This is a genomic window from Blastococcus sp. SYSU DS0753 (assembly GCF_054051175.1).
On sequence record NZ_JBJHAT010000017.1, the window covers coordinates 1 to 84565 of the forward strand.

Sequence of the window (84565 nt, forward strand, 5' to 3'; positions counted from 1 at the left end):
GCCGCACCGCCCCGGAGGGGGCAGGTGCGGCGCCGCGCGGAGAGAGCGTGCCGGTCATGCTCGTCGCGTCACTCGACGCTGGCCGCGATCTCCTCGACCATCGCCTCCACCGACGGCAGCCCGTTCGGCGTGAGGTACCAGTCGGTCGAGTCGAGGTAGTAGACGGCGTCGTCCTGCCACGCCGTCGTGCTGCGGACCAGGTCGTTGTCCAGCACCTGCTCGGCCGCCTCGCCGGCCTCGCCGATGGCGGCGTCCCGGTCGATGACGTAGAGGATGTCCGGGTTGGTCTCGGCGATGAACTCGAAGGAGATCGCGTCACCGTGGGTGGCGTCGCTGACGTTCTCGTCGGCCGGGGCCACGCCCAGGACGTCGTGGATCAGCCCACCGAACCGCGAGCCGGGGCCGTAGGCGCTGACCTCGCCGGCGGTGGTGAGGACGATCAGGCCCGTGCCCGCGCCCTCGGCCGCCTCGGCGACCTCGGCCGTCCGCGCGTCGAGCGCCTCGAGGCGCTCGGCCACCGCGTCCTCCTCGCCGAAGACCTCGGCGAGGGCGGTGGTGCGCTCGGTGAAGGACTCCAGGAAGTTCGTGTTGTCCACGCTGAGATCGATGGTCGGCGCGATCTGCTCGAGCTCGGGGTACACCGCGGCCGACCGGCCACCGACGATGATCAGGTCGGGCCCGAGGGCGTTGACGGCCTCGTAGTCGGGCTCGAACAGCGAGCCGACCTTCGCGTACTCGTCGCCCCCGTACTGGCTCAGGGACTCGGGGTAGGCGGCCTCCGGCACGCCGTCGACCTCGACGCCGAGGCTGTCCAGCGTGGCCAGGCTGCCCAGGTCGAACACCACGACCGTCTCGGGGTCGACCGGCACGGTGGTCTCGCCCTGCGCGTGGGTGACCGTGACCTCGGCGGAGCCCCCGGTCGACGCGGTCTCGGCCTCGGTGTCGTCGCCGCCGCAGGCCGACAGCGCCAGGACGGCGGAGAGGGGCAGGGCGAGGGCGGCGAGCGGCCGGGCGCTGGTACGCATGGGTCTCCGATCACGACAAAGGTCAGGCACGCCTTAGTTAGGCGGGCCTAAGGTGTCATACCGGTCCCGGATGGTCACCAGCGGGGGGGGGCACACGGGCCCCCGATCCCGGGGTACGGACGGCCCGGCGGGAGGATGAGCCCCGTGCCGGCACCCGATCTCTCCCGCGGAGGGCTGCGGTGACGCCCGTCCTCGTCGTCGCCGCCACCGTCGTCGCCGTGGTCGTGGTCGTGCTGGGACTCGCTTCCAGCGCCGCCGGCCGGCGGATCGGCGTCCTGCACCTGGCCGGGGCGGGCCTGCTGGAGGCGCTGCTCGTGGTGCAGGCCGTGCTCGCGTTCGCACGGATGGAGGACGGCACGCCCGCCGACACCCCGACGTTCCTGGGCTACCTGTTCGGCGTGCTGCTCATCCCCGTCGCCGGCGTGCTGTGGGCACAGGCGGAGCGCACCCGCTGGGCGGGCACCGTCCTGGCGGTCGCGGCGGCCGCCGTCGCCGTCATGCTCTGGCGCCTGCTGCAGCTGTGGGAGGCCACCGGTGCGTGAGCGCGGGCTCGGCCGCCCCGCGGAGCCGGCCGCGACGGGGACCACCGCCGGACCGGCGCGCGTGCTGGTGCTGGTCTACGGGATCTTCGCCCTCGCGGCCGGGGCCCGCGCGGGCGTGCAGCTGGCCACCCGGTTCGACGAGGCTCCCCTGGCATACCTGCTGTCGGCGTTCGCGGCGGCGGTCTACGTGGTGGCCACCGTGGGCCTCGCCCGCGGGGGGCGCGGCGGCCGACGAACCGCGCTGGCCGCCATCGTCGTCGAGCTGGTCGGCGTCCTGGTCGTGGGCACCCTGTCGGTGGCCGACCCAGCGGCCTTCCCCGACGAGACGGTGTGGTCCGGCTACGGCCGGGGCTACGGCTACGTGCCGCTCGTGCTGCCCGTCCTCGGGCTGGCGCTGCTGGCGCGGCGCCGACGGCCGGCCCGGTGACCGGCGGGCCGGCTCGGAGGTCACCGCCGAGCCGGCCCGGGGAACCGCGGTCAGTCCCCGCCGCTGCGCAGCAGGCCGTAGGCGCCACGGTGGAAGAGCAGCGGACGGCGGTCGGGCGCCGCACCCAGGTCGAGCACCCGGGCGACGGCGATCGTGTGGTCGCCGCCGTCGTACTCGGCCCACAGCTCCCCGTCGATCCAGGCCACGACGTCGTCGAGCACCGGCGAGCCCTGCGGGCTGGGCGTCCACGGGACCCCGGCGAACTTGTCGGCGCTGGACCGGGCGAAGTTCTGCGAGACGGCGTCCTGCCCCTCGGCCAGCACGTTCACGCAGAACCGGCCGATCTCCCGCAGCCGGGCCCAGGTGCGCGAGGTGCGGGCCGGGGCGAGGGCAACGAGCGGCGGGTCCAGTGACAGCGAGCTGAACGACTGGCAGGTGAAGCCGATCGGCCCGTCGGGGGTGTCCGCGGTGACCACGGTGACCCCGGAGGCGAAGTGCCCGAGCACGTCCCGCATCACCCGGGGATCGACGATCCGCGGCGGCTCGGAGACCGCGTCGGCCGGCATCAGCGGGCTCCGCCGGAGCGCGGGACCGACCGGCCGCCGGCGCGGTACAGCGAGCTCGGCAGCTCGTGGCCCACGGCCTGCTCGGTGACCCGGGCAGCGTCCAGCAGCGCGTCGAGGTCCAGGCCGGTGCGCACCCCGGACTCCTCCAGCATGTAGACCAGCTCCTCGGTCGCGATGTTGCCGCTGGCGCCCGGGGCGAACGGGCAGCCGCCCAGCCCGCCGACCGACGCGTCCAGCTGGGTGACCCCGGCCTGCACGGCGGCCAGCGCGTTGGCCTGGCCGGTACCCCGGGTGTCGTGGAAGTGCACGCCGACGGGGACGCCCGGGCAGGCCCGGCGGACCGCGTCGAGGAGAGTGACCACCCGCAGCGGCGTCGTCGTCCCGATGGTGTCACCGAGGCAGAGCTGGTCGGCGCCGGCGGTGACGGCGGCGCGGGCGACGTCGACGGTGCGGGCCACCGGGGTGCGGCCGTCGAACGGGCAGTCCCAGGCGGTGGCGATGATGACCTCGAGCGAGCCACCGGCGCCATGGGCCAGCGCGGCGATCTCGCCCACCGCGGCGACGGCCTCGGCGGTGCCGCGGCCGGCGTTGGCGCGGCTGTGGCCGTCGGAGGCCGAGACGACGTACTCGAGGTCGGCGACGCCGGCGTCCACCGCCCGGACGGCACCGCGCGGGTTGGCGACCAGGGCCGACCAGTGCACCTCCGGCCACCGCGCCAGCTCGGCGGCGACCTGATCGGCGTCGGCGAGCGCGGGCACGGCCTTCGGGGACACGAACGACGTCGCCTCGATCCGGCGGACGCCGGTGGCGACCAGCGCCTCCAGCATCGCCAGCTTGCCGGCCAGCGGCACGGGTGCCTCCAGCTGCAGCCCGTCGCGCATGCCCACCTCGCGGACGTCGACCGAGCTGGGCAGCACCAGGTCGAACTCGTTCATCTGCGTCTCCTCGGCACCGGCAACGTTGCTCCCCCCGCATCCTCCCCCTCCGCCCTGTCGTTCCCCCGATCAGGCGTCTCGGAACGGCGACAGGCGGCCCGGCCAGCGAACCGTCGTCCTCGTCGCGCAAGATGGAGGTGGCACTGGAGGTGTGCAGTGGGCGAGGTGGCGGACGCGCTGCCCCCGGCGGATCGGCGGAGTGTCTTCGCCAACGCGCCGATGGGGATCGCCTTGACGACCCCTGGCGGCCTCCTCGTCGACGTCAACCCCGCGCTCGCGGAGATGGTCGGCCGCTCCGCCGAGGAGCTGCACGGGCGCTCGGTGATGGACCTGGTCCACCCCGACGCCGTCGCGGCTGCCCAGGAGGCGCACGGCGTCCTCACCGCCGAGCCCGGCCGACCGATGCGGCACGAGACCCGGCTCACCCGGGTCGACGGCTCGCACATCCCGGTGCAGATCACCGCGTCCTGGGTGCCCGAGACGCCCGACGGGCAGGCGGCGCACCTGGTGCTGATCGTGGAAGACATCACCGAGCGCAAGGCGCTCGAGGCGCAGCTGGTGCACCGCTCGCTGCACGACCCCCTCACCGGCCTGCCCAACCGGCTGCTCTTCCAGGACCGGCTGCGGCACGCGCTCGACCGGGGCCGTCGCGAGAAGACCCCCACCTGCGTGCTGATCATCGACCTCGACGGCTTCAAGGCGATCAACGATGAGCTCGGCCACCCGATGGGTGACCTGGTCCTCGTCTCCTTCGCCGACCGGCTCCGCTCGGTCCTGCGGGCCAGCGACACCGCGGCCCGCCTGGGCGGGGACGAGTTCAGCATCGTCTGCGAGAACACCGAGCGCCGCGACGCCGAGGCCCTGGCCGACCGGCTGCGCACCACGGTCACCGAGCCGCTCGACCTCGACGGCACCCGGGTGCCCGTGGGGATCAGCATCGGCATCGGCACGGCCAGGGGCGGCGAGGAGCCGGAAGAGGTCTACGAGCGGGTCGTGCGGGCCGCCGACGACGACATGTACGCCGACAAGGCGCGCCGCCGCCGGGCCGGCCGCCGCCGCTGACCTGCGTCCGGCCGCCGGACGTGCAGGACGGCGGGGCCCTTGCCGGGCCCCGCCGTCCGCGTCGGGGGGTGCTGGATCAGTCGGAGGTGCAGGCGGCGCCGTTGAGGGTGAACAGCCAGGGCTCGCTGACCGGCGAACCGTTCAGGTGCCCGATGAACCCGAGGCTGATCTGCTTCCCAGGCCTGATCAGCCGGTTCCAGCGCAGATCCGCGACCTCGACGGCGGCACCCTGCTGGGTGGCCGTGCCGCCCAGCACGTTCCGGATCGTCTCCCGCTCGTGGAAGGCCCACTCCAGCTCCCAGCCCTCGATGGGCACCGAGCCGGTGTTCCTGATCCGGATGCGGGTGTTGAAGTCGTCGTGCCGCGTGCCGTGGGCGGTGTAGGAGACGTGGCACGTCGGGGCGGCGACCGGCGGATCGGCCAGTGCGATGAGCTCACGGGCCTGCTCCGGGAACCACTGCCCGGCAGCGGGGTCGGCGACCTGGTCGGCCGGGTGGGGAACCGCCGAGCCGCGGTAGCAGGCGCCGTCGGACTCACCGGGCACCTTGATCCACAGGTAGGCGTCGATCAGCGGGTTCCCGGTGTCGGTGGTCGGGGTCAGGCCCAGACCGCGGCCCGGCGGGTTGCACCAGTCCAGCGGACTGGGGAAGTCGGCCGGCGGGGTCCAGCTGCCCTGCCCGTTGCGGCTGGTGTCGATGACGAAGTGCGCCTGCTCGGCCGGGTTCCGGGTCATGCCCGTGTCGGCGTACGCCTGGTCGTAGGCGGCGTCGCTGAGGCCCCAGGTGGAGAGGTCGGCCGGGTCCGCCGGGTAGTACTGGCTGGCGCACCAGGCCGGCTCCCACCAGCTGCCCAGGGAGAGGTTGATGCAGTCGGAGACCCAGGTGCCGTACTTCTGGAGCCGCTCGGTGGCGACGTAGTTGGAGGCGTTCAGGAAGAAGCCGTCGGCGTCGGCCACCCCGGCCTTGATCAGCCGGTCGGTGATCTCGCCGACGCCCAGCCAGCCGCTGTGCGTGCCGTCGAGGTAGACCGCCGTCGCCGGCAGCGCGCCGAGCGCGTCGACGGCGTAGTTGAGCATCTCGAACCGCTCCGCCGCGGCCGTCTCGGCATCGACCTCCTCGGGCTGGCACCACTCCTGCGTGCCCTCCAGCGTGGTGTAGTGCGGGATGATGCCGAGGCCGTCGGGCTCGAGGATCACCGTGGCCTCCGCAGCCCCGATCCCGGCGGCGAAGCCGTCGATCCAGGACTTGTACTCCGCGACGCCCCTGGCGCCGCCGGCCGAGTACTGGGCGCAGTCCCGGAAGGGGACGTTGTAGGCCACGAGCACGGGCACCGCATCCGCGCTCTGCGCCGCGCCGACCACCTCGGCGACGGCCGCCGACACCTCCGCGGGGGTGCCCTTGGTGAACCAGTCGGCCGACGGGAAGCTGCCCAGCAACTGGGCGTCGGCCCGGGCCTGGCCGACGAGCCCCTGGGCGGCCTCCAGCGTCGTGCTCTCCGGATTGACGAAGATCTCGGTGCCGGGCTCCAGTACGTCCTCGGCGGCCGCTGTGCCCATGCCGGCGCCGACCAGCGAGAGAGTGGCGGCCGCCACCGTCGCCGCGGCGCGCCTCGTCCTCGAGGCAGCAGTCATCTCGTGTCCCCTCCGTGCGGTGGCCGGAACGTCCGATCCGGGCTCCCGGGACGCCGGCTGTGACGTGTACCACCGTGGGAGCGCTCTCACCGTGGGCCTCCGGAGCCCCGGTGTCAAGACTCCGGATCGGCGGCCGCGGGCACGCCGCGCGGGACACGCCGGAGGCCAGCGCGTGGCGAGTCGCCGAGCGGCCGGCCTCCCGGCGGGGAGGTCGGCTCACCCGGCCGTCCGCCGCGGGGCGGACCAGCCGCTGGGGATCAGCTGCGGGGAGGCTCAGCCCAGGGCGCGGCCCACCGCGACGGCGCGGGTGTCGGGCGCCGCCACCCGGGCGGCGTCGGCCTCCTGGTCGCCCAGCTCGGTCTGCGAACGGCGCTCCGCCTCCACCCGCGCGGTGTAGCTGGCCACCTCGTTGGCGATCCGCTGCTCGTCCCAGCCCAGCACGTCGGCGACCGCACGGGCGACCGGTTCGGCGCACACCACACCGCGGTGGGCGGTCTCGATGGAGATGCGCGTCCGGCGGGCCAGCAGGTCGTCCAGGTGCAGCGCCGCCTCGTGCCCGGCGGCCCACACCATCTCGACCATGAGGTACTCCTCGGCTCCGGGCACCGGGTCCAGCAGCTCGGGTCGGCCGTCGGCCAGCGCGAGCACGTCCGGGGTCAGCGACCCGAACCGCTTCAGCAGGTGTTCGGCGCGGAACCGGGGGATGTCCCACCGCCGGGAGAGGCCGTCGAGGGAGTTGAGCATCGCGGCGTAGCCCTCGGCACCCACCAGCGGGATGTTCTCCGTGACGCTCGGGGGCACCGTCCGGCTCACGTCCACCGCCACGGCGTCCACCGCGTCCGCGGCCATCGGGCGGTACGTCGTGTACTTGCCGCCGGCCACCGCGATCACGCCGGGCATGGGGCGGGCGACGGCGTGCTCGCGGGAGAGCTGGCTGGTCGACTCGCTCTCGCCCGAGAGCAACGGGCGCAGGCCGGCGTAGACGCCGGTGATGTCGTCGTGGGTGATCGGCACCGACAGAACCTCGTTGACCCGCTCGAGGATGTAGTCGATGTCGGCCTTGCTGGCCGCCGGGTGCGCCTTGTCCAGCGCCCAGTCGGTGTCGGTCGTCCCGATGATCCAGTGGCTGCCCCAGGGGATCACGAACAGCACCGACTTCTCCGTGCGCAGGATCAGCCCGGTCTCCCCGTTGATCCGGTCGCGGGGGACGACCACGTGCACGCCCTTGCTGGCCCGCACGTGGAACCGCCCGCGCCCGCCGACCAGCGTCTGGATGTCGTCGGTCCACACACCGGTGGCGTTGACCACCACCTCGCTCCTGACGTCGACCTCCCGGCCGGTCTCCACGTCCCGCACCCGGGCCCCCACGACCCGGCCGCCGGCGTGGGCGAAGGAGACCACCTCGGCGGAGTTCAGCACGGTGGCCCCGTACGCCGCCGCGGTGCGGGCCACGGTGAGCGTGTGCCGGGCGTCGTCGGCCTGGGCGTCGAAGTAGCGGATGGCGCCGACGAGGTAGTCCGGCTTGAGCGCCGGGAACAGCCGCCGGGCGCCGGTGCGGGTGAGGTGCTTCTGCGCCGGCATCGGGTCGGCGAGCGCGCCGAGCCGGGCCAGCCCGTCGTAGAGGGTCAGCCCCGCCGCGACGTAGGGCCGCTCCCAGTGGTGGGTCAGCGGGTACAGGAAGGGCACCGGCCGGACCAGGTGCGGGGCGAGCCGGTTGACCGACAGGTCACGCTCGTGCAGCGCCTCCCGGACCAGGCCGAAGTCGAGCTGTTCCAGGTAGCGCAGACCTCCGTGGAACAGCTTCGAGGAGCGGGAGGAGGTGCCGCTGGCGAAGTCGCGGGCCTCGACCAGGGCCGTGCGCAGACCGCGGGTGGCGGCGTCCAGCGCCACCCCGGCCCCGGTCACCCCGCCGCCGACGACGAGGACCTCGAAGCCCTCCTCCGCGAGCTCGGCCCAGGCCTGGGCGCGCTGCTCCGGCCCGAGCGGGCGTACTGCCGTCATCTGCACTCCCCGGGGGATGCCCGCCCACCGGACGGAACGCGCTGGGAGGTGCCCGAGCACCGGTGCACCTCCGTGTCACTGCTCTCCGCCGCGGGCAGGCGTCCTCCGCCACCCCCGGCTACCGGCCACGGTAGGTCGACCCCGGACGCCCGTCGACGTGCGGCGTCCTACATCGTCGCACCGGAAGAGGGAACGACAGCGTCCCGGATGCCCTACCGTCGGGCGCCATGCCGGGCACCGTGCAGTCCATCGAGCGGGCCGCGGCGATCCTGCAGGTGATCGCCGGGGCGCGGAACGCACTCGGGGTCACCGAGATCGCCGAGACCGTCGGGCTGGCCAAGACCACCACCCACGGCCTGCTGCGCACGTTGCTGCACGTGGGGTTCGTGGCGCAGGACCGGGCGACCGGCCGGTACAGCATCGGCCCGGGCCTGCTGCGGCTGGGGAGTTCCCTGGACGTCAACGAGCTCCGCGCGCGCGCATCGAACTGGGCCGACGCACTCGCCGCCCGCAGCGGGCACACGGTGCGGCTGGCCACGCTCGCCGGCGAGGACGAGGTGGTCGTCGTCCACCACGTCTTCCGGCCCGACGACTCGGCCCAGGTGCTCGAGGTGGGGGTCGCGCTGCCCGCGCGGACGACGGGATTGGGCAAGGTCCTCCTGGCGCACGCGCTCGAGCCCCGGCCGGCGCGGACCGCCACCGGGAACCGCGCCGCCGGGCTGGCCGAGGTGCGGACCCGCGGCTGGGCGGCCGACCGGGGGGAGCACGAGCCCGGCCGCGGGTGCATCGCCGCCCCCGTCCGGGGGCCCGGCGGGCCGGTCGTGGCCGCGCTGGGCGTGAACGGCCCCGTGACCTCGTTGTTCGACGGCCGTGGCGCGCCCCGGAGCCTGCTCCTCGGCATGGTCACCGATGCGGCCACCGCCGTCTCCCGGGAGCTGGGGTACGGCGGTGCCTGACCGGTACGTCCTCGCCGTGGACCAGGGGACGACGTCGACCCGCTCCCTGGTCTTCGACCGCGGTGGGCGCATGGTCGCCGTCCGGCAGCGGGAGCACCGGCAGTACTTCCCCCGCCCGGGATGGGTCGAGCACGACCCGATGGAGATCTGGGCGAACACCCGGTGGACCGCCGACCAGGTGCTGGCCGACGTCGGTGGTGCGGGCACCGTGGTCGCCCTCGGCATCGCCAACCAGCGGGAGACCACCGTCGTCTGGGACCGGGCCACCGGCCGGCCCGTGCTGCGGGCCCTGGTCTGGCAGGACACCCGGACGGCGGACCTGGTCGCCGAGCTCGGCGCGCGCCCGGAGGCACCGCTGGTGCCCGAGCGCAGCGGCATGGCGATCGCCGGCTACTTCTCCGGGCCGCGGCTGCGCTGGATCCTCGAGCACGTGCCCCGCGCCCGGGAACGGGCGGAGCGCGGGGAGCTGCTGTTCGGGACGATGGAGACCTGGCTCATCTGGAACCTCACCGGCGGGCCGGACGGTGGCCTGCACGTCACCGACGTGACCAATGCCAGCCGCACCCTGCTGATGGACGTCCGCGCCTGCCGCTGGGACCCGGACCTGCTGGACTTCTTCGGCATCCCCGCCCCGATGCTCCCGGAGATCCGGCCCTCGGTCGGCGTGCTCGGCCCGGCGACCGCGCTCGCGCAGCCGTTGCCCATCGCCGGGGCGCTCGGCGACCAGCAGGCGGCGCTGTTCGGGCAGGCGTGCTTCGCGCCGGGGGAGGCCAAGTGCACCTACGGCACCGGGAGCTTCCTGCTGCAGAACACCGGCACGGAACTGGTGCGCACGCGCTCGGGCTCGATCAGCACGGTGGCGTACCAGCTGGCCGGGGAGCCGCCCCGGTACGCGCTGGAGGGATCGGTGGCCGTCGCCGGCGCGCTGGTGCAGTGGCTGCGCGACGGGCTCGGGCTGATCGGCACCGCGCCGGAGGTCGAGACGCTGGCCCGCACGGTGGAGGACAACGGCGGCTGCTACGTCGTCCCCGCGTTCTCCGGCCTGCTGGCCCCGCACTGGCGGGGCGAGGCCCGCGGGCTGGTGGCCGGGCTGACCTCCTACGTCACCAAGGGGCACCTGGCCCGGGCGGTGCTGGAGGCCACCGGCTGGCAGACCCGGGACGTGATCCAGGCGATGGCGGCCGACTCGGGGCTGTCGCTGCCGGCGCTGCGGGTGGACGGCGGGATGACCACCAACAACCTGCTGATGCAGTTCATCGCCGACGTGCTGGACACCCCGGTGGTGCGCCCGATGGTCGGGGAGACCGTGTCGCTCGGTGCCGCGTACGCCGCGGGTCTGGCGGTCGGGGTCTGGTCCGACGTCGCCGCGCTGCGCCGCAACTGGCACCGCGCGGCGCAGTGGACGCCGTCGCCCGGGCGGGCGCAGGCGCTGACCGCGGAGTACCCGCGCTGGGAGCGCGCGGTGCAGCTCAGCATCGCGTGGGGCGCGCCGTGATCGTCACCGTCCGATGATGTCGAACCGCGACTGTTGTCCAGGTCACAGGAGCCCTCCTACGGTCCGCAGAACGGGCTCGGCGGTGGTGACCACCGCCGCGTCCCCGACATCCACGGTCCGCTGTACGGCGGGCCCGCCTCGAGGAGCGCCTACACGTGGACACCCTCGGTCTCTGGACCGTCTTCGGGAGTGAAGTACTCGGCACCGGCATCCTGTTGCTGCTCGGCGTCGGGGTGGTCGCCAACGTCGCCCTGCCCAAGACGTTCGGCAACGGCGGCGGCTGGATCGTCATCATCTTCGGCTGGGGGCTCGCCGTCTTCGCCGGCGTCTTCGCCGGAGCGAGCTCCGGTGCCCACATCAACCCGGCCGTCACCGTCGGCCTGCTGGTCAGCGGGACCGACACGTACGCCATCGGCGTCCCCGTCACCGTCGCCACCACGTTCACCTACTTCGCCGGGCAGCTGGTCGGGGCCTTCCTCGGCGCGGTCGTGGCCTACCTGGCGTACTACGGGCACTACAACGACCCCGAGGCCGCCGGCACCCAGCTGGGCACCTTCGCGACCGGGCCGGCCACCGGCACGGTCAAGGACAACGTGATCAGCGAGATGGTGGGCACGTTCGTGCTGGTCTACATCATCCTGCGGTTCGGGGACACGCCCACCCAGCTCGGCCCGCTGGCCGTCGCCCTGCTGGTCGTCGGCATCGGCGCCTCCCTCGGCGGCCCCACCGGCTACGCCATCAACCCCGCCCGCGACCTCGGGCCCCGCATCGCCCACGCCGTCCTGCCGATCCGGGGCAAGGGGGACAGCAACTGGGGGTACGCCTGGGTCCCGATCGTCGGCCCGCTCCTCGGTGCCGTCCTCGCCGGCGGCCTGTCGCACGTCCCGCTCTGACCACTTCCGATCGAGAGGAACTCCCCATGCCGCAGTACGTCGTAGCCATCGACCAGGGCACCACCAGCACCCGCTGCATGATCTTCGACCACGACGGCGCGGTGGTGTCGGTCGGGCAGAAGGAGCACCAGCAGATCTTCCCGCGGGCCGGGTGGGTCGAGCACGACGCGCTGGAGATCTGGCGGAACACCCGCGAGGTGGTCGGGCAGGCGATAGCGCGCAGCGACGCGGGCGCCTCCGACATCGTCGCCATCGGGATCACCAACCAGCGCGAGACCGCCGTCGTCTGGGACCGGGCGACCGGGCAGCCGGTCTACAACGCCATCGTCTGGCAGGACACCCGCACGACGAAGATCATCGACGAGCTCGGCGCGCTCGGCGGCGGCGCCGACCGGTACAAGGACAAGGTCGGGCTGCCGCTGGCCACCTACTTCGCCGGCCCGAAGGTGCGCTGGATCCTCGACAACGTCGACGGCGCCCGGGAGCGGGCCGAGCGCGGCGAGCTGCTGATGGGCACCATCGACTCCTGGCTGATCTGGAACATGACCGGCGGGGCCGACGGCGGCCAGCACCTCACGGACGTCTCCAACGCCTCGCGCACGATGCTCATGGACTACCGGACGCTCGCCTGGGACGAGTCCATCGCCGAGGAGATGGGCATCCCGACGTCCATGCTCCCGGAGATCCGCTCCAACTCCGAGGAGTACGGCAGGGGCCGCAAGGCCGGCTTCCTGGGCGGCGTGCCGATCGCCGGCTCGCTCGGCGACCAGCAGGCGGCGACCTTCGGCCAGGTCTGCTTCGAGCGCGGGATGGCCAAGAACACCTACGGCACCGGCAACTTCATGCTGCTCAACACCGGGGAGGAGGCCGTCCCCTCGGAGAACGGCCTGCTCACCACGCTGTGCTACCAGCTCGGCGACGCCAAGCCGGTGTACGCCCTGGAGGGGTCGATCGCCGTGACCGGCTCGCTGGTGCAGTGGGTCCGGGACAACCTGGGCATGATCAAGAGCGCCCCGGAGATCGAGGACCTGGCCCGCTCGGTCGACGACAACGGCGGGGCGTACTTCGTCCCGGCGTTCTCCGGGCTGTTCGCGCCGCACTGGCGCGCCGACGCCCGCGGCGCCGTCGTCGGGCTCACCCGGTACGTCAACAAGGGGCACCTGGCCCGGGCCGTGCTGGAGGCGACCGCCTACCAGACCCGCGAGGTGCTGGACGCGATGAACGCCGACTCCGGCGTCGACCTGACCGAGCTGCGGGTCGACGGCGGCATGGTCGGCAACGAGCTGCTCATGCAGTTCCAGGCCGACCTGCTCGACGTCCCGGTGATCCGGCCGAAGATCGCCGAGACCACCGCGCTGGGCGCCGCCTACGCCGCCGGCCTGGCCGTCGGCTTCTGGTCCGACCTCGACGAGCTGACCGCCAAGTGGGCCGAGGACAAGCGCTGGGAGCCGCAGATGCCTGCCGAGGAGCGGGAGCGCAACTACCGCAACTGGCAGAAGGCGGTGACCAAGTCGCTGGACTGGGTCGACGAGGACGTCAGCTGAAGAAGGACCCCGTCCTCCTCACCCCTCGCAGGCTCGGGGCGAGCCTCCGGACGGGGCCGAGGGGGACGGGCCTCTCAGTAGGTTGTGCGCCTGACTAGTCGGCCGTACTGTCTAGCACGTGACGGAGGACCGCTGGCCCGGGGAGTGGATGCGCGGCGTGCTCTCGCTGTGCGTGCTCCGCGTGGTGGCCGACGGCCCGACGTACGGCTACGCGATCGCCGCCCGGCTGGCCGAGGCCGGCCTCGGTTCGGTGAAGGGCGGCACGCTGTACCCGATCCTGACCCGGCTGGAGACCGAGGGGCTGGTCTCCTCGTCCTGGGAGGCCGGCGACGGCGGGCCGGGCCGCAAGTTCTTCACCCTGACCACCGCCGGCGAGCAGGCGCTGCGCGAGCGCGCCGACCAGTGGCGCACGTTCACCGAGCGGGCCGCCGGCCTGCTCTCGTCCCCGTCCGTCCCCGCCTGAGGAGCTCACCATGGGGAAGGTCCTGAACAGCAGCGAGCAGGCCTGGCACGACGCCCTCCTGCTGCGCCTGCGGATGCGCGACGTCCCCGGTGCCCGGATCGGCGAGGTGCTCGCGGAGGTGCAGAGCCACGTCGCCGAGACCGGGGAGCACCCGCGGGAGGCGTTCGGCCCGGCCACGGAGTACGCCGACCGGGTCGCCGACGTGCTCGGGGCCGCCCCCAGCCGCGGCTGGCGGGACACGCTGCGGGGGCTGACCTGGCGGGACCTGGGAACGGCGGCGTCCATCGGGCTGGCCTGCTTCTCCTCGCCGACTCCCTGTGGGCCCTCGGTGCCGGGGAGACCTCCGTGCTCGACCTGCCCGCGTGGGCCGTGTGCGTGGTCGCCGCGCTCGTGCTCGCCGCCTGCGTCGCCCGGATCGTCCGCACCGTCCGGCACGACGCCTCCGGGGACAAGGTCGTCGACCCGCGGACCGGTGCCGAGATGGTGCCGCTCCCGCGGTGGGCGGGCGTCGTCCTGTTCGGCCTCCCGTTCCTGATGCTCGCCGCCATGGCCGTGGGCGGGTTGCTCGCCCGCTGACCGCGGCGGAGGCGTCAGCTGCCGAGCGCGGTGGCCACGACGGCGCGCGCCTCCTCCTGCACCTGCGCGAGGTGCTCCGGCCCGCGGAAGGACTCGGCGTAGATCTTGTAGACGTCCTCGGTCCCCGAGGGGCGGGCGGCGAACCAAGCGTTCTCCGTGGTCACCTTCAGCCCGCCGATCGGGGCGTCGTTGCCGGGGGCGCGGGTGAGCTTCGCGGTGATCGGCTCCCCGGCCAGCTCGGTGGCGGCGACGTCCTCGGGGGAGAGCTTGCCCAGCGCCGCCTTCTCCGCGCGGGTCGCCGGCGCGTCGATCCGGGCGTAGGCGGACTCGCCGAAGTGGTCGGTGAGCTGCTTGTGCAGCTTCGAGGGGGACCGGCCCGTCACGGCCTGGATCTCGGCGGCCAGCAGCGCGAGCAGGATGCCGTCCTTGTCCGTCGTCCAGACACCGCCGTCCCGGCGCAGGAACGAGGCGCCGGCGGACTCCTCGCCACCGAAGCCGACCGACCCGTCCAGCAGCCCCGGCACGAACCACTTGAAGCCGACCGGGACCTCGACCAGCTTTCGGTCCAGGTCGGCGACGACCCGGTCGATCAGCGAGCTGGACACCAGCGTCTTGCCGACGGCGACGTCCTTGGCCCACCCGGGCCGGTGGCTGAGCAGGTAGGCGATCGCGACGGCGAGGAAGTGGTTGGGGTTCATCAGCCCGGCGTCGGGGGTGACGATGCCGTGCCGGTCGGCGTCGGCGTCGTTGCCGGTGGCGATCTGGAACTCGTTCCGGCGGTCGACCAGCGAGGCCATCGCCGCGGGGGAGGAGCAGTCCATCCGGATCTTGCCGTCCCAGTCCAGCGTCATGAACCGCCACGTCGGGTCGACCAGCGGGTTGACCACGGTGAGGTCGAGCCGGTGGCGCTCGGCGATGGCCGCCCAGTAGTCGACGCTGGCACCACCGAGGGGGTCGGCGCCGATGCGCACGCCCGCGTCGCGGATCGCGTCGAGGTCGATGACCTGCGGCAGGTCGTCGACGTAGGTGCCCAGGAAGTCGTAGGCCTGCGCCGTCCCGCGCGCCTGCTCCACCGGTACCCGGCGGACGCCGGAGAGCCCGGCCCGCAGCAGGTCGTTGGCCCGCCCGGCGATCCACCCCGTGGCGTCGGTGTCGGCGGGCCCGCCGGAGGGCGGGTTGTACTTGAAGCCGCCGTCGCGCGGCGGGTTGTGCGACGGGGTGACGACGATGCCGTCCGCGAGCCCGGTGCGCTTCCCCTGGTTGGCCCGCAGGATCGCGTGGCTGATCGCCGGGGTGGGGGTGTAGCGCTCGCCGGCGTCGACCAGGACGGTGACGTCGTTGGCCACCAGCACCTCCAGCGCCGTCGCCCAGGCCGGCTCGGAGAGCGCGTGGGTGTCCCGGCCGAGGAAGAGCGGCCCGTCGTACCGCTGTTCGGCGCGGTACTCGCAGATGGCCTGCGTCGTGGCGAGGATGTGCGCCTCGTTGAACGCCGCGTCGAACGCCGAGCCGCGGTGGCCCGAGGTGCCGAACGCGACCTGCTGCGTCGGCTCGGCCGGGTCCGGCTCGACGGTGTAGTACGCGCTGACCAGCGAGGCGACGTCGATCAGGTCGGCGGGCTGGGCGGGCTGTCCGGCGCGGGCGTCGCTCATGTGGTTGATCTTGGCCTGCGCGACGGGTCCGCGCGAGATGTGCGCGCCGGCCCGGGCCGGTGCTCCGACCCGGGCCGGTGCGCGGTTCCTGCCCCGGTCAGCTCGACCGGCGCGGCTCGCCGCGGTAGGTGCCGAACTGCCAGACGTTGCCCTCGGGGTCGCGGATGGTGACGTCCCGGGAGCCGTAGTCAGTGGTGTAGGGGGCCCGCACGATCTCCGCCCCGGCGGCGACGGCCCGCGCGTGCACGGCGTCCGGATCGGCGGTGACCACGTAGCAGCCGGTCGCCTCCACCGGCCACTGGCCGCCGTCGTCCCGGACGGAGCCGAGCATGACCCCGCCGCCCTCGGGCCAGTCGAGCTGGGCGTGGTCGACCCGGTCGCCCTCGCCGTACACCACGGTTTCCTCGAAGCCGAGGACGTCCACGAGGAAGCGGATGAGCCCGCGGGCGTCCCGGGCCCGGAAGGCCGGCCACACCACGGGGGCCGGCGCCGTCTGCTGCTGGTCGGTCTGCTGCGTCGTCGTCATGGCGACGACAGTGCCGTGGCGAGCGCGGCGGTGTCTTGAACGTATCCGAACTCCGCCGCCAGCCAGCGGGTGGGCGGCAGTCCGGCGAACGCCCGCCACTCCCTCGTGAGGTGCGCCTGGTCGGCGAAGCCGGTGCCGGCGGCAAGGGCGGCGAGGTCCGGCGCACCACCGGTGGCCACCCGCGCCGCCAGCGCCCGCCGGGCCCGGTCGAAGCGCACGACCCGGGCGGCCTCCTTGGGCCCGAGACCCGTCTCGGCGCGGAACCGCTGCTCGAGGTGCCGGGTGGACCAGCCGACCCGGGCGGCCAGCTGGGACACCCGCAGCCGCCCCCCGGCCGCCGTCGTCAGCCGCCAGGCCTCCGCGACCTCCGCCGGGACGCCGTCGACGTCCCGGAGTCGGCGCAGCAGCGCCGCGTCCAGCGCGGCGAACCGTGCGGGCCACCCCGCGGCGGTCCGCAGCCCGTCCACCAGCTCGGTGCCGGCCGGGCCCAGCAGGTCGGTCAGCGGCACGTCCAGCGACGCCAGCTCGCCGGCGGGCAGGCCCAGCAGGGCGCGCGCCCCCAGCGGCGTGAGCGAGAGCTGGATGCCGGCCTGCCGACCGGGGTGCACGATCCGCGCCGGACGGGTGTGCAGGCCGCCGACGAGCGCGTCGAACCGGCCGGGGGACTGGGCGGGGTCGGGGTGGGCGGCCATCTCCAGCGGGTCGTCCAGGGTGAGGACGACGGTCAGCCAGGGGGAGGGCAGGCCCAGGTGCTCGCCGGGCGGGAACCCCTCGTGCCGGTAGCCCAGGGTCGCCGCGACGTACCGGCGCAGCGCCGGGTGCGGGCGGTGCACCACCGACTCCTGCCGCACCCGACCAGCATCGCAGCGACGAGGGCGTGGCTCCAGGGCGTTGCGGACACCGGCAGGCCGAACCCGCGCAGGGCGGCGGTCCGGGGCGCCGAGGCGGCCTCAGTAGCTGGCGGTGGAGGCGATCCCGAAGAGGACGAACAGGGCGAAGAACCCGACCCCGATCCAGCCGAGCACGATGCCGGCCGTCGCCATGCCGCCACCGGCCTCGCCGCGCTCCTGGATCTGCCGCTTGGCCGTGTAGCCGAAGACCAGTGCCAGGATGCTGCCGATCCAGTACAGCCAGAGGATCCCCAGCACCATCGAGGCGATGGCCATGCCGTTGGTGCGCTGGGGCAGCGCGTAGGGATAGCCGTACGGCGGACTGTAGGGCGGGTAGCCGGGGCCGTGCGGTGGCGGCGGGCCCTGGTAAACGCCGGCCTGGGGAAAGCCGCCGTAGGGGGCCTGCGCCTGTCCCCAGGTGGCGGGGCCGGGGGCGCCGTACGGGTCGCCGGCGCCCGGCTGGTGCGGACCTGGGTACGTCATCTACTCACTCCTGGTGGCTGCGCGCCGGCCGGGGGCTCCGGTCCCGAGGCGTCGGCGTCATCCTGACGCGCCGCGGCGGTGGTGCCGACGCGGCGCGCGGTCCAGGCCACCCCGATGAGGCAGGGACGGGCGAGGCGTGCCACCGCCATGTCGTCGCCGGGCGAGCGCCGCGCCCGTGCACATCAAGGACGCGATACGGCCGCTGAGCTGGCCTTTTCTGTCGTACCCCCGGCCTAGCCTGGGTGCAACGACGAGGTCGCGGACCGGGAGGAGGGCACGGTGTCCGAGCTGCTGTCCGCCCTCGACGAGCTGGCCGCCACCGATCTCGCCGAGTTCTCCGACGACGGTCTGCTCGACCTCGTCGGCAGCCTGGTGGCCGCGACGAACCGCATGGCGGCCGCGCTGACCACGGCGGTCCGTGCGGCCGACCGCCGGGAGGCCTACCGCCGTGACGGCGCGGTGTCGATGAAGGCGTGGCTGCGCGGCAGCTGCCGGATGGCTCCGGAGCAGGCGACGGCGACGGTCTCCACCGGCCGGCGGCTCGAGCAGCTCCCGGAAACAGCGGCGGCCTTCGCCGCCGGGGCGATCAGTGCCGCGCACGCTCGGGTCATCACGAAGGCCATGACGCCCGGCCGGATCGCCAAGGCCGCCGAGATCGGTATCGACCTCGGCGAGACCGACGGCATCCTGGCCGACCTGGCCCGGGCCACAGCCCCGCACGAGACCGCGCGGGGCGTGAAGGAGTGGGTCGCCGGAGTGGACCCCGACGGGACCTTGGACGACGCCGCCGACGTGCGCCGCCGGTTCACCATGGCGTCCGGGCTCGACGGCCGGGTGCACCTGCGCGGTGACCTCGATGCCGTCGGCGGCGAGTACCTGCACACCGCGCTCGCCGCTCTCATGAACGGCGACCGCCCTGCCGGTGACCTCCGGTCCCACGCCGAGCGGCAGGCCGACGCGCTGGTCGCGCTGGCTCGCGGGGCTCTCGACGGCGGCTCGCTCCCCGACGTCCGCGGGGAGCGGCCACACGTGCGCGTGACGATCGACTGGTTCGCCCTGTGCGCCGCGCGCGGCGCTCCCGGTGTCGCTGGTGGTTCCTTGGGCTGGTCCGGTCCCATCAACCCCGAGACGGCACGCCGGCTGGCCTGCGACGCCAGTATCGCCCGCGTCATCACCGGCCCGGACGGGCTGCCCCTGGACGTCGGCCGAGCGCAGCGGACTTCATCCGCGGCGATCCGCCGGGCCATCGAGGTTCGCGACGCGCACTGCGTCTTCGCCGGCTGCGATGCACCGCCGGAGTGGTGCGACGTCCACCACGTCGTGCACTGGGCGCACGGCGGGGCGACGAGCTGCGACAACGGGGCACTCCTCTGCGAGCGGCACCACACCAGCTGCCACGAAGGCGGATTCACCATCCGCCGAGACCCCGGCACCGGCCGCTGGCGCACCTACCGGCCCGACGGCACGGAGATCCTGAGCCGCGCCGGCCCGTGACCGCTGCGGCGACGCCGCTCGGCTCACACCCCGCGCGGGGCGTACATGATCACCGCGACGCCGACGAGGCAGATCAGTGCGCCGGCGACGTCGTACCGGTCCGGCCGGAAGCCGTCGACGACCATGCCCCAGGCCAGCGAGCCGGCCACGAAGACCCCGCCGTAGGCGGCGAGGATCCGGCCGAAGTTCGCGTCCGGCTGGAGCGTGGCGGCGAACCCGTACAGCCCGAGCGCGATGACGCCGGCGCCGATCCAGGCCCAGCCGCGGTGTTCCCGGACCCCCTGCCACACCAACCAGGCACCGCCGATCTCGGCGACGGCCGCGAGGGCGAAGAGGACCAGGGACCGGGCGACGGTCACTCGACGGCCGCCAGGAACCGGCGGAGGGTCTCGAGGAACACCTCGGGCTGCTCCGAGTGCACCCAGTGGCCGGCGTTCTTGATCCGCACGAGCCGGGTGGACGGGAAGAGCGCGTCCATGTGCGGCCGGTCCTCGGGGAGCACGTAGTGGGAGTTCGCCCCCGCGATCCACAGCACCGGCCCGTCGAACACGGCACCGGGCGGGGGATCGGGGAAGCCGCGCAGCTCGCCGAGGTCTCGCTCGAGCAACTCCAGGTTCAGCCGCCACTGCCAGCCGTCCCCCGACTCCTCCCGGCCGAGGCTCTGGAGCAGGAAGCTGCGCACCATCCGGCTGGGCACGGCGGTGCGGAGGGCGGCGTCGGCGTCGGAACGGGACTCCAGCGCACCCAGGTCGATCGCCCGCATCGCGGCGATGAAGGCGGCGAACGGCGAGGCCTCCTCGTCAGGGTCCTCGGTCCGCCCGCCCTGCAGCGGGTACTCGACCGGGGCGATGTCGACGACGACGAGTGCACGCAGCAGCTCCGGCCGGCGCAGCGCCAGCTGCATCGCGACCTTGCCGCCCATGGAGTGACCGACGAGGGTGGCCGGCTCGCCGAAGGACTCCAGCTCGGCGGCGACCATCTCGGCCATGTCCACGTAGTCGACCCGCTCGGTCCACGGCGAGTGACCGTGGTTGGGCAGGTCGAGCAGGGTCACCCGGTGGTCGTCGGCCAGCCCCCTGGCGATCGTCGTCCAGTTCTTCCCCTGGCCGAAGAGCCCGTGCACGAAGACGACGCGCGGTCCGGCCTCGCCCAGCGTCCGGGCGGCGAGGGCCTCCTCGGGGTTCAACGTCACCCGGCGATTCCACCAGACGCCCGGCGCCGCGCCCCGCTCAGTCCAGCACCACCTCCGTCTCGCCGGTGTCGCCGTCCAGCGCGAGGCACCCGCCGTCGACGTGGCGGGGTCGCCATCCGGGGACGACACGTTCACGACGATCCGGCGGCGGCGCGCTCGGCTCCTGCGGGGCGGCGTCGCTTCCCGCCTCTACCGTGCCGGGAGGTCCACGAGGGGGAGCAGATGCCAGGACGACGCCGGAGCGCGACCAGCACTCGACGGTCGACGGGGACCACGAGGAAGGCCGCGCCACGGAAGCCGGCAGCGCGGAAGCCCACGCCGAAGAAGGCCGCGCCCGAGCTGCCCAGCGCGGGCCCGGGGGAGAGGGTGTGGGTGCTGGCCGTGCCGTTCCGCGCGCCCGCGCCGGGAGCGGTCTGGCACCCGGGCCTGCAGGCCCACGTGTGGGTGGGCCGGTCCCTGCCGCCCGAGCTCGCGCCCTACGACCCGCCGCCCTACAGCCTCGAGCGCTTCCTCGAGGACGAGCTCAACGAGGCGCCCCGCCCCCTTCCCGAGGCCCGGCCGCTCACGCCACGGGACCAGCAGTGCGACGGCGCCGACGTGGTGGCGGCCCATGCGGCCGCCGGGGGCAGGGTCTTCCTCCTCGGTGACGATCCCGGCGTCGGCAAGACCGGAACCGCGATCCTGGCGGTCAAGGCGATCGCCGAGCAGCGCGACGTCCGCACCGCGCTGGTCATCGCCGACCGGCCGGCCGCCATCACCATCCCGCACTGGGCGCGCTCGATCGCCGGCTTCGGCGACGGTGGCCTGCGCTGGTGCGTGACCACCTGGGACCGGCTGGGCAAGGTGGCGAAGCTGCGCTTCGACGTCGTCGTCGCCGACGAGGCGCACATGGTGCGGCACACGACGACGCAGCGGTGGAAGCACTGGAAGGCCGTCTCCGGCGCCGCGCGGGTCAAGGACACCCCGTACGTCCTGGCCGCGACCGCGACGCCGGCGCACACCCCCCTGGAGCTGCCCTACCTGGCGCCGGAGTTCGCCGCCCGGCACGAGGAGTCGATCAAGGACTGGGCCGACCTACCGAAGGCGCTCGAGCGGCACACGTTCCACGTGGAACGTGGCCGCTACGGCTGGCAGTGGACCGAGGACGCCGACGAGCGCCGGGCCGACCTCGCCCGGTTGCAGTCCTGGCTCGCCGACGCCGATCCACCGGCGACGCTGCATCGCCCGGCCCCCTGGGGACCGGTGTCGGTGACGGGGACGCCGGTGCTGCTCAGCCCGGCCGAGCGGGCGCAGTACGAGGCCGAGTGGTCGGAGTTCCGCGCAGAGATGCAACTGGCCCGGCGCGGCCGGCAGTCCGCCCGCGGTCGCGCGGCCCTGCTGCGGTTCCGGCAGAAGGCCGGGCTGATCCGCGTGCAGGCGACGGTCGACTGGATCAAGGCGCAGGTGGAGGCGGAGCGGCAGGTCGCGGTCTCGGTCGAGTTCGTGGAGACGGCGGCTGATCCGATCCGCGAGGCGCTGCTGGACGCCGGCATCCCGGTGGCCGGCATCTACGGGCGCGACCGCTTCGACGTCGAGGCCGAGCGGCTGCGGTTCCAGCGCGGCGACGCGGCGGTGTGCGTCTTCACGGTGACCGCGTCGATCAGCCTGCACGCCGGTGAGCTGCTGCCCGACGGGTCGACGGCGTCGGAGGCGCCCCGCGTGGGGTTGTTCCACCAGCCGCGGTTCTCCGGCATCCAGGCCCGGCAGGTCACCGGGCGCACCCACCGCGACGGGAAGGCCTCTCCGTGGCGGGTGGCGTTCGCGGCCGACACGGTCGAGGAGCAAGTGGCCCGGGTGATGGTCGAGCGGCTGGCGGTCAGCGGCTCCACGGCCGGGGCGGACACCTCGGCGCTGCGGGAGATCGCCGAGCTGCTCGACGCCGACTGGCTGCCCAGCACCGCCCTCACCGAGGCCTGAGCTCCACCGGGCTCAGGCTCCCGGCGTGGCCTGCAGGTCGTCGCGAGGCGTCACCAGGTCGGCCCGGACGGGATGGTCGCCGACGCCCGTCTCGGTCCAGGAGACCTCCACGACCTGCCCCGCGCGAAGGGAGCCACGGGCGCTGGGATGCAGCGCTCCCACCTCGACCCAGCAGTGGCCGGGGAGGTCCGGCGACTCGACGAGGCCGCCCCCCTCGTCGCCGTCCCACCGGACGACCGTGCCCACGCTCGTTCCGCTCTGCACCATCCGCCCAGCGTGGCGGGCGACCGACGAGCGGGCAAGGGACCACCACCGACCCGATCCGGCAGACCGCGACGCACCGCGCGGGCGGGCTCCGTGGCGGCTGCGCTCATCGCGGCGCGGCCGGCTCCAGCTCCAGGTGCGGGCCCGCGCCGACGACCGTCACCCGGTCGCCGTCCACGGCCGCCGCGGTGCCGTCCGCCAGCCCGAACACGCGGTGCCCCAGGTCGCGCGCCGCTTCCCGGAGGGCCTCCTCCGACGCGTTCGGGAAGTACGGCGAGCCCAGGTGCGGCACGACCAGGACGTCGACCAGGCCGAGGCCCACGGTGTCCTCCGGTCGCGGCTGCTCCGACTGGCTCAGCGCGAGGTGCGGCCCGAGCACCATGCTGCCGGCGCTGATCCCGATCAGCAGCCGCTCACCGAGCAGATCGGGCAGCCGGTCGGCCAGGCCCGAGCGGCGCAGCCACCGCAGCAGGTGCGTGGTGTCCCCACCGGTGAGCACCAGGACGTCGGCCGCCTCCAGTCGCGGCTCCCACACCTCGGCCTCCAGCGCCGAGACGTCGACGATGTCGACCTCGGCGAACCCGGCGCGCTGCAAGTTCACGAAGTCGGCGATCAGCCAGCCCTTGTCGCCCGCGATGACGTTGGCCGCCGTGGGGACGACGGCGGCCCGCAGCCCGCTCAGCGGGCGTCCGGCCAGCTCCTCCGTCGCCGCGACCAGCGTCGGGTCGCAGAGGCCGGCGGAGGTGAGCAGCAGCCTCATGCCGGGCAGAGCCAGTCGTCCGACGACGGCGCCACGGCTCCCTCCAGCGGCGGGAAGTGCGTGCGGAAGGTGAACGCCTCGGGGGTCGGGCCGTGCGCTCGCAGGTGCCGGATGCGCGCCTCCGCGTCGTCGGTGGTCGGCAGGGTGCCCGCCGGGATCCACCACAGCGCGGTCGTCGCCTCGGCGGCGCGGGAGAACCACTCCCGGCGCCGCCGCATGATCTGCACGTGCCGCCCGCCGAAGACGTAGGCGGCCAGCGACTCGACGTCCCGCCAGACGGTGAGGTTCACGATCACGCCGTGGCTGCCGGCGGCGTCCCAGCCGAACGCCTGCACCGAGGTGGCGTTGCCGTCCTCGGTCTGCAGCCGCCAGACGAAGCCGGGCGCCCGGTCGGCCTCGGCGTTGACCTCGTCCAGGGCGGCCATGAAATCGGCCAGCACGGGGCTGTCGAGCGGGGCGAGCAGGCGGGAGACGTTGACCTGGGCGAGGTGGTGGTCCACGGGCCGACCGTAGGGCACCCGCCCGTCCGTCGACGAGGTCGGTGGTGACGGCCCCCGGCCCGCTGCGCTAGGTTCGAGCCCGTACGTGGCACGGGGTGTCCCGCCCGGGACTGAGAACACACCCGTCGAACCTGCTCCAGTTCGCACTGGCGAAGGGATGTCACCGGCATGTCCGATGCTGTGGAAGTCGTCGACCTGCGCGCCGCCCGCGCGGCGCTGCGCGAGAACGCACCGCTCGTCCACTGCCTGACCAACACGGTGGTGCAGACGCTCACCGCCAATGCCCTGCTGGCCGTCGGCGCGGCGCCGGCGATGGTCGACGCCCCGGAGGAGGCCGAGGACTTCGCCGCCGTCGCCTCCGCCGTCCTGGTCAACGTGGGCACCGTGCACCAGCGCACCGCCGCGGCGATGCGGCTGGCCGCCCGCTCGGCCGGCGCGGCGGGCACCCCCTGGGTGCTCGACCCGGTGGCCGTGGGTCCGCTGGCCTACCGCACGGCGCTCGCCGGCGAGCTGGTCGAGCTCTCGCCGGCCGTGGTGCGCGGCAACGCCTCGGAGGTCATGGCGCTGGCCGGCGCCGGCGCCGGCGGCCGCGGGGTCGACAGCACCGCCGGCGCCGATGACGCGGCGACCGCCGCCGCACAGCTCGCGGCACGCACCGGGGGTGTGGTGGCCGTCAGCGGCGCGGTGGACCTGATCACCGACGGCGCGCGGACCATCCGGGTGGGCGGCGGCTCACCGCTGCTGACCCGCACCACGGGTGCCGGGTGCGCGCTCGGCGCCCTGGTGGCGGCCTACGTCGCCGCGACCGGCGACGCCCTGACCGGTGCGGTGGCAGGGCACGCGCACGTCGCGCTCGCCGCGGAGCGGGCCGCCGAGACCGCCACGGGGCCCGGCACGTTCGCGCCCGCCTGGCTCGACGCCCTGGACGCCGTCGGCCCCGACGACCTCGCGGGCGCGGACGTGCGGAGCGACTGATGCGACCGCCGTTCGACCCGACGCTCTACCTGGTCACCGACACGGAGCTGTGCCGGCCACGGTCGGTGGCCGACGTGGTCCGCGCGGCGGTGGCCGGTGGGGTCACCGCCGTCCAGGTGCGCGACAAGCACGCCTCCCGCCGGGACCTGCTGGCGCTGACCCGCTCGGTGCAGGCCGCGCTCGCCGACCGGCCGGACGTGGCCGTGCTGGTGAACGACGCCCTCGACGTCGCCCTGCTGGCCGGCGCCTCCGGCGTGCACATCGGGCAGGAGGACCTGCCGGCGGCCGAGGTGCGGGCGGCGCTCGGACCCGACCGGTTGCTCGGCCTCTCCGTGGAGAGCACCGCCGACCTGACCGCCGCCCTGCGGCTGCCGCCGGGCACCGTCGACCACGTGGGCCTGAGCCCGGTGTGGGCGACGCCGACGAAGCCGGAGGCGGGCCCCGGGCTGGGCCTCGACGCGGTGCGGGAGCTGACGGGCGCGGCGCACGCGGGCGGGTTGCCGGCCGTGGCGATCGGCGGCATCGACGCCGCCCGGGCCGCCGCCGTGGCCGCCACCGGGGTGGACGGCGTCTGCGTGGTCTCCGCGGTCTGCGCCGCCCCCGACCCACGCGCTGCGGCCGCGGCGCTCCGTGCCGAGCTCGCCCCGGTGGGTGCGCGATGACGCCCACGGCGCTCACCGTGGCTGGCAGCGACCCCAGCGGCGGAGCGGGCATCCAGGCCGACCTGAAGACCTTCAGCGCGCTCGGCGCGTACGGCACGGCGGTGCTCACCGCGCTCACGGCGCAGAACACCCGGGGAGTCACCGGGGTCCACCCGGTGCCAGCCGACTTCGTGGCCCAGCAGCTGCACACCCTGCTCGACGACGTCGACGTGCACGCCACCAAGCTCGGCATGCTGGGCAGCGCCGACGTGGTGCGGGCGGTGGCGGGCGTGCTGGCCGAGCGGCGCCCCGGCCCGGTCGTCTGCGACCCGGTGATGGTGGCGACCAGCGGGCACCGGCTCATCGACGACGACGCGGTGGCCGCCGTCCGCACCGAGCTGCTGCCGCTCGCGGACCTGATCACCCCGAACGTGCCCGAAGCCGCCGCGCTGCTCGACGGCGAGCCGGCCACCGACGTGGACGGGCTGCACGAGCAGGCGCGGGCACTGCTCGACCTCGGGCCCGGCGCGGTGCTGCTGAAGGGCGGCCACCTCGGCGGCCCCGACAGCGTCGACGTGCTGGCCACGTCCGCCGGGACGACGGAGACCCGCCGCCCCCGGATGACCACGACGGCGACGCACGGGACCGGCTGCACCCTCTCGTCGGCGTTGACCGCGCTGGCGGCCCGCGCCGGTGCGCCCCCGGACTGGGCAGCCCTGGTGGAGCCCGCCCGCGACTACCTGCAGCGGGCCCTGGCCGGGGGCGGCGCGCTGGGGATCGGGTCCGGCCACGGCCCGGTGCACCACTTCGCCGGGATCTGGCCCGCGTGAGGGGGTTCGGCGACCGGGCCTGGGCGGCGACCGCCGACCTCCGCCGGGCGATCGACGAGCTGCCCTTCCTCGCCGAGCTGGCCGCCGGCACCCTGGCACCCGAGGCGTTCCGCCACTACCTGGAGCAGGACACCCTGTACCTGGGCGGCTACGCCCGCGCGCTGGCGCTGCTGGCGGCCCGCGCCCCGGACCCGGAGGCGGCCGCGTTCTGGGCCGGCTCGGCGCAGAACTGCGCGGTCGTGGAGACGCAGCTGCACGCCGACCTGCTCGGCTCGGAGCTGCTGGGGGAGGCCGGCGCCCCGCCGGAGCCGTCGCCGACCTGCCTGGCGTACACCTCCTACCTCGTGGCGACGGCGGCGACCGCGCCGTACCCGGTCGCCGCCGCGGCCGTCCTGCCCTGCTACTGGGTGTACGCCGACGTCGGCGCCCGGCTGGCCCCCGCCGCGCGGGCCGCCGCCGACCACCCGTACCGCCGGTGGGTGGCCACCTACGACGCCGCCCCGTTCCAGGAGGCCGCGGCCGCCGCCCGACGGCTGACCGACGCCGCGGCGCGCACCGCGCCCGACCAGGAGGCCGCCATGCTCACCGCGTTCGCCATCGCCACCCGGTACGAGCTGGAGTTCTGGCGCGCGGCCCACGCCGGCGAGGCGTGGGCCGTCGCGATCTGACCGGCGTCAGCCCCGGGAGGCGCCGTCCCCGTCCGACGAGATCGGCACGGTGGTCACGCCCTGCGCCGCCGAGCCGCTGAGCCGGCGCAGCAGCGCTGCCACGTCGATGCCGGTGAGGTCACCGGACAGCTGCAGCCCCTGGGCGACGTTCGCCGCGACCGACTTCCCCAGCGAGCCCGCCCCGTCGGAGGAGATGACGGTCATCTTGTCCACGCTGGACAGCGGGGCGGCCGCCGCACCCACGACCTCGGGCAGCACCTTGACCAGCATCTCCAGGATGGCCGCCTCGCCGTACTTGGCGAAGGCGTCGGAGCGCGCATCGAGCGCCTCGGCCTCGGCCTGACCGCGGGCGAGGATCGCGGCCGCCTCGGCGGCGCCCTCGCGCTCGACCGCGTCGGCGATCGCCTGGCGGCGCTGCTTCTCGGCCTCACCGCGCTTGGCGCCCTCGATCGCTTCCGCCTCGGCGAGCGCCGAGCGCCGCGCCCGCTCGCCCTCCCCGGAGAGCCGGGCCTGCTCGGCGGCGGCCTGGGCGGCGGCGATGGTGGCCTGGCGCTCCGCCTCGGCGGTGAGGATGGCGGAGTTCTTGCGCCCCTCGGCCTCCTGCTCGACCCGGTAGCGCTCGGCGTCGGCCGGGCGGCGGACCTGGGTGTCGAGCTGGCGCTCGGTCAGCGCCGCCGTCCGCTCGGCGACCTTCTCCTGCTCCATGAGGACCGCCTGGTCCTGCGCGGCCTGCGCCAGCGGCCCGGCGGCCGCCGCGCGGGCCTTCGCGGCGTCGGTCTCGGCGGTGATCTCCGCCTGCTTGAGCGCCAGCTGGCGCTGGGCGATCGCGATCGCCTCGTCGGCCAGCAACTGCTCCTGCTGCGCGGCCTGCCGGGCGCGCGCCTCGGCGATGCTCGCCTCCTTGAGCACCCGGGCGGCCTCCGGGCGGCCCAGGTCGGCCAGGTAGGACCCCTCCGCCTGGATGTCCTGCAGCTGGAAGGTGTCCAGCACGAGACCCTGGCCGGTGAGCGAGGACTCGGCCTCCTCGGCGACGGCGGAGGCGAAGGCGGCCCGGTCGCGGATGATCTCCTCGATGGTCAGCCGGCCGACGATCGAGCGCAGCGCACCGGCGAGCACCTCCGACGTGAAGGTGTCGATGCCCTCCTGCTGGTTGAGGAAGCGCTGGGCGGCCGCGCGGATCGAGCTCTCGGTGCCGCCGACCTTCACGATGGCGACGCCCTCGAGGTCGCACTTCACGCCCTGCTTGCTGACCGCACCGCGGATACCGACCGGGATCCGGCGGCTGGAGAGGTCCATCGTGTGCAGCTTCTGCACGACCGGGAGCACGAAGACGCTCGCGCCCATCACGACCTTCTGGCCGGACTGGTCGCGGGAGACGACGCCGCTGGTGTCGGTGACCTGGCGACCCTGGCGCCCGGTGACGATGAACGCCTGGTTGGGGCCGGCCACCTTGATCCGGGACAGCACCAGCAGGACGAGCAGGATGATCAGGGCGACGATGCCGCCGATCGCGTAGAGCAGCGTCACGGGTGGGTGCCTCCGGGCTCGGTGAGGGGATCCGTCGCGGTGGAGACGACCTGGACGGCGGTCTCGCTGAGTGCCTCGACGACGTAGACGGGGGTGCCGGTCGGCAGCGAGGTGTCGCTGCGGGCAGAGAACTTGAGGGGCTGGCCGGCCAGCGCCAGCCGGACCTCGCCGAAGCCGCCGGCGGGGACGGCCGAGACGACGACGCCCTGCGCCCCGGCGAGGTGGTGGCGGGTCAGCGTCTCCTGCGTCGGCATGTCGCGCAGCGCCCGGGACAGGCGCACCGCGCCCCAGGCCAGGGGCAGGGCGACCACCAGCCCGGCCACGGCGGCGAGCAGGGCGGTGACGCCGGTCGGGAGCCCGGCGGGCAGCAGCGCGGTCGCGGCGGCGCCGCCGAAACCGATGCCGCCCAGCAGTGCGGCGATGGCCGGGACCGAGAAGGGACCGTCGACGTCGCCGCCGAGGTCGCCGATCTCCCCCACGACCGTCGCCAGCAGCAGCACGACGAGGCCGAGCGCGCCGACGACGAGGAACGCCACCGTCGTCGTGTCCACCCAGCTCCCTCCGCGTGTCGTCGTCGGGGAGCCTGGCAGTTCCGTGACCGCCCGGGCAAGGAAGTCGCTCGCCCGGGGGAGCCCGGCGACCCCCGCCTGCGCGGGGCGGGCGATCATCGGGGGCATGAGGCGGGAGGCGAGCATCCTGCACCTGGACCTGGACGCCTTCTTCGCCGCCGTCGAACAGCGCGACAAGCCCTCGCTGCGCGGCCGGCCGGTCGTGGTCGGTGGCGTCGGCGGTCGCGGCGTCGTCGCCACCGCCTCCTACGAGGCCCGGGCGTACGGGGCGCGGTCGGCGATGTCCACCGCGGAGGCGCGCCGGCGGTGCCCTCCGGGGACGGCGTTCCTCGGTGGCCGGTTCCCCGCCTACCGCCGCACCTCCGACGTCGTCATGGACCTGCTCCGCGAGCTCTCCCCGTTGGTGGAACCCGTCTCGATCGACGAGGCGTACGTCGACCTCGCCGCCGGGCCCGGGCACGACCTCTCCGTTTCCGGTGTGACGGAACTAGCCATGGGGCTCAAGGAGCGCATCGCCGTTGCCACGGGGGGCGTCACCGGGTCGGTCGGCGTGGGCAGCTCGAAGCTGATGGCGAAGATCGGCTCGGACCTGCAGAAGCCCGACGGCCTCGTCGTCGTCCCGCCGGGCCGCGAGCTCGACCTCCTGCACCCGCTGCCGGTCACGCGGCTCGGTGGCGTCGGCCCGGCGACGGCGGAGCGGCTGCACCAGGTCGGCGTGCGCACGGTCGGCGACCTGGCCGCCAAGTCGCTGCCCGACCTCGTGGCGCTCGCCGGCCGCGCCCACGGCGCCGGCTTGCACGCCCTGGCCCGCGCCGAGGACGACCGCGCCGTCGTCCCCGACCGGGGGGTGAAATCGGTGTCGCACGAGGAGACGTTCGAGCGCGACCTCACCGACCTCGCCGTGCTGAATCGGGAGATCGACTCGATGGCGGCGCGGGTCGGCAGCCGGTTGCGCGCCTCGGCGCACTCCGGCCGCACCGTGACCCTCAAGCTGCGCCGGTACGATTTCACCACGACCACCCGGTCCCAGACCCTGGCCCAGCCCACCGACGACGCCCGGCTGATCGCCGCCACGGCCCGCCGCCTGCTCACCGAGGCGGGGACCGGTGGGGGCCTGCGCCTGCTCGGGGTGGGTGTGTCGGGGCTGTCCCTCTACGCGCAGGGCGACCTGTTCGCGACCGAGGACGACGCGCCCGACGAGGCCGCGGCGCCCGAGCCGGAGGCGGCCGCGGAGCCGGAGCTGCCGGTCGAGAAGCGCTGGTGGCCGGGGCAGGACGTGCGGCACGAGGAGCTGGGGGCCGGCTGGGTGTGGGGCCGCGGGCTGGGCCGGGTGACGGTGCGGTTCGAGGGCCCGTTGACGCCGCCGGGCCCGGTGCGCACGCTGGCCGCCGACGACCCGGCACTGCACCCCGCCGAGCCACCCGACTGGAGGGCACCCGGCTGACCGCGACGGGCGGCGCGCTCCGGGTGCGGCCGGCGCCCGTGTAGAACGGCTCCATGACCGGTCGTCCCGAACCCAGCGCCTGGACCCGCATGACCCAGGAGGACCCCGAGCACTCCGCCGCGTACGTCCAGCGGTTCCGCACCCTCGCGGAGCAGGGGATGGACCTGGTGGGGGAGGCGCGGCTCGTGGACGCGATGCTGCCGCGCGGATCGCGGGTCCTGGACGCAGGCTGCGGCCCCGGACGGGTCGGCGCCCACCTGCACGAGGTTGGACACCAGGTGGTGGGCGTCGACGTCGACCCGGTGCTGATCGCCGCGGCCGAGGAGGACCACCCGGGTCCGCGGTGGCTGGTCGGCGACCTCGCCGAGCTGGACCTCCCCGCGCAGCAGGGCATCGACGAGCCCTTCGACGCCATCGTGAGCGCCGGGAACGTGATGGCGTTCCTCGCGCCGTCCACCCGCGGCGCGGTGCTGCGCCGGCTGCGCGCCCACATCGCGCCGGACGGCCGGGCCGTCATCGGCTTCGGCGCGGGCCGCGGCTACGCGTTCGACGACTTCCTCGCCGACGCCCGTGCGGCGGGTTGGGAGCCGGACCTGCTGCTCTCCACGTGGGACCTGCGGCCGTTCACCCCCGACTCCGACTTCCTGGTGGCGGTGCTGCGCCCCGCCTGAGCAGCCGCCCGGGCGCCGTCGTGCCGCTCGTCCCACGGGTCGGACGGTGTCAGCGGGGCAGCCACCGCGGCCGGGTGCTCGGCGGCAGCAGCGCTCCCGCCGTCCACGGAGGACGCCCCGGCGGGGCGACGACCGTGACGGGCCCGGCCGGCGACGGCAGCTCGACCAACCATGGCCCGGGATCGATCGGGGGTCCCGGCCGCTCGTCCCCGGGGCGGGCGTCCAGCAGCCAGTGGGCCGTCGCGGCGAGCGAGAGGTCCGCGCACCAGCCGCCGCCCTCGGTGCGCTGGCGGCCGAGCAGCCCCAGGACGGCGGCTGCGGCCAGGTGGCCGGTCGCGTGGTCGAGCGCCTGCACCGGCAGCGCGCCCGGCACGTCGCCCTCGCCGTATGCCGTCGCGATGCCGGTCGCCGCCTGGACCAGCGAGTCGAAGCCCCGGCGGCTCCCCCACGGGCCGCGCGTGCCCCACGCCGACAGCCGGGCCACGACGAGGTGCGGGTGCCGCTCGGCCAGTGACCCGGGATCGAGGCCGTGGCCGTCGAGCGCCCCCGGCCGGTAGCCCTGGACGACGACGTCGGCTCCGGCGACCAGTTCCTCCACCCGGGTGCGGTCGTGCCGGTCGGCCAGGTCGAGCAGCACGTGCCGCTTCCCCGCGCCGGTGTCGCGCAGCAGACCGAGGTCGTCGGGCGCCTGCGGGGAGTCGACCCGCAGGACGTCGGCTCCGTGCGCCGCGAGCGCCCGGGTGGCCACCGGGCCGGCGATGACCCGCGTCAGGTCGAGCACGCGCATCCCGCGCAGCGCGACGCAGCGCCCCGGATGCTCGGCGACGTGGGTCACCGCGACGAGGGGCTGCTCGCGCACCGCCGCCGCCTGGGGGTGCGCCGCCCAGACGGCTTCGCTGCGGACGGCCGCCGCCGCCCCACCTGCCTCGACCACCGCCGTCTCCAGCTCCTCGGCACGCCACCGGAGCGCGGCGGACGCCACGTCCTCACCCAGCACCGCCGTCGCGGCAGCGCGGTGCTGCGGGTAGTTGCCGTGGAGCCGGACCCAGCCGTCGGCGGTCCGCCAGAAGCGGGACAGCGGGGCGAACCCGCCGCCGGCTGGTTTCCCGTGAAACCTCACGTGCCGTTCGCCGGCGAAGGATGCGGCCACGTGCCCCGCGTCGAGGTGGAGCGGTCGTTCCGCCACCTCGCCGACGTCACGGGCGGCGAGCAGCTGCGCGGCGACCGCACCGATCGCGAGCCCCGGGACGTCCAGGCGGCCGGCCAGCCCCGTGCGTGCGCGCACCAGTGGAACGCCGACATCCCATGCGGCGCCGATCGCCGTCCCCACCTCGTCGACCAGCCGGGCCGCGCCCGGCGGGAGGGTCACCCGGGCCCACCGGGCCCGCGGGACGGCGCCCCACCCGCTGGTGGTGCCAGCGGGATACCGAGCGCGATCGTCAGCTCCAGCACCGTCTGCGGGTCCTCCAGGCCGCGCCCGTAGAGCTGACGTAGCTGCGTCATCCGGTAGCGGACCGTCTGCGGGTGCACGAACAGCGCCGCGGCGACCTGGTCGCGCCGGCCGTGGTGCAGCAGCCAGCAGCGCAGCGTCTCGGTGAGCTTCTCCCGGGCGGCCTCGCCCACCGCCTCCAGCGGGGCCAGGACCCGGGCCCGCAGATCCGCCAGCGCCTCCTCGTCGGCGCGCAGCAGCAGCTCGGCCAGCCGGGCATCGGTGTCCAGGGGTCCATCCTCCGCCCCGGCCATGCCCAGCCGCAGGGCACGCACCGCGCGGCCGTAGGACGCCTGCGCGCTCCACCACGGGCGCGCCGGCCCGACCACGGCCCGGCGGCCCGCCAGGCCGCGCAGCAGGGCGCCGCGTCGGGCGCCGTCGGCGTCCGGCACGAGCAGCACCGCGGTCTCCCCGGCCGGGTCCAGCCCGGGCAGGTCCTCGGCCGCGACGAGGGTGCGCGGATCGAGGGAGACCATCGCGCCGCGGACCCGCCCCTCGGGGAGCAGCGCGACGGTCAGCGTGCGCGGCGGCGTCCAGTCGGCCCGCTGCGCCAGCTCGGTGAGCTCCGTGTGCGGACTGCCGGTCAGCAGCCCGCGCGCCAGCCGCTCGAGCAGGCGCTGGCGCGCGCGCCCGCTGGAGGCCAGCTCGTCGGCGTGCCCGGCGACGCTCGCCGCGGAGAGCCGGTCGATGTAGGCGAACACCAGCTCGGCGAACCGGGCGAGCGACTCGGGGTCCATTCCCGTGCGGACGGCGGTGGCGCTCATGTCCCGCCATGACACCCGCGCACCCACCCGGTAGGCGGCCAGCAGCGCGTCCATCGAGCGGCCGCTGCGCGCCTCACCGCGGCCCAGGGCGTACGCGGCCTCGACGACCGGGCCCCCGGGGGTGCCGGCGTCCACGTTGCCCCCGGCGGCGGCGACCTGCAGGAAGCCCCGCAACGCCATCTCGACGGCGGCGGAGATCTTGCGACCCATCGGGCCGGCGAACGCGTCCGCGTAGCTGGGGACGCCCACGATGATCTCCTCCACCGCCCGCTCGGCGACAGCCGTCAGCTCGGCGCGCATCGCCTCCGCGACGGTCTCCGGGAACGGTGCCGGGTCCGGGGACATCGGGTCTCCTTTGTTCAGCCGGAACAGAAGCTACCGCTGGATTCACATCCGGAGCACAGGTATCTGGTGCTCGGACTGGGAAAGCTGAGTACATGACAGCAACCGCCCCTCGCCCCGCTGCGGCTCGCCCGCCGACGCGGAGCGCGCTGCGCGACCGGGTGTTCAGGCTCGCCGAGCTGGTGACCACCCCGCTGCTGCCGGTCGACTACCTCGACCTGTTCGACCCCCTCCGCTCGGGTGCGGCTCTGCGCGGTCGGATCGAGGCCGTGCAGCGGGAGACCCGGGACGCGGCGAGCATCGTGATCCGCCCCGGCCGCGACTGGCTGCCGCACACGCCCGGCCAGTACGTCCGCATCGGCGTCGACATCGACGGGGTCCGCCAGTGGCGCGCCTACTCGATCACCTCGGTCCTCGGCCGGGCCGACGGCTGCTTCACCATCACGGTGAAGGCCATCCCCGACGGCAAGGTCAGCAACTACCTGGTGCACCGCGTGCAGCCGGGCACGATCGTCCAGCTCGACCAGGCCACCGGGGAGTTCTGCCTGCCCGAGCAGGTGCCGGCCAAGGCGCTGTTCGTCACCGCCGGGTCCGGCATCACGCCGGTCATGGGCATCCTGCGCAACCACGCCGACTCCCTGGCCGACACCGTGCTGGTCCACTCGGCGCCCACCGCCGACGACGTCGTCTTCGGCGACGAGCTGCGGCAGATGGCCGCCGAGGGCCGGATCCGGCTCATCGAGCAGCACACCGACAGCGCCGGCATGCTCGACGCGCGGTCGATCGCCGAACTGGTGCCCGACCTGCACGAGCGCGCCACCTGGGCCTGCGGCCCCGTCGGCATGCTGGAGGCGCTGGAGGAGCACTGGGCCTCGGTCGGCATCGCCGACCGGCTCTACACCGAGCGCTTCCGCCCGCGGATCGCCGTCACCGGCGAGGGCGGCACCGTCACCTTCACCAGGAACGGCGCGAGCGTCGAGGCGGACGGCGCGACCCCCATCCTCGACGCCGCCGAGGAGGCCGGCGTCCTCATGCCGAGCGGCTGCCGGATGGGCATCTGCTACGGCTGCGTGCTTCCCCTGCGCGAGGGCGCGGTCCGCGACCTGCGCAACGGGGAGATCACCACCGCGGAGGACGTCGGCGACGGCGTTCTCGTCCAGACCTGCATCAGCGCCCCCGCCGGCGCCTGCGCCATCGACCACTGATCCAGCCGAACCGAGGAGCCGGACACATGACCGTTCTGCAGAAGAAGCCCGAGAACCCGATCGCCCACCTGACCGCCGAGGACATCGAGCTCATCGGCAAGGAGCTCGACACCATCCGGCAGGAGGTGCGCGACAGCCTCGGTGAGGACGACGCGAAGTACATCCGCACGGTCATCGACGTGCAGCGCAAGCTCGAGCTGGGCAGCCGCGCCGTCCTGCTGTTCTCCAAGTTCCCCCCGGCGTGGGTGCTCGGCACCGCCGGCCTCTCGATCGCCAAGATCCTCGAGAACATGGAGATCGGGCACAACATCCTGCACGGCCAGTGGGACTGGATGCGCGACCCGAAGATCCACTCCACGACGTGGGAGTGGGACATGGCCAGCCCGGCCGCGCAGTGGAAGCACTCGCACAACGAGCTGCACCACACGTACACGAACGTCGTCGGCAAGGACAACGACCTCGGCTACGGCATCATGCGCGTCGACGAGGACCAGAAGTGGCACCCGTTGTACCTGGCGCAGCCGCTGTGGAACTTCATCAACGCCTGCTTCTTCGAGTACGGGATCGCCGCGTACGACCTGGAGCTGGGCAAGAACCTGGCAACCAAGAAGCGGCGCAACGACCCGAAGTTCCGGGCTGCCGCCAAGCAGGTGCTGAAGAAGATCCGCAACCAGGCCGCCAAGGACTACGTCGTCCACCCGCTGCTGTCGGGCCCGTCGTTCCTGCCGACGCTGGCCGCGAACTTCACCGCCAACGTCGTGCGGAACCTGTGGTCGCACTCGGTCATCATGTGCGGCCACTTCCCCGAGGGCGTGGAGACCTTCGAGAAGACCTCGATCGAGGGGGAGACCCGCGGCGAGTGGTACCTCCGCCAGATGCTGGGCTCGGCGAACATCTCCGGCAGCAAGGCCATGCACATCATGACCGGGAACCTGTCGCACCAGGTGGAGCACCACCTGTTCCCCGACCTCCCGAGCAACCGGTACGCCGAGATCGCCCCGCGGGTGAAGGAGATCTTCGACCGCTACGACCTGACCTACCACTCCGCCCCGCTGTACAAGCAGGTCGCGAGCGCGTGGCACAAGGTCATCCGGCTCTCGCTGCCCAACGGCTGGCTCGCCGAGACGACGCCGAAGAACGCCCCGGCGCAGCTGGCCAAGCTGTACAAGATGACCACCGGCGGGCCCAAGGTCCGCCGCGAGCTGATGCGCGCCGCCGCCTGAGAAAGGACCCCGCCCACCTCACCCTTCGCTCGCTCAGGGTGAGCCTCGGGGCAGGGCCGTGAACGGGAGAGGCCCAGGACCGTCGTGGTCCTGGGCCTCTCGCGTGCAACGCCCCCCGGCGCTCAGGGCATCAGCCCTGGCCGGGGAAGTTCAGCGACCACAGCAACGTCGGGTCGCTGATCGGCACCTCCCACACCGGGCCGTCGAGATCGGGGTCGACGACCTCCCCGCGGCCGAGGAATGCCGCGACCTGCCCCTGGGCCTGCATCGCGGCCACCGGGAACCGCGCGACGTCCAGCAGGAAGCCGTGCGGGTTGAGCGCGGCGGTGGTGGCCTCGTCGTTGCGGAAGAGGCTCGTCCGCGACCACAGGTCACCGGCGTCGACCAGCGTGTAGGACGTCGGGTTCGGCACCGTCTGGTCACCGAACGCGACCTGGACCAGCACCCGGTCGTGCCGGATCAGCGGCGCGAACGTCTCCGGGCTGCCGGGTCGGGTCAGCCACGTCGCCTTGGCCAGGTAGTCCTGGATGGCCAGGGCACCGGGCGCGGTCGCGGTCACCGGGCCCTCACCGCGCAGCGGCAGCTGCTCCTCGAAGAACCAGCGGCTGGCGTCGGGGCTGTTGGGCGCCAGACCCGCGGCCTGGAGCGCCTGGAAGGTGAGCGGCCGGAAGGCCGGCGAGAGGCGCGAGATCTCGCTGATCGGGCCCCCGGGCACGTTGAGCACCGAGCGGGCAATCGCCCGGTCGGCGCCGGCGAGCATGGTGCCGTAGATGCCACCGAAGCTCTGCCCGAAGTAGGTGACCCGCGCGCCGGACAGGTCGCCGCGCCGGTCGCCGTCGACGTCCGTTCCGCCCAGCGAGCGGACCAGCGTCATGATGTCGGCCGCGGTCTGGCGGAGCGCGTCCCGGGACGAGACCGCACCGGCCGCGCCCGTGGCCGAGGAGCCCTCGGTGCTGCCGAAGAGCCCGTCACCGTCCTGGTCGACGCCCCGGCCGTAGCTCGGGAACGTCCGGGTCTCGCCCGCTGCCGTGGTGATCTGCCAGGTGCTCTCCGGGCCGTACCCGTGCCCGACCACGTTGGTCCCGATGGTCGCGATGCCGCTGCGGGCGTTGGTGAGGGCGGCGAGGAACACGCTGGTCGTCGAGCCGGTGAAGCCGTGCCCGAAGACTGCGGTAGGCCAGCCGCCGTCCGGCGCGGGGCCGGGCGGGAGGACGGCGACGAAGGGCAGGCGGTCGGCCTCGACCGGCGCCGGACCGTCGTCCCGGGTCGGCGTCTGGGTGATGGTGCCGTCGGGGGTGAGCCAGGACGGTGCCTGGTAGGAACCGAACACCAGCGTGCTGCCGGCGGGCAGGAGGTTGATCGGCTGGACGCTCGGCCCGGCCGGGGTGCCCCCCGGCGTGCCGGGAGCCGGCCGGTCGGGGACGAAGGTGACCGTCGAGCCCGTCACCGGGACGACGCCGTCGATCTCCAGCCCGGGGCGCGCGATCCCGAGCTCGCGCAGCGCGCGGTTCGACTGGATCTGCCGGTTCAGGTCGAGCAGGCCGTCGGTGGCGCTCAGCGTCGTGAAGGTCTCGGTGGTGGCCGAGTTCGCCGGCCCGGCCTGCACGTCGATGCGGTACGTGGTGCCCGGTGCGAGCTGCTCCACGGGGTGGGCGTACAGCGTGTTGGTGGCCAGGTCCCAGACGACGCGGTCGACGCCGGTGCGCCACCCGCCGCGCTCCTGCCGCACGGTGATCCGCTCGGCGACCTGGGCCGGGTCGACCGGGGCGCTGAAGCGGACGGCGATGCGCGGGTCGAGGTCGAAGCCGTCGAGCTGGTTGAGCCGCTCGACGAGACCGCAGGTGACGACGGTGCCGCAGTTCTCCGTCGGCAGGGCGACCCGCAGGCCGGTGAGCTGCTGCCGGTCGGGAACGGTCAGGTCGTTCGTGGGGAAGACCGATACCGGCTGGGCCGGTGCGGGGGCGGCGAGCGCGGGGGAGGCGGTGGCCGTGACGGTCACCGCCGCAGCCAGGGCGCTGATGACCGACGCGGTCGTCCGGCGCCAGGGATGTGAGGACAACGGGTCTCCTATGCCTGAGGGGACCTCTTCCTAACCCACTGGTGACACGGGCCACAATGGTTGCCGGCTGCATCGGTGCAGACCGTGGCGCTGCGCTGCGCGGATGGGTTCGTGCACGGTGCTCGCAGCCCATCACGGGGGCTACCAGCACGGATTGCCGAGCACGACCGGACCCCGTGCCCCCCAGATGCCGCGGGGCCCGGGACCGACCGGTCCCGGGCCCCGCCCAGCCGTACAGCCGGGCGGCTCAGTTCGCCATGTCCACGAAGCGGCTGTAGTGGCCCTGGAAGGCGACCGTGACGTTGGCGGTCGGGCCGTTGCGGTGCTTGACGAGCATGATGTCGGCCTCGCCGGCCCGCGGGGACTCCTTCTCGTACATGTCCTCGCGGTGGATCATCATCACCATGTCGGCGTCCTGCTCGATCGAGCCGGACTCGCGGAGGTCCGAGAGCATCGGCTTCTTGTCCTGGCGCTGCTCCGACCCACGGTTCAGCTGCGACATCGCGATCACCGGGACCTCGAGCTCCTTGGCCAGCAGCTTGAGCGCACGGGAGAACTCCGAGACCTCCTGCTGGCGGCTCTCGACGCGCTTGCCCGACGTCATCAGCTGCAGGTAGTCGATGACCACGAGCTTGAGGTCGTTGCGCTGCTTGAGCCGCCGCGCCTTCGCCCGGATCTCCATCATCGTCATGTTCGGCGAGTCGTCGATGTAGAGCGGGGCGTCGGCGACCTCCCCCATCCGGCGCGCGAGCTTGGCCCAGTCCTCGTCGGAGAGGGAGCCGGCGCGCATGTGGTGCAGCGGCACCTTCGCCTCCGCCGACAGCAGACGCATGGTGATCTCGTGCTTGCTCATCTCCAGCGAGAAGATGACCGCGGGCAGCCCGTGCTTCACCGTCGCCGACCGGGCGATGTCCAGCCCCAGGGTCGACTTGCCCACGCCGGGACGGGCCGCGATGACGACCATCTGGCCCGCCTGCAGGCCGTTGGTCAGCTCGTCGAGGTCGCGGATGCCCGTGGGCACACCGCGGGCCGTGCCGCCGCGGGAGGCGATGGCGTCCAGCTCGTCCATCGTCGGCTGGAGGACGTCCTCGAGGCGCGAGTAGTCCTCGCTCATGCGTTTCTCGGTGACGTCGTAGATCTCCTGCTGGGCCCGGTCGACGATGTCGTCGACGTCGCCCTTCCCACCGGCTGCGCCGTAGCCCAGCTGGACGACCCGGGTACCGGCCTCCACCAGCCGTCGCAGCACCGCCTGCTCGGCGACGATCGCGGCGTAGTAGCCGGCGTTGGCCGCCGTCGGCGTGGACTGGATGAGCGTGTGCAGGTAGACCGCGCCGCCCATCTTCGACAGCTGGTCGGTGCGGTTGAGCTCCGCGGCCACGGTGATCGCGTCGGCCGGCTCACCCCGCCCGTACAGGTCGAGGATGCAGTCGAAGATCACCTGGTGCGCCGGCCGGTAGAAGTCGTTGCCGTGCAGCACCTCCACGACGTCTGCGATCGCGTCCTTGCTCAGCAGCATGCCGCCGAGCACCGACTGCTCCGCCGCGACGTCCTGCGGCGGCTGCCGGTCGTACGCCGGCGCTGTCGCGGACGGTCGGCTGAACTCGTCGGCCACCGCCACGGGGGTACCTCCATCTCCTTGCGGGCGCGCCCGCATCACCACCACGCGCAGGGGAAGTACGCGAGCTCGGCGGACGGCGCCATGCCGAACACGTGTTCGGCTCCTGCCTACCGGAGGGGACTGACAGTCACGTCCGCTCGGTGGCCGGAGAGGACGTTAGGAAGCAGCGCGGGCCACGTCCACCACCGGTGTGCACACCGATCTGCACAACTTGTGGACAAGTCGGTGGACGGACGCATGTCGACATGTGGAGGAGTACGGGGACAGCCGCTCCGCGCCGGCGGTCATCCGCCAGTTGACCTGCAGGGACGCTGCCCACCGGGTGTGGACGGAGAAAACCCAGGAAGAAAATCCGAGGTGTCGTACCAGGAGCCACACCGGTGCACCGGTCCCCTCCGCGAGGTCGGCCGGCCACCTTCCGGACGTGGCGTCGTGACCGGCCGGCCACCTCGTGGACGGCGCGCGATGACCGCCCCAGCGCCCCCGTGGCGGGCTCCGGCTGATCCCCGCCCTCCCGGGCACCCTGCCCCGGTCGGACGGCGCGAGAGCGGTCCTCAGGGCACCCGGCGGGCCGGCCACGCCGAGCAGGGGGGTCCGGCAGGGGCACGGCGGAGGCGTCAGGGGACCAGGCCCCGCAGACGCCACGAGGGGCGCCGGACCTGCGTCCGACGCCCCTCGTGGGCGGTGCCTTCGTCCGATGGCTCACCCCGAGCGAGCACGGGGAGAGCGCGGACGGGGCGCCCCTCTGCCCGGTCCCGTCGCGAGCGGCGGGCGGCAGAGGGGCCTCGATCAGCTGGCGACGACCTCGATGGTCAGCTGAGCGTTGACCTCCGGGTGCACCCGCACGGTGACGGTGTGCTGGCCCGTGGTCTTGATGCTGCTGGGCAGCTCGATCCGGCGACGGTCGAGCTCCGGGCCACCGGCGGCGGTCACGGCAGCGGCGACGTCGGCGGTGGTGACCCGGCCGAACAGCCGGCCACCGTCACCGGCGCGCGCCGGCACCTGGACGGTCAGCCCGGACAGGCGACCGGCCACGGCCTGCGCCTCCTCGAGCGACCGGACGTCGCGGGTGGCACGCGCCCGGCGCAGCGACTCGACCTGCTTCTCCGCACCCCGGGTGGCGACGATGGCCAGCCCGCGGGGCAGGAGGTAGTTGCGGCCGTAGCCGCCCTTGACCTCGACGGTGTCGCCGGAGGACCCGAGACCGGTGACCTCCTGCGTGAGGATCAGCTTCATCGTGCTCATGATCAGCGCGCCGTCGAGGTGTAGGGCAGCAGGGCCATCTCACGGCTGTTCTTCACGGCCGTGGCGACGTCCCGCTGGTGCTGGCTGCAGTTGCCGCTGACGCGGCGGGCACGGATCTTGCCGCGGTCGGAGATGAACTTCCGCAGCAGGGTCGTGTCCTTGTAGTCGATGTAGGTCGCCTTGTCCTTGCAGAACTGGCAGACCTTCTTCTTGGGCTTGCGAACAGGGGGCTTGGGCACTGATATCTCCAGTGAGGGAAGTGCGTGGGTGACCTGGGGTGGCCCTCCTGCAGGGGCCCACGCCGAGCGGAGCGAGGCGTGGGGGGCAGGAGGGTCCTCTTAGAAGGGCGGCTCGTCCGACGGCCCGGCGGGCGTCGACCACGGGTCGCTCGCCCCGCCGCCACCGCCGAAACCACCACCGCCGCCACCGCCGCCGCCGCTGAAGCCGCCGCCGCCCTCACCGCGCGAGGCGCGGGTGACCTTGGCGGTGGCGTAGCGCAGGGAGGGGCCGATCTCGTCGACCTCGAGTTCGACGACGGTGCGCTTCTCGCCTTCCTTCGTCTCGAACGAGCGCTGCTTGAGGCGACCGCTGACGATGACCCGCGATCCACGGGTCAGCGACTCGGCCACGTTCTCCGCGGCCTGCCGCCACACGTTGCAGCGGAGGAACAGCGCCTCGCCGTCCTTCCACTCCTGCGACTGGCGGTCGAAGGTCCGCGGCGTCGAGGCCACGGTGAAGTTGGCGACGGCAGCGCCCGACGGCGTGAAGCGCAGCTCCGGATCGGCGGTGAGGTTGCCGATGACGGTGATGACGGTCTCGCCGGCCATGGTCAGTGGACCTCGGGCCGCATCAGCTTCGTGCGCAGGACCGACTCGTTGAGGTTCAGCTGCCGGTCGAGCTCGGCCACCGCGGCCGGCTCGGCCTGGATGTCCACGACCGCGTAGATGCCCTCGACGTGCTTCTTGATCTCGTAGGCCATGCGGCGACGGCCCCAGATCTCGGTCTTGACGGTGCCACCGGAGTTGGTGACGACGGTCAGGAACCGGTCGAGCGAGGGAGCGATCGTGCGCTCCTCCAGGTCGGGGTCGAGAATGACCATCAGTTCGTAGTGACGCACGGAGAACCCCACCTCCTCTGGTCTTCGCGGCTGCAGGAAATCTGCAGCAGGAGGGTCGTACACGCGTCGCGCGCCCCGGCAGGAGCCGGAACGCGCGCACCCAGGCTACCAGCGGCGGAGCAGGGCGGGCCAGGCGCTGTCCACAGGCGTGGGGGACCCCGTCCCTCCCCACCCCCTCGCGAGCTCGGGGCGGCCCCGGCGGGCCGAGCGACGAAGGCGACCCGTTGCCATGTTCTGCTAGCTCCACGTCGAGGCGACACCACGACCGGCGGATCACCCCGGTCACGGCCTCGACGATGACGTGACGTGCGCGATACGGGTGAACCCGCATCCCGTCGAGAAACCGGAGATCAGCATGGCCGTGCACCCCATCGGCGTACACGTGGGCACCGGAGCGGACGACGCACCCGTCCCCGGCCCGCTGGCCCGGGCGGCGGAGGTCGGCGCCGACGCGGTGCAGGTCTTCCTCGCCGATCCCCAGGGGTGGAAGGCGCCACCTCCCCGCCCCGATGCCGCGCAGCTGCGCGAGTCCGGCCTCGCGCTGTTCGTCCACGCCCCCTACGTGCTCAACGTGGCGACGACGAACAACCGCATCCGCATCCCCAGCCGGACGCTGCTGGGCAAGCACGCCCAGGCCGCGGCGGAGGTGGGCGCGCGCGGCCTCGTGGTCCACGGCGGGCACGTGCTGGCCGGCGACGACCCGGCTGTGGGCGTCGACAACTGGCGCAAGACGTTCGCCCGTCAGGCCGAGCAGGGCGGCTTCCCCGTGCCCGTGCTGATCGAGAACACCGCCGGGGGCGGCAACGCGATGGCCCGCGACCTGGACGCGCTCGGCCGGCTGTGGGAGGCCGTCGGCGAGTACGGGGCCGGCTTCGTCCTGGACACCTGCCACGGCTGGGCCGCCGGCTGGGACCTCGGCGCGGCCGTCGACGCCGTCCGCGCGGTGACGGGCCGGATCGACCTGGTCCACCTGAACAACAGCCGGGACGCCGCGGGCTCCGGACGCGACCGCCACGCGCCGCTCGACGGCGGGGAGATCTCCCGCGAAGTGCTGGTGGAGGTGGCGCGCGCTGCCGACTGCCCGGTGATCCTGGAGACCCCGGGCGACGCTGCGGCGCACGCGGCCGAAATCGGGCTGCTACGCGACGCGCTGGGCTGACCGGCGCAGCACGAACCGGTCGGGAGCGTGCTCCAGCGGCCCACCGGCCGGGTCGTCCACTCCGGGCCAGCTGGTGCGCACGACGTCCCGGTCCGGATCCAGCACGTCCCGCACGACCAGCGCCATGAGGACGACGACGGCCGCGTCGCGGACGGTCACCGCGAGGAGGAACCACTCGACGTCGATCCCCCGGTTCTCCGTGCCCAGGTACCAGAGCAGCCGGGGCACCCAGAGCAGCGCCTCGGTGGCCTGCCAGGCCAGCAGCGAGCGCCATCGGGGCCGGGCGAGCACGGCCAGGGGGAGCAGCCACAGGGAGTACTGCGGGCTCCACACCTTGTTGGTGAGCAGGAAGACCGCGACCAGCAGGAAGGCGATCTGGGCGACCCGCGGTCGCACTGGCGCGGCCAAGGTCAGCCATGCGACGGCCGCGAGCCCGGCCAGCAGCGCCACCGCGACGGCAGCGTTGAGCACCGTCGGGGTCTGCCCCTCGGCCAGCGGGCCGTCGAGCAGCTGGTCGCCGGCGACGTGCAGCGCCAGGTTCCACAGGGAGTCGGGATCGGCCGGCCGCGCGCTGTTCAGCCGGAAGAAGCGCGACCAGTTCTCCGGCGCCAGCACCGCGATCGGCACGTTGACCACCGCCCAGGCGAGCACGGCAGCCACCGCGGTGCGCAGCCATACCCGCAGCCGCCCCGACCGCAGGCAGAGCAGGAAGAGGACTGCCAACGGGAAGGCCGGGTAGAGCTTGGCGGCGGCACCCAGGCCGAGGAGGACGCCGGCGAGCACCGGGCGGCGCCGGGCCCAGGCCCACATCCCCAGAGTGGCCAGCGCCACCGCGAACAGGTCCCAGTTGGTGAAGGCATGCACCACCAGCAGCGGGGACAGCCCGATCATCGCCGCATCCCACGGCCGGCGGCCGGCCAGCGCCAGAGTGGCCCGCACCACGAGCAGGGCACACGCGGTCAGCAGCAGACAGGTGACCACGTAGTAGCTCTGCACCGGGGGGACGGCGGGCAGCAGCCCGGACGCCGCCGCGGCCCGGTCGTAGCCGGCGGCGACGGTGGCGGCCAGCGCCATGAACCCACCGGTGAGCACGGGGTACTCGACGGCGGAGTCCAGGTAGGGCAGGGCGCCGTCGCCGAGCCCGTGCAGCCCGAACAGCGGCACCGTGTCCGAGTAGCAGAAGTGCGTGTACTGGACGGAGCCCGACCAGTCGCCGTCGGCGCACGGTGCCTGCTTCACCCAGGCCACGGCCAGCGCGAGCGTGGCGAACAGCAGGCACACGCGCAGCGGCGTCCAGAAGAGCGCACGGCCGGTGAGGGCGAAGCGGCCCCACGGGCCCCCGACGGCTTCGCTGGCCTGCCGGACCACTGGATCGGTCCAGGAGGGCACCACGCGATCCGGCGCTGACCCGCGCGGAGTTCCACGTGGAACGAGCACGGGCCCGTCCGCGGTGGCGGACGGGCCCGTGGGCGTGCTGCGCATGGCAGCAGTGTGCGTGATCGATCAGTCGACCGGCGGCGGGACGACGGGGCCGGGCGTGCCTTCCCCGGTGCCGCCGGTTCCCCCGGTGCCGCCCGTTCCCCCGGTGCCGCCCGTTCCCCCGGTTCCCCCGGTGCCCCCGGTCCCGCCGGTCCCGCCCGTGCCGCCGGTTCCCCCGGTGCCGTCCGTGTCACCGGTGCCGTCCGTGCCACCGGTGCCGTCCGTGCCACCGGTGCCGTCCGTGCCACCGGTGCCGTCCGTGCCACCGGTGCCGCCGGTACTCGGCGTCGCGGTGGCCGGGGCGCTCGAGGTCGGTGCGCTCGGGGTCGACGTGGACGGCGGGGCCGCAGGGGTGTCCACCGGCGCGGGCGCCTCGGTCGTCGGCTCGGGAACGCCCTGACCGGTGTCGCCGGTGATGAGCGGCCGGTCGGGCAGGTCCTCCTCCGGGGTGCCGGCGTGCACCGCGTTCATGTAGTCCTGCCAGATGGCACCGGGCAGCCCCGCGCCGTAGATGATCTGGCCCTGGGTCGTCCGGATCGGCTCGCGGTACTCGGTGCCCATCCAGACCGCGGTGGAGACCGAGGGGGTGTAGCCGACCATCCAGGCGTCGGAGTTGTCCTCGCGGTTCAGCCCCTGCGTACCGGTCTTGCTGGCCACCTCCCGGCCACCGTCGAGCGACCGGCGGGAGTAGGAGGCGACGTCCTCCAGCGCGACGGTCACGTCGTTGACGACGTCGGCCGGCAGCACCTGCTCGCCGGGCGGTGGGGCGTTCTCCAGGAGCACGGTCCCCTCGCTGTCGGTGACCCGGGAGACGAAGTGCGCGTCCCGGAAGACGCCACCCGCCGCCAGCGTGGCGAAGCCCTGGGCCTGGTCGATCGGGCGCATCTCGTACTCGCCGATGCCGATAGAGGAGCCGGTCAGCCCGTCGGCGTTGGCCAGCGTCGTGTAGCCCTCGAGGTTGCCGCTCTCCCAGGTCTCGGGGAGGCCCGTGGCCGCGCGGATCGTCTCCCGAACGTTCTCCGGGCCGACCTCGTACGCCAGGCCGTAGAACGTGGTGTTCAGCGACCGGGTGATCGCCTCGGTGAGCGTGCAGGCCGCGCAGCTGGTGCCGCCGGAGTTGGTGACCGGCTGGCCCGGGCGGTCGGGGAAGGTCTGCGGCGAGCTGCCGTCGCGTCGCGCCCGGATGCCGATGCCCTGCTCCAGCGCCGTGGCCAGGACGTAGGGCTTCACCGACGAACCGGGCTGCCGCACGGCCTGCGCGAAGTCGGTCCCGACGCCGTTCTCGCCGCCGTAGTAGGCGATCACCCCACCGGTGCGGGGATCGATGGACACCAGGGCCGACCGGAGGTTGTCCGGCTGACCGTCCAGCGCCGCCCGCGCACTCGCGACGGCGGCATCCTGCGCCGGCTTGCTGATCGTGGTCGTGATCTGCAGACCGCCGGCGTTGATCTCCTGCTCGTCGTAACCGCGCGCCTGGAGCTCCCGCCGCACCTCCTTGACGATGTGGCCCTCCGGGCCCTCCGGGGTGCCGAGCGGGGAGTCGCCCCGGGGCAGCACCTCGGGGTAGACCGAGGCCGCCCGCTCCTCGGCCGTCAGCCAGCCCTCCTCGACCATCGCGTCGAGCACCAGGCCCCAGCGCTTCTGCGCGCCCTCGGGGTTCGTCTCGGGGTCGTTGCCGGAGGGGCTGCGGATCAGGACGGCGAGCACGGCGCCCTGCTGCGGGGTCAGCTCGGCCGCCGAGACGCCGAAGTAGGTGTTCGCCGCGGCCTCGATGCCGTAGGCGCCGCGGCCGTAGTAGATGGTGTTGAGGTAGTTCTCGAGGATCTGCTCCTTCGAGAAGTTGTTGTCCAGCTTGATCGCCAGGAACAGCTCCTGGAACTTGCGGCTGAACGTCTGGTCGGACGTCAGGAAGGCGTTCTTCACGTACTGCTGGGTGATCGTCGAGCCACCCTGCGTGGAGCCCCCGGTGAGGTTGTTCCACGCCGCGCGGACGATGCCGGTGAAGGAGATACCCGGGTCGGTGTAGAAGCTCCGGTTCTCCGCGGCGAGCACGGCGCGCTGAGCGGGCTCGGAGATCTGGTCCAGCGGCACGTTGGTGCGGTTCTCGTCACCCAGCCGCGCCATCTCCGTGACACCGTCGGCGTAGTGGATGACCGTGGTCTGCTTGGTGGAGACCGAGTCGGGGCTCGGCACCTCGGTGCTGGCATAGACCACACCGACGAAGACGCAGAGCAGCGCGAGCAGCCCACCCATCACCGCGGCGGTGATCTTCAGCCGGCGATTGCGGCGCTGCTTCGTGCTTCGGGACGCCTTGCCCTTGGCGGCCGGGCGGCCCGGGGGGCGTCCCGAGCCACCGCGCGAGGCCCCGGTCGCGCCGCGCGAGGAGCCGGCCCCGCCGCGCGAGGAGCCGGTGCCGCCCCGCGACGCGGGAGGACGTCTTCCCGCGGGCGGTCGGCCGGAACCGCCACCCCCGCCGGTGCTGCGGGTACGGGCGGCCGGCGGCCGGCGCACCGAGCCGGCCCGCGGTGCGACGGGCGAGGTCTCGTCGTGGCTGGGCACGAGCGCACCCCTTCCTGGACTGTGGTGGGCGACGCCGGGCACCTGCCCGGACGCAGCGGTTCGTCTTCAGCTGTGGCAGCGGAGCAGGCCCGCCGCGTTGCGGGCCAGGTGGAGCACGTGGGACGGGGGTCCTGCCGACCGGCCCGTCACTGCTCGGGTGCCGCCCGGCGCCGGCCGCGGCGGGGCCGTCGGCCCGGCTCGGGCTCAGCTCCGAGGACGTACGAGCAGTCCAGGTGGTTCCAGCCGCAGCCGCGGCACACCTCGACCCGGTACACCGAGAACTCGTCCTGGGCGGCGTCCATGCGGGCGAGCTCGACCTCGGTCTTGGCCTGGCCGGCCACCGGCCCGAGGTGCTCGCCGTACACGTAGTTCACCAGGGTGAGACGTTCCCGTCGGCACACCGGGCAGGCGGTGTCGGTCGGCTCTCCGTGGTACTTGGCCGCCCGCGAGAGGTACGGACTGGCGTCGCACACCTCGAACAACCCGGTACGGCCCGCATGTACTCCCGCGAGGACGGCTCGCCGCTGCAGCGAGTAGTCCACGACGGAACGACGTCCGGGCACGGCGGCCAATGTACGCACCGGCCCCGCGTCCGTGGGACTGCCGAACACGGGTCTCACCTCGGGTCTCACCTCGGGTGACACACGCGCCCCACGGCTCCGGGGTGGAGCAGCAGGAACGCCCGATGTATCGTGCCGATACATCGACTGAAGGCGCGACCGGGGAGGGCGACGTGCTCGAGTTCGCCATCCTCGGCCTGCTGCACCAGGCCCCGATGCACGGGTACGAGCTGCGCAAGCAGCTCGCCGCGGTGCTCGGCGGGCTGCGCAGCATCTCCTACGGCTCGCTGTACCCCGCGCTGCGGCGGATGCAGGCGGCCGGGCTGATCTCCACCGACGAGCCCACGCCGCGTGCCCTGCTGCCGGCCGACGCACCGCCGCTGACCGGCCGGCGCGGGAAGGTGGTCTACACGATCACCGCGGAAGGCAAGGAGCGCTTCCACGAGCTGGTCAGCCAGACCGGCCCGGAGGCCTACGACGACGGTGGTCTCTTCGGCGTCCGCCTGGCCTTCTTCCGCCACACGGCGCGCGACGTCCGGCTGCGGATCCTCGAAGGCCGCCGGCGCACCGTGGAGCGGCAGCGGGAAGGGTTGCGGGCCTCGTTGGCCCGGACCCGCGAACGGCTCGACCGCTACACGCTCGAACTGCAGCGCCACGGTCTGGAGTCGGTGGACAGAGAGGTCCGCTGGCTCTCCGAGCTCATCGACAGCGAACGGGCGGAATCCGGCGACCGGCCGGGTCACCACTCGGGCGAGGACGACGGGCCGGCCGCTGCGGAGCACGTCCCGACCTAGCAACGGTCACTGCACCACCCAGCACCTATCGGCGGGCCAGCCCGCCTAGACAGCAACGGACCACACCTGGTCCGCGCCCAGGGGACCACCACGGTCCAGGAGTAAGGAGAGTCATGGGGTCAGTCAAGGTCGCCATCGTCGGCGTCGGTAACTGCGCCGCCTCGCTGGTGCAGGGCGTGCACTACTACCGCGACGCCGACGAGACCACGTCCGTCCCGGGCCTGATGCACGTCCGTTTCGGTGAGTACCACGTCTCCGACATCGAGTTCGTGGCCGCGTTCGACGTCGACGCCAAGAAGGTCGGCCGCGACCTCTCCGAGGCCATCGTCGCCAGCGAGAACAACACGATCAAGATCTGCGACGTCCCGCCGCTGGGCGTGACCGTGCAGCGCGGGACCACCCTCGACGGGCTCGGCAAGTACTACCGCGAGATGGTCGAGGAGTCCGACGAGCAGCCGGTCGACGTCGTCGCCGCCCTGCGCGAGTCCGGCGCGGACGTGCTCGTCTGCTACCTCCCCGTCGGGTCGCAGCAGGCCGCCGAGTTCTACGCGCAGGCCGCGCTCGACGCCGGCGTCGCGTTCGTCAACGCCCTGCCGGTGTTCATCGCCGGCACGAAGGAGTGGGCGGACAAGTTCACCGCCGCCGGTGTGCCGATCGTCGGCGACGACATCAAGAGCCAGGTCGGCGCCACCATCACCCACCGGGTGCTCGCCAAGCTCTTCGAGGACCGCGGCGTGCAGCTGGACCGCACGATGCAGCTCAACGTCGGCGGCAACATGGACTTCAAGAACATGCTCGAGCGCGAGCGACTGGAGTCCAAGAAGATCTCCAAGACCCAGGCCGTCACCAGCCAGGTCGACCGGGACATGGGCGTGGGCAACGTGCACATCGGCCCGTCGGACCACGTGCCGTGGCTGAGCGACCGCAAGTGGGCCTACGTCCGCCTCGAGGGCCGCGCGTTCGGCGACGTCCCGCTGAACCTGGAGTACAAGCTCGAGGTCTGGGACTCCCCGAACTCGGCCGGCATCATCATCGACGCCGTCCGCGCCGCGAAGATCGCCAAGGACCGCGGCATCGGCGGCCCGATCCTGTCGGCGTCCTCCTACTTCATGAAGAGCCCGCCGGTGCAGTACAGCGACAGCGAGGCCCGGGACGCCGTCGAGGCCTTCATCCGCGGCGACGTCGCGTAAGGACCTCCCTGCCCCCCACCGCTCGCTCCGCTCACGGCGGGGCCCTGCAGGGAGGCCGTTCCATACGGTCACCGGGCCCGCATCCCTCCGGGGATGCGGGCCCTGTCGCGTTTCCTGCCGGGGGATGGGTGGCCCCCCTGCAGGGACCCGCCGCGAGCCTGCGAGTGGCGGGGGCGGGGCGGTCCCTTCACTACGCTTCCGTCATGCCTGCCCGCCCCCGCCTCGTCCCCCGAGCGAGCGCGGCGGGGCTGGCACTCCTGATCCTCGCCGGGTGCACGACCGAGCCGCGGCAGGACGGTGAGCCGGTCACCGAGGAGGACGCCGCCGTGCTGGCGGAGCTGCTGCACCGCAACCACGAGGAGGGCGGCGCGGATTTCGTCGTGACGGTGCCGTTCTCCGATGACGCGGTGCTCACGCTGACCGGCCAGATCGACTTCCAGCGCGCGGTCGGCCAGGTGCAGGCGGTGACCGAGGTCGACAGCGAGGACCGGGACACCCGCACCCTCTTCTTCGACCGCGACCACCTCTGGTCCGGTGACGTGCCGGGGCTGACCGAGGCGCTCGCCGCCGACGGCGCGCCGGCCGCGACCTACCTGCGCCGGCCCCTGTCGACGGAGCAGGCGGAACCGCCGCTGCTCGACGTGGTCATCCGGGTGCTGCAGAACCTCTCCGCGGAGCGCCCCGACGAGCCCGAGGACTTCCTGACCGGCCCGTACCAGTGGCACGGGGAGCAGGCGATCGACGGCCGGCCGACCACGATGTACCGGCTCCGGGACGAGCGCACCGTCGCGGTCGACGACTCCGACCGGACGCTCGTTCAGTACCGGACGCCGCTGGCCGACGGCAGCATGGAGGTGACCGTCACGCTCGCGGAGCACGGGACCCGCCGGCTGGCGCTGCCCACGGCGGGGGAGACGGCAGCCGCGGCGGACCACCCGGAGATCGCCGAGGCGTTCGGCATCTGACCGGGCCGGCCGGGGCGGGGATCGTCACCGCCGGAAGACAGCGGGAAGGGGCGGCCTCTTCCCCAGACCGCCCCTTCCCGGGTCCCTTCCTACCAGACGGCGGCTGATCGCGCTGCCGGTGCGTGGCAGGTGAGGCGTCAGTTGACGGTGGGATCCGGCGTCGCCGACGAGAGCACCGCGAGGCGACCGGTCTGCCGTCCCACCACCCGGCGCCAGAGCTGCGGGCCCGAGAGGTCGCTGAGCACGTCACCGGGCCGGCTCGGGACGCAGGCCCACGCTCCCTCGGCGATCTCGTCGGCCAGCTGACCGGGTGACCAGCCCGCATAGCCGGCGAAGACCCGCAGCCCGCGCAGCCGGCCGACGAGCTCCTCGGGGTCGGTGTCGAGGTCGACGAGGTGCACGTCACCCGCCACGGGACGCAGGGCGGGCGCCACCACGTCGGCGGCCGCGGTCGCCAGGCACAGCGCCGTGTCGGTCTCGCACGGCCCGCCCACGTGGAAGACCCCGGGGGCGACGGCGAGATCGCACCAGCCCGGCAGCACGTCGCGGATCTCCACCTGGCTGGGCTGCCCCAGGACGACACCGAGCGTGCCGGTGTCGGAGTGGTCGAGGACGTAGACGACCGAGCCGGCGAACGTGGGTTCGGTCAACGCCGGCATCGCCACCAGGAGGGCGCCCGCCCGGACGTCGTCCAGGCAGCCGACCGACAGCTGGGGGACCGCAGCGGCACGACGGCGACCGGTCGCGGGCCGCGAGGGCGGACCGGACTCGGGCTCGGGCGGGGGAGGCACCGGCGACATCCTCCCCAGTGTGCCCCACCTCGACGCCGACGGTCGCTTCCCGGCCGCGCGGATGGCAGGGGACCGGCCGGCCCCCGCTTGCCTGCGAGGGGCGGGGAGCAGGCGGCCCCGTCCAGAGGCTCGCCGCGAGCTGCGAGCAGGGAGGAGGACGGCGGCCCCCTGCAGGGTCCCGCCGCGAGCCTCCGAGGGGCGGGGAGCAGGCGGCCCCGTCCAGAGGCTCGCCGCGAGCCTGCGAGCGGGGAGGGGGACGGCGGCCCCCTGCAGGGTCCCGCCGCGAGCCTGCGAGGGGCGGGGGGCAGGCGGCCCCGTCCAGAGGCTCGCCGCGAGCCTGCGAGCGGGGAGGGGGACGGCGGCCCCCTGCAGGGTCCCGCCGCGAGCCTGCGAGGGGCGGGGGGCAGGGGGTCCTTTCACTAGGGTGGCCGGGTGACGGAGGCGGGGACGACCGTGCGGGGCGTCCTGGCGCGCCGGGACTTCCGGAGACTCCTGGGCACACGGTTGCTCTCGCAGTTCGGGGACGGCGTCTTCCAGGCCGCCCTCGCCGGCACGGTGCTGTTCAACCCCCAGCGCGCCGCCGACCCGGTCGACATCGCCGCCGGCTTCGCCGTCCTCCTGCTGCCGTACTCCTTCGTCGGGCCGTTCGCCGGCGTCTGGCTGGACCGCTGGAGCCGGCGCCAGGTCCTCCTCCTCGCCAACGTGCTGCGGGCGGGCCTCGTTTCGGTGGTGGCCGCGCTGGTGGTCGCCGGCGTCCAGGGAACGGGCTTCTACGTGGCCGGGCTCGCCGTCTTCTCGGTCAACCGGTTCGTGCTCGCGGCGCTCTCGGCCGGGCTCCCGCACACGGTCGACGACACGGCCCTGGTCCCGGCCAACGCCCTCTCGACGACGTCGGGCGCCGTGGCCACGGTCGCCGGGGGCGGGGCGGCCCTTGTCCTCCTCCAGCTGACCGGCTCCGACGACGCCGGGTACGCCACGGTGGCCCTGTCGGCGGCCCTGCCCTACCTCGCGGCAGCGACCGTCGTCGCCGGCTTCCGGCGGGGGTACCTGGGGCCCGACCACATGGCGCGTTCGGCCCGGTTGTCCGCGGCACAGGTGCTGGCCGGCATGGTCGCCGGCGCCCGGCACGCCTGGCGGCACCGCCCGGCCGCCGCCGCGCTCACCGCGATCGGCCTGCACCGCGTCTGGTTCGGCCTGCTGACGCTGATGGCCCTGCTGCTCTACCGGAACACCTTCGTCGGCGAGGCCGGCGCCTTCCCCGGCGGCCTGGTGGGGCTCGGGCAAGTCGTCGCCGCGATCGCCGTGGGCACGCTCACCGCCGCAGCCGTGACGCCGTCCGCCGTGCGGCGCATCGGCAAGCACCGGTGGATCGGGCTCCTGCTGACCGTCGGCGGAGCACTCCAGGTCGGCCTGGGCCTGCTGGTGCAGCCCCCGGCCGCCGTGGCGGCCGGGTTCGTCCTGGGCCTCCTGGGTCAGGGGGTGAAGATCTGCGTCGACACGACGCTGCAGGAGTCGATCGACGACGACCACCGGGGACGGGTCTTCTCCGTCTACGACACCGTGTTCAACGTCAGCTACGTCGCCGCGCTGCTGGCGGGGGCGTTCACCCTCCCGGCGTCCGGCGTCTCGCCTCCGCTGCTCGGCGTCATCGGCGCGGGCTACGTCGCCACCGCCCTGCTGCACGCGCGCATGGTCCGGCGCTGACCCGCCCGTCGCTCAGAGCTCGGGCACGCACGGTCCCCGGCCGAGCGCGGCCAGGCCCGTGCGGTCCCCGTCGGCGAACTCGGCCACCGCGCGCCGGGCCTCGGGGTACATGAGTTCCCGGTCGTCGTCCACGTGGGAGAGCCCCACCAGGTGCCCCAGCTCGTGCAGCACCACCGACCGGACGGCGGCGGCGCCCCCCGGTTCGGCCAGCAGGCGCGGTGCCTGGCCGGCGTCCAGGCTCACGGCGCCGGTGACGTACACCCGGAGTCCGTCGCCGAGGGAGACCGCGGTGCTCCCGGCGGCTCCGACCACGTCGCCGGCGAGGGTGGGGTCCTCCGCCTCGGTCTGCCAGCCGATCAGCACCGGCGCCCAGCGGTCCCCATAGCGGTCGGGCTGGAAGGGCGCCCGCTGCCCGCCCATCGGCTCGTCGGTGTACCCGTCGAAGACGAACCGCAGGCCGGTGACCTCGCTGATCCCGGTGACGGCGTCGTGCACCAGCTCCTCGGTGCCCGGCGGCGCCGCGGCCGGGCGCAGGACGTAGTGGATCTCGCGGCAGGGGTCGTAGGCGACCGGCGTCACCCCGTCCTCCTGCAGCGCCCCGTAGGCGTGCGCCCCGCCCGCTGCCGGCGGTGCCGGCGGACTCCCCAACGGCGTCGTGGCCCCGGACGGCGTAGGGCGGTCGGTCGGCCGCGCGGGGACGGCGGGGGCGGCCGTCCCCGGCGCGGGGAGGCCGTCCGCCGCCCAGGGCCACGCCGGAGGATCGGTCAGGGCGATCCCCGTCGCCACTGCGACGGCGACGACCGGCACGGCCCACCGGCCCCGGCGTCTCCGGCGGGGCGCCGGAGGGGGCGCGGGGGCCGGGCCGGCCAGCTCGTCGAGGACCCACTGCGGCGTCCGGCCGGTCGCGGAGGCCGGCAGCCGGGCGTCGTCGTCGGGGTGCTCGGGGTGCACACCGCTCATGTCGGCACCGTCGCGACCCTCCTGGAGCCGGGCCGCCCAGTCCGGGGGGTCAGCGCTGGCGTGCGGCCCACCACGCCCGGAGGGCCTCCTCGGCCTCCTCGCGGTCCAACGGTCCCCGCTCGAGCCGCAGGTCCTTGAGGAAGCGCCAGGCCGCCCCCACCTCGGGACCCGGCCCCAGGCCGAGGAGCTCCATGATGGCGTTGCCGTCGAGGTCGGGACGTACCCGCGCCAGGTCCTCCTGCGCGGCCAGTTCGGCGATCCGCTGCTCCAGCGAGTCGTAGGTCGCCGACAGCGCCGCGGCCCGCCGCTTGTTGCGGGTGGTCGAGTCCGACCGCACGAGCTTGTGCAGCCGGGGCAGGAGCTCTCCGGCGTCGGTGACGTACCGGCGGACGGCCGAGTCGGTCCACTGGCCGTCGCCGTACCCGTGGAAGCGCAGGTGCAGGAAGGTGAGCCGGGCGACGGCCTCGACGACGTCCTTGGGGTAGCGGAGCGCGGTCAGCCGCTTGCGGACCAGCTTGGCGCCGACCACTTCGTGGTGGTGGAAGGAGACCCGGCCGCGGTCCTCGTGCCGGCGGGTGGCCGGCTTGCCGATGTCGTGCAGCAGGGCAGCCAGCCGCAGCACCAGGTCGGGGGACTCGTGCGCCTCGTCGGCGAGCTCCAGGGCGATCGCCTGGTCCAGGACGGTCAGCGAGTGGGTGTAGACGTCCTTGTGCTGGTGGTGCTCGTCGATCTCCATCCGCAGGGCGGAGAGCTCCGGCAGGACGACGTCGGCCAGGCCCGCGGCGACGAACAGCTCCAGGGCGGCGCGCGGGGCGTCCTGGAGCAGCGTCTTGGAGAGCTCGGCCTGCACGCGCTCGGGGGTGATCCGGGCGAGCTCGCCGGCCAGCGAGGTCATCGCCGCGACGACGTCCTCATCGGGGGCCAGCCCCAGCTGGGCCACGAACCGGACGGCCCGCAGCATGCGCAACGGGTCGTCGGCGAACGACTCGGTGGCGGCGCCGGGCGTGCGCAGCCGCTTCGCCAGCAGGTCACCCAGGCCGCCGAAGGGATCGGTCACCGTCCGGTCCGGGCCGAGCGAGACGGCCATCGCGTTCACCGTGAAGTCCCGCCGCGCCAGGTCGTCGGTGAGCGAGTTCCCCCAGGCGACCTCCGGGTTGCGTGACGTCCGGTCGTACCGGTCCGCGCGGTAGGTGGTGATCTCCACCCGGACCCCGCCGATGTCGGCGCCCACGGTCCCGAAGGCGATGCCGGTGTTCCACGTGGAACGGGCCCACCCGCGCAGCAGCTCGAGGATCTGTTCCGGACGCGCGTCGGTGGTGACGTCGAGATCACCCTGGCCCGCACCGACCTCACCGGCGCCGCCGGTACCAGCGGCCAGCAGGGCGTCGCGCACCGAGCCGCCGACCAGGTGCGCCTCGAAGCCGGCGGCGGCGAAGCGCTGCCCGAGCTCGATGAGTACGGGGGAGAGGTCCACGAGGGTGCGGACGGTCTCCTGGACGGCCGGGGGCACCGGTTCGGGCTCGGGGCGGCTCGGCGGGGTGGCGGACACGACGAGCCAGCGTAGTGCGGGCCCGGAAACGCCCCAGCCGGCTCCGCGCGGTCGACCGATGATCGTGGCCCCGCTGCAGGGTCCCGCCGCGAGCTCGCGAGCGGTGGGGGGCAGCGTGGTCCTTCTGCTCGCTGCGATGCTCCCGGAGCTGTCGCCGACGAGAGCACCGGTCCGGCTCCGCGCGGTCGACCGATGATCGTGGCCCCGCTGCAGGGTCCCGCCGCGAGCTCGCGAGCGGTGGGGGGCAGCGTGGTCCTTCTGCTCGCTGCGATGCTCCCGGAGCTGTCGCCGACGAGAGCACCGGTCCGGCTCCGCGCGGTCGACCGATGATCGTGGCCCCGCTGCAGGGTCCCGCCGCGAGCTCGCGAGCGGTGGGGGGCAGCGTGGTCCTTCTGCTCGCTGCGATGCTCCCGGAGCTGTCGCCGGACGCGCGCTACCCTCCTGACATGGCTGGGACGGGCGGGCGAGGACGCCCGGGCCGCCGGCTGCGCCGGGTCGACGAGACCTCCGCCGGGGGCCTGGTGGTGGCCGACGACGGCGTGACCGGGCCCCGTGCCGCCCTGATCGGCCGCACCGACCGCCGTGGCCGCCTCCTCTGGTCGCTGCCCAAGGGGCACATCGAGGCAGGGGAGACCCCCGAGGACACCGCCGTCCGCGAGGTCGCCGAGGAGACCGGCATCATCGGCGAGGTCGTCGCGCCGCTGGGGATCATCGACTTCTGGTTCGTCGCCGAGGGCCGCCGGGTGCACAAGACGGTGCACCACTTCCTCCTGCGCGCGGTCGGCGGCGCCCTCTCCGACGCCGACGTCGAGGTCACTGAGGTCGCCTGGGTCCCGTTGGAGGAGCTCAGCACCCGGCTGGCCTACGCCGACGAGCGTGCCCTGGTCGAGCGCGCCCCCGGACTCCTGGCCGACAGCGCGTGACCCGGCCGGCTGCCACCCGCGCCGGTGGCCGCCCCGCCGTCGCTCCCGCCCGGCCGGGTGCCGTCCGGCGTGCGGCCGCGCTCGCCCCGCTGCTGTCGGGCGCGCTCGTGCTCGGCGCCCCCCTCCTCGCGCCGGCGACCGGCCTGCCCCCGGCAGTGGCAGCACCGGCCCCCAGCGCCCCGGACGAGGCCGCGTCCGCCGACCGGCCCGTCCGCATCGACGTCGCCCGCTTCGAGCCCCGCACGGTGACCCCGGGCGCGCTGATCACCCTCAGCGGCACGTTGACCAACACCGGGGCGGAACCGATCACCGGGCTGACCGCGCGACTGCAGCGCGGCGACGTCCGCACCGACCGGCCCGAGCTCTCGGAAGCGGTCAACGATCCCGACCCTGCGACCACCGTGCAGCCGGCGTTCACCCCGCTGCCGGGCGAGCTCGCCCCCGGGAGCAGCGTGGAGTTCAGCTACACGCTCGACTCCGCCGAGCTCCGGCTGGACCAGGACGGCGTCTACCCCGTCCTGTTCAACGTCAACGGCACCGTCGACGACGACCAGGAGCGCCGGGTCGGCGAGCTGTCGACCTTCCTCGTCCAGCAGCCCGTCGTGCCCTCCTCGCGGACCACGGTGGCCTGGCTGTGGCCCCTGTCCGAGCCCAGCCACCGCGACGCCTCCGGGGACTTCGTCGACGACGGGCTCGCCGAGGCCGTGGGCACCGGCGGTCGGCTGGACCGCGCCCTGACCGTGATCGAGCGGCTGCCCGGCGGCCCGCCCGCCACCGAGCCCGCCGCGCCCCTGCCGGTCACCCTCGCGCTCGACCCCGCCCTCGTGGAGGAGCTGGCGCTCATGGCCGACGGTCCCTACGCCGTCGACGGAGTGGCCGGCACCGGCACCGACGCGGCCCGGTCGTTCCTCGAACGGCTGCGCGCGGTGGTGGCCACCCGCCCGGTCGTGGCGCTGCCCTACGGCGACGTCGACGCCGACGGGCTGCAGGCCGCCGGGCTCCCGATGGTCGTCACCCGCAGCCTGCCGGGCACCTCGGAGGGCACCGCGCAGGACCCTCCCGGCCCACCGCCGGTGTCCGAGAACCCCGCCGTCGACGGGGGCGCGCCGCCCGCGGAGCCGGCCGAGGCATCCGACACCGGCGCGGGGACGGCGATCCTCACCGACGTCCTGGACGTCACGCCGATCACCGACCTGGCCTGGGCCCCCGACGGGTCCTACGCCCCCGCCACGCTGGACACGCTGCGCGCCGGCGGGATCGACCAGGTGGTGCTGGGCAGCGGCGCGCTCACCGACGGGGACTCGGCGGTCGGTCTGGACGGATCGGACGCGATCGCCCGCAGCTCGGTGCCGTTCGGCGCGGGGGCGCTGGACGTGCTGGTCGCCGACCCCACGCTGAGCGCCGTGGTCGGCACCGCCGAGGTGACGCAGGGCGGTCCCCGCATCGCCGAGCAGCGCTACCTGGCGGAGCTGGCCGCGCTCAACCTGCAGGCCCCACCGGGGAGCGAGCAGACGGTGCTCGTCGCCCCGCCGCGCGATCTCGATGCCGGTGTCGAGGGTGCCGGCGCGATGATCTCCGACACCGCCGGCCTGCCCTGGCTGCAGGCGGGCAGCGTGGCCGCGATCGGCGACGCACCGGCAGCCGACGCCGGCACGCTCACCGCACCGAGCACGGACACCGCCCTCGACCCGGCCGGGATGGCGGTCCTCGCCGAGGCCGTGGCCGCCCGGGAGGAACTCGCCGAGGCGATCCCCGGGAACGCCGACCTGGCCCTGCGGTCCTACGACGCCGGCATCGCTCGTGCCGCCTCGGTGCTCCGCCGCGACGACCCCGAGGAGTTCGTGGCCGCCGCCGCCGACGCGCGAGGCACGCTCGGCGGCGTGATGGAGCGCGTCACCGTCGTCGCCCCGGCCGACGGCACCTACAGCCTCGCCTCCAGCGACGCGCCGCTGGTCCTGACCGTGGACAACCCACTGCCCTTCCCGGTCGACGTCAGGCTGCACGTGGAGCCGCCGGCCAGCGGCGGTCTGGCCATCGGGGACATCGGCGTGCAGACCCTGGCGCCCGAGCAGCGCACGACCCTGCAGGTGCCCACCGAGCTGCGCCGGTCCGGCGGCTTCACCGTCACCGCGCAGGTGACGACGCCGTCCGGGAGCCCGTTGGGCGACCCGGTGGAGATGCAGGTCAAGAGCACCGCCTACGGCCCGATCTCCCTGTCCATCACCATCGGTGCCGCCGCACTCCTCGGCCTGCTGTTCCTGCGGCGCCTCGTGCGCTTCGTGCTCCGGCGGCGCCGGGGCGCCGTTCCGGGTGACGGCGGCGCCGGACCCGGGTCCCCGGGGCTGTCCGCCGCCCCCACGCGGAGCCCGGTGTGAGCGAGCGACCCGGCTCCCCGGGGAACCCCCCCGACGCCGTGGACGGCGCGCAGGGCGGCGACCGCCCCCGCGCGCTCCCGCTGCCCCCGCCGTCGGCACCCGCCCGGCCGGCACCGGGCCGCCGCAGCTGGGGCTCTCCCGCACCGCTGCCACCGGCCCCCTACCTGGCGACCCCGCCGAGCGACGCGGTCTTCGCCGCGCCGCCCACCACCGACGGCGGCCCCGCGGAGGCCGTCGTGGACGGCGCGGCCCGGCCGCCGTCGCCACCCCGGTTGCCACCCGTCCCGCCCGCCCGGCCGGGACGACCGGCCACGCCCGTGCCGCCGCTGCCGCCGCTGCGGCACCGCTGGGTGCCGGCAGCGGACGACACCCAGGTCTTCCCCATGCCGGTGCTGCCGCCGGTACCGCGCGCCGAGCAGGAGACCGACGAGGACGTCGAGCGGCGCGAGGGCGCGCCCGGCGCCAGCGGCGGCATCCTGCGGGCGGCCGGCACGATGGCGGTCGCGACGCTGGTCTCCCGGATCACCGGTCTGCTGCGCACGATGGTGCTTGCCGCCGCCCTGGGCGTCGGGTTGTTCGCCGACGCCTACAACACCGTCAACACGCTGCCCAACATCGTCTACGAGCTGCTCCTCGGCGGCGTCCTCACCTCGGTGATCGTCCCGCTGCTGGTGCACGCGCAGGAACGCGACCGGGACGACGGTGTCGCCTACGCGCAGCGACTGGCCACCATCGCCCTGACCGGCCTGCTGGTCATGACCGCGCTCGCCATGCTCGCCGCACCGCTGCTGACCTCGTTGCTGGGCCTCGACGAGAACCCGGCGCAGTACCGCGTGGCCAACTGGCTGGCCCGGATGCTGCTGATCGAGATCGTCTTCTACGGGCTCGGCGCGTTCGCCCAGGCGATCCTCAACTCGCGGGGCGTCTTCGGGCCACCCGCCTGGGCGCCGGTGCTCAACAACCTCGTGGTGATCGCCACGGGTCTGGTGTTCCTCGCGGCGGCCGGCCCCGGCGAGCTCGAGCCGGCCACCATCGCCCCCGGGCTGGTGTGGCTCCTCGGCATCGGCACGGTGCTCGGCATCGCGGTGCAGGCCGTCGTGCTCGTCCCGCTGCTGCGCAAGGCCGGCATCCCGCTCCGGCCCCGGTGGGGGCTGCGGGAGACGGGCCTGCGCGAGGCCGGGACCCTGGGCCTGTGGGTCATCGGCTACGTGGCCGTGAGCCAGATCGGCGTCGTGGTGGCGCTGCGGATCGCCAACGCGGCGCAGCGCGCGGGCGGGCTGGGCTCCACCGCGTTCCAGTACGCCAGCCTCCTCTTCCAGATGCCCTACGGGATCATCGGTGTCGCGCTGCTCACCGCGCTGGTGCCCCGGATGAGCCGGGCCGCCGCGCGTCGGGACGTGCCGGGTGTGGTCGAGGACCTCTCGCTCGGCACCCGCCTCTCGGCCCTGGGGCTCCTGCCGGTCACCGCCGTCCTCACCGTGCTCGGCCCGCCGCTGGGCGTGCTCGCCTTCGCCCGCGGCAACACGTCGGTGGACGAGGCGCAGGCCATCGGCACCGCGCTCGCCGTCGGCGCCTTCGGGCTGCTGCCGATGGCGGTCACGCTCCTGCAGCTGCGGGTCTTCTACGCCATGAAGGACGCCCGCACCCCCACGCTCATCCAGATCGGCATGGTGGCCGTCCGGGTGCCGCTGCTCGTGCTGGTTCCCGTGGTGGTCGAGCCGGAGCTCGTCGTGGCCGGGCTGATGCTCGTCACGAGCCTCACCTACGTCGCCGGGTGGGTCATCGGCGACCTCGCGCTGCGCCGCCGGTTCGGCGGGCTGCGCACCCGCGAGACCTTCACCCCCCTCGCCCGGATCGCCGCCGTCTCGCTCGTGGCCGGTCTCGTCGGCGGTCTTGTCCGGATCGTGACCGGCGACCTGGGCGAACGCTCCATGGCAGGCTCGCTCGTCGAAGTCGTCCTCGGTACCGTGGTCGTCGGCGGCGTCGCACTGGTCGGTCTGGTGGTGGCCCGCGTTCCGGAGCTCCGGGAGCCCCTGGCTGCGGTCAGGGCCCGGCTGGGACGCAGGTGACCGAGGGCCGGCCGCTGGGGCCGACCGTGCCGGAGCGTCCGCCTCGGCGGCCGGAGCAGCACAGGGAGTCGACAGTGTCGATGGCGTCCACGACCACCGGCCTGCCCGAGCGTTACCGGCCCCTCGACCAGATCGGTCCGGACGAGACCACCCCCACCGGCGTCATCCAGAGCTGGCGCGCCAAGGACCGGGTCCTCAACCGCGACGTCGCCGTCCGGGTGCACGTGCCGGCCGGCCCCGCCGCCCACGCCTGGATCACCCGCGCGCTCACCGCGGGTGGGCTGGCCACCCCGGCGCTGGCGATGGTCTACGACGCTTCCGAGGGCAGCGGCGACCCGCAGGCACCGGGGGGCGCGGCGTACGTCGTCAACGAGTGGATCGACGGCGAGACCCTCGCCGACCGGTTGCGCTCGGGGCCGATGCCGGAGCGGGAGGTGCGGCTGGTCCTCCGCCGGCTCGCCGAGGGCGTGGCCGAGGCGCACCGGGTCGGGCTGGCGGTCGGCGGCCTGACGCTGGAGAACGTCGTCCTCCGGCCCAACGGGCTGGTCGGGCTGCGGGCCGTGCCGGCGGCCTCGGGCACCGTCCAGGGCGACATCACCGCGCTCGGCGAGCTGCTGGAGGCCTGCCTCACCGGCATCGGCCCCGGCGCTCGGCCGGCGTCCGGCCCGTCCGACCTGGTGGCGCTCGCCCGCCGGGCGCGCTCGACCGAGCCGGGCCAGGGGATGTCCAGCGTCGCCGCCATGGCCGCGCTGCTCGCCGAGCGGCCCCGCACCGGACCCAACCAGGCGCTGGCGTCGTACCGCGGCGAGGACGCCGACGGCGGACGGCGCCGCCGCTCGCGGGACCGCCGCGGCGACAACGCGGCGCCGGTGCGGCTGGAGCCCGGCACCCTGCCCCCCGTGCCCCCGGTGCGCCCGACCGGCGAGGACGAGCCGGTGCCGGCGGTCAACCCGAGCCGGGACACCATCGTGGCCGGCCGAGCACTGCCTCCCGCCCCGTCGGCCGGTGACGACGAGCCCTTCGGGGTGCTGGAGCCGGACGTGATGTCGGACCAGGACCCGTACGCCGACCCGGTCGACCTCGACGACGACGAGGACGACGCCCGCAAGCACCGGCTGGTCGTCGTGGGCCTGCCGCTGCTCGCCCTGCTGGTGGTCATCGCCCTGGCGTGGTGGTTCGGGTCGAGCGTCCTGTCGGTGACCGACTCGGTGGAGTCCGAGATCGACGGGACCACGCCCCCGGCCAGCAGCGCCCCTGTCGCGGACGGCGGTGCGGAGGGCGACGACCCGGGGAGCGCACCCGGCCCGGTGGCCACCATCGCCGCCGCCCAGGTGTTCGACCCCTTCGGCGACGGCGAGCCGGAGAACGACCGCGCGGTCCCGCTGTCGTACGACGACGACCCCGCCACCACCTGGTCCACCCTCAACTACCGCGGCTCCCCGGCGTTCGGGAACCTCAAGCCCGGCGTCGGCGTCCTCTACGACCTCGGGGGCGCCGAGGACCTCTCCGGCGTCACCATCCAGACGGCACTGCCCGGTGCCACCGTCGAGGTCCGCACCGCGGAGACGGCCGGGGCCGCTCTCGACGACTTCGCCGTGGCTGCGAACGGCACCCTGGAGCAGACCACCGACCTCGCGTTCGACGACCCGGTGACCGCCCGCTACGTGCTCGTGTGGCTCACCGGCCTGGTCGACAGCCCGGACGGCTTCTCCGCACAGCTGGCCGAGGTGGAGATCCGCACCGCCGGCTGAGGACGGACGCCGTCCCCCACCCCACCGGGGCACGGGACGGGCCCGCCCGGGAATGGCCCCCCTAGGATCGTCGTTGTGGCGACCGTGAGCGCGAGCACCGAGAACCAGCCGACGCCGGGCCCCGCCGTGACCACCGGCGAGATCGAGCAGCCGGTCATCCCCCCGGCCGAGCACGACGGCATCCGCGACCTGATCATCATCGGGTCCGGGCCCGCCGGCTACACCGCGGCCACCTACGCCGCCCGGGCGAACCTGCACCCTCTGGTGTTCGAGGGCTCGCAGTTCGGCGGCGCCCTCATGACCACCACCGAGGTCGAGAACTTCCCCGGCTTCCCCGAGGGCATCCAGGGCCCCCAGCTGATGGACGACATGCGCACCCAGGCCGAGCGCTTCGGCGCGGAGCTCGTGCCGTCGGACGTGACCGAGGTCGACCTCACCGCCGAGCCGAAGATCGTGAAGGTCGGCGACCAGGTGCACCGGGCCCACGCGGTCATCGTGGCCACCGGGTCGAAGTACCGGTACCTGGGCCTGGACAACGAGCAGCGGCTGCTCGGCCGCGGCGTCTCGGCCTGCGCCACCTGCGACGGGTTCTTCTTCCGCGACCAGGACATCGTGGTCGTCGGCGGCGGCGACTCGGCGATGGAGGAGGCCACCTTCCTCACCCGGTTCGCCAAGAGCGTCACCGTGGTCCACCGCCGCGAGGAGCTGCGCGCCTCGAAGATCATGCAGAAGCGGGCGCAGGACAACGAGAAGATCCGCTGGGCCCTCGGCAAGCAGGTCACCGACGTCCTGGGCGAGAGCACCGTCTCCGCCGTCCAGCTGACCGACCTCGCCACCGGGGACACCGAGACGATGCCGGTGACCGGCATGTTCCTCGCCATCGGGCACGACCCGCGCAGCGAGCTGTTCGTCGGCCAGCTGAAGCTCGACGACGAGGGCTACATCCAGGTGGACCACCCGACCACCCGCACCAACATCGACGGCGTCTTCGCCTGCGGCGACGTCGTCGACCACATCTACCGCCAGGCGATCACGTCGGCCGGCACGGGTGCCGCCGCCGCCATCGACGCCGAGCGGTGGCTCGCCGAGACCTTCGACGAGCGCTGACCGCGGGCCTGCCGGGCAACGGCCGGATCCGGGCATAACCGACCCGTCCGGCCGGTTGTCCGGGCAGGCACACCTCGTCAGCGCATGCAACGAGCCAGTCGACCGAGAGGGAGAACGACCATGGCAGGCAACACCGTGACGGTGACCGACTCCAGCTTCGCCACCGATGTGCTGGGCAGCGACAAGCCCGTGCTCGTCGACTTCTGGGCGGAGTGGTGCGGCCCGTGCAAGATGGTCGCCCCCGTGCTGGAGGAGATCGCCGCCGAACACGGCGACAAGCTCACCATCGCGAAGCTGAACATCGACGAGAACCCGCAGATCGCCCGCGACTACCAGGTCATGTCGATCCCGACCATGACGGTCTTCCAGGGCGGCAAGCCGGTCAAGAGCATCATCGGCGCCAAGCCCAAGGGCGCCATCCTGAGCGACCTCGCCGACTACCTGTAGAAGGGCCACCCTTCCCCCCACGCCTCGCACGCTCGGCGCGGGACCCTGAAGGGCGGCCGTTCCAGCACGTCACCGGGCCCACCCGTCCCTCCGGACGGGTGGGCCTGCGTCGTACGGGGGGGAGGCTGGTCCGCCCCCGGTGCGCCGTCCCCGGCGGGAGGGACCACAATCGGTCACACCATGGGAACCGACAGCCGCATGCAGCCTCTGGGGCGGGGGGACCGCGGGCCGGCCGTCGCCGACGTGCACGCCGCCCTCCGCAGCCTGGGCCTCCTCCCCGCTGCCGAGAACGGGAACGAACCGGGTCTGGAGTCGGCGGAGTACGACGCCGGCACCGAGCTGGCCGTCCGCCACTTCCAGCAGGTCCGCGGCCTCTCGGTCGACGGGCGGGTCGGGGAGGAGACCTACCGGGCCCTCACCGAGGCCCGCTGGTCGCTGGGTGACCGGCTGCTGCGCTACGACCCGGAACGGCCGATGCGCGGCGACGACGTGACGAACCTGCAGGAACGCCTGCTGGAGCTCGGCTACGACGCCGGCCGGGCCGACGGCATCCTCGGCCCGGAGACCGAGGTCGGCCTGCGCGCCTTCCAGCGCGACTACGGGCTGACCTCGGACGGCACCTGCGGCCCGGCGACGCTGCGCGCCCTGCGCCAGCTGGGACGCAAGGTGACCGGTGGCCGTCCCCAGCTGCTGCGGCAGAGCGCCTCCTTCGTGGAGAGCGGCCCGCACCTGATCGGACGCCGGATCGTCGTCGACGCCGGCCACGGCGGTCCGGACACCGGCTTCACCGTGGGCGAGACGACCGAGGCGGACCTGGCCTTCGACCTGGCGTCCCGGATCGAGGGCGGGCTGGCCGCCGCCGGCGCCACCGTGTACCTCACCCGCGGCCGCGAGCAGAACCCGACGCCCGCCGAACGCACCGCCTTCGCCAACGACGCCCGGGCCGACCTCTTCATCGCCCTGCACCTGGATGCACACCCGTCCGAGCACGCCCGGGGGGTCGCCGCCTACTACTACGGCACCGGATCGGGTGCCTCGTCCACGGTGGGGGAGCAGTTCGCCAACCTGGCCCGCCGCGAGGTCGTCGCCCGCACCGGGATGCTCGACCTCGGCTCGCACCCCAAGACGTGGGAGCTGCTGCGCATGACGCGCATGCCGGCGGTCCGGCTGGACTGCGGCTACCTCTCCCACCCGGTCGACCGGCAGCTGCTGCTCGACGCGCGGGTGCGCAGCTCCATCGCCCACGGCGTCCTGGCCGCTGTGCAGCGGCTCTACCTCCCGGCCGAGTCCGATCCACCGACCGGCACCTTCGTCCTCCCCGAGAAGGCGTAGCCGGCCACTCGCCCCCAGGCCCCGGCCGGGCCCGAACGGTCCACCTGGCACCGGTGGTCCCACCAGGCGTCCATCCGCCCGCGCCTACACTCCTGAGGTGGCCACCATCCCGCCCGGCACGCCTGCCGGTTCCGGACAGCAGGGGGCGCACCTGGGTGCGCACCCCCATCCCGCGCCGCGTCATCCGCGGCTCGACCCGCTGGCCGACCGCTACGCAGCCCGCACCCACGGGATGAAGAGCTCGGAGATCCGGGCGCTCTTCTCCGTGGTCAGCCGGCCCGAGGTGGTCTCCCTGGCCGGTGGCATGCCTGCCGTCACCGCGCTCCCGCTGGACGCGGTGGGCTCGATGATCGGTGACCTGGTCTCGGGCATGGGCGCGCAGACGCTCCAGTACGGCTCGGGTCAGGGCGACCCGCGGCTGCGGGAGCGGATCTGCGACGTCATGGCGCTCGAGGGCATCACCGACGCCTCGCCGAGCGAGGTCGTGGTCACGGTCGGCTCGCAGCAGGGGCTGGACCTGGTCACCCGCGTCTTCGTCGACCCCGGTGACGTGATCCTCGCCGAGGCGCCGTCCTACGTCGGCGCGCTCGGCGTCTTCCAGTCCGCCCAGGCCCGGGTGCGGCACGTCGCCATGGACGACGACGGGCTGATCCCGGAGGCGCTGGAGCAGGCCCTGGCCGCGTGCCGCGCCGACGGCGACCGGGTGAAGTTCCTCTACACCGTGCCGAACTTCCACAACCCGGCCGGCGTGACCCTCTCCGAGCCGCGCCGCGAGGAGATCATGGCGATCGCCGAGCGCTGGGACCTGCTGATCATCGAGGACAACCCCTACGGCCTGCTGGGCTTCGACCGCGAGCCGATGCGGGCACTGCGCGCCCGGGACGCCCACCGGGTGATCTACCTGGGCTCCTTCTCCAAGACGTTCTCCCCGGGCCTGCGGGTGGGCTGGGTGCTCGCGCCGCTGGCCGTCCGGGAGAAGCTCGTGCTGGCCACCGAGGCGCAGGTGCTCTGCCCGCCGTCGCTCACCCAGTACGCCGTCGCCCGGTACCTGGACACCCAGCCCTGGCGCGAGCAGATCAAGCTGTTCACCGAGCTCTACCGGGAGCGCCGCGACGCCACGCTGGAGTCCCTGCAGGCGCTCATGCCGGCGGGCACCACCTGGACCCGCCCCGACGGCGGCTTCTACGTGTGGCTCAAGCTGCCCGCCGGGCTGGACGCGAAGCTCATGCAGCCCCGCGCCGTCGGCGCGCACGTCGCCTACGTCCCGGGCATCGGCTTCTACGCCGACGGCAGCGGCCAGGAGTACATGCGCCTGTCGTACTGCTACCCCGAGCCGGATCAGATCCGGGAGGGGGTCCGCCGGCTGTCCCGCGTCGTCGAGGCGGAACTGGACCTGCACTCCACCTTCGACAAGGTCGACACCGGTACCTTCCGGGCGATCCGGCCGGGCTCCGGCCACGACGCCGAGTCGATGGTGGGGCCGGCGAACAGCGACACGTACGAGGACGGCCGATGAGCGAGACCGCGCCCGCCGCAGTGCCCGCCGCGCCCGAGGAGCGACACCCGCTGCGGGCCGTCGTCCTCGCCGGCGGGCTCACCTTCGAACGCGAGGTCAGCCTCTCCTCCGGCACCCAGGTGGTCGAGGAGCTCACCCGCGCCGGCCTGGACGCCGAGCTGCGCGACGCCGATGCCGAGCTGCTGCCCGGCCTGGCCGCGGCCCCGGCCGACGCGGTCTTCATCGCGCTGCACGGCGCCACCGGCGAGGACGGTGCCCTCCGTGCGGTCCTCGACCTGGCCGGGGTGCCGTACGTGGGGTCGCCCGCGGCCGCGTGCCGGCTGGCCTGGGACAAGCCGGCCGCGAAGTCCGTGGTCCGCACCGCCGGGCTGACCACGCCGGACTGGGTGGCGCTCCCGCACAGCACCTTCCGCGAACTGGGTGCCGGTGCGGTGCTGGACCTGATGGTGGCCCGGCTGGGGCTGCCCCTGATGGTCAAGCCGGCGTCGGGCGGCTCGGCCCTGGGCGTGCAGAAGATCAGCCGGGTCGAGGACCTCCCGGCCGCGATGGTCAGCTGCTTCGCCTACGGCGACACCGTGATGGTGGAGCGCTACGTCGAGGGGGTCGAGGTCGCGCTCGCCGTCGTCGACCTGGGCGACGGGCCGGTCGCGCTGCCGGCCGTCGAGATCGAGCCCGAATCCGGGGTCTTCGACTACGCGTCCCGCTACTCACCGGGGCTCACCGAGTACCACGCGCCCGCCCGCATCCCGGAGGAGGCGGCGGCCCGCGCCGCCGAGGTCGCCGTCCGGGTGCACGAGGTGCTGGGGCTGGCCGACCTCTCCCGGACCGACGCGATCGTGACCCCCGACGGCGAGGTGCACTTCCTCGAGGTGAACGTCTCCCCGGGGCTGACCGAGACCTCCATGTTCCCCATGGCGGTCGAGGCGGCCGGCTACGACCTGGGCGCGGTGCTGGCCCGCCTGCTCGCCCGGTGCGCGGAGAACCCGCGCTGAACGTGGCGCAGCCGACAGAGGCCGCCTTCCGTCAGTGACGGAAGGCGGCCTCTGTCGTTACCGGTGGTGGATCAGGCGTCGGGACGACGCCCGGTGATGTCCGGCGCCATGACGCCGATGATCCGCTGCAGGTCGTCCACCGAACCGAACTCGACGACGATCTTGCCCTTCGACCGGCCGATCTGGATCTTCACCTTGGTCTCGAACATGTCCGACAGCCGGGAGCCCAGCTCCTCCACCCCGGGTGCGGAGATCCGCCGGGTGCGTCGCTTGGCCGCGGGCTCCTCGGCGGCCGCCAGCGCGACGGCCTCCTCGGTGGCCCGCACCGAGAGGCCCTCGGCGACGATCCGGGTGGCCAGCGCGTCCTGGGCCACCGGATCCTGCAGTCCGAGCAGCGCGCGGGCGTGCCCGGCGGAGATGACGCCGGCGGCGACCCGGGTCTGCACCTTCACCGGCAGCTTCATCAGCCGGATGGTGTTGGTGACCTGCGAGCGGCTGCGCCCGATCCGCTGCGCGAGCTCCTCGTGCGTGGCCCCGAACTCCTCCAGCAGCTGCTGGTAGGCGGCGGCCTCCTCCAGCGGGTTCAGCTGGACCCGGTGGATGTTCTCGAGCAGCGCGTCGCGCAGCATCGCATCGTCGGTGGTGTCGCGCACGATCGCCGGCACGGTGCCGAGACCGGCCGCCCGCGCGGCGCGCAGCCGCCGCTCGCCCATGATGAGCTCGTAGCGCCCACCGTCGGACTCGCGCACGACGATCGGCTGGAGGAGCCCGAACTCCCTGACGCTGTGGGTCAGCTCCTCCAGGGCCTCGTCGTCGAAGACCTGCCGCGGCTGCTTCGGGTTCGGCACGACGTCCTCGACCCCGACCTCGCGCAGCTGCGCACCCGGGACGCCCACCGCGTCGGTCTCCGCGGCCGGGGACGGCGCCGGGGAGGGCACCAGGCTGACCGGCGCACGCGACGGCTCGGTCGCCTCCGCGACCGGCGAGGCGCCGTCCGGCCCGGTCCCGGAGCGCGGAGCCGACTGCTCGTCCCGCTCCGTGCCCGGCGCCGGGGTGGTGGGCGCGACCGGGGGAGGCGTGGGCGCCGGCCCGGTCGGGATGAGCGCCGCCAGCCCGCGTCCGAGGCCGCCTCGCTTCGTCATGACAGCTCCTCGCTGGCAGGGGTGGTCACTGGGACTCCTGGCCGCCGAACGGCACCGACGTCTCCCCGAAGGCGAGCGCGCCGACCGGGGTGGCCCCGTTGCTTCCGGTGGACGCATCGAGGGGCTCGAGGGCCACCCCGCGCTGGGCCAGCTCGCGGGCGGCCTCCACGTAGCTGGTCGAGCCGCGCGAGCCCGGGTCGTAGGTCAGCACCGACTGCCCGTAGCCCGGCGCCTCGGAGACCCGCACGTTGCGGGGGATCACGGCGTTCAGCACGAGGTCCCCGAAGTGGTTGCGGACCTCGTCGGCGACCTGGTCGGCGAGCTTCGTCCGCCCGTCGTACATGGTGAGCAGGATGGTCCGCACCGCGATCCCCGGGTTGAGGTGCTGGCGGACCAGGTCGATGTTGTTGAGCAGCTGCCCCAACCCCTCCAGCGCGTAGTACTCGCACTGGATGGGGATGAGCACCTCGTCGCCGGCCACCAGCGCGTTCAACGTCAGCAGGCCGAGCGAGGGCGGGCAGTCGATGAGCACGTAGTGCGGGCGCCGTTCCCGCGGCAGCGCCGCCACGTACGCCTCGATGGCCCGGCGCAGCCGGTGCTCCCGGGCGACGACGGAGACCAGCTCGATCTCGGCGCCGGCCAGGTCGATGGTCGCCGGGACGCAGAGCAGGTTCGGGCTGGCGGTCGTCGGGTGCACCACCTCGGAGAGGGTGCTGTCACCGACGAGGGCGTCGTAGATCGACGGCGTGCCGACCGTGTGCTCGACGCCGAGGGCCGTGCTCGCGTTGCCCTGCGGGTCGAGGTCGATCACCAGGGTGCGCAGCCCGTAGAGGGCGAGCGCGACGCCGAGGTTCACCGTCGACGTCGTCTTCCCGACCCCACCCTTCTGGTTCGCGATCGTGATGACCCGGATGCGCCCGGGCGCCGGGAAGGGCTCCTGCTCGGCGGCGTGCAGGACACGCGTGGCACGCAGGGCCTCCATGGCGATGGGGCTGTCGAAGTCCGCGAGCCCACCGGAGGACGACGCGGTCGACGACTGGTCAGCGGCGAGGCTGCTGCGCAGCCGCTCGCCCGGGTCGGTCATCGCAGGTCCTTCCTCTGGCGCCGTTTCACGTGGAACGGATCGGGGTAGCAGTGCCTGTTCCACGTGGAACAGGACGCGGGAGCGCCGTCCGGCAGCCTCACCGGTCTCCCCGCGTCATGACCACCACGGTAGTGGCAGCGTCTCCCAGGGATGCACCGACGGCACGCGGTTCGATGTCGCGCATGCCGGCGGCGTGGAGTTCGGGCAGGAAGGCCGGCAGCTCGGCCAGCGCGCGGGCGCCGACCAGGGCCACCAGCTGGGTGCCTGGCCGGAGCAGGCCGCGGCACCAGCCGACGAGCCGGGGGAGTGGGGCGACCGCCCGTGCGGTGACCACGTCGACCCGGCCGACGGCGGTCACCACCGACCGGTCCTCGGCCCGTCCGCGCACCACGCGCCAGGTGGCGGACGGACCCGCGAGGTCGGCGACCGCCTCCTCCAGGAACTCGACCCGCCGGGCCATCGGCTCGACCAGGGTGAGGGCGATGTCCGGGCGGGCCAGCCCGAGCGGGATGCCGGGGAGGCCCGCGCCGCTGCCGACGTCGACCACCCGGGCGTCCCGGGGGACGGCCTCGGCCACTGCCGCGCTGTTGAGGACGTGCCGCTCCCACAGCCGCGGTACCTCGCGGGGGCCGATCAGGCCGCGCGTCACCCCATCGGAGGCCAGCTTGGCCACGTACCGCTGCGCCGCGGGCAGGGCGTCGCCGAAGACGGCGACGGCCGCCGGCGGCGCGGGCACCTCGGGGGCGGCCGGGGCGTCGGGCCCGGGACCTCCGTCGCTCACCTGTCGGGCAGGACCACGACGCGGCGGCGGGGCTCCTCGCCCTCCGACTCGCTGTGCACGCCGGCCACCGAGGCGATGACGTCGTGCACGACCTTGCGCTCGAAGGGGTTCATCGGGCTGAGCCGCTCCGGCTGGCCGCTGGCGGAGACCCGGCGCGCGGTCTCGCCGGCCAGCGAGGTGAGGTCCGCACGGCGCTTGGCCCGGTAGCCACCCACGTCGAGCATCAGCCGGCTGCGCACACCCGTGGACTGGGCGACGGCGAGGCGGGTGAGCTCCTGGAGCGCCTCCAGCGTGGCGCCGTCGGGACCGATGAGGTCGTCCAGCCGGCCGCCGACGATCGCGACCGACGCCCGGTCCCCTTCCACGTCGAGGTCGATGTCGCCGTCCACGTCGAGGATGTCGAGGAGCCGCTCGAGGTAGTCCCCGGCGACGTCGCCCTCACGGACCAGCAGGTCGTCAGCGGTCCCACCGGCCCCACCCGTCTCGGCGGTCTCGACGTCGACGGGCTCCACGACGGCGTCGTCGCTGGCGGCGTCCGCGTCGGGCAGAGCGGGCGGGTTGTCTGTCACGGGCTGCTGCGGAGCACTCACGGGTGTTCCTCCCAGTTCGGTGCGGCGGCCGGGTGGCCCCGGTGGACTGTGTGCCGGGCGGGCCGGCTGGAAAGCGGTCGGGCGAGGGTCAGCGACGCTTCCGCTTCCCGCGGTTGGCCGGCCCCTGGCCCGCTCCGGAGCGGGAGTTCCGGCCGGCGCCGGACCCCGCGCTGCGCGAGCCGGTGGACCCGGTGGCCGTGGACCCGGTGGCCGTGGACCCGTTCCCCGTGGACCCGTTCCCCGTGGACCCGTCGGACGTCGGGTCGTCGCCGACGCGACCGTCGCCGTCCACGGTGCTCGACGGCGCGGCCGTGGTGGAGGCGGGGCGCCCCTGCTTGGGTCGCACCGGCTTCGCGCCCGGCTTCGGGGCGAGCGTCTTCGGGTCGACGGCCGGCTTGTCCGCATCCGCCTTCGCCTTCCCGGCGTCGGAGCCGGGCGGCGGCAGCTTGCGGAGGATGAAGAACTGCTGGCCCATCGTCCACAGGTTGTTCGTCATCCAGTAGATGAGGACACCGATGGGGAAGATGAAGCCGGAGACGAAGAGGCTCAGCGGCACGCCGTAGAGCATCAGCTTCTGCACCATCGCTGCCTGACCCTCGACGGGGCCCGAGCGCGCCATGATCTGCTTCTGCGTGAAGTACGTCGTGAAGCACATCACGACGATCAGCGCGAAGGCGACGATCCGGATGGTGGTGTAGCTGGCGATGTCCAGGATCGCCTGCTCCTTGGCGCCGCTCATGTTGAACGACGCGGAGATCGGCGCACCGAAGAGCTTGGCGCGTGCCGCCTGGTCGGTGAGCTCGTCGGTCCACGAGTAGAGGCCCTGCTTGTCCGGGGCCAGCCGGCGCAGGACGTGGAACAGCGACAGGAAGACCGGGATCTGCGGCAGGATCGGCAGGCACCCGGCCAGCGGGTTGACCCCGCGCTCCTTGAACAGCTTCTGCTGCGCCTGGGCCATGCCCTGGCGGTCGCTGCCGTACTGCTTGCGCAGCTTCGCCATCTCCGGCTGCAGCTCCTGCATCGCCCGCTGCGACTTCACCTGCTTGACGAACAGCGGGAAGAGGATCAGCCGGATGGTGACGACCAGGAAGACGATCGCCAGGACCCAGCTGAGCCCGGAGAGACCGGACTCGGCGGGCGGGTCGCCGAAGATCCAGTTCCAGAGCGAGTGCCACCGGGCCATGACCCAGGAGATGGCGGTGTACAGCCAGTCAAGCAACGGAGGACTCCTCCTGCGGGGTCCGGCACGCGGCCGGCGGGGTGGCCTCGCGGCCGGGGTCATCGGACGGCGCGCCGGGAGGACGTGCCGCTGTGCTGGACGAGCGGGCACCCGTCCCGGTTCCACGCGCCGGCGGGACGAGATCCACGCCGCCCGGGTGCCACGGCGCGCACTTGGCCAGCCGGACCAGCGCCAGCCAGCTGCCGCGAGCCGCTCCGTGCGTGCCGACCGCCTCGGCGGCGTACGCGCTGCAGGTCGGGTGGAACCGGCAGCGCGGCGGCAGCGCCGGGCTGATCGCCCGGGAGTAGAAGCCGACGGCACGCAGCAGCAGCCGCGCGACGGCGGAGCGCCGCGGGCTCGCCCCGGCCGGCGCGCTCATCGCCGGGAGGCCCGGTCGCCGAGGAGGCGGTCCAGGCCCGAGGCCAGGTCCCGGTGCAGCACCGCCGAGTCGGCGTCGGCTGCTTCGGGGCGGGCGCGGACCACCAGGTCCGCACCGGCGGGCAGGCGGTCGAGCTCGGCTCGCACGACCGCACGCAGGCGACGGGTCACCCGGTGTCGGACCACCGAGTTGCCCACGCTCTTCCCCACCACGAAACCGGCCCGCGCGGCCGGCGGCGACGCGGGGTCGCCGGCCGGCTGCTCGGGCCGTTCGGGGAGGTAGTGCAGCACCATGGTCGGCCGCCCGGCGCGCCGGCCGGATCGGACGACCGCGCTGAACTCCGGGCGCCGGCGCAGGCGTGCCTGCGCAGGCAGCACGTCAGGCGGAGAGCTTCTCGCGGCCCTTGCGCCGACGGGTGGCGAGGATCGCCCGGCCCGCGCGGGTCCGCATCCGCAGCCGGAAGCCGTGGGTCTTGGACCGGCGGCGGTTGTTCGGCTGGAAGGTGCGCTTGCTCACGAGGTACTCCCACTACACGACATCGGCGGTGCGCTCCCGTCGGTGGACGGACGCGCGCAGGGCGTCGGAGCGGCACGGTGACCGTCCCCGGAGCCCTGGAAGCTGGCACTGCGGACCGGCGCACCCAGGCCCGACCGCGCAGACTGGCGTGGCCGGGACACGGGCAGACCCGTCCACAGACTCCGGCCAGCATAGCCGAGGACCGGCGGGTGCCGGTGACCGACCGCCCATGGTGGCCCGAGCGGCCCGGGCGGAGGTCCGCGGCGCGCCGGGGAGCTCCCCCCGGGCCCGACACGCTCGCGCCGCGGGGAACCGGCGGTTCCGGCCCCGCAGCGTTGCCGGGCTGTGGACGGGGCTGTTAGCGTCGCCGTCGCTCCGCGTCGGGCGTCAGGGTCACGACGCGCGGGCCGACCCCGTCGGTCGACCGACCGCCGAGCCACTCCTCCAGCCGCCCGATCCGGGCCGTGACCAGCGAATATGCTGCACCGGCCGTCGTCCCGTGCGGAGCCGGCGCAGCACCTCTGCCGGCCGTGCACAGCCTGTGGACACCGATGTGGACCACAAGCGTTCGGATGTCCACAACCGGGGCACCCCACCGGTGGACGGTCCGCGGTTCGCGGAGGCCAGGTGCGGCCGGGACGGACGCAACCGGGGACGGCCGCGGGGTGGACAGCAGGGGAGGACGAGACGGCATGGCCGATGCCACGCTGGACCTGGCGACGGTCTGGGACCAGATCCGGGAGCGACTGGCGACCAGCCTCTCCCCGCAGCAGAACGCGATGCTGAACCTGACGCGACCCGTCGGGCTGTTCGAGGACACCGCCGTCCTGGAGGCCCCGAACGAATTCACCCAGACGGTGCTCGAGTCCCGCATGCGCCGGGTGCTCGCCGAGGCGCTGTCCCAGACCTACGGCCGCGACATCCGCGTCGCCGTCCAGGTGGAGGACTCCCCGGCTCCTCCTCCGCCGCCCGCCGAGCCCGAGCCGACCCGGCGACCGTGGTCGGCCGTGGAGGCGCAACGGGCCGAGGAGGACCAGGCGACCCGCGACCGTGCCGACGACGGGCGCAGCGCGTTCGGCGTGCGGACCGACGTCGTCGGCACCGCCGCCCCCTGGGACCGGTCCGCATCCGCCGACCGGTCGGCCACCCCCGAGTTCCCCGAGGTCCGCGAGCTCCACCCGGCCGACGGCCCGCAGCGTCCGCCGGCCGACCGTGGCGCTCCGGAGGACTGGAGCACCACGACGTGGGGCCCGACCGGGCCCGCCCCCGACTCCGGCAGCCGGGACTGGGGCGGCGAGGACGAGCGGACCGCCGACGTGCTCCCCTTCGACGTCGACGCACCAGCGGGGGAGCCCCGCCGTTCCGGTGGCGGCTCGGCAGCCCGCCCCCGGCGCGCCGAGTCGGGCCGACCGGGCGGGCTGGATCCCGGCCTCAACCCGAAGTACGTCTTCGACTCCTTCGTCATCGGGAACAGCAACCGCTTCGCGCACGCCGCCGCGGTCGCCGTCGCCGAGGCCCCCGCCCGGGCGTACAACCCGCTGTTCATCTACGGCGAGTCGGGGCTGGGCAAGACCCACCTGCTGCACGCCATCGGCCACTACGCCGCCCGGATGTTCCCCAACGTCCGCGTCCGGTACGTGAGCACCGAGGAGTTCACCAACGAGTTCATCAACCTGGTGCACTCCGGCCGGGCCGAGGAGTTCCGGCGCCGCTTCCGGGACATCGACTTCCTGCTGATCGACGACATCCAGTTCCTCGAGCGGGCCGAGCGCACGCAGGAGGAGTTCTTCCACACCTTCAACACGCTGCACAACGCCAGCAAGCAGATCGTGATCACCTCCGACCGGCCGCCGAAGAAGCTGACCACGCTGGAGGACCGGCTGCGCACCCGCTTCGAGTGGGGGCTGATCACCGACGTCCAGGCGCCGGACCTCGAGACCCGTATCGCGATCCTCCGCAAGAAGGCGTGGGGCGAGCGGCTCCAGGTGCCCGACCAGGTGCTGGAGTTCATCGCCAGCAAGGTGCAGACCAACATCCGCGAGCTCGAGGGCGCGCTCATCCGGGTCACCGCGTTCGCCTCGCTGAACAAGCAGCAGGTCGACCTGCCGCTGGCCGAGCTTGTGCTCAAGGACCTGATCAGCGACGAGCAGGGCCCGCAGATCACCGCGGCGATCATCATGGCCGCCACGGCGGAGTACTTCTCCGTGACGATGGAGGAGCTGCAGGGCACCAACCGCAGCCGCACGCTGGTCAACGCCCGGCAGATCGCGATGTACCTCTGCCGCGAGCTGACCGAGCTGTCCCTGCCGCGCATCGGTGCCTCGTTCGGCGGCAAGGACCACACCACGGTCATGCACGCCGTCAAGAAGATCACCAACCTGATGAGCGAGCGGCGGGCCACCTACACCCAGGTCACCGAGCTCACCGCCCGCATCAAGAGCCGCGCCCGGCAGTAAGAGGACCCCTCCCTCTCCCCACTCGCTCGCTCGTGGCGAGCCTTGGGAGGGGCCGGCGGACCGCACCGCGCCCACAACCGGCTCCCCGGAGCACTCCGCGCCCGCCAGCCGCTCGCCGGTTGCGCGCGGTCCGTCCACCTCGGGGGCCCCTCACGCGCCCGCTCGTGGCCTTCCCCGGCTCACCTGGCGGGGGTCCTGGCTCACCTGGTGGGGTCCTGGCTCACCACCGATCGTGAGCCAGGACCCAGGACGATCAGGTCACCTGATCAACATCGCGGAGGCCTGGTCCGGGGACGCCGGCGGTGACGGCGCGCGGCCGGAACGGTCACCGTCCGGACAGCTACCGGCCACCGTCCCGTGGTGGTCGACAAGTGGTTGTCCACACCTGTGTGGATCCCTGGGGACGACGGATCCGCAGGTTCTGGGCGCGATGACCCGCGCAAGGGCGCCGGAGGACGTCGACTCGTCGAGAAGTTGTCCCCAGGAATGTGCACAGACTGGGGGAAACCGCGACGACGTCGTTCCCCGCCGTCACGGGACGCCGCCGCCGGCACCCGGTCCCGCCGGCTCCGCCCGCTCAGCGAGCGCCTGACCTGGGAGAACACCGTGCCGGGCGACGCCGGGCTCACTCCGCCAGGGACGCCCACCGCACGCCACGCACAGGACCTGGGGACGGACCGGGGAGACGCAGGGGACAGCAGGTGGACCGCCGCGGGTCACGGTGCACAACCGTCGATCTGTCCACGTGTCGACAACAGGAGGACGCCGACCACCCACAGTCGGCCAACACCCCCGATCGGCCGCTGACCTGCGGGAAGGGCCTCGATCCCCAGCTTCCACACCAGTGATGACGAGGATGAAGGAGTTATCCCGGAAAATTCTCGAACCACACTCTGGGTGGGGACGCTGCGCTGCGAGGCTCCCCGGAGCGCAGCGGCAGGATCCGGATCAGCAGCCCATCGAGGGACCGGGGTTTCCCCACCGGGGGCTGCAACAGGCACGATGAGCACCGCAGCGGAGCCCTGGCCTCGCAGCAGTACGAACGACGAGCTCCGTGCCCGCGCCGTCCGCCCTCCCGGTGGCCGCAGGGCCGGACCGAACATGGGTGGGTCGAGAGATGAAGTTCCGGGTGGCACGTGAGGTGCTCGCCGACGCCGTCGCCTGGACGGCGCGCAGCCTGCCGCCGCGGCCGTCGGTACCGGTGCTGGCGGGCATCCTGCTCGAGGCCGACGGGAACCAGCTGTCGGTCTCCGGCTTCGACTACGAGGTGTCGGCCCGCTCCGAGGTCGACGTGCAGACCAGTGAGAGCGGCCGCGTCCTCGTCCCGGGGCGGCTGCTCGCCGAGATCACCCGCGCGCTGCCCCCGCACCCGGTCGAGATCAGCGCCGAGGGCCCGCGCCTGGCGATCACCTGCAGCAACGCTCGGTTCAGCCTGCCGACGCTGCCGGTCGAGGACTACCCGTCCCTGCCCTCCATGCCCTCGGCCGCCGGGAACGTCGACAGCGACGTCTTCGCCGAGGCCGTCGCCCAGGTCGCGGTCGCAGCCGGGCGGGACGACACGCTGCCGATGCTCACCGGTGTCCGGCTGGAGATCGACGACGACCAGATCACCCTCGCCGCCACCGACCGCTACCGCCTCGCCGTGCGCGAGTTCGCCTGGCGCCCGCAGACCTCCGGGCTCTCGGCCGCGGTGCTGGTCCCGGCGCGCACGCTCGCCGAGGCGGCCAAGACGCTGACCAGCGGCCCGGAGATCACGCTCTCGCTGTCCTCGGGCAGCTCGGGCGAGGGCATCCTCGGCCTCTCGGGCAAGGACCGGCAGACCACCACCCGGCTGCTCGACGCCGAGTTCGTGAAGTACCGCGCGATCATGCCCAACGAGTCGCTGGCCAACGCCACCCTGCCGGTGGGCCTGTTCACCGACGCAGCGAAGCGGGTGGCCCTGGTCGCCGAGCGGGGGACGCCGCTGCGCTGCGAGTTCACGCCGGGGCAGGTCACCCTGCGGGCCGGGGGCAGCGACGACGAGGGGCAGGCGGAGGAGCGCTGCGACGTCGAGTTCGACGGCGAGCCGCTGACCATCGGGTTCAACCCGACGTTCCTGCTCGACGGGCTGGCCGCCGTGCACACCGAGCGCGCGCGGATGGACTTCACCAGCCCGCTGAAGCCGGCCGTGCTGTCCGGCGTCGAGGAGCCGGCGGCCGACGACGACAAGCCGGCGCCGGTCGAGCGTCCCGGGAGCTACCGGTACCTGATCATGCCGGTGCGGCTGCCGGGCTGAGCCACTTCCGCCCCAGGGCCCCTGCGCGGGCCCGGGGTCGGCCGCCGGGCGGGAGCCGCCCGGCACGAGCACGATGGATCGCGACCACGACGGCGAAGAGAGGCGGGACCGTGCAGCTGGGGCTGATCGGGCTGGGCAAGATGGGCGGCAACATGGCCGAGCGGCTGCGCCGCGCCGGGCACGAGGTCGTGGGATACGACCGTGCTCCCGGCAAGCGCGACGTCGACAGCCTGCCCGCACTGGTGGAGGCGCTCACAACGCCTCGCGTGGTGTGGGTGATGGTGCCCGCGGGTGAGCCGACGAAGGCGACGATCAAGGAGCTGAGCGAGCTGCTCAGCCCCGGCGACGTCGTGATCGACGGCGGAAACTCGAAGTACACCGACGACCAGGTGCACGACGTCATGATGCGCGAGAAGGGCATCGGCTACATCGACGCCGGCGTCTCCGGTGGCGTCTGGGGCCTGGAGAACGGCTACGCGCTGATGGTCGGTGGCACCAAGGAGGACGTCGCCAAGGCGCAGCCGATCTTCGACGCGCTCAAGCCGCCGGCACCGCACGACGAGTCCGGGCAGGAAATGCCCGGCGCCGGGTTCGTGCACGCCGGCCCGGTGGGCGCCGGCCACTTCAGCAAGATGGTCCACAACGGCATCGAGTACGCGCTGATGCAGGCCTACGGCGAGGGCTACGAGCTGCTGGCCGCCGTCGACCTCGTCGAGGACGTCCCGGGCGTCATCGCGTCCTGGACGCAGGGCACCGTCATCCGCTCCTGGCTGCTGGACCTGCTGGTCCGCGCGCTGGAGGAGGACCCGGCGCTCGAGGAGATCAGCGGCTACGCCGAGGACTCCGGCGAGGGTCGCTGGACCGTCGAGCAGGCGATCGAGAACGCCGTCCCCGTGCCGACGATCGCGGCCTCGCTGTTCGCCCGCTTCTCCTCCCGGCAGGACGACTCGCCGACCATGAAGGCGGTCGCCGCGCTGCGCAACCAGTTCGGCGGGCACTCGGTGCGCGCCGTCCAGGCGCAGGAGGCCGAGCGGCCCGCGTGACCGGGGAGGGCCTGAGGTGTACCTGAGGCACCTGCAGGTCGGCTCCTTCCGCAGCTGGGACCGGGTGGACCTGGCCCTGGGGCCGGGGCCGACCGTGTTCGTCGGGCGCAACGGCGAGGGCAAGACCAACCTCGTCGAGGCGGTCGGCTACCTGGCGACCATGAGCAGCCACCGGGTCTCCGGTGACGCTCCGCTGGTCCGTCACGGAGCGGCCCAGGCGGTGGTCCGCGCGGCGCTGCGCCGCGGTGACCGGGAGCTGCTCGTCGAGATCGAGATCAACCCCGGCAAGGCCAACCGGGTGCGGGTGAACCGGGCCGCCCTGCCCCGCCCCCGCGAGGTGCTGGGCCTGGTGCGCACGGTGCTGTTCGCGCCCGAGGACCTGTTGCTGATCCGTGGCGACCCCACCGAGCGGCGTCGCTTCCTCGACGAGCTGCTCGCCACCCGGACGCCCCGCCTGGCCGGCGTGCGCAGCGACTACGAGCGCGTGCTCAAGCAGCGCAACGCACTGCTGAAGACCGCCCGCCTGGCGCGCGGCAAGGCGATGGAGACCCTCGACGTCTGGGACGGGCACCTCAGCGACCTCGGCGGTCAGCTGCTGGCCGCCCGCCTACGGCTGGTCGCCGACCTGGCGCCGCACGTCGCCGAGTCCTACGCCGGCGTCGCCGGGGACGGCGCCGCGACCGCGGGCCTGGGCTACAGCTCGACGGTGCCGCTGGCCGGGGACGGCGCCGCCCTGCGGGCCGACGACGAGCTGCCCTCCGGGGCGGAGCTCACCGAGGCGATGCGGGCGCGGGTCGCCGAGCGCCGCGGCGACGAGCTCGACCGCGGCATGACGCTGGTGGGGCCGCACCGCGATGACCTGGTGATCCACCTCGGCCCCGCCCCCGCGAAGGGCTTCGCCAGCCACGGGGAGAGCTGGTCGCTGGCCCTGGCGCTCAAGCTGGCCACCTTCGCCCTGCTCCGGAGCGAGGGCGAGGACCCCATCCTGATCCTCGACGACGTGTTCGCCACGCTCGACGCCGAGCGGCGGGCGGCCCTCGCCCAGGTCGCACGGTCGGCCGAGCAGACGCTGATCACCGCGGCCGTCGTCGACGACGTGCCCACGGAGCTGCGCGGCACCCGGGTCGAGGTGGGCGGTGGCCTGGCGCTCGTGGTGAAGGACGCCGTCCCGGCCGGTGAGGGAGGAGCCCGGTGAGCGAGGACCGGCCGGCGCGGCCCAGCGACATCGCGCGAGCCGCGCTCGAGGCGGCGCGGGCCGCCTCGGCGGCCCGGCCGCGGCCCACCCGTCGCCGGATCGCCGGCCCGCGCCGCACCTGGACCGGGCCGCGCCCGGGCGCCGACGACCCCCAGCCGCTCGGCAACCTGGTCGACGCCCTGGTCAACCAGCAGGACTGGTCGGCCCGGACGAAGGTGGGCTCGGTGTTCGGCCGGTGGGACGCGATCGTCGGCCCCGACATCGCCGCGCACTGCCGGCCGCAGACCCTCAGCGAGGGCGAGCTGCTGGTCGTCGCCGAGTCCACGGCGTGGGCCACGCAGCTGCGGCTGCTGGCGCCGTCCATCCTCGGCAAGCTGCGCGCGCAGGTGGGCGGGGACGTCGTGACCCGGTTGCGCGTTGTCGGACCGACGGCTCCCAGCTGGAAGAAGGGTCCGCGCTCGGTGCGCGGCCGGGGGCCGCGCGACACCTACGGATGAGGCGCCCGCCCGGCGGGCCGGCGCCGGGGAGGACGATGCAGGTATGAGCACCCCCCGCGACGGTGACCGGGACGGCTTCGACGACGGCGACGGCCGCGGCTGGCGCGAGCCGCCGCACCTCGGCGGCGGCGGGGCCGGGGACGAGGACCGCCCCAACTTCGCCGACCGGCGGAGGACGCCCCGCGACGAGCCGCCGGCCAACCAGCCCTGGCAGCCCCCGGGGTGGGACCTGCCCGCCGCGGAGCCCGAGCGTCCGGCTCCGTCCCGGGAGGACGTGCCGCCGGCGGGCTACCCGCCACCGCAGGGCCCGCAGTACCCGCAGGCGCAGCCCCCGCAGGAGCAGCACCCCCAGCAGCAGTTCCCGCCCCAGGAGTTCCCGCCACCGGAGCAGCCGGCGCGACGGGGGCTGTTCGGCCGCCGCCGGCGCACGCCGGGCGCCGTCGAGCAGGTGTTCCGCTACGAGGGCGACCTGGTGGGCGCCCAGGGATGGGCGCTGCAGAACGGCTGGACGGTGTCCGACGGCACCGCTCCGGAGGACGCCCCCCTCGACGACCTGATCGCCAGCGCTCCAGTGCGCGCCACCAAGGACCACCGGGCGGGGAACGTGCTGCGCGGCCGGGCGGGCACGCTCGAGCTGGTCGCGTTCGACGTCGTCTACGCGTCGGGCCGCTACCTCGTGCCGGAGTACGCGGTCACCGCCGTCCCGATGCTGGGCAGCGTGCCGGGCTTCCGGCTGAGCCCGGCCCGCTTCTGGCGGCACCGGACCGGCGGCCTCGTGCCGATGCCCAGCGGCGACGAGGCCTTCGACGCCCGCTGGCTGCTGCTGGCCGCCGAGGACGACCCGCGGCTGCGCCGCCTGGCCCAGGACCCGGCCGTGCACGCGCTGCTGCTCGGCAGCGACGACGGCGACGAGTTCTGGTCGGCTGCGGGGCACGTGGCGGCGGTCCGGCCCGACGGGCACCGGCCGCAGTTGCTGGAGCACCACACGCGGCTGCTGACGGCGATCACCGCCGGCCTCACCGCCGGCGCCTGACGGCGTCGCCCGCGGTGACAGCTCCGGCGGACGGCCCTGCCCCGGCCGCGCGGCTGGCCGACCTGCTGCCGCTCCTGCGCCCGCACCGCCGCCAGCTCCTGCTGGCCGCCGGGCTGTCGCTGGTCGGCGCGGCCGCTGCGCTCGCCCAGCCGGCTCTCGTGGCGCGGGTCATCGACGTGGTGGGTGCCGGCGACCCGCTGCTCCCCGCGGTCGGGCTGCTCGTGGTCGTGCTGGTGGCCGCGTCGGCCCTCTCGGCGGTGCAGCAGTTCGTCCTGCAGCGCACGGCCGAGGGGTTCGTGCTCACCACCCGGCTGACCCTGGTCGACCGGTTGCTGCGGCTCCCCGTGGCGGAGTACGACCGCCGCCGCACCGGCGACCTGATGTCCCGGGTGGGCTCGGACACCACGCTGCTGCGCGCCACCGTGACCGCCGGCGTGGTCGAGGTCGCCGGCTCGGTGGTCGTCGGGGTGGGCGCCCTGGTGGCCATGGCCGTGGTCGACGTCTGGCTGCTGCTCGTCACGGTGCTGGCCGTCGCCGTCGGTGCGGTCGCCGCCGTCCTCGCCTCCCGCGGCGTGCGCCGGCTGTCGCAGCGCGCCCAGGAGGAGGTCGGGGCGATGACGGCGGCGGTCGAGCGGGCGCTGTCGGCGGTCCGCACCATCCGGGCCAGCGGGGCCACGACGCGGGAGGTCGCGGCCGTGGGCGCCAGTGCCCGCCGCGCCTACGCGGCCGGCGTGCAGGTGGCCCGGCTGGAGGCGCTGGTCTCGCCGGCCGGCTCGATCGCCGTCCAGGGGGCCTTCCTGGCGGTGCTCGGCGTCGGCGGCTACCGGGTGGCGAGCGGTTCGATCACCGTGGCGTCCTTGGTCGCCTTCATCCTGTACCTGTTCCTGCTGGTCATGCCCCTGGGTCAGGCGATCAGCGCGTGGACACAGCTGCAGACCGGCCTGGGCGCGCTCGCCCGGATCCAGGAGGTGCTCGCCCTCGCGCCGGAGGACGACGAGCGCCCGCAGCGCACCGGGTCGGGATCAGTGGCGCCGGTCGCCGGCGCACCGCTGCTGGAGCTCGACGGCGTCTCGTTCGCCTACCCCGACGGCACCCCCGTGCTGCACGGGGTGTCCCTCCAGGTCCCCGCCGGCAGCCGGGTCGCGCTGGTCGGCCCGTCGGGTGCGGGCAAGTCGACGGTCCTGGCGCTGATCGAGGGCTTCTACCCGCTCTCCGGCGGGGCGATCCGGTGGGCGGGCACCGACGTCCGGGACCTGCCCCGGGCGGCCCTGCGCGCCCGGCTCGGCTACGTGGAGCAGGAGGCGCCGGTCCTGGCGGGGTCGGTGCGCGACAACCTGCTGCTCACCCGGCCCGACGCGACCGATCCCGAGCTGTGGGCGGTGCTCGCCGACGTGGGCCTGACCGAGGTGGTGCGCCGGTCCCCGCGCGGCCTGGACGTGCTGGTCGGCGACGAGGGCGTGCTGCTCTCCGGGGGTGAGCGGCAGCGCCTGGCCATCGCCCGCTCCCTGCTCGCCCGGCCGGAGCTGCTGCTGCTCGACGAGCCGACGGCGAGCCTGGACGCGCGGAACGAGGGCCTGCTGCGCACGACGCTGGCGGCGGCGTCGGCGGGCCGGGCGCTGCTCGTCGTCGCCCACCGGCTGTCCACCGTCCTCGACAGCGACCAGATCGTGGTGCTCGACGAGGGCCGGGTGGTCGCCCGCGGCACCCACGACGAGCTGGTCGGCACGAGCCCGCTCTACCGGGAGCTCGCCGCCGCCCAGCTGCTCGTCTGAGGCCGCTGATGATCAGGTCACCTGATCGTCAGGGGTCCTGGCTCACCGTCGACGCTGAGCCACGACCCCGCGCGCTGAGCCACGCCGGCGCGGCGGCCCGTCCGCTGGGTCGCTCGGCCGCTCGGGGGTTGCCGCGGCGCATGCC

Annotated in this window: 78 protein-coding genes and 1 riboswitch; of the genes, 40 read left to right on the forward strand and 38 right to left on the reverse strand. The window is 74.2% G+C overall.

Annotated elements, in window-relative coordinates:
- Window positions 1-68 precede the first annotated feature (68 nt).
- Window positions 69-1025 (reverse strand): siderophore ABC transporter substrate-binding protein, encoded by a 957-nt coding sequence (locus tag ACI799_RS13540; protein ID WP_456589656.1) that lies wholly within the window; start codon window positions 1023-1025, stop codon window positions 69-71.
- 179 nt (window positions 1026-1204) lie between these two features.
- Between ACI799_RS13540 and ACI799_RS13545 the strand changes: the two genes are divergently transcribed.
- Complete coding sequence (locus ACI799_RS13545; RefSeq protein ID WP_456595961.1) at window positions 1205-1567, forward strand: hypothetical protein; 363 nt, start codon at window positions 1205-1207, stop codon at window positions 1565-1567.
- The gene (locus ACI799_RS13550) at window positions 1560-1994 is read left to right on the forward strand and encodes a hypothetical protein (protein ID WP_456595962.1); all 435 of its coding nucleotides are present in this window, start codon (window positions 1560-1562) and stop codon (window positions 1992-1994) included. The genes ACI799_RS13545 and ACI799_RS13550 overlap by 8 nt, the downstream gene beginning before the upstream one ends.
- A 50-nt stretch (window positions 1995-2044) precedes the next feature.
- Here the strand turns inward: ACI799_RS13550 and ACI799_RS13555 are convergent, their stop codons facing one another.
- Together ACI799_RS13555 and ACI799_RS13560 are read right to left on the reverse strand one after the other, a co-directional pair.
- Window positions 2045-2560: a flavin reductase family protein gene (locus tag ACI799_RS13555; RefSeq protein ID WP_456589653.1), complete on the reverse strand. Its 516-nt coding sequence runs from the start codon at window positions 2558-2560 to the stop codon at window positions 2045-2047.
- Window positions 2560-3495: a hydroxymethylglutaryl-CoA lyase gene (locus ACI799_RS13560; RefSeq protein WP_456595964.1), complete on the reverse strand. Its 936-nt coding sequence runs from the start codon at window positions 3493-3495 to the stop codon at window positions 2560-2562. Before ACI799_RS13560 ends, ACI799_RS13555 begins: the two co-directional genes overlap by 1 nt.
- 156 nt (window positions 3496-3651) lie before the next feature.
- On the opposite strand from ACI799_RS13560, the gene ACI799_RS13565 reads away from it, so the two are divergent.
- The gene (locus ACI799_RS13565) at window positions 3652-4557 is read left to right on the forward strand and encodes a GGDEF domain-containing protein (RefSeq protein ID WP_456600265.1); all 906 of its coding nucleotides are present in this window, start codon (window positions 3652-3654) and stop codon (window positions 4555-4557) included.
- Window positions 4558-4633: 76 nt separating this feature from the next.
- Here ACI799_RS13565 and ACI799_RS13570 read toward each other — a convergent pair whose 3' ends face one another.
- Together ACI799_RS13570 and ACI799_RS13575 are read right to left on the reverse strand one after the other, a co-directional pair.
- Window positions 4634-6187 (reverse strand): glycoside hydrolase family 6 protein, encoded by a 1554-nt coding sequence (locus ACI799_RS13570; protein ID WP_456613281.1) that lies wholly within the window; start codon window positions 6185-6187, stop codon window positions 4634-4636.
- 273 nt (window positions 6188-6460) lie between these two features.
- A complete protein-coding gene (locus ACI799_RS13575) occupies window positions 6461-8188 on the reverse strand; it encodes a glycerol-3-phosphate dehydrogenase/oxidase (RefSeq protein ID WP_456613282.1) in 1728 nt (575 codons plus the stop codon).
- 227 nt (window positions 8189-8415) lie between these two features.
- Between ACI799_RS13575 and ACI799_RS13580 the strand changes: the two genes are divergently transcribed.
- From ACI799_RS13580 to ACI799_RS13605, 6 genes are all read left to right on the forward strand, one after another.
- The gene (locus tag ACI799_RS13580; RefSeq protein WP_456589649.1) at window positions 8416-9144 is read left to right on the forward strand and encodes an IclR family transcriptional regulator; all 729 of its coding nucleotides are present in this window, start codon (window positions 8416-8418) and stop codon (window positions 9142-9144) included.
- Entirely contained in the window at window positions 9137-10639 is a 1503-nt protein-coding gene (gene glpK / locus ACI799_RS13585) for a glycerol kinase GlpK (protein WP_456589648.1), read from the forward strand. Before ACI799_RS13580 ends, glpK (ACI799_RS13585) begins: the two co-directional genes overlap by 8 nt.
- Before the next feature lie 155 nt (window positions 10640-10794).
- Entirely contained in the window at window positions 10795-11532 is a 738-nt protein-coding gene (locus ACI799_RS13590) for an MIP/aquaporin family protein (protein ID WP_456589647.1), read from the forward strand.
- Window positions 11533-11558: 26 nt separating this feature from the next.
- Complete coding sequence (gene glpK / locus ACI799_RS13595; protein ID WP_456595969.1) at window positions 11559-13076, forward strand: glycerol kinase GlpK; 1518 nt, start codon at window positions 11559-11561, stop codon at window positions 13074-13076.
- 118 nt (window positions 13077-13194) lie between these two features.
- On the forward strand, window positions 13195-13539 hold the full coding sequence (locus ACI799_RS13600) for a PadR family transcriptional regulator (RefSeq protein WP_456595970.1): 345 nt from the start codon (window positions 13195-13197) through the stop codon (window positions 13537-13539).
- A 345-nt stretch (window positions 13540-13884) separates the two neighbouring features.
- Window positions 13885-14115, forward strand: a complete 231-nt coding sequence (locus tag ACI799_RS13605) for a hypothetical protein (RefSeq protein ID WP_456613283.1) — start codon at window positions 13885-13887, stop codon at window positions 14113-14115.
- 14 nt (window positions 14116-14129) lie between these two features.
- Here the strand turns inward: ACI799_RS13605 and pgm are convergent, their stop codons facing one another.
- The 4 genes from pgm to ACI799_RS13625 form a co-directional block, all read right to left on the reverse strand.
- Window positions 14130-15764 (reverse strand): phosphoglucomutase (alpha-D-glucose-1,6-bisphosphate-dependent), encoded by a 1635-nt coding sequence (pgm, locus tag ACI799_RS13610; RefSeq protein WP_456613284.1) that lies wholly within the window; start codon window positions 15762-15764, stop codon window positions 14130-14132.
- A gap of 97 nt (window positions 15765-15861) precedes the next feature.
- On the reverse strand, window positions 15862-16290 hold the full coding sequence (locus ACI799_RS13615; RefSeq protein ID WP_456600260.1) for a VOC family protein: 429 nt from the start codon (window positions 16288-16290) through the stop codon (window positions 15862-15864).
- Window positions 16287-17141, reverse strand: coding sequence for a helix-turn-helix domain-containing protein (locus ACI799_RS13620; protein WP_456613285.1), 855 nt, complete (start codon window positions 17139-17141; stop codon window positions 16287-16289). The genes ACI799_RS13615 and ACI799_RS13620 overlap by 4 nt, the downstream gene beginning before the upstream one ends.
- A gap of 99 nt (window positions 17142-17240) precedes the next feature.
- The gene (locus tag ACI799_RS13625) at window positions 17241-17663 is read right to left on the reverse strand and encodes a DUF4190 domain-containing protein (protein WP_456613286.1); all 423 of its coding nucleotides are present in this window, start codon (window positions 17661-17663) and stop codon (window positions 17241-17243) included.
- A 279-nt stretch (window positions 17664-17942) separates the two neighbouring features.
- Here ACI799_RS13625 and ACI799_RS13630 point away from each other — a divergent pair, with 279 nt between their 5' ends.
- Complete coding sequence (locus ACI799_RS13630) at window positions 17943-19157, forward strand: DUF222 domain-containing protein (RefSeq protein ID WP_456613287.1); 1215 nt, start codon at window positions 17943-17945, stop codon at window positions 19155-19157.
- A 23-nt stretch (window positions 19158-19180) separates the two neighbouring features.
- Here the strand turns inward: ACI799_RS13630 and ACI799_RS13635 are convergent, their stop codons facing one another.
- Together ACI799_RS13635 and ACI799_RS13640 are read right to left on the reverse strand one after the other, a co-directional pair.
- A complete protein-coding gene (locus tag ACI799_RS13635; RefSeq protein ID WP_456589638.1) occupies window positions 19181-19516 on the reverse strand; it encodes a YnfA family protein in 336 nt (111 codons plus the stop codon).
- Window positions 19513-20349, reverse strand: a complete 837-nt coding sequence (locus ACI799_RS13640; RefSeq protein ID WP_456589637.1) for an alpha/beta fold hydrolase — start codon at window positions 20347-20349, stop codon at window positions 19513-19515. The genes ACI799_RS13635 and ACI799_RS13640 overlap by 4 nt, the downstream gene beginning before the upstream one ends.
- A gap of 372 nt (window positions 20350-20721) precedes the next feature.
- Here ACI799_RS13640 and ACI799_RS13645 point away from each other — a divergent pair, with 372 nt between their 5' ends.
- Window positions 20722-22305: a helicase gene (locus tag ACI799_RS13645; protein WP_456613288.1), complete on the forward strand. Its 1584-nt coding sequence runs from the start codon at window positions 20722-20724 to the stop codon at window positions 22303-22305.
- A gap of 12 nt (window positions 22306-22317) precedes the next feature.
- Here ACI799_RS13645 and ACI799_RS13650 read toward each other — a convergent pair whose 3' ends face one another.
- The 3 genes from ACI799_RS13650 to ACI799_RS13660 all read right to left on the reverse strand — a co-directional run bounded on the left by ACI799_RS13650 (window position 22318) and on the right by ACI799_RS13660 (window position 23829).
- A complete protein-coding gene (locus ACI799_RS13650) occupies window positions 22318-22572 on the reverse strand; it encodes a hypothetical protein (protein ID WP_456589635.1) in 255 nt (84 codons plus the stop codon).
- Window positions 22573-22675: 103 nt separating this feature from the next.
- Entirely contained in the window at window positions 22676-23329 is a 654-nt protein-coding gene (locus ACI799_RS13655; protein WP_456613289.1) for a Type 1 glutamine amidotransferase-like domain-containing protein, read from the reverse strand.
- Entirely contained in the window at window positions 23326-23829 is a 504-nt protein-coding gene (locus ACI799_RS13660; RefSeq protein WP_456589633.1) for a DUF3291 domain-containing protein, read from the reverse strand. Before ACI799_RS13660 ends, ACI799_RS13655 begins: the two co-directional genes overlap by 4 nt.
- A gap of 81 nt (window positions 23830-23910) precedes the next feature.
- A riboswitch (TPP riboswitch) is annotated at window positions 23911-24004 on the forward strand.
- On the opposite strand from ACI799_RS13660, the gene thiM reads away from it, so the two are divergent.
- The 4 genes from thiM to ACI799_RS13680 all read left to right on the forward strand — a co-directional run bounded on the left by thiM (window position 23998) and on the right by ACI799_RS13680 (window position 26943).
- A complete protein-coding gene (gene thiM, locus ACI799_RS13665; protein WP_456613290.1) occupies window positions 23998-24804 on the forward strand; it encodes a hydroxyethylthiazole kinase in 807 nt (268 codons plus the stop codon). (Overlaps the previous riboswitch by 7 nt.)
- On the forward strand, window positions 24804-25466 hold the full coding sequence (gene thiE, locus ACI799_RS13670; protein WP_456613291.1) for a thiamine phosphate synthase: 663 nt from the start codon (window positions 24804-24806) through the stop codon (window positions 25464-25466). The genes thiM and thiE overlap by 1 nt, the downstream gene beginning before the upstream one ends.
- Window positions 25463-26275 (forward strand): bifunctional hydroxymethylpyrimidine kinase/phosphomethylpyrimidine kinase, encoded by an 813-nt coding sequence (gene thiD / locus ACI799_RS13675; RefSeq protein WP_456613292.1) that lies wholly within the window; start codon window positions 25463-25465, stop codon window positions 26273-26275. The genes thiE and thiD overlap by 4 nt, the downstream gene beginning before the upstream one ends.
- On the forward strand, window positions 26272-26943 hold the full coding sequence (locus ACI799_RS13680) for a TenA family protein (RefSeq protein ID WP_456613293.1): 672 nt from the start codon (window positions 26272-26274) through the stop codon (window positions 26941-26943). The genes thiD and ACI799_RS13680 overlap by 4 nt, the downstream gene beginning before the upstream one ends.
- A gap of 6 nt (window positions 26944-26949) precedes the next feature.
- Here ACI799_RS13680 and ACI799_RS13685 read toward each other — a convergent pair whose 3' ends face one another.
- Window positions 26950-28470 carry a flotillin family protein gene (locus ACI799_RS13685; protein ID WP_456589628.1) on the reverse strand — a complete coding sequence of 507 codons (1521 nt, stop codon included), beginning with the start codon at window positions 28468-28470 and terminating at the stop codon, window positions 26950-26952.
- A complete protein-coding gene (locus tag ACI799_RS13690) occupies window positions 28467-29021 on the reverse strand; it encodes a hypothetical protein (protein ID WP_456613294.1) in 555 nt (184 codons plus the stop codon). Before ACI799_RS13690 ends, ACI799_RS13685 begins: the two co-directional genes overlap by 4 nt.
- 124 nt (window positions 29022-29145) lie before the next feature.
- Between ACI799_RS13690 and ACI799_RS13695 the strand changes: the two genes are divergently transcribed.
- Window positions 29146-30483, forward strand: coding sequence for a DNA polymerase IV (locus tag ACI799_RS13695; RefSeq protein ID WP_456613295.1), 1338 nt, complete (start codon window positions 29146-29148; stop codon window positions 30481-30483).
- Between the two features lie 53 nt (window positions 30484-30536).
- Window positions 30537-31154, forward strand: coding sequence for a class I SAM-dependent methyltransferase (locus ACI799_RS13700; protein ID WP_456589625.1), 618 nt, complete (start codon window positions 30537-30539; stop codon window positions 31152-31154).
- Between the two features lie 49 nt (window positions 31155-31203).
- On the opposite strand, the gene ACI799_RS13705 is transcribed toward ACI799_RS13700, so the two are convergent.
- Window positions 31204-32523, reverse strand: coding sequence for a CoA transferase (locus ACI799_RS13705; protein WP_456600252.1), 1320 nt, complete (start codon window positions 32521-32523; stop codon window positions 31204-31206).
- The gene (locus ACI799_RS13710) at window positions 32520-33752 is read right to left on the reverse strand and encodes a PucR family transcriptional regulator (protein ID WP_456600251.1); all 1233 of its coding nucleotides are present in this window, start codon (window positions 33750-33752) and stop codon (window positions 32520-32522) included. Before ACI799_RS13710 ends, ACI799_RS13705 begins: the two co-directional genes overlap by 4 nt.
- A gap of 92 nt (window positions 33753-33844) precedes the next feature.
- Here ACI799_RS13710 and ACI799_RS13715 point away from each other — a divergent pair, with 92 nt between their 5' ends.
- Complete coding sequence (locus tag ACI799_RS13715) at window positions 33845-34954, forward strand: ferredoxin reductase (RefSeq protein WP_456595989.1); 1110 nt, start codon at window positions 33845-33847, stop codon at window positions 34952-34954.
- A 26-nt stretch (window positions 34955-34980) separates the two neighbouring features.
- Window positions 34981-36177 carry a fatty acid desaturase family protein gene (locus ACI799_RS13720; RefSeq protein WP_456589621.1) on the forward strand — a complete coding sequence of 399 codons (1197 nt, stop codon included), beginning with the start codon at window positions 34981-34983 and terminating at the stop codon, window positions 36175-36177.
- A 130-nt stretch (window positions 36178-36307) separates the two neighbouring features.
- On the opposite strand, the gene ACI799_RS13725 is transcribed toward ACI799_RS13720, so the two are convergent.
- The 6 genes from ACI799_RS13725 to rpsF all read right to left on the reverse strand — a co-directional run bounded on the left by ACI799_RS13725 (window position 36308) and on the right by rpsF (window position 42216).
- Window positions 36308-38236 carry an Ig-like domain-containing protein gene (locus tag ACI799_RS13725; RefSeq protein WP_456613296.1) on the reverse strand — a complete coding sequence of 643 codons (1929 nt, stop codon included), beginning with the start codon at window positions 38234-38236 and terminating at the stop codon, window positions 36308-36310.
- 247 nt (window positions 38237-38483) lie between these two features.
- A complete protein-coding gene (gene dnaB / locus ACI799_RS13730; protein ID WP_456589619.1) occupies window positions 38484-39854 on the reverse strand; it encodes a replicative DNA helicase in 1371 nt (456 codons plus the stop codon).
- A 789-nt stretch (window positions 39855-40643) separates the two neighbouring features.
- On the reverse strand, window positions 40644-41090 hold the full coding sequence (rplI, locus tag ACI799_RS13735) for a 50S ribosomal protein L9 (RefSeq protein ID WP_456589618.1): 447 nt from the start codon (window positions 41088-41090) through the stop codon (window positions 40644-40646).
- Window positions 41091-41101: 11 nt separating this feature from the next.
- Window positions 41102-41338: a 30S ribosomal protein S18 gene (gene rpsR / locus ACI799_RS13740; RefSeq protein WP_073422051.1), complete on the reverse strand. Its 237-nt coding sequence runs from the start codon at window positions 41336-41338 to the stop codon at window positions 41102-41104.
- Between the two features lie 99 nt (window positions 41339-41437).
- Window positions 41438-41926 carry a single-stranded DNA-binding protein gene (locus ACI799_RS13745; protein ID WP_456589617.1) on the reverse strand — a complete coding sequence of 163 codons (489 nt, stop codon included), beginning with the start codon at window positions 41924-41926 and terminating at the stop codon, window positions 41438-41440.
- Between the two features lie 2 nt (window positions 41927-41928).
- Window positions 41929-42216, reverse strand: coding sequence for a 30S ribosomal protein S6 (rpsF, locus tag ACI799_RS13750; protein WP_236826531.1), 288 nt, complete (start codon window positions 42214-42216; stop codon window positions 41929-41931).
- 355 nt (window positions 42217-42571) lie between these two features.
- Between rpsF and ACI799_RS13755 the strand changes: the two genes are divergently transcribed.
- Window positions 42572-43375 carry a deoxyribonuclease IV gene (locus ACI799_RS13755; RefSeq protein WP_456613297.1) on the forward strand — a complete coding sequence of 268 codons (804 nt, stop codon included), beginning with the start codon at window positions 42572-42574 and terminating at the stop codon, window positions 43373-43375.
- Here the strand turns inward: ACI799_RS13755 and ACI799_RS13760 are convergent.
- The 3 genes from ACI799_RS13760 to ACI799_RS13770 all read right to left on the reverse strand — a co-directional run bounded on the left by ACI799_RS13760 (window position 43355) and on the right by ACI799_RS13770 (window position 47976).
- Entirely contained in the window at window positions 43355-44764 is a 1410-nt protein-coding gene (locus ACI799_RS13760; RefSeq protein ID WP_456613298.1) for a glycosyltransferase family 87 protein, read from the reverse strand. The genes ACI799_RS13755 and ACI799_RS13760 overlap by 21 nt on opposite strands.
- 114 nt (window positions 44765-44878) lie before the next feature.
- The gene (locus tag ACI799_RS13765) at window positions 44879-47413 is read right to left on the reverse strand and encodes a transglycosylase domain-containing protein (protein WP_456613299.1); all 2535 of its coding nucleotides are present in this window, start codon (window positions 47411-47413) and stop codon (window positions 44879-44881) included.
- A 146-nt stretch (window positions 47414-47559) separates the two neighbouring features.
- Window positions 47560-47976, reverse strand: a complete 417-nt coding sequence (locus ACI799_RS13770) for a DUF5318 family protein (protein ID WP_456589613.1) — start codon at window positions 47974-47976, stop codon at window positions 47560-47562.
- A 170-nt stretch (window positions 47977-48146) separates the two neighbouring features.
- Here ACI799_RS13770 and ACI799_RS13775 point away from each other — a divergent pair, with 170 nt between their 5' ends.
- The 3 genes from ACI799_RS13775 to ACI799_RS13785 all read left to right on the forward strand — a co-directional run bounded on the left by ACI799_RS13775 (window position 48147) and on the right by ACI799_RS13785 (window position 50922).
- Window positions 48147-48767, forward strand: coding sequence for a helix-turn-helix transcriptional regulator (locus ACI799_RS13775; protein ID WP_456589612.1), 621 nt, complete (start codon window positions 48147-48149; stop codon window positions 48765-48767).
- 113 nt (window positions 48768-48880) lie between these two features.
- On the forward strand, window positions 48881-49957 hold the full coding sequence (locus tag ACI799_RS13780) for an inositol-3-phosphate synthase (protein WP_456589611.1): 1077 nt from the start codon (window positions 48881-48883) through the stop codon (window positions 49955-49957).
- A gap of 203 nt (window positions 49958-50160) precedes the next feature.
- A complete protein-coding gene (locus ACI799_RS13785; protein ID WP_456613300.1) occupies window positions 50161-50922 on the forward strand; it encodes a hypothetical protein in 762 nt (253 codons plus the stop codon).
- Window positions 50923-51059: 137 nt separating this feature from the next.
- Here ACI799_RS13785 and ACI799_RS13790 read toward each other — a convergent pair whose 3' ends face one another.
- Complete coding sequence (locus ACI799_RS13790) at window positions 51060-51713, reverse strand: YqgE/AlgH family protein (RefSeq protein WP_456589609.1); 654 nt, start codon at window positions 51711-51713, stop codon at window positions 51060-51062.
- Window positions 51714-52145: 432 nt separating this feature from the next.
- On the opposite strand from ACI799_RS13790, the gene ACI799_RS13795 reads away from it, so the two are divergent.
- Window positions 52146-53417, forward strand: coding sequence for an MFS transporter (locus tag ACI799_RS13795; protein WP_456613301.1), 1272 nt, complete (start codon window positions 52146-52148; stop codon window positions 53415-53417).
- Window positions 53418-53429: 12 nt separating this feature from the next.
- Here ACI799_RS13795 and ACI799_RS13800 read toward each other — a convergent pair whose 3' ends face one another.
- Together ACI799_RS13800 and ACI799_RS13805 are read right to left on the reverse strand one after the other, a co-directional pair.
- On the reverse strand, window positions 53430-54377 hold the full coding sequence (locus ACI799_RS13800; RefSeq protein WP_456613302.1) for a matrixin family metalloprotease: 948 nt from the start codon (window positions 54375-54377) through the stop codon (window positions 53430-53432).
- Between the two features lie 49 nt (window positions 54378-54426).
- Window positions 54427-55926, reverse strand: a complete 1500-nt coding sequence (locus tag ACI799_RS13805) for a CCA tRNA nucleotidyltransferase (protein WP_456613303.1) — start codon at window positions 55924-55926, stop codon at window positions 54427-54429.
- 446 nt (window positions 55927-56372) lie between these two features.
- Here ACI799_RS13805 and ACI799_RS13810 point away from each other — a divergent pair, with 446 nt between their 5' ends.
- From ACI799_RS13810 to ACI799_RS13850, 9 genes are all read left to right on the forward strand, one after another.
- On the forward strand, window positions 56373-56849 hold the full coding sequence (locus ACI799_RS13810) for an NUDIX hydrolase (protein ID WP_091930860.1): 477 nt from the start codon (window positions 56373-56375) through the stop codon (window positions 56847-56849).
- A complete protein-coding gene (locus tag ACI799_RS13815; RefSeq protein ID WP_456613304.1) occupies window positions 56846-59224 on the forward strand; it encodes a DUF6049 family protein in 2379 nt (792 codons plus the stop codon). The genes ACI799_RS13810 and ACI799_RS13815 overlap by 4 nt, the downstream gene beginning before the upstream one ends.
- Complete coding sequence (gene murJ, locus ACI799_RS13820) at window positions 59221-61293, forward strand: murein biosynthesis integral membrane protein MurJ (RefSeq protein ID WP_456600287.1); 2073 nt, start codon at window positions 59221-59223, stop codon at window positions 61291-61293. The genes ACI799_RS13815 and murJ overlap by 4 nt, the downstream gene beginning before the upstream one ends.
- 80 nt (window positions 61294-61373) lie before the next feature.
- Window positions 61374-63044: a hypothetical protein gene (locus tag ACI799_RS13825; RefSeq protein ID WP_456613305.1), complete on the forward strand. Its 1671-nt coding sequence runs from the start codon at window positions 61374-61376 to the stop codon at window positions 63042-63044.
- 75 nt (window positions 63045-63119) lie between these two features.
- A complete protein-coding gene (gene trxB, locus ACI799_RS13830; protein ID WP_456600285.1) occupies window positions 63120-64151 on the forward strand; it encodes a thioredoxin-disulfide reductase in 1032 nt (343 codons plus the stop codon).
- Between the two features lie 120 nt (window positions 64152-64271).
- Complete coding sequence (gene trxA, locus ACI799_RS13835) at window positions 64272-64598, forward strand: thioredoxin (RefSeq protein WP_456563417.1); 327 nt, start codon at window positions 64272-64274, stop codon at window positions 64596-64598.
- Window positions 64599-64778: 180 nt separating this feature from the next.
- Complete coding sequence (locus ACI799_RS13840; protein ID WP_456613306.1) at window positions 64779-65930, forward strand: N-acetylmuramoyl-L-alanine amidase; 1152 nt, start codon at window positions 64779-64781, stop codon at window positions 65928-65930.
- Between the two features lie 97 nt (window positions 65931-66027).
- Window positions 66028-67446, forward strand: a complete 1419-nt coding sequence (locus tag ACI799_RS13845; RefSeq protein ID WP_456589600.1) for an aminotransferase-like domain-containing protein — start codon at window positions 66028-66030, stop codon at window positions 67444-67446.
- Complete coding sequence (locus ACI799_RS13850; protein ID WP_456600284.1) at window positions 67443-68438, forward strand: D-alanine--D-alanine ligase family protein; 996 nt, start codon at window positions 67443-67445, stop codon at window positions 68436-68438. The genes ACI799_RS13845 and ACI799_RS13850 overlap by 4 nt, the downstream gene beginning before the upstream one ends.
- Window positions 68439-68509: 71 nt before the next feature.
- Here ACI799_RS13850 and ACI799_RS13855 read toward each other — a convergent pair whose 3' ends face one another.
- The 8 genes from ACI799_RS13855 to rpmH form a co-directional block, all read right to left on the reverse strand.
- On the reverse strand, window positions 68510-69580 hold the full coding sequence (locus ACI799_RS13855; RefSeq protein ID WP_456589598.1) for a ParB/RepB/Spo0J family partition protein: 1071 nt from the start codon (window positions 69578-69580) through the stop codon (window positions 68510-68512).
- A gap of 25 nt (window positions 69581-69605) precedes the next feature.
- A complete protein-coding gene (locus ACI799_RS13860; RefSeq protein ID WP_456589597.1) occupies window positions 69606-70664 on the reverse strand; it encodes a ParA family protein in 1059 nt (352 codons plus the stop codon).
- A gap of 97 nt (window positions 70665-70761) precedes the next feature.
- On the reverse strand, window positions 70762-71445 hold the full coding sequence (rsmG, locus tag ACI799_RS13865; RefSeq protein ID WP_456596008.1) for a 16S rRNA (guanine(527)-N(7))-methyltransferase RsmG: 684 nt from the start codon (window positions 71443-71445) through the stop codon (window positions 70762-70764).
- Window positions 71442-72035: a Jag family protein gene (locus ACI799_RS13870; protein WP_456589595.1), complete on the reverse strand. Its 594-nt coding sequence runs from the start codon at window positions 72033-72035 to the stop codon at window positions 71442-71444. Before ACI799_RS13870 ends, rsmG begins: the two co-directional genes overlap by 4 nt.
- Window positions 72036-72123: 88 nt before the next feature.
- Window positions 72124-73254 carry a membrane protein insertase YidC gene (gene yidC, locus ACI799_RS13875; RefSeq protein ID WP_456589594.1) on the reverse strand — a complete coding sequence of 377 codons (1131 nt, stop codon included), beginning with the start codon at window positions 73252-73254 and terminating at the stop codon, window positions 72124-72126.
- On the reverse strand, window positions 73247-73633 hold the full coding sequence (gene yidD, locus ACI799_RS13880; protein ID WP_456589593.1) for a membrane protein insertion efficiency factor YidD: 387 nt from the start codon (window positions 73631-73633) through the stop codon (window positions 73247-73249). The genes yidC and yidD overlap by 8 nt, the downstream gene beginning before the upstream one ends.
- A complete protein-coding gene (gene rnpA / locus ACI799_RS13885; RefSeq protein ID WP_456589592.1) occupies window positions 73630-74010 on the reverse strand; it encodes a ribonuclease P protein component in 381 nt (126 codons plus the stop codon). Before rnpA ends, yidD begins: the two co-directional genes overlap by 4 nt.
- A 1-nt stretch (window position 74011) precedes the next feature.
- Window positions 74012-74149 carry a 50S ribosomal protein L34 gene (gene rpmH / locus ACI799_RS13890; protein WP_091930872.1) on the reverse strand — a complete coding sequence of 46 codons (138 nt, stop codon included), beginning with the start codon at window positions 74147-74149 and terminating at the stop codon, window positions 74012-74014.
- Between the two features lie 692 nt (window positions 74150-74841).
- On the opposite strand from rpmH, the gene dnaA reads away from it, so the two are divergent.
- The 7 genes from dnaA (at window position 74842) to ACI799_RS13925 (ending at window position 84420) form a co-directional block, all read left to right on the forward strand.
- Window positions 74842-76605 (forward strand): chromosomal replication initiator protein DnaA, encoded by a 1764-nt coding sequence (gene dnaA, locus ACI799_RS13895; RefSeq protein ID WP_456589591.1) that lies wholly within the window; start codon window positions 74842-74844, stop codon window positions 76603-76605.
- Between the two features lie 1117 nt (window positions 76606-77722).
- Window positions 77723-78880, forward strand: coding sequence for a DNA polymerase III subunit beta (dnaN, locus tag ACI799_RS13900; protein WP_456613307.1), 1158 nt, complete (start codon window positions 77723-77725; stop codon window positions 78878-78880).
- A gap of 110 nt (window positions 78881-78990) precedes the next feature.
- On the forward strand, window positions 78991-79923 hold the full coding sequence (gene gnd / locus ACI799_RS13905) for a phosphogluconate dehydrogenase (NAD(+)-dependent, decarboxylating) (protein ID WP_456613308.1): 933 nt from the start codon (window positions 78991-78993) through the stop codon (window positions 79921-79923).
- A gap of 16 nt (window positions 79924-79939) precedes the next feature.
- Window positions 79940-81118, forward strand: coding sequence for a DNA replication/repair protein RecF (gene recF / locus ACI799_RS13910; protein ID WP_456613309.1), 1179 nt, complete (start codon window positions 79940-79942; stop codon window positions 81116-81118).
- On the forward strand, window positions 81115-81615 hold the full coding sequence (locus ACI799_RS13915) for a DUF721 domain-containing protein (RefSeq protein ID WP_456589587.1): 501 nt from the start codon (window positions 81115-81117) through the stop codon (window positions 81613-81615). Before recF ends, ACI799_RS13915 begins: the two co-directional genes overlap by 4 nt.
- Window positions 81616-81658: 43 nt before the next feature.
- Window positions 81659-82648: a hypothetical protein gene (locus ACI799_RS13920; RefSeq protein ID WP_456600279.1), complete on the forward strand. Its 990-nt coding sequence runs from the start codon at window positions 81659-81661 to the stop codon at window positions 82646-82648.
- Between the two features lie 14 nt (window positions 82649-82662).
- Window positions 82663-84420, forward strand: a complete 1758-nt coding sequence (locus tag ACI799_RS13925) for an ABC transporter ATP-binding protein (RefSeq protein ID WP_456613310.1) — start codon at window positions 82663-82665, stop codon at window positions 84418-84420.
- Window positions 84421-84565 lie beyond the last annotated feature (145 nt).

Bases quoted from the DNA above. Each gene is read 5' to 3' on its own strand.
- ACI799_RS13540 (WP_456589656.1), bottom strand. From the start codon at position 1,025: ATGCGTACCAGCGCCCGGCCGCTCGCCGCCCTCGCCCTGCCCCTCTCC.
- ACI799_RS13555 (WP_456589653.1), bottom strand. From the start codon at position 2,560: ATGCCGGCCGACGCGGTCTCCGAGCCGCCGCGGATCGTCGATCCCCGG.
- ACI799_RS13560 (WP_456595964.1), bottom strand. From the start codon at position 3,495: ATGAACGAGTTCGACCTGGTGCTGCCCAGCTCGGTCGACGTCCGCGAG.
- ACI799_RS13570 (WP_456613281.1), bottom strand. From the start codon at position 6,187: ATGACTGCTGCCTCGAGGACGAGGCGCGCCGCGGCGACGGTGGCGGCC.
- ACI799_RS13575 (WP_456613282.1), bottom strand. From the start codon at position 8,188: ATGACGGCAGTACGCCCGCTCGGGCCGGAGCAGCGCGCCCAGGCCTGG.
- ACI799_RS13580 (WP_456589649.1), top strand. From the start codon at position 8,416: ATGCCGGGCACCGTGCAGTCCATCGAGCGGGCCGCGGCGATCCTGCAG.
- glpK (WP_456595969.1), top strand. From the start codon at position 11,559: ATGCCGCAGTACGTCGTAGCCATCGACCAGGGCACCACCAGCACCCGC.
- pgm (WP_456613284.1), bottom strand. From the start codon at position 15,764: ATGAGCGACGCCCGCGCCGGACAGCCCGCCCAGCCCGCCGACCTGATC.
- ACI799_RS13615 (WP_456600260.1), bottom strand. From the start codon at position 16,290: ATGACGACGACGCAGCAGACCGACCAGCAGCAGACGGCGCCGGCCCCC.
- ACI799_RS13625 (WP_456613286.1), bottom strand. From the start codon at position 17,663: ATGACGTACCCAGGTCCGCACCAGCCGGGCGCCGGCGACCCGTACGGC.
- ACI799_RS13650 (WP_456589635.1), bottom strand. From the start codon at position 22,572: ATGGTGCAGAGCGGAACGAGCGTGGGCACGGTCGTCCGGTGGGACGGC.
- ACI799_RS13655 (WP_456613289.1), bottom strand. From the start codon at position 23,329: ATGAGGCTGCTGCTCACCTCCGCCGGCCTCTGCGACCCGACGCTGGTC.
- thiM (WP_456613290.1), top strand. From the start codon at position 23,998: ATGTCCGATGCTGTGGAAGTCGTCGACCTGCGCGCCGCCCGCGCGGCG.
- thiE (WP_456613291.1), top strand. From the start codon at position 24,804: ATGCGACCGCCGTTCGACCCGACGCTCTACCTGGTCACCGACACGGAG.
- thiD (WP_456613292.1), top strand. From the start codon at position 25,463: ATGACGCCCACGGCGCTCACCGTGGCTGGCAGCGACCCCAGCGGCGGA.
- ACI799_RS13695 (WP_456613295.1), top strand. From the start codon at position 29,146: ATGAGGCGGGAGGCGAGCATCCTGCACCTGGACCTGGACGCCTTCTTC.
- ACI799_RS13700 (WP_456589625.1), top strand. From the start codon at position 30,537: ATGACCGGTCGTCCCGAACCCAGCGCCTGGACCCGCATGACCCAGGAG.
- ACI799_RS13710 (WP_456600251.1), bottom strand. From the start codon at position 33,752: ATGTCCCCGGACCCGGCACCGTTCCCGGAGACCGTCGCGGAGGCGATG.
- ACI799_RS13715 (WP_456595989.1), top strand. From the start codon at position 33,845: ATGACAGCAACCGCCCCTCGCCCCGCTGCGGCTCGCCCGCCGACGCGG.
- ACI799_RS13720 (WP_456589621.1), top strand. From the start codon at position 34,981: ATGACCGTTCTGCAGAAGAAGCCCGAGAACCCGATCGCCCACCTGACC.
- rplI (WP_456589618.1), bottom strand. From the start codon at position 41,090: ATGAAGCTGATCCTCACGCAGGAGGTCACCGGTCTCGGGTCCTCCGGC.
- ACI799_RS13745 (WP_456589617.1), bottom strand. From the start codon at position 41,926: ATGGCCGGCGAGACCGTCATCACCGTCATCGGCAACCTCACCGCCGAT.
- ACI799_RS13755 (WP_456613297.1), top strand. From the start codon at position 42,572: ATGGCCGTGCACCCCATCGGCGTACACGTGGGCACCGGAGCGGACGAC.
- ACI799_RS13780 (WP_456589611.1), top strand. From the start codon at position 48,881: ATGGGGTCAGTCAAGGTCGCCATCGTCGGCGTCGGTAACTGCGCCGCC.
- ACI799_RS13785 (WP_456613300.1), top strand. From the start codon at position 50,161: ATGCCTGCCCGCCCCCGCCTCGTCCCCCGAGCGAGCGCGGCGGGGCTG.
- ACI799_RS13800 (WP_456613302.1), bottom strand. From the start codon at position 54,377: ATGAGCGGTGTGCACCCCGAGCACCCCGACGACGACGCCCGGCTGCCG.
- ACI799_RS13810 (WP_091930860.1), top strand. From the start codon at position 56,373: ATGGCTGGGACGGGCGGGCGAGGACGCCCGGGCCGCCGGCTGCGCCGG.
- ACI799_RS13825 (WP_456613305.1), top strand. From the start codon at position 61,374: ATGGCGTCCACGACCACCGGCCTGCCCGAGCGTTACCGGCCCCTCGAC.
- trxA (WP_456563417.1), top strand. From the start codon at position 64,272: ATGGCAGGCAACACCGTGACGGTGACCGACTCCAGCTTCGCCACCGAT.
- ACI799_RS13840 (WP_456613306.1), top strand. From the start codon at position 64,779: ATGGGAACCGACAGCCGCATGCAGCCTCTGGGGCGGGGGGACCGCGGG.
- ACI799_RS13850 (WP_456600284.1), top strand. From the start codon at position 67,443: ATGAGCGAGACCGCGCCCGCCGCAGTGCCCGCCGCGCCCGAGGAGCGA.
- ACI799_RS13855 (WP_456589598.1), bottom strand. From the start codon at position 69,580: ATGACGAAGCGAGGCGGCCTCGGACGCGGGCTGGCGGCGCTCATCCCG.
- ACI799_RS13860 (WP_456589597.1), bottom strand. From the start codon at position 70,664: ATGACCGACCCGGGCGAGCGGCTGCGCAGCAGCCTCGCCGCTGACCAG.
- yidD (WP_456589593.1), bottom strand. From the start codon at position 73,633: ATGAGCGCGCCGGCCGGGGCGAGCCCGCGGCGCTCCGCCGTCGCGCGG.
- dnaA (WP_456589591.1), top strand. From the start codon at position 74,842: ATGGCCGATGCCACGCTGGACCTGGCGACGGTCTGGGACCAGATCCGG.
- dnaN (WP_456613307.1), top strand. From the start codon at position 77,723: ATGAAGTTCCGGGTGGCACGTGAGGTGCTCGCCGACGCCGTCGCCTGG.
- ACI799_RS13920 (WP_456600279.1), top strand. From the start codon at position 81,659: ATGAGCACCCCCCGCGACGGTGACCGGGACGGCTTCGACGACGGCGAC.